This window comes from Nonomuraea sp. NPDC048882, assembly GCF_040649755.1.
In the GTDB taxonomy this organism is placed as follows: Bacteria; Actinomycetota; Actinomycetes; order Streptosporangiales; family Streptosporangiaceae; genus Nonomuraea; species Nonomuraea maheshkhaliensis.
In genome coordinates this window covers 1-114230 of sequence record NZ_JBEZGB010000019.1, presented here as the reverse complement: position 1 = coordinate 114230, position 114230 = coordinate 1, and the positions used below count along the sequence as shown (strand labels likewise).

The 114230-nt window shown below is 72.2% G+C and carries 102 protein-coding genes and 1 pseudogene (1 of these 103 running past the window's edge); 41 read left to right on the top strand and 62 right to left on the bottom strand.

All coding sequences use genetic code 11. The features are described 5' to 3' along the window. A protein-coding gene (locus tag AB0C27_RS45745) for an extracellular solute-binding protein (protein ID WP_357858914.1) crosses the window boundary here: on the bottom strand, positions 1-77 show its 5' portion. It extends 1297 nt beyond the left edge of the window; 77 of the gene's 1374 nt are visible here — the first part of the coding sequence; it begins with the start codon at positions 75-77; its stop codon lies beyond the left edge, outside the window. A 12-nt stretch (positions 78-89) separates the two neighbouring features. Then, entirely contained in the window at positions 90-1955 is a 1866-nt protein-coding gene (locus AB0C27_RS45740) for a beta-L-arabinofuranosidase domain-containing protein (protein WP_357858911.1), read from the bottom strand. A 292-nt stretch (positions 1956-2247) separates the two neighbouring features. Here AB0C27_RS45740 and AB0C27_RS45735 point away from each other — a divergent pair, with 292 nt between their 5' ends. Then, positions 2248-4161, top strand: coding sequence for an Ig domain-containing protein (locus tag AB0C27_RS45735; RefSeq protein WP_357858910.1), 1914 nt, complete (start codon positions 2248-2250; stop codon positions 4159-4161). Positions 4162-4326: 165 nt separating this feature from the next. On the opposite strand, the gene AB0C27_RS45730 is transcribed toward AB0C27_RS45735, so the two are convergent. From AB0C27_RS45730 to AB0C27_RS45655, 16 genes are all read right to left on the bottom strand, one after another. Further along, on the bottom strand, positions 4327-4644 hold the full coding sequence (locus tag AB0C27_RS45730) for an antibiotic biosynthesis monooxygenase family protein (protein ID WP_357858907.1): 318 nt from the start codon (positions 4642-4644) through the stop codon (positions 4327-4329). Between the two features lie 24 nt (positions 4645-4668). Then, positions 4669-6009, bottom strand: a complete 1341-nt coding sequence (locus AB0C27_RS45725) for a lanthionine synthetase LanC family protein (protein WP_357858904.1) — start codon at positions 6007-6009, stop codon at positions 4669-4671. Between the two features lie 264 nt (positions 6010-6273). After that, complete coding sequence (locus AB0C27_RS45720; RefSeq protein WP_357858901.1) at positions 6274-7194, bottom strand: ABC transporter ATP-binding protein; 921 nt, start codon at positions 7192-7194, stop codon at positions 6274-6276. Beyond that, positions 7170-8060 carry an ABC transporter permease gene (locus AB0C27_RS45715; protein WP_357858898.1) on the bottom strand — a complete coding sequence of 297 codons (891 nt, stop codon included), beginning with the start codon at positions 8058-8060 and terminating at the stop codon, positions 7170-7172. Before AB0C27_RS45715 ends, AB0C27_RS45720 begins: the two co-directional genes overlap by 25 nt. Continuing rightward, entirely contained in the window at positions 8057-9121 is a 1065-nt protein-coding gene (locus AB0C27_RS45710; protein WP_357858895.1) for an ABC transporter substrate-binding protein, read from the bottom strand. Before AB0C27_RS45710 ends, AB0C27_RS45715 begins: the two co-directional genes overlap by 4 nt. A 317-nt stretch (positions 9122-9438) precedes the next feature. After that, positions 9439-10095, bottom strand: a complete 657-nt coding sequence (locus AB0C27_RS45705; RefSeq protein ID WP_357858892.1) for a hypothetical protein — start codon at positions 10093-10095, stop codon at positions 9439-9441. After that, positions 10088-10612 (bottom strand): hypothetical protein, encoded by a 525-nt coding sequence (locus AB0C27_RS45700; RefSeq protein ID WP_357858889.1) that lies wholly within the window; start codon positions 10610-10612, stop codon positions 10088-10090. The genes AB0C27_RS45705 and AB0C27_RS45700 overlap by 8 nt, the downstream gene beginning before the upstream one ends. Positions 10613-10650: 38 nt before the next feature. Further along, positions 10651-21033 (bottom strand): hypothetical protein, encoded by a 10383-nt coding sequence (locus AB0C27_RS45695; protein WP_357858886.1) that lies wholly within the window; start codon positions 21031-21033, stop codon positions 10651-10653. Positions 21034-21044: 11 nt separating this feature from the next. After that, positions 21045-21392 (bottom strand): hypothetical protein, encoded by a 348-nt coding sequence (locus AB0C27_RS45690; RefSeq protein ID WP_357858883.1) that lies wholly within the window; start codon positions 21390-21392, stop codon positions 21045-21047. After that, the gene (locus AB0C27_RS45685) at positions 21389-21784 is read right to left on the bottom strand and encodes a YbaB/EbfC family nucleoid-associated protein (RefSeq protein ID WP_357858880.1); all 396 of its coding nucleotides are present in this window, start codon (positions 21782-21784) and stop codon (positions 21389-21391) included. The genes AB0C27_RS45690 and AB0C27_RS45685 overlap by 4 nt, the downstream gene beginning before the upstream one ends. A gap of 126 nt (positions 21785-21910) precedes the next feature. Further along, positions 21911-22303: a hypothetical protein gene (locus tag AB0C27_RS45680; RefSeq protein WP_357858877.1), complete on the bottom strand. Its 393-nt coding sequence runs from the start codon at positions 22301-22303 to the stop codon at positions 21911-21913. After that, positions 22300-23187 carry an SseB family protein gene (locus AB0C27_RS45675; protein WP_357858874.1) on the bottom strand — a complete coding sequence of 296 codons (888 nt, stop codon included), beginning with the start codon at positions 23185-23187 and terminating at the stop codon, positions 22300-22302. The genes AB0C27_RS45680 and AB0C27_RS45675 overlap by 4 nt, the downstream gene beginning before the upstream one ends. A 198-nt stretch (positions 23188-23385) precedes the next feature. Beyond that, positions 23386-24438: a hypothetical protein gene (locus tag AB0C27_RS45670; RefSeq protein WP_357858871.1), complete on the bottom strand. Its 1053-nt coding sequence runs from the start codon at positions 24436-24438 to the stop codon at positions 23386-23388. A gap of 77 nt (positions 24439-24515) precedes the next feature. Next, the gene (locus AB0C27_RS45665; protein ID WP_357858869.1) at positions 24516-26156 is read right to left on the bottom strand and encodes an OPT/YSL family transporter; all 1641 of its coding nucleotides are present in this window, start codon (positions 26154-26156) and stop codon (positions 24516-24518) included. Between the two features lie 411 nt (positions 26157-26567). Further along, complete coding sequence (locus AB0C27_RS45660) at positions 26568-26744, bottom strand: NAD-dependent epimerase/dehydratase family protein (protein WP_357858866.1); 177 nt, start codon at positions 26742-26744, stop codon at positions 26568-26570. Then, positions 26741-27490, bottom strand: coding sequence for an SDR family oxidoreductase (locus tag AB0C27_RS45655; RefSeq protein WP_357858864.1), 750 nt, complete (start codon positions 27488-27490; stop codon positions 26741-26743). Before AB0C27_RS45655 ends, AB0C27_RS45660 begins: the two co-directional genes overlap by 4 nt. Before the next feature lie 88 nt (positions 27491-27578). On the opposite strand from AB0C27_RS45655, the gene AB0C27_RS45650 reads away from it, so the two are divergent. The 6 genes from AB0C27_RS45650 (at position 27579) to AB0C27_RS45625 (ending at position 33243) form a co-directional block, all read left to right on the top strand. Next, positions 27579-28214, top strand: a complete 636-nt coding sequence (locus tag AB0C27_RS45650; RefSeq protein ID WP_346112852.1) for a TetR family transcriptional regulator — start codon at positions 27579-27581, stop codon at positions 28212-28214. 113 nt (positions 28215-28327) lie between these two features. Then, positions 28328-29827 carry an ABC transporter substrate-binding protein gene (locus AB0C27_RS45645; RefSeq protein WP_357858860.1) on the top strand — a complete coding sequence of 500 codons (1500 nt, stop codon included), beginning with the start codon at positions 28328-28330 and terminating at the stop codon, positions 29825-29827. Beyond that, entirely contained in the window at positions 29827-30786 is a 960-nt protein-coding gene (locus AB0C27_RS45640) for an ABC transporter permease (RefSeq protein ID WP_357858857.1), read from the top strand. The genes AB0C27_RS45645 and AB0C27_RS45640 overlap by 1 nt, the downstream gene beginning before the upstream one ends. Next, complete coding sequence (locus tag AB0C27_RS45635) at positions 30783-31622, top strand: ABC transporter permease (RefSeq protein ID WP_357858854.1); 840 nt, start codon at positions 30783-30785, stop codon at positions 31620-31622. Before AB0C27_RS45640 ends, AB0C27_RS45635 begins: the two co-directional genes overlap by 4 nt. Beyond that, entirely contained in the window at positions 31619-32476 is an 858-nt protein-coding gene (locus AB0C27_RS45630) for an ABC transporter ATP-binding protein (protein ID WP_357858851.1), read from the top strand. Before AB0C27_RS45635 ends, AB0C27_RS45630 begins: the two co-directional genes overlap by 4 nt. Beyond that, a complete protein-coding gene (locus AB0C27_RS45625) occupies positions 32473-33243 on the top strand; it encodes an ABC transporter ATP-binding protein (protein WP_357858848.1) in 771 nt (256 codons plus the stop codon). Before AB0C27_RS45630 ends, AB0C27_RS45625 begins: the two co-directional genes overlap by 4 nt. A 53-nt stretch (positions 33244-33296) precedes the next feature. Here the strand turns inward: AB0C27_RS45625 and AB0C27_RS45620 are convergent, their stop codons facing one another. From AB0C27_RS45620 to AB0C27_RS45595, 6 genes are all read right to left on the bottom strand, one after another. After that, positions 33297-34526 carry an AI-2E family transporter gene (locus AB0C27_RS45620; protein ID WP_357858845.1) on the bottom strand — a complete coding sequence of 410 codons (1230 nt, stop codon included), beginning with the start codon at positions 34524-34526 and terminating at the stop codon, positions 33297-33299. Between the two features lie 191 nt (positions 34527-34717). Further along, positions 34718-35509 carry a methyltransferase domain-containing protein gene (locus tag AB0C27_RS45615; protein ID WP_357858842.1) on the bottom strand — a complete coding sequence of 264 codons (792 nt, stop codon included), beginning with the start codon at positions 35507-35509 and terminating at the stop codon, positions 34718-34720. A gap of 96 nt (positions 35510-35605) precedes the next feature. Further along, complete coding sequence (locus AB0C27_RS45610; RefSeq protein ID WP_357858839.1) at positions 35606-36982, bottom strand: alpha/beta hydrolase; 1377 nt, start codon at positions 36980-36982, stop codon at positions 35606-35608. A 190-nt stretch (positions 36983-37172) separates the two neighbouring features. Beyond that, positions 37173-37613 (bottom strand): MarR family transcriptional regulator, encoded by a 441-nt coding sequence (locus AB0C27_RS45605; RefSeq protein ID WP_346112842.1) that lies wholly within the window; start codon positions 37611-37613, stop codon positions 37173-37175. Between the two features lie 5 nt (positions 37614-37618). After that, complete coding sequence (locus AB0C27_RS45600) at positions 37619-39091, bottom strand: MFS transporter (protein WP_357858835.1); 1473 nt, start codon at positions 39089-39091, stop codon at positions 37619-37621. A 76-nt stretch (positions 39092-39167) separates the two neighbouring features. Continuing rightward, positions 39168-39515: an FAD-dependent monooxygenase gene (locus AB0C27_RS45595; protein WP_357858832.1), complete on the bottom strand. Its 348-nt coding sequence runs from the start codon at positions 39513-39515 to the stop codon at positions 39168-39170. 11 nt (positions 39516-39526) lie between these two features. Between AB0C27_RS45595 and AB0C27_RS45590 the strand changes: the two genes are divergently transcribed. Beyond that, on the top strand, positions 39527-39958 hold the full coding sequence (locus tag AB0C27_RS45590) for a hypothetical protein (RefSeq protein WP_357858829.1): 432 nt from the start codon (positions 39527-39529) through the stop codon (positions 39956-39958). Here the strand turns inward: AB0C27_RS45590 and AB0C27_RS45585 are convergent. Beyond that, positions 39931-40317: a hypothetical protein gene (locus AB0C27_RS45585; RefSeq protein WP_357858826.1), complete on the bottom strand. Its 387-nt coding sequence runs from the start codon at positions 40315-40317 to the stop codon at positions 39931-39933. The two genes, AB0C27_RS45590 and AB0C27_RS45585, sit on opposite strands and share 28 nt — an antisense overlap. A 90-nt stretch (positions 40318-40407) precedes the next feature. Here AB0C27_RS45585 and AB0C27_RS45580 point away from each other — a divergent pair, with 90 nt between their 5' ends. Further along, positions 40408-42837: a heavy metal translocating P-type ATPase gene (locus tag AB0C27_RS45580; protein WP_357858823.1), complete on the top strand. Its 2430-nt coding sequence runs from the start codon at positions 40408-40410 to the stop codon at positions 42835-42837. 56 nt (positions 42838-42893) lie between these two features. Here the strand turns inward: AB0C27_RS45580 and AB0C27_RS45575 are convergent, their stop codons facing one another. The 5 genes from AB0C27_RS45575 to AB0C27_RS45555 form a co-directional block, all read right to left on the bottom strand. Beyond that, positions 42894-44036: a serine hydrolase domain-containing protein gene (locus tag AB0C27_RS45575; protein WP_357858820.1), complete on the bottom strand. Its 1143-nt coding sequence runs from the start codon at positions 44034-44036 to the stop codon at positions 42894-42896. Positions 44037-44220: 184 nt separating this feature from the next. Then, a complete protein-coding gene (locus AB0C27_RS45570) occupies positions 44221-46446 on the bottom strand; it encodes a heavy metal translocating P-type ATPase (RefSeq protein WP_357858817.1) in 2226 nt (741 codons plus the stop codon). A gap of 21 nt (positions 46447-46467) precedes the next feature. Next, positions 46468-47472 carry a hypothetical protein gene (locus AB0C27_RS45565; RefSeq protein ID WP_357858814.1) on the bottom strand — a complete coding sequence of 335 codons (1005 nt, stop codon included), beginning with the start codon at positions 47470-47472 and terminating at the stop codon, positions 46468-46470. Continuing rightward, complete coding sequence (locus AB0C27_RS45560; protein ID WP_346112835.1) at positions 47469-47678, bottom strand: heavy-metal-associated domain-containing protein; 210 nt, start codon at positions 47676-47678, stop codon at positions 47469-47471. The genes AB0C27_RS45565 and AB0C27_RS45560 overlap by 4 nt, the downstream gene beginning before the upstream one ends. Before the next feature lie 27 nt (positions 47679-47705). After that, the gene (locus AB0C27_RS45555) at positions 47706-47987 is read right to left on the bottom strand and encodes a metal-sensitive transcriptional regulator (RefSeq protein ID WP_357858811.1); all 282 of its coding nucleotides are present in this window, start codon (positions 47985-47987) and stop codon (positions 47706-47708) included. 211 nt (positions 47988-48198) lie between these two features. Here AB0C27_RS45555 and AB0C27_RS45550 point away from each other — a divergent pair, with 211 nt between their 5' ends. From AB0C27_RS45550 to AB0C27_RS45530, 5 genes are read left to right on the top strand one after another with little or no spacing between them, the layout of a single operon-like run. Next, complete coding sequence (locus AB0C27_RS45550) at positions 48199-48597, top strand: DUF6069 family protein (RefSeq protein ID WP_357858808.1); 399 nt, start codon at positions 48199-48201, stop codon at positions 48595-48597. A 24-nt stretch (positions 48598-48621) separates the two neighbouring features. Beyond that, positions 48622-48978: a YciI family protein gene (locus AB0C27_RS45545; RefSeq protein ID WP_357858805.1), complete on the top strand. Its 357-nt coding sequence runs from the start codon at positions 48622-48624 to the stop codon at positions 48976-48978. A 59-nt stretch (positions 48979-49037) separates the two neighbouring features. Beyond that, on the top strand, positions 49038-49433 hold the full coding sequence (locus AB0C27_RS45540; protein WP_357858802.1) for a sigma factor: 396 nt from the start codon (positions 49038-49040) through the stop codon (positions 49431-49433). Continuing rightward, the gene (locus AB0C27_RS45535) at positions 49409-50083 is read left to right on the top strand and encodes a DUF6596 domain-containing protein (RefSeq protein WP_357858799.1); all 675 of its coding nucleotides are present in this window, start codon (positions 49409-49411) and stop codon (positions 50081-50083) included. Before AB0C27_RS45540 ends, AB0C27_RS45535 begins: the two co-directional genes overlap by 25 nt. Further along, positions 50026-50319: a hypothetical protein gene (locus AB0C27_RS45530; protein ID WP_357858796.1), complete on the top strand. Its 294-nt coding sequence runs from the start codon at positions 50026-50028 to the stop codon at positions 50317-50319. The genes AB0C27_RS45535 and AB0C27_RS45530 overlap by 58 nt, the downstream gene beginning before the upstream one ends. A gap of 503 nt (positions 50320-50822) precedes the next feature. Here AB0C27_RS45530 and AB0C27_RS45525 read toward each other — a convergent pair. Together AB0C27_RS45525 and AB0C27_RS45520 are read right to left on the bottom strand one after the other, a co-directional pair. After that, positions 50823-51548, bottom strand: coding sequence for a response regulator transcription factor (locus AB0C27_RS45525; RefSeq protein WP_357858793.1), 726 nt, complete (start codon positions 51546-51548; stop codon positions 50823-50825). Between the two features lie 430 nt (positions 51549-51978). Next, positions 51979-53184, bottom strand: a complete 1206-nt coding sequence (locus AB0C27_RS45520; protein ID WP_357858790.1) for a histidine kinase — start codon at positions 53182-53184, stop codon at positions 51979-51981. 257 nt (positions 53185-53441) lie between these two features. On the opposite strand from AB0C27_RS45520, the gene AB0C27_RS45515 reads away from it, so the two are divergent. Next, positions 53442-54245 (top strand): hypothetical protein, encoded by an 804-nt coding sequence (locus AB0C27_RS45515; protein WP_357858787.1) that lies wholly within the window; start codon positions 53442-53444, stop codon positions 54243-54245. 960 nt (positions 54246-55205) lie between these two features. On the opposite strand, the gene AB0C27_RS45510 is transcribed toward AB0C27_RS45515, so the two are convergent. Continuing rightward, positions 55206-56627, bottom strand: coding sequence for a phosphatidylinositol-specific phospholipase C domain-containing protein (locus AB0C27_RS45510; RefSeq protein WP_357858784.1), 1422 nt, complete (start codon positions 56625-56627; stop codon positions 55206-55208). Between the two features lie 456 nt (positions 56628-57083). Between AB0C27_RS45510 and AB0C27_RS45505 the strand changes: the two genes are divergently transcribed. Continuing rightward, the gene (locus AB0C27_RS45505; protein WP_357858781.1) at positions 57084-58688 is read left to right on the top strand and encodes a BBE domain-containing protein; all 1605 of its coding nucleotides are present in this window, start codon (positions 57084-57086) and stop codon (positions 58686-58688) included. A gap of 225 nt (positions 58689-58913) precedes the next feature. On the opposite strand, the gene AB0C27_RS45500 is transcribed toward AB0C27_RS45505, so the two are convergent. Together AB0C27_RS45500 and AB0C27_RS45495 are read right to left on the bottom strand one after the other, a co-directional pair. Continuing rightward, positions 58914-59561, bottom strand: a complete 648-nt coding sequence (locus tag AB0C27_RS45500; protein WP_357858778.1) for a response regulator transcription factor — start codon at positions 59559-59561, stop codon at positions 58914-58916. After that, on the bottom strand, positions 59501-61453 hold the full coding sequence (locus AB0C27_RS45495) for a sensor domain-containing protein (RefSeq protein ID WP_357858775.1): 1953 nt from the start codon (positions 61451-61453) through the stop codon (positions 59501-59503). Before AB0C27_RS45495 ends, AB0C27_RS45500 begins: the two co-directional genes overlap by 61 nt. 253 nt (positions 61454-61706) lie before the next feature. Here AB0C27_RS45495 and AB0C27_RS45490 point away from each other — a divergent pair, with 253 nt between their 5' ends. Continuing rightward, positions 61707-62030, top strand: coding sequence for a YbaB/EbfC family nucleoid-associated protein (locus tag AB0C27_RS45490; protein ID WP_357858773.1), 324 nt, complete (start codon positions 61707-61709; stop codon positions 62028-62030). A 9-nt stretch (positions 62031-62039) separates the two neighbouring features. Here AB0C27_RS45490 and AB0C27_RS45485 read toward each other — a convergent pair whose 3' ends face one another. The 6 genes from AB0C27_RS45485 to AB0C27_RS45460 form a co-directional block, all read right to left on the bottom strand. Continuing rightward, positions 62040-62990, bottom strand: a complete 951-nt coding sequence (locus tag AB0C27_RS45485) for a hypothetical protein (RefSeq protein WP_357858770.1) — start codon at positions 62988-62990, stop codon at positions 62040-62042. Between the two features lie 10 nt (positions 62991-63000). After that, complete coding sequence (locus AB0C27_RS45480; RefSeq protein WP_357858767.1) at positions 63001-63402, bottom strand: hypothetical protein; 402 nt, start codon at positions 63400-63402, stop codon at positions 63001-63003. A 172-nt stretch (positions 63403-63574) separates the two neighbouring features. Next, positions 63575-64498 carry an NAD-dependent epimerase/dehydratase family protein gene (locus tag AB0C27_RS45475; protein WP_357858764.1) on the bottom strand — a complete coding sequence of 308 codons (924 nt, stop codon included), beginning with the start codon at positions 64496-64498 and terminating at the stop codon, positions 63575-63577. 191 nt (positions 64499-64689) lie between these two features. Beyond that, the gene (locus tag AB0C27_RS45470; protein ID WP_357858761.1) at positions 64690-65991 is read right to left on the bottom strand and encodes a DUF5685 family protein; all 1302 of its coding nucleotides are present in this window, start codon (positions 65989-65991) and stop codon (positions 64690-64692) included. A gap of 94 nt (positions 65992-66085) precedes the next feature. Continuing rightward, positions 66086-66874 (bottom strand): DUF6461 domain-containing protein, encoded by a 789-nt coding sequence (locus tag AB0C27_RS45465; RefSeq protein ID WP_357858758.1) that lies wholly within the window; start codon positions 66872-66874, stop codon positions 66086-66088. Between the two features lie 9 nt (positions 66875-66883). Beyond that, complete coding sequence (locus AB0C27_RS45460; protein WP_357858755.1) at positions 66884-68092, bottom strand: MFS transporter; 1209 nt, start codon at positions 68090-68092, stop codon at positions 66884-66886. A gap of 65 nt (positions 68093-68157) precedes the next feature. Between AB0C27_RS45460 and AB0C27_RS45455 the strand changes: the two genes are divergently transcribed. Continuing rightward, positions 68158-68604: a helix-turn-helix domain-containing protein gene (locus AB0C27_RS45455; RefSeq protein WP_357858752.1), complete on the top strand. Its 447-nt coding sequence runs from the start codon at positions 68158-68160 to the stop codon at positions 68602-68604. Between the two features lie 56 nt (positions 68605-68660). On the opposite strand, the gene AB0C27_RS45450 is transcribed toward AB0C27_RS45455, so the two are convergent. The 5 genes from AB0C27_RS45450 to AB0C27_RS45430 form a co-directional block, all read right to left on the bottom strand. After that, positions 68661-68867: an NADAR family protein gene (locus AB0C27_RS45450; protein ID WP_357858749.1), complete on the bottom strand. Its 207-nt coding sequence runs from the start codon at positions 68865-68867 to the stop codon at positions 68661-68663. Continuing rightward, the gene (locus AB0C27_RS45445) at positions 68864-69487 is read right to left on the bottom strand and encodes a hypothetical protein (RefSeq protein WP_357858746.1); all 624 of its coding nucleotides are present in this window, start codon (positions 69485-69487) and stop codon (positions 68864-68866) included. The genes AB0C27_RS45450 and AB0C27_RS45445 overlap by 4 nt, the downstream gene beginning before the upstream one ends. Positions 69488-69766: 279 nt before the next feature. After that, positions 69767-70138 (bottom strand): group 1 truncated hemoglobin, encoded by a 372-nt coding sequence (locus tag AB0C27_RS45440; RefSeq protein ID WP_357858743.1) that lies wholly within the window; start codon positions 70136-70138, stop codon positions 69767-69769. A gap of 207 nt (positions 70139-70345) precedes the next feature. Then, positions 70346-71557 carry an aminotransferase class I/II-fold pyridoxal phosphate-dependent enzyme gene (locus tag AB0C27_RS45435; protein WP_357858740.1) on the bottom strand — a complete coding sequence of 404 codons (1212 nt, stop codon included), beginning with the start codon at positions 71555-71557 and terminating at the stop codon, positions 70346-70348. After that, positions 71554-72021, bottom strand: coding sequence for a DUF664 domain-containing protein (locus tag AB0C27_RS45430; protein ID WP_357858737.1), 468 nt, complete (start codon positions 72019-72021; stop codon positions 71554-71556). Before AB0C27_RS45430 ends, AB0C27_RS45435 begins: the two co-directional genes overlap by 4 nt. 81 nt (positions 72022-72102) lie before the next feature. Here AB0C27_RS45430 and AB0C27_RS45425 point away from each other — a divergent pair, with 81 nt between their 5' ends. Then, positions 72103-72660, top strand: a complete 558-nt coding sequence (locus AB0C27_RS45425; RefSeq protein WP_357858734.1) for a CGNR zinc finger domain-containing protein — start codon at positions 72103-72105, stop codon at positions 72658-72660. A 79-nt stretch (positions 72661-72739) separates the two neighbouring features. Here the strand turns inward: AB0C27_RS45425 and AB0C27_RS45420 are convergent, their stop codons facing one another. Both AB0C27_RS45420 and AB0C27_RS45415 read right to left on the bottom strand, forming a co-directional pair. Next, entirely contained in the window at positions 72740-73492 is a 753-nt protein-coding gene (locus AB0C27_RS45420) for a hypothetical protein (RefSeq protein WP_357858731.1), read from the bottom strand. A 26-nt stretch (positions 73493-73518) separates the two neighbouring features. Further along, positions 73519-74109 (bottom strand): TetR/AcrR family transcriptional regulator, encoded by a 591-nt coding sequence (locus AB0C27_RS45415; protein WP_357858728.1) that lies wholly within the window; start codon positions 74107-74109, stop codon positions 73519-73521. A 78-nt stretch (positions 74110-74187) separates the two neighbouring features. On the opposite strand from AB0C27_RS45415, the gene AB0C27_RS45410 reads away from it, so the two are divergent. Continuing rightward, positions 74188-75207: a hypothetical protein gene (locus AB0C27_RS45410; protein ID WP_357858725.1), complete on the top strand. Its 1020-nt coding sequence runs from the start codon at positions 74188-74190 to the stop codon at positions 75205-75207. Positions 75208-75229: 22 nt separating this feature from the next. Here AB0C27_RS45410 and AB0C27_RS45405 read toward each other — a convergent pair whose 3' ends face one another. From AB0C27_RS45405 to AB0C27_RS45395, 3 genes and pseudogenes are all read right to left on the bottom strand, one after another. Next, positions 75230-77572: a DUF4132 domain-containing protein gene (locus tag AB0C27_RS45405; protein WP_357859073.1), complete on the bottom strand. Its 2343-nt coding sequence runs from the start codon at positions 77570-77572 to the stop codon at positions 75230-75232. Positions 77573-77648: 76 nt separating this feature from the next. Further along, the gene (locus tag AB0C27_RS45400) at positions 77649-78407 is read right to left on the bottom strand and encodes an SDR family oxidoreductase (protein WP_357858722.1); all 759 of its coding nucleotides are present in this window, start codon (positions 78405-78407) and stop codon (positions 77649-77651) included. 141 nt (positions 78408-78548) lie between these two features. Further along, positions 78549-79145 (bottom strand): annotated as a pseudogene (locus AB0C27_RS45395) (class I SAM-dependent methyltransferase); the annotation flags it as partial. 648 nt (positions 79146-79793) lie between these two features. Here AB0C27_RS45395 and AB0C27_RS45390 point away from each other — a divergent pair. The 4 genes from AB0C27_RS45390 (at position 79794) to AB0C27_RS45375 (ending at position 83551) form a co-directional block, all read left to right on the top strand. Beyond that, on the top strand, positions 79794-80000 hold the full coding sequence (locus AB0C27_RS45390) for a ferredoxin (RefSeq protein WP_346114296.1): 207 nt from the start codon (positions 79794-79796) through the stop codon (positions 79998-80000). Then, positions 79997-81268 carry a cytochrome P450 gene (locus tag AB0C27_RS45385; protein WP_357858718.1) on the top strand — a complete coding sequence of 424 codons (1272 nt, stop codon included), beginning with the start codon at positions 79997-79999 and terminating at the stop codon, positions 81266-81268. Before AB0C27_RS45390 ends, AB0C27_RS45385 begins: the two co-directional genes overlap by 4 nt. 90 nt (positions 81269-81358) lie before the next feature. Further along, positions 81359-82780, top strand: a complete 1422-nt coding sequence (locus tag AB0C27_RS45380; protein ID WP_357858715.1) for an aldehyde dehydrogenase family protein — start codon at positions 81359-81361, stop codon at positions 82778-82780. A 117-nt stretch (positions 82781-82897) separates the two neighbouring features. Then, positions 82898-83551: a PHP domain-containing protein gene (locus tag AB0C27_RS45375; protein ID WP_357858712.1), complete on the top strand. Its 654-nt coding sequence runs from the start codon at positions 82898-82900 to the stop codon at positions 83549-83551. Here AB0C27_RS45375 and AB0C27_RS45370 read toward each other — a convergent pair. Together AB0C27_RS45370 and AB0C27_RS45365 are read right to left on the bottom strand one after the other, a co-directional pair. Beyond that, positions 83518-84195 carry a TetR family transcriptional regulator gene (locus tag AB0C27_RS45370; RefSeq protein WP_357858709.1) on the bottom strand — a complete coding sequence of 226 codons (678 nt, stop codon included), beginning with the start codon at positions 84193-84195 and terminating at the stop codon, positions 83518-83520. The two genes, AB0C27_RS45375 and AB0C27_RS45370, sit on opposite strands and share 34 nt — an antisense overlap. Continuing rightward, the gene (locus AB0C27_RS45365; protein WP_357858707.1) at positions 84192-85400 is read right to left on the bottom strand and encodes a cytochrome P450; all 1209 of its coding nucleotides are present in this window, start codon (positions 85398-85400) and stop codon (positions 84192-84194) included. The genes AB0C27_RS45370 and AB0C27_RS45365 overlap by 4 nt, the downstream gene beginning before the upstream one ends. Before the next feature lie 178 nt (positions 85401-85578). On the opposite strand from AB0C27_RS45365, the gene AB0C27_RS45360 reads away from it, so the two are divergent. The 4 genes from AB0C27_RS45360 (at position 85579) to AB0C27_RS45345 (ending at position 88736) form a co-directional block, all read left to right on the top strand. After that, complete coding sequence (locus tag AB0C27_RS45360) at positions 85579-87012, top strand: MFS transporter (protein WP_357858704.1); 1434 nt, start codon at positions 85579-85581, stop codon at positions 87010-87012. Positions 87013-87195: 183 nt separating this feature from the next. Beyond that, on the top strand, positions 87196-87582 hold the full coding sequence (locus tag AB0C27_RS45355) for a hypothetical protein (RefSeq protein WP_357858701.1): 387 nt from the start codon (positions 87196-87198) through the stop codon (positions 87580-87582). Positions 87583-87605: 23 nt separating this feature from the next. Beyond that, entirely contained in the window at positions 87606-87992 is a 387-nt protein-coding gene (locus AB0C27_RS45350; RefSeq protein WP_357858699.1) for a hypothetical protein, read from the top strand. A 102-nt stretch (positions 87993-88094) separates the two neighbouring features. Next, on the top strand, positions 88095-88736 hold the full coding sequence (locus AB0C27_RS45345) for a response regulator transcription factor (RefSeq protein ID WP_357858696.1): 642 nt from the start codon (positions 88095-88097) through the stop codon (positions 88734-88736). A gap of 11 nt (positions 88737-88747) precedes the next feature. Here the strand turns inward: AB0C27_RS45345 and AB0C27_RS45340 are convergent, their stop codons facing one another. Beyond that, positions 88748-90391 (bottom strand): heparinase II/III family protein, encoded by a 1644-nt coding sequence (locus AB0C27_RS45340; RefSeq protein WP_357858693.1) that lies wholly within the window; start codon positions 90389-90391, stop codon positions 88748-88750. Positions 90392-90540: 149 nt separating this feature from the next. On the opposite strand from AB0C27_RS45340, the gene AB0C27_RS45335 reads away from it, so the two are divergent. Genes AB0C27_RS45335 through AB0C27_RS45320 form a run of 4 tightly spaced genes read left to right on the top strand, consistent with a single transcriptional unit; the run spans position 90541 to position 94820 of the window. Beyond that, on the top strand, positions 90541-91512 hold the full coding sequence (locus tag AB0C27_RS45335; RefSeq protein ID WP_357858690.1) for a hypothetical protein: 972 nt from the start codon (positions 90541-90543) through the stop codon (positions 91510-91512). Between the two features lie 53 nt (positions 91513-91565). After that, positions 91566-92510: a hypothetical protein gene (locus tag AB0C27_RS45330; protein WP_357858687.1), complete on the top strand. Its 945-nt coding sequence runs from the start codon at positions 91566-91568 to the stop codon at positions 92508-92510. After that, positions 92507-93598: an FAD-dependent oxidoreductase gene (locus AB0C27_RS45325; protein WP_357858684.1), complete on the top strand. Its 1092-nt coding sequence runs from the start codon at positions 92507-92509 to the stop codon at positions 93596-93598. Before AB0C27_RS45330 ends, AB0C27_RS45325 begins: the two co-directional genes overlap by 4 nt. A gap of 7 nt (positions 93599-93605) precedes the next feature. Further along, positions 93606-94820, top strand: a complete 1215-nt coding sequence (locus AB0C27_RS45320) for a cytochrome P450 (protein ID WP_357858681.1) — start codon at positions 93606-93608, stop codon at positions 94818-94820. 26 nt (positions 94821-94846) lie between these two features. Here AB0C27_RS45320 and AB0C27_RS45315 read toward each other — a convergent pair whose 3' ends face one another. Both AB0C27_RS45315 and AB0C27_RS45310 read right to left on the bottom strand, forming a co-directional pair. Then, entirely contained in the window at positions 94847-95746 is a 900-nt protein-coding gene (locus tag AB0C27_RS45315; protein WP_357858678.1) for an ABC transporter ATP-binding protein, read from the bottom strand. A 59-nt stretch (positions 95747-95805) separates the two neighbouring features. After that, positions 95806-96426, bottom strand: a complete 621-nt coding sequence (locus tag AB0C27_RS45310; RefSeq protein WP_357858674.1) for a helix-turn-helix domain-containing protein — start codon at positions 96424-96426, stop codon at positions 95806-95808. Between the two features lie 149 nt (positions 96427-96575). Here AB0C27_RS45310 and manA point away from each other — a divergent pair, with 149 nt between their 5' ends. Beyond that, the gene (gene manA, locus AB0C27_RS45305; RefSeq protein WP_357858671.1) at positions 96576-97763 is read left to right on the top strand and encodes a mannose-6-phosphate isomerase, class I; all 1188 of its coding nucleotides are present in this window, start codon (positions 96576-96578) and stop codon (positions 97761-97763) included. Positions 97764-97787: 24 nt separating this feature from the next. Here manA and AB0C27_RS45300 read toward each other — a convergent pair whose 3' ends face one another. Then, positions 97788-99356: a bifunctional NAD(P)/FAD-dependent oxidoreductase/class I SAM-dependent methyltransferase gene (locus tag AB0C27_RS45300; protein WP_357858668.1), complete on the bottom strand. Its 1569-nt coding sequence runs from the start codon at positions 99354-99356 to the stop codon at positions 97788-97790. 119 nt (positions 99357-99475) lie between these two features. Between AB0C27_RS45300 and AB0C27_RS45295 the strand changes: the two genes are divergently transcribed. Next, a complete protein-coding gene (locus AB0C27_RS45295) occupies positions 99476-100054 on the top strand; it encodes an XRE family transcriptional regulator (RefSeq protein WP_357858665.1) in 579 nt (192 codons plus the stop codon). A 72-nt stretch (positions 100055-100126) separates the two neighbouring features. Here the strand turns inward: AB0C27_RS45295 and AB0C27_RS45290 are convergent, their stop codons facing one another. Further along, entirely contained in the window at positions 100127-101053 is a 927-nt protein-coding gene (locus AB0C27_RS45290; protein ID WP_357858662.1) for a sigma-70 family RNA polymerase sigma factor, read from the bottom strand. Between the two features lie 342 nt (positions 101054-101395). Here AB0C27_RS45290 and AB0C27_RS45285 point away from each other — a divergent pair, with 342 nt between their 5' ends. After that, entirely contained in the window at positions 101396-102205 is an 810-nt protein-coding gene (locus tag AB0C27_RS45285; protein ID WP_357858659.1) for a hypothetical protein, read from the top strand. A 21-nt stretch (positions 102206-102226) separates the two neighbouring features. On the opposite strand, the gene AB0C27_RS45280 is transcribed toward AB0C27_RS45285, so the two are convergent. Beyond that, on the bottom strand, positions 102227-103648 hold the full coding sequence (locus AB0C27_RS45280) for an amino acid permease (protein ID WP_357858656.1): 1422 nt from the start codon (positions 103646-103648) through the stop codon (positions 102227-102229). A 57-nt stretch (positions 103649-103705) separates the two neighbouring features. Beyond that, positions 103706-105274 carry a long-chain-fatty-acid--CoA ligase gene (locus tag AB0C27_RS45275; protein WP_357858653.1) on the bottom strand — a complete coding sequence of 523 codons (1569 nt, stop codon included), beginning with the start codon at positions 105272-105274 and terminating at the stop codon, positions 103706-103708. 141 nt (positions 105275-105415) lie between these two features. On the opposite strand from AB0C27_RS45275, the gene AB0C27_RS45270 reads away from it, so the two are divergent. Together AB0C27_RS45270 and AB0C27_RS45265 are read left to right on the top strand one after the other, a co-directional pair. Beyond that, the gene (locus tag AB0C27_RS45270) at positions 105416-106399 is read left to right on the top strand and encodes a BtrH N-terminal domain-containing protein (RefSeq protein WP_357858650.1); all 984 of its coding nucleotides are present in this window, start codon (positions 105416-105418) and stop codon (positions 106397-106399) included. A 149-nt stretch (positions 106400-106548) separates the two neighbouring features. Continuing rightward, entirely contained in the window at positions 106549-107400 is an 852-nt protein-coding gene (locus AB0C27_RS45265; protein ID WP_357858647.1) for a helix-turn-helix transcriptional regulator, read from the top strand. On the opposite strand, the gene AB0C27_RS45260 is transcribed toward AB0C27_RS45265, so the two are convergent. Next, the gene (locus tag AB0C27_RS45260) at positions 107350-108555 is read right to left on the bottom strand and encodes a low temperature requirement protein A (protein WP_357858644.1); all 1206 of its coding nucleotides are present in this window, start codon (positions 108553-108555) and stop codon (positions 107350-107352) included. The genes AB0C27_RS45265 and AB0C27_RS45260 overlap by 51 nt on opposite strands. A gap of 110 nt (positions 108556-108665) precedes the next feature. After that, a complete protein-coding gene (locus tag AB0C27_RS45255) occupies positions 108666-108968 on the bottom strand; it encodes a hypothetical protein (RefSeq protein ID WP_357858641.1) in 303 nt (100 codons plus the stop codon). A gap of 197 nt (positions 108969-109165) precedes the next feature. Between AB0C27_RS45255 and AB0C27_RS45250 the strand changes: the two genes are divergently transcribed. From AB0C27_RS45250 to AB0C27_RS45235, 4 genes are all read left to right on the top strand, one after another. After that, positions 109166-110551, top strand: coding sequence for an SPFH domain-containing protein (locus AB0C27_RS45250; RefSeq protein ID WP_357858638.1), 1386 nt, complete (start codon positions 109166-109168; stop codon positions 110549-110551). A gap of 92 nt (positions 110552-110643) precedes the next feature. Continuing rightward, positions 110644-111186, top strand: a complete 543-nt coding sequence (locus AB0C27_RS45245) for an MOSC domain-containing protein (protein ID WP_357858635.1) — start codon at positions 110644-110646, stop codon at positions 111184-111186. A gap of 146 nt (positions 111187-111332) precedes the next feature. Continuing rightward, positions 111333-112658, top strand: a complete 1326-nt coding sequence (locus AB0C27_RS45240) for a family 43 glycosylhydrolase (protein WP_357858632.1) — start codon at positions 111333-111335, stop codon at positions 112656-112658. 111 nt (positions 112659-112769) lie between these two features. Then, the gene (locus AB0C27_RS45235) at positions 112770-114044 is read left to right on the top strand and encodes a PP2C family protein-serine/threonine phosphatase (protein ID WP_357858629.1); all 1275 of its coding nucleotides are present in this window, start codon (positions 112770-112772) and stop codon (positions 114042-114044) included. The last annotated feature ends 186 nt before the right edge of the window (positions 114045-114230 follow it).

The window sequence follows — 114230 nt, the reverse complement described above, 5'->3', positions numbered from 1 at the left end:
CCCGAGCCGCAGGCGCTCACGCCGGCCGCTCCCAGGGCGGCCAGGGAGCCCATTCTGAACAGGTCTCTTCTCTTCATGCGTGCGTGTCCTTACGCGAGGGGTGTCCAGACCCGCATGACGCCGCCGTCGCGGTTGTCCCACTGGTAGTAGGGGACGGCCACGGCGGTGGTGGGGGCCGGGAGGCTTTCCGGGGGTGCGGTGCCGTACGGCAGGCCGTCCGGCGGGGCGGGAGGCAGGCGGACGGCGTCCGCCTCGATGAGCACGGTCCTGCCGACGCCGGGCAGCTCGCGCTCGACGGCGCGCAGCCGGGAGTCCGGGGTGAGCGCCAGGTCGTCGAGCTCGCCGTCTTGGTCGATCTGCTCGAAGCAGTAGACGAGCGGGCCGCGCTCGATCGCGGCGCAGCCGCGCAGCGCGTCGATCTTGCGGTGCGGCAGCACGAGCCTGGGCGTCATGTCCAGGTCGAGGGTGAAGGTGTCGCCGGTACGCCAGTCGCGCCGGATCTCGGCGTAACCGTCGGCGTTGGGGGTGAGCTCGCCCGGGGCGCTCCAGGCGGGGACGCGCAGCTTGAGCGTCCACTCCCCGCCCGGCGTGTCGCGGACGGTGAACCGGACCCGGCCGTCCCAGGGGTAGTCGGTCGCGACGGCGAGGGTGATGCCGCCGGCCCGGATGGTGCCGGGCACGTACTGGTGCACCGACAGGCCGTCGTCGTCGGTGGTGGCGACGTAGTGGCCGAGTGAGGCGACCAGGCGCATGATGTTCGGCGGGCAGCAGGCGCAGGCGAACCACTCCCTGCGCCGGCCCAGGTAGGCGTCCTCGAACAGGTCGGCGCGGCGCTGCAGCGGGTTGACGTAGAAGAAGCGCACGCCGTCGGCGGAGGTGGAGGCGGCGAAGGCGTTGTAGAGGGTGCGCTCGATGAGGTCGGCGTAGCGGCCGTGGCCGGTGGCCAGCAGCAGCCGCCAGTTCCAGTGGATGCTGGCGATGGCGGCGCAGCTCTCGTTATAGGCGCGGTCGGGCGGCAGCTCGTAGCGCTCGCCGAACGCCTCTCCGTCGTGGCGCGAGCCGTGGCCGCCGGTGATGGCGGTCTTGGTGGCGACCAGGTCCTCCCAGCGCCGCACCGAGCAGGCCAGCAGCGTCTCGTCGCCGGTCTCGACGGCCACGTCCACCACGCCGGCCTCCAGGTAGAGCTGGCGTACGGCGTGCCCGACGGCGGTGTCCGCCTCGCGTACGGGCAGGTGGTCCTGGGCGTAGAGCGGCCCGAGGCCGGTCTCGGCGATCAGGCCCCGGCCGCGGTTGTCGATCAGCTTGCGCGCCAGCTCCAGGTAGGAGCGCTCCCCGGTGTGCCGGTACAGCTCGACCAGGGCCGTCTCCACCTCGGCGTGCCCGTCGATGGCGTCGTCGCCGTCCACCAGGAAGCGCTGGACGAGCAGGTCGGCGAAGCGGCGGGCGACCGCCATGAGCTCCTCGCCGAGGCCGGCCCGCGCCGCGGCGACCGCGGCCTGGATGAGGTGGCCGGCGCAGTACATCTCGTGGCTGTACTCCAGCTCGGTCCAGATCTTGTCCGGTTTGACCATCTGGTAGTGCGAGTTGAGGTAGCCGTCGGGGCGCTGGGCGCGGGCGAGCAGCGCGGCCGTCTCCGAGACGAAGGCGCGGTAGCCGTCGCCGGGCAGCCGGCCGTGCTCCCAGGCGACCGCTTCGAGCTGCTTGTACAGGTCGGAGTCCTGGAAGCGCAAGCCCTGGAAGGAGCCGGCGCTCTCGCCCGCGGCCAGCCGCAGGTTGGGCACGGCCCCCGACTTCTCCATCTGCTCCAGGCCGAGCGGGATGCCGGCCTCCCTGTTGATCCGCTGCCAGCGCCCGAACGGGCCTCCTTCGATCTCGACGTCGTCGATGCCCAGCGGTCGCTGTACGCCGGTGGAAGGTGCCAGCGGGCCGCGGACGCGGTCCGTGCGGTCAGACATCGCGCTCCCTGTGACTGGGAAGAGGTTTTCTCGCCGAAATGTAGGATGTGATACAGCACTAGTCAATAGTCCCAGCGTGTGCGGCGTATCTCGGTCGGCAAACGATTGCCTTTCCTTGCCCCCGTCGTCCGCCCGCCGGCGAGCGTCCCGATGCCCGAAAACCTTTTCCCAATAGTGCTAATTGCCGTTTGCTGCAACATCGCAGAACGGCCTTGACAGACGCCTCCTCCTGAGTTTTGCTTCCGAAAACCTTTCAGTTTTTTCGCCCAGAGGACCCGGAGAAAGGCTCCCCATGAGACGACTGGCCACCGTGGCCGCGTTACTCGCGTCCTTCCTCGTCGCCGGCACCCCGCCGCCCGCCCACGCCGCTCCCACCGCGCAGGTCGTCGACCTGTTCGGCCGGACGGTCAACTCCTACGGCGTCAAGCTGGTGGACTGGCAGGGCTACCTGGCCAACCCGTACGTCGAGCTCACCGTCAGGCCGCCCGCCGACGTGCGCTTCCCCGTCACGATCGACCTCAAGGCCGAGGGCACCTCCCGGCTGATGATGGACCTGCCCAGCCGGCTCACCGCCACCGGCGCGACCAAGACGCTGACGTTCGCGAACGCCGCGGAGTCCAGGATCTTCCGCCTGGCCATCCACTCCAAGCGCGGCCCAGGCGCCGACGAGCAGCACACGCTGCGGCTGACGACCAGGGACGCGGGCGGGGCGACGTACGAGCAGTCGATGCCCATCCACGTGCAGCAGGACGAGAAGACGGCGCTGCAGCCGTCACTGCCTCTCGCCTTCGACTATCGCCACGACACCATCACCGGCTACTTCGGCGACGCCGCCGTGCGCACGGCCGCCGAGGAGGCGGTCAAGGACTGGTTCCGCTTCTTCGACATGGAGCCCTTCGACACCGTCGCGGCCGGCGCCGAGCCGAACCACCTGCCGGGCAACGACTGGCAGAACACCGTCAACGTCACCAACGCCTCCGCCTACAACGGCATGTACGTGCACTTCCGGGGGATCCAGACGCCGTACTCGACCGGTTACCCGGCCGCCAACGGCCGCTACAGCACGCGCGGCGGCAGGCAGGTCGCGGGCCCGCTGCACCGCTCGACGGCGATGATCCTGGAGTACGACGAGGCGAACAAGCAGCTGTTCACCTCCCTGGCCGACGAGGACTGGTACAAGACCGACATCCAGGGCTCGGTTCTCGATGTGCACGGGCTCGTCATGCACGAGTACGGCCACGCGGTCGCCTTCCACAGCGACTGGGCCGGGATGCGCTCGTACGTGGCCGGCGGCGGCAACGATCCCGACGTGGTGGCGTACCAGGGCCGGGCCGTGCCGCTCGACGGCAGCTACCACATCCCCGGCGACCAGCCCTACTGGGACCGGCTGAGCGGGCAGAGCGGCGGCTGGAACCACCTGTTCCCCACCCGCAGGTGGATGCTGACCAAGCTGGCCTTGCTGGTGGCGGAGAACGCGGGCTGGACGCTCAACCGCGACCTCACCCCGTTCCTCGAACCGTCGATCACCACCACCTCACTCCCCCAGGCCACGCCCGGCTCCGCCTACCGGCAGACACTGGCCGCGAAGGGCGGCGTCCCGTTCTACGACTGGCAGGTCACCGGCGGCTCGCTGCCCGCCGGGCTCTCCCTCGACCGCTTCGCCGGCGCGATCACCGGCACCCCCACGGCGGCGGGCGCCTTCACCTTCACCGTCCAACTCAGGGACTACGACCGGCTGAGCACCCCGGTGAGCAGGACCTTCACGCTCACGGTCGGAGCCGGCGGCGCGACGAATCTGGCCGCGTCCGCCACTCCGTCGGCCTCTTACACCTCCGCCTGGGAGAGCGTGGCGGCGCTGAACGACGGCATCGACCCGCCCTCGTCGAACGACACGGTCAACCGCCGCTGGGGCACCTGGCCGCAGACCGGCACGCAGTGGGCCGAGCTGACCTGGCCGTCGGCGCGCACGCTGCGCTCGGCCGAGGTGTACTTCTTCGACGACGGCCAGGGGGTGCGGCTGCCCGCGTCGTGGAAGCTGCAGTACTGGAACGGCAGCGCGTACGCCGACGTGCCCGGCACGTATCCGATCGCGCTCGACCGCTACAACCGGGTGACGTTCGAGGCCGTGAGCACCACCAGGCTCAGGGTGGTGCTGCAGAGCGGCGCGGCGTCGGTCGGGCTGCTGGAGGTGAAGGCGTACGCCTGACGACCGCCCGCGTCGGCGAGTGCGTGCGCCTGACGGTCGCTGGCGTCGGCGAATGCGTGCGCCTCAGAGCGCCTGACGCCGGGACGGCCGCCCGCCGGAGTGTCTGAGCGCGGCCGGGTCAGGCCCCTGAGGAGATCAGACCCGAGGAGATCAGACCCGAGGGGATCAAGCTGATGAGGGGGCCAGGCCCGCGCCGCCGAGCAGGTCGAGCTCGATCATCTCGGCCGACTTGACCAGCCGGAACGCCTCGGCGGCCTCCGAGCTGCCCCTGACCTGCGTGAGCGCGGCGTCGAGGTCGGCCTGGCTGCGCCACACCTCGGTCACCCAGACGGTGTCGGGCGCGTCGGTCTGCCGGTTGACCAGGTACAGCTCACAACCGGCCTCGCCTTCCAGGCGGGTGGCGGCGGTCAGGAGGAGGTCGGCGAGCTCCTGGCCCCGGCCGTCCTGGGCGATGAACTTTCCGTAACGGGCTTGTCGGGTCACGGCGCCGAGCCTATCGGGCGCCGGTCAGTCGCCCGTGAACAGGGAGGACGGGAGCGGGATGGCGGGGAACGGGTTGTCGGGCAGCAGGACGACCCGGCGCGGGTGCTCCGCCTGGCCGGCCGCGTCGAGGTGCAGCAGGGCCGTGCCGATGCCGGCCGCGCCGACCATGTAGCCGGTGTCGGCCGTCACCTCACCGGGCCGGAGCCGCCGGTACGCCTGGTACCAGCGGTAGCCCTGCCCGTTGTGGTCGGTGGCCCGGCCGATCAGGTCGGCGGCGAGCGTGCGGGCGTATTCGAGGTGGCGCTCCTCGCCGGTCGCGGCCCACAGCCCGGCGAACAGCTCGATCACGCCGGCCGTGCCGCAACACTGGCAGGCGACGTTCCAGTAGCCCTCGGTACGGCGTCGCGGCACCCCGCTGCTCACGATGCCGTGCGCCAGCCGTCCCGCCCACTCCAGGTCGCCGGGGTCACCCGCCACCCGGTAGAGCTCGTAGAACATCCTGGCCACGCCCGCCGAGCCGGAGCAGAACCCGAGGTAGTGCAGGTCGCGGGCCTGCGGCACGTGGTGCGGGACGACCGCGCAGGCGCCGGTCACGTGGCTGACCTCGCGCACGAAGGCGGCGCCGCTGCGCGCGGCGTGCAGGAAGCGGTCCTCGCCTGTTACGCCGTACAGGCGGGCGAGCAGGAACGCGGTGCCGGACGTGCCGGCCAGGAAGCCCGGCGTGACGGCGTCGACGGGCAGGTCGGCGCAGTCGCCGAAGCGGTGGCCGGGGACGGGCAGCCGGGCGATGCGCCGCCCGGCCTCGACCGCCGCCTCCTCGTACGCAGGCACGCCGAGGTGGGTGGCGGCGCGGAGGAGCCCGAGGATGATGCCGCCCTCGCCGCGCTGCGCCGGGTCCCGCGACCACTGCACCCCGTCGCCCGAGCTCTGCTCCACGCCCCGGCGGACGATGAGGTCGGCGATGGCCGCCGCCTCCGCCTCGAACTCGGCCTCGCCGAGCGTCCAGCCGGCCTCCATGAGGGCGATCATGACGCCGGTCAGGCCGTGGTAGAGGGTGAGGTCGTCCTGCTCGCGCCAGGTGGCGGCGAGCCGGCGGGCGCCGGCCCTGGCATCCTCCAGGTAGGCCTCGTGTCCGGTGGCGGTGGCGAGTTCGAGGAAGAACAGCACGATGCCGGCCGCGCCCGAGTAGAGAGACCAGGGCTCGGAGGTGACCGCCGAGGCGCCGCGCGCGTCGGGGTTGGCCAGCCAGCGCCGGCCGTGCTCGTCGTCGATCGCGGCCGACCTGATCCACCTGCCGGCCATGATGGCGGCGGTCAGCGGGGAATCGGCGCGGGCGCTCGACGCGCGCATCTCCTCGAGACTCATGCCCTTATTTTCCCATAGGTTGAGTAGGAATACTGGGAATTCCGGGATTTCGTGCAGTCACCCGGCGGCTTCGGCGGACCGTACCAGTATGGCGGCATCCCACCGCTCCGCCGATCCCGCCGCCGCCATCGTCTCGTCACCGTGACCCGTCACGATCATCCTCCATCGCGATCGGCCTCCTTCCGTCCGTACGGCCAGCCACTACGGGTTGCCATGTCACGACATCTACCGCCACAGCGTCCGTTCTCACACACTGACCCGCCGTCATGGGCGGCCGTCTTCACGAACGGCCGCATCGCGGGCGGGTGCGTCGCGGTCGTCGCCTGTCACGCCCAAGGCTCGCAGCAGGACGGCTCTGAGTTCGGCGTGGCGCGCGCCGCCGTCGAGTCGCTGTTCGGTCGCGATCCTGCCGTCGTCCAGGACGAGCACGCGGTCGGCCAGGGCGATGGCCTCGTCCACGTCGTGGGTGACCAGGAGCACGGACGGGCGGTGCTGCTCGTACAGGCGGCGCAGCAGGGCGTGCATCTTGAGCCTGGTCAGCGCGTCGAGCGCACCGAAGGGCTCGTCGGCCAGGAGCAGGCGGGGCTCGCGTACCAGGGAGCGGGCCAGCGCGACGCGCTGCTGCTCGCCGCCGGACAGCTCGTTCGGCCAGGCGCGCTCACGGCCGGCCAGCCCTACCTCGGCCAGGCTCTCCCGTCCGCGCCGCTCGGCGCCCGGGGGCAGGCCGAGGACGACGTTCGGGAGCACCCGCTGCCAGGGCAGCAGCCTGGCGTCCTGGAACACCACCGACACCTGATCGGGCACCTCGACCGTGCCTCCGCTCACCCGGCTACCCGGCCGGACGCCTGTTCTGTCGTGTGCCCGGTCATCGGACCGCCCGCCCGAGCCGCTTCCCGAGCCGCTGTCCGACCGGCCGCCCGATCGGACACGTGTCCAGCCGCGTGCCCCACCGGTCCGGCCGCCTGTCCGGCTGCCCTGACGACGGCTCGAATGGCCGTCCGTCAGGTCGCCGTCCAGGCCGGCCAGGGCACGCAGCAGGGTGCTCTTGCCGGAGCCGCTGCGGCCGAGCAGGGCGACGAACTCGCCGGGCGCCAGCTCCAGGTCCAGCCCGTCGAGCACCGCCCGCTCCCCGTAGACGCGGGTCAGGCCCTTGACGCGGGTCAGCTCGCCAGCGTGCGCCGCCATGACAACGCCCTCCTCTCCACGATCCGCACCGCGGCGTCGGAGAACAGGCCGAGCAGCCCGTACAGGACGAGGCCGACGAGGATGACGTCGGTCTGCCCGTACGTGCGCGCCAGATCCATCATGTAACCGATGCCGCTGGTGGAGTTGATGAGCTCGGCCACCACCAGGAACAGCCAGGCCGTCGTGACCGCGAAGCGCAGCCCGAGCAGGAAACCCGGCAGCGCCCCCGGCAGGACCACCTTCCCGATGAACGCGCCGCGCCCGAGATCGACGGTCTCGGCCAGCTCGACGTAACGGCTGTCGATGCCGCGCAGGCCGTTGTGCGTGTGGATGTAGATCGGCACGAGCACGCCGACGGCGATGACGGTGATCTTCATGCCCTCGCCGATGCCGAGCCACAGGATGAGCAGCGGCATCAGCGCCAGCGACGGGATCGCCCGCTTGATCTGCACGGGCCCGTCGATGACGGCTTCGCCCCAGCGGCTGAGCCCGGAGACGAGCGCGAGCACCAGCCCGAGCGGCACGCCGATGGCCAGGCCGAGCGCCACTCGGCCGACCGAGGCCAGCAGGTTGTCCTGGAGGCGGCCGGTCCCGGTCAGCTCGGCGGCGGTGCCGATCACGTCCCAAGGCGGGGACAGGAAGCGCGGGTCGAGCCAGCCGGTGGCCGAGGCGGCCGTCCAGAGGGCGAGCAGCAGGAACGGCCCCAGCAGGAACCCGAACCTGATCCGCCGCCCCGGCCGCAACCGGCGACGAGTTCGCGAGCGGGCGGGGGTCGCGGGACGTTCGTCGCGCCGGGAGTCGCCCCCAGGCTCGGCGGCACTCCCAGCGTCGGGGCCGGAGTCGCGGGGTGAGTCGAGGAGGGTCATCGGGCACCGCCGCCGATCGCCTCGGCGCCGACGGCCTGGTAGCGCAGGTCGTACAGGTCCTGGGCCTTCAGCGGCGGGTTGCCCGTCTCGGCGGCCAGGATGTCGATGGTCTCCTGGTGCCTGGCGATGGCCTGGGACCAGTCGGCCGGGATGTCGGGCTCGCCGGCCAGCTCGATGAGATACTGCCCGTCGGCGGCCGTGAGGCCCTGGTCCTTGACGTAGTAGCCCTCGATCCACTCCTTCGGGTGCTCGTAGACCCAGCGGGCGGCGCGGGCCCAGGCGGCGACGTATTCACGGATGGCGGCGGCCTTGGCCGGGTCCTGGAGGGTGGCCGTGCGGACGTAGAGGTGGCCGGGGTCGTCGCGCAGCCCGTGGGCGACGGTCGTGGCGCCGTCCCTGCCGAACTTGGCGGTGTAGCGCTTGATGTTGACGCCGCCGATCGGCGCCACGTCGACCTGCCTGGAGGCCAGCGCGTTGGGGTAGACGTCGCCGGTGCTCGGCAGCTCGACGAGGGTGACGTCGTTCTTGGTCAGTCCCGCGTGCTTGAGCACCTTGAGCACGAGCGCGCCCTGGGCCTGACCGGGGCTGTAGGCGATCTTCTTGCCGCGCAGGTCGGCCAGGGTCCGCACGTTCACGCCGGGGGCGATGCCGAGCTCGTACGTGGGGTGGGTGAGGGGGTCCTTGCGGAACCTGGAGGCGACGATCTTGACGGGCAGGCCGGTCCAGTTCGCGTGGATGGGCGGGATCTCCGCGACCGCGCCGACGTCGAGGGCGTCGGCCCTGAACGCCTCGCTGGTCTGGGGGCCGCCGCTGAGGTTGGCCCATTCGACGTCGAACGAGAACTTGTCGATCTCGCCGGACAACTGGAGCGCCACCTTGGTCGGAGGGTCGCCGATGATCAGCTTGGTGCCGGCGGGGACGGTGGCCGGCAGCGGCGCGTCGGCGGCGAGGGCCGCTTTCCCGCTCTCTGGGGCGGCGCAGGCGGTCAGGAGGGCGATCAGGACGGTCGCGGCGAGCGCCGCCGGTCCTCTCGCGGCAGGTCTCTGGGAGGGGGCAGACATGTGGCTGGTCCTCTTGGGGTCGTCGCGGACAGGGGTGTTCGGCCCGTACGGGAGGGTGCGGGCGGATCGTTCCACTCTGTGATCAGCGACACTGCGCGCTGGCGACGTGACCGAAGTCCACGTGCGGGCGCCGGGTCAGGCGAAGGCCCTGGCTCATGACCATGAAGCTACGAGCCCCGAGCCACTAAGTCAACATTTCCTACCAGATATACATGATTTGATCGCGCAAGAACCGGCGCAGGCTTACCGACCGGCACGGACGTTCCCAGAGAGGATCGGGGTCGGTCCGCATGCGGGCCGGTCGGAGAAGCCGCTGGTCAGTCGGCGTGCAGGCGGTGGAGGTCGGCGAGGTTCTGGCGGTAGAAGGCGAGGTCGCTCTCCAGCTTGGCCCGGGTGAAGCGGCCGGGCGCTGCGTCGCGGGCCGAGCGGCCCATCTCCGTCCAGAAGGACTCGGGATCCGGCCCGTCAGCGCCCGCGTCGCCCTCGGGGACGAACTTGAGCGCCTCCGCGATGGCGTCGGCGGCGAAGGACCAGTCGGCGGCGACGGTGTCGAGCCCCTCCGGGTCGGACGGGTCCTCGGCGAGCAGAAGACCGCCTTCCAGAGCCCTGCTCGCGTACGTGGACGCGACCAGCACCCACTGGCCGGGGTCGAGCAGCGCGCTCAGCCCCGTGCCGAACGTCGCCTCCGCCTGCCTGGCCGTCTCCTCCGCCTCGTAGGGGACGAGAACCTCGACGCCGCCGGCGCGCACCAGCCAGCCCTCGCTCCCGTCGGCGACCGCCGCCTGCTCGGAGCCGCCCGGCGCCACCAGGTCGAGATAGACGTACGCCTCCACGAGGCTCCGCGCCGGCCCCGGCCCGTCAGCACCGTGTTCCAGATCGTCGATAAGGCGGGGGTCCGGCCCCTGGTCCGGGTCGCGGCCGGGGACTTGGCGCCGAGGATCGGGCCCGGGGTGCTCGGGGTCGTGATCAGGCATGCCGGGCCGCCAGATCGCGATAGGAGTCGCGGACGATCAGCAGCCGGTCGAGCCGGAACCTGCCGGGCTCGGCCGCGCGTACCTCCCGCCCTCGCGGCGACCAGAACCCGTCGTCGGGCACCGCCTCCGCTCCCGGCGGGATGAACTTGACGACCTCCTCCACCGCCGCGGCGGCCACCGCCAGCGTGCGTCTGGCCTCGGCCTCGTCGTCCACCGGCACGTTGCCCGCGGTCAGATCGGCCACCCACATCCACTCCCCCGCGTCGAGCAGCTGCGACCGCTCCTGGCCCCCGAAGGTCGGGTAGCCCGCCGGCATCACGGGGCGCTCGGGCAGGCCGAAGACGAACTCCCTGTCCCTGCCGCACTCCCCGCAGACGCCGCTGTAGCGGTTGGCCGGCCCGTCGGCGGCGCCGACGATCCCGCTCTCCCAGGTCGTGTCCACCGAACCGCAGGTGCATGGGTGCAGGTCGAGGTAGAGGTGGGCCTCATCCCTCGTCCGCGCTACCGCGAAGGTCATCTCCGTCTTCTCTCCTCGGGGTGTGGTCGGGGTTCCCATCATGCCCGTACCCGGCCGGTCCACGCCCGCAGGCCGCACCCGCAGGGGCCGTCCGCGGGGCAGCGGCACTCCTCCTCCGGTGGCAGGAGGCCGGTGCCGTCGTTGAGGCGGCGCATCCGCTCCCAGTACGCGTGCCGCGCCGCGGGGCGGCGGCTCGTCTCCAGCAGCGTGGTCAGGTGCGCGGCCATGGGAGCGGGCACGAGGTGGAACGGGACGGTGGCGGCCAGGTCGCGCAGGACGCCCAGCCGTCCGGGGCGCTGGGCGGCGGTGGCGGTGCGGACCTGGCGCGCGGCCTCGTACACCTCGGCCAGCTTGGCGTGATCCGCGGCATTCAGGCCCATGGCCCGTGCCACGGCGGCGGCCGCCGTAGCGGCGGCGGCGCGCTCGTTCGCGCCGATCGTGCGGTGATCGTCCACCTGGAACGTCAGCACGCCCACGTCCTGAGCGGGCCCGTTCTGCGCGGCTCCATGCTGAGCAGGACCCCCTTGGGCAGGAACTCCTTGGGCAGGCACCCCCTGGGCAGGCCCGCCCTGAGCGGCGGCGTCGGGGGGCGTTGCGCGGCCGGCGGGCTGGATCTCGACGGCGATGGGCGGGTGGCCCGGCACCTGGATGTCCAGCAGGCCGGGGCCGTGCGTGCGGACGCGGGCGCCCAGGAGGGCGGCGCCGCGTTCGAACGCCTTGGCGGCGGCTATCTCGGGCAGCGCCACGGGACCGCGGATCGCCGCGATCTGCTCCTGGGTCAGCTCGCCCGCCCGCGCCAGGAAGATCGTCCTGGCCGCCGCGCCCGGCTGGTCCTCCGCCAGGCCCGCCCTGCGTACCTCGGAGCGGACTTCGGCCGCGGTCGTCCTGGCGTCTGTCTCCGTGCCGCCCAGCAGGGACGCCAGGGAGCGGCCACGGCCGGGCGCGGGCTCCTGCCGCGTGACGGCGTCGATCAGGCCGCGGAGCCGGGCCAGCGGGCCTTCCTGTCCGTCGCGCGCCGGCCGGTGCGGGCCCGTGCCCCAGGGCGGGGGCGGCGGGGTGTGGCCGCGGCGCTCGATGTCAGCGGCGAGGGCGCCGATCGCCTCCGCCAGCCGCGACCGCGCGGCCGGGTCCTCCTCCGCCCGCCACTTGCGTGACAGGTGGGCGTGCTCGTCCAGGCGCGGCACCAGGCAGTGGTCCGTGCCCTCCGCCACGTCGTGCGACAGCGACGGCCGGACGACTCCCTGCCGGGCTCCGGCCGCCGTCGCGGCGCTCGCCTGGGCGGCGTGCGAGATCTCGTGCACCAGCACCGAGGACACGACCTGCGGGTCCACCCTCGGCCCGATCCGCATGACGTGCGGGTCGGCGGCGGTGCCGGCCCGCAGGTCCGTACGGCCGAGCAGCCCGGCGCCCGGGTCCTCGACCAGCACCTGGACGTGCTGGTCTGGCGAGCCGGTGAACTGCAGGACGATCCGGTCTCCGCCGGCCCAGCGCGCGTTCGCCACCGCCCCGCCGAAGTCGGCGGCCGAGAGGGGCTGGGCGCGCACCTCGGTGAGGGTCAGGTCCGGGGTTCCTTCCGGCCTGGCCGCGGCGTCGAAGGGGGTTCCGGCGATCGCCTGGTCCGTGGCCGCGTGCGCGGGCCCCGAGCTCGCCGACCCGCCGGTGAGCCCCTGGGCGACGCTGCCTCCGGCCGACGCGTGCGACGGCCCTGTGGCGGCGGGCCAGGCGGGCGCGGCGGGCGCGGGCGGGAGGGCGCCGCGGTCGCGGAGCGCGGCGGTCAGCTGGTCGGCGAACGTGCCCTCCGCTTCCGAGGTCAGGAAGACCTGCCGCAGGTCCAGCCGGGGGTTGCGGAGCTGGTCCGCGGCCTCCAGCAGGCCGGGCGGAAGGGTGGAGAACGCCTCGGCGAAGCCTCCGTCGGGGGTGCGGCTGGTGATCCTGCCGTCGGGGTAGGCGACGTAGCGGTGCAGGCCGTCCGGCTCACGTACCGCGACGACCGCCGCCGCCCCGCGTTCCCTGGCGGCCAGGCGGGCGTCGCCGAGCACCTGGATGAGCCCTTGGCGTCCGGAGGCGGGCACGAACGGGAAAGTGTGCGACACGTCGGACTCGGGCCCGATGCGCACGCCCGACTCCATCCGATCGAGCAGCTCCTCGAGTTCCTCGGCGAAGAGGGTCACGTCCACCTCGCCGCCGCTCGCGCCCGGCATGCGGACCGCGTCGCCGACGGGCCGTACGTCGCCGTTGCGCAGCCGGGCCACGTGCTGGAAGACGAGGTCGTAGTCGACCCGCATCCGCACGGTGTAGACCTTGCCGCGCACGAACCTGCTGCGTTCGCGCCGCGCCCCGTGGTGGTCGTTCACGGTCTCCGACGACTGCTCGCCGGCCCTGGTGCCGTAGTCGATGCCCAGTCCGGTCTTCATGGAGACGTTCCCGGCCACGGGCAGGACGCGGCTGCGCGACACGCTGATGTTCTGGGCGTCGGCCTTCCTGTCCACGTCGCCCTTCTCGGCGTCGAACGGCCCGGCCACGACGGTGAGGTCGGACAGGCGAGCGCTGATCGTGACATCGGCGCCCTGGTCCTTGAACTTCTGCCTGGCCATCCGGACGACGGTGTCGCCGCCCGGCCCGGCCATCCGCTCGAAGCCGCTGATCAGCGCGGACGGGTCGAGCCTGGCGACGAGCTCGGCCCGGCGTTCTGCGACCGTGTTGCGGCCCAGCATCTTGCCCAGCTGGGCGGTGACGACCTCGAGGAGGGTGGGCCTGGCGGGGTCCTGCCGCAGCGTCTCGACGAAGTGGCCGGAGTGCAGCTCGACCCGCCGGGGGTCGGTCACGGTGACGAGCGGGCCGGGGTCCTCGTTCGCGGGCCTGACCATGCCGGTGGGCAGGCGGCGGACGAGCTTGGCGTCGTACCGGACGGGGAGCACCTTGGGACGGCGGCGGACCCGCTCGGCCGCGGCCTTGATCGCGGCGGCGGCGCGGGCCCTGCGGGTCGCGCCCGGCGCGGTCCTGACCCGGGCCGGCTTGCGCTCGACCTCGATGACCAGGACCATGTCCTGCTCCACGCGGTCGAGGCCGTTGAACAGGCCGATGCGCTGCAGCCGCGTTCCCTGCTCGTTGCTGGTGCTGGAGAAGGAGCGGCCGCGATCGGTGGACAGGCCGAAGCCGCCCCCGTCCCCGTCGTCGGTGCTGGAGGTGTCGGCGCCGGCGGAGTAGGAGCCGTTGTACCCCGCTACGTGCGACAGGTCGGTGTAGCGGTAACGCTGGATGATGATGCCGGAGTCGGAGGTGTGGCCGAGGAATCTGCCCTTGCGGGGGTCGGCTCCTTCCGCGGGCTCCAGCCGCACCCGTACGGTGACCGCCTCGGCTCCGTCCGCCGGCCGCCCGCTCTGTACGTGGTATGTCTTCTCGAAGCCGTTGTCCGACCACATGGACGGGATGCGGATCTGCGCCCGGTCGCCGGCGAAGTCGACGCTCGCCTCCCTGCGCAGGGTCGGCGTGTTCTCCTCGGCCCCGGGCATCGCCTCGTTCACGGCGTGCAGGACCGCGTCCAGCAGGTTGACGTCCTCGTCCTGGTCGTTGGTCAGGTCGAACGACTCCACGACGCTCAAGCCCATGCCGTTCTCGTACTGGGGCCCGAACACGACCTCCTCGCTGCGCCGGATCAGCTCCTGGGCCTCGTTCAGCACCTCGTCGAGCCGGGTCTCCTCCTCACCCTTCTTGACCCGCGTGGTCTCGGGGGCGAGTCCTGTGACCTTTCTGAGCGGCTTCAGCAGTTGCTTGGCGCTGTGCCTCTCGGCGAGCGGCGGGACCTCGCCGCGGGTGCGCGCCTCGGCCAGGGCCTTGACGTAGGTGTGGATGAGCGGCACGGCGAGGGTGCGGTCCAGGGTGAGGCTGCCGTTGCGGAAGCGTTCGACGGCGTCGGCGACCAGGTGCAGCGGGAGTGCGAGGTCTCCGTCGGCGTACATGCGCAGCGCGTCGTACTCGGGGATGGAGAACAGGACGGCGCCCTTGGTGGCGGTGGTCCCCGGCTTGCCTGCGGGGATGCGTCCCTCCTCCGTGGGCAGCGCGTTCGGGCGGCTCTCCTGGCCACTGAGGGTGACGTCCATGTCGGCGCGGAGCATGTACTGGCGGCCGAACTCGATCGTCAGCTCCTCGGTGCCCCAGATGTCCAGGATGGAGGTGGAGTTCGAGGTGCCTCCCGAGCGCGAGGGCAGCGTGAGCGAGCCGCCGTCGCTCTGCGTGCCGCCGCCGTCCAGGTCGCTGAGGCCGGTCGAAGCGCCGACCGACAGGCCGGTCGAGGCGCCCCACGACACTCCGGCGCTGCCCAGCCCGAACAGGATCTTGCCGACCACGTGGTCGACGACGCCGATCACCTCGGCCTCGCCGAGCTCGCCCTGCACGGACACTGACGACTGGGTGGGCGCGACTCCCTGCGGCCGGGTCGCCGTGTCGCTGTTGACCGGCCTCTCCAGCAGCTCGGGGTGCGAGACGAGGTTGCGCGTGTTGAGGAAGGCCGCGATGTGGTGGTAGGCGGGCGAGTCCTCCCGCATCCCGGCGGGCAGCACCCGCCGCGCCGCGGCCATCGCGTCGCGCACGTCCATGGCCAGGAGCGTGGCATGGCTCATCAGCGCGCGGGTCGGCTTGCCCACCGAGGCGTTCTGGGCGGGGCCGTCCACCGGGAGGAGGTCGACGGGTATCGCGATCCTCGCCTTGCCGTCGCGGGAGAGCAGCAGTTCCGCCTCGCCGTCGTGCACGAGTTCCACGACCAGCTTGTGCTTGACGTCCATGAACGCCACGGCGCCCTTGGTCTCCCCGAGCGTCACCACGTTGACGGTGCCGCCGGTGCTGGAGCCGGCCGTGTGGGTGACGTTGCCGCCGCCGTTCACCCCGACCTCGTGCTTCAGCCCGTCGTGGCCCTCCGCCGGGCCGTCGCCCATGCTCGCGGACGGACCGCCGCTGTAGGTCCTGGACCGGCTGATGGCCCGCGCGGAGGTGTCGGTGCCGATGTCGAGGTCGACGTTCGTGTCCTCCTCGCTCAGGCCGACGTACGTGCCGCGGTCGCTGAAGTCCTGTTTCAGCGACACGCGCACGGTGTAGTGGTCGGGTGCGCTGTTGAGCCCGTGCGCGACCAGGTCGATGAGGAGGCCGTCCTGTGCCGCCTGGCTGTAGCCGGTGCGCAGGCGCCGCTCGGACAGCTGCTGGAGGACCTCCTGGAGGTTGAGCGCCTGGCTGGCGCGGACGAGCTCGTTGGAGTCGTACTGCGGGATGCCGTCCACGATCCTGGGCACCAGACCGGTGTCGGCGAGCTGGCCGAGCACGTCCTCGGCGACGTCGTCCATCTCGAAGATCTCGTGCACGATACCGGGGCCCGCGCCGCGGACCTGCCCGGGCCCGTCGCCCATGATCTCCGGCAGCTCGGTCTTGCGGCCCTTGATCGGCACCGGCATGGGGTCGCCGCGCAGCACGTCGTTGCCGTCGGCATCGGTGAGTACCTTGCCGTTCACGTGGATCCGCGCCGCGGCGTCCACGGGCAGGCCGAACCGGTAGGCGAGGCGCTCCTGCATGCGCACGAGCGCGTCGCCGCGCATCGGCGGCAGCGTGACCGGCGGCTCGCCGATCTTCTCCACGGTGAACGTGTGCCGCAGCTCCAGCCGGTAGCCCTGGGTGGGCCGGGTGAACCTGAGCACGGTCGGATGGATGGCCTGGCCGTTGGCCGTCGCCGAGTACGTCTGCGACGCCGACCGCGCTCCCTTCAGCCGGGGCCCGATCGCCGGGTCGTACCCCGCCATGATGTCGACCTGCTGCAGCCCGGGGATGTTCAGCCCGGCGGAGGAGTTGGCCTCCAGCGACCCGCCGGAGGAGGCCCCGCCGGGCGAGGCCGCGAAGTCGACGAGCACCTCCTCCTCCCACTCCTGGTTGCTCGGCCCGCCGACCGGGCGGCTCGCGACCAGGACGACCTCGGTCTTGACCTTGATGCGGACCTGGGGCTTGCCGTCCACGTCGATGACCCGGTCGATGCCCTTGTCCGTCGCCTCCCGCAGCCGGCTCGGCAGCTCCTCGGTGATGAACTTGCGCAGGTTGGAGCGGGAGTTCGTGCCGATCTGGGCGAAATCGCCGCCGAGCCGGCCGGCGAGCGCGTCGAGGGCCTCCTCCAGGCCGGTCATGCCGGTGACGACGTGGTTGGGCAGCGAGCGGGTGCGGCGCGCGTCGTCGACCCAGACCAGCTTGCGCGGCGGCTGGTCGGTGTAGGAGTGCGACACCCACAGGCGCTGGGCGGGGCTGTCGCCGGGCAGGCCCGAAGTGACCGTGGTGGTGTCGCGCCAGGCCTCGTCGCGTCCGGTGCGGATCTCGACCGTCCACGTGGCGGCCGCGTCGAGCAGCAGGGACTCGCTGCGGTTGTCGGAGACCGAGCCGCCCTGGGCGTACATGCCCGCCCCGCCCGACGCCGACCAGCTCCGCCCGGCGCTCGCGCCCAGGCCGAGGCCGACCAGCTCGCCCACCATGCGCGTCCACTGGCCCTCGGGCAGCATCTGGGCGAGCCCGCTGGTGTTGAGGTTGCCGAACACGCCGGCGCTGCCCGACTCGGTCGCGGTGACCGTCCGGCCGGCCTGGAAGAAGATGCCGACCATCATCTCGGACGCCTTCACGGCCGGGTCGATCACCTCGACCAGGTCGGAGAGCGTGAGCCGGATGCGCAGCTCGGAGGCCGACTTTCCGTGGCCGGTGCGCAGCACGACTCCTTCCTGTGTGACGACCTTGTGGAAGTCCGCCCTGATGGCCCGCCCGAGCTCTTCGGGGGTGTACTGCTTGGCGATCCCCTCGCGTTCGAGCATGGTGTTGACCGTGCTGGTGAGCGCGCCGAGGTGCGCCAGCCGGCCCGCGGGCAGCGAGGCCGACAGGGCGACCTCCTGCGGCAGCGCGGCGGCCAGCGCGTCGAGGTAGCGCTGGTGCTGCTCCGCGGCCTGCCTGGCCAGGCGCGCGGCGATGTCGGCCATGCTGACCTCGCCCGGTGCCGGGGGCGTCGAGGCGAAGCGCAGCGCGCCTGCCAGTTGCTCGTACACCTGCCTGGCGCGGGTGGCCTCCGCCAGCGCGGCCTCGTAGGCGTCGGCGATCCTGGTGTGCCTGGCCTGCGTGTTGCGGTGACCGCGGGCCTCCCGCTTGGACTGGCGGGCACGTTCGTAGCGGCCGGAGTCGTGGTGGTTCAGCGTCCTGCGCGCCGAACGCCTGGCCTTCTTCGCCTCCTGGCGGGCGTTCTCCGCGCTCGCCCGCTTCGAGGCGATCTGCTGCTGGAGTGCCCGTTCCGCGCCTTCCAGCGCCGTGACGACCGCCGCCACGTCGGCGGTGAGCGGATCGCCGGGTACGGACGGCGCGTGGGCCGGGCGGCCGTCGTTGCTCGGGGCCCAGGGCGGGGCGGGCGGGGTGTCCCCGTGCTCCTGCAGCTCGCGCATGACGCCGTCGATGTCCACGGCCAGGCGGCGCTTCTCGGGCAGCGTGCGGGCCCGCCGCCACTGCTCGGTCAGGTACGCCAGCTCGTTGCGCCGGGCGGGCACGCACTCGTCGCGGGAGGGCCGGTTGCCGGGCAGCACCCGTCGCAGGACCCCCTGGCTCGAGCTCTGCCGGGTGGCCTGCAGCCGCTGGAGGGTGTCGGTGATCTCGTGCAGCCATAGCCTGGGCAGCTGGTCGGAGGCGACGCGGGGGTTGAAGTGGACGACGTGCGGGTCGTCGATGCCCTGCTTCAGCTCCGTCTGGCCCATCAGACGGGAGTCGAGGCCGCCCACGACCGGGTGGAAGCGGTGCGTCTGGCCGTCGCCGGTGGTGACCATCAGGGTCGTGCCGTCCGGGGACCAGGCCAGCGCCTGGACGTCCTCGTCGCCGAAGTGGTCGGGTCGCAGGTCCGCGATGGCGTCGCGGGCCTCGTCGGTGGTCAGGTCGGGGCCGGTGCGGGTGCCGGGGACGTAGCCGGTGCCGGGCACCGGCTGGGAGGTCACGGTCCCGGGGGCGCTCGCCAGCATGGGAGCCGCCGCGCTGCCCTGAGGTTGTGCGGTGTCCGGGGACTGGGCGGCGTCCGGGGCGCCGCGCGGGGCCGTGTCGGGGCCGGTGCGGGGCGCCGTGTCGTGGACGCCTTGCTGGGACGTGTCAGGGCCGGTGCGCGGGGACGTGTTCTGGCCCCCGTTCAGGCCGCTGTCCGGGCCCGTGTCCGGGCCGCCTTCCGGGGCCGCTGAGGAGAATCGGTCGTCGGCCTGGGCGACCAGGAGCAGCGAGGCCGCCTCCACCTCCAGGTCCGCCTGATTCTGCACCTCGGTGGCGCGGGCGTGGAGCAGGGCGCCGATGCGGCTCAGTGTGGCGGCCGGGAGGACCCGGGTCCCGCCGGGGACCGGGACGATGAGGTCGCCCGCGGGGCCCATCACCGCGTTCGGGAAGTTCGTGCCGATCGCGTCCACGAGCGCCGTCCGCGCCCGGCCCGCCGGCGTCAGCTGGGCCGCGGCGGGCACCGCGGCGCCCTGGGTCCGGTCGCGGCCGTCGCCGGGCTCCCCCACCGGCGTGGCGTCCGCTTGACGCGGCTCGCCTCGGGACGCCGGTCCGTTCTGTGCGGACCCATCATGAGCCGGGCCATTCTGAGCGGCACCATCATGATTCGGACCGCTCTGAGCGGACCCATCCTGGTTCTGGCCGTTTTGAGCGGGCCCGTTCTGTGCGGCGCTGTCCGGCTGGGAGGCCGTGTCACCGACGGCGGGCGCGCCGCCGTCCTGTGCCGTCGCGCCTCGGACGGGCGCCTCGGGGTCGGCCTGGGCGGGGGTGTCGGCGGTGGCCAGGGGCGACGGCTCGTGGTCGGCCGTGCCGGGCCGGCGGCCGGCGCCCTGGTCCGCTCCCTGGTCTGCGGCTGGGTCCCCAGTCGAGTTCGCGGTCGGGTTCGCGGCCGGGTCCGCGTTCATGACCGGCTCCGGACTCGGCTCCGGTTCTGGGGTCGCCTCCGGGTCCGGGGCCGGTCGGGGGGCCGGGTCCGGTGTCGTGTCGGGGGTGGACGGGGCGCGGCGGGGCGCGGACGGGTCGGCGTCGGGCATCGACGGCCGGCCGCCCTGCGGTGCGGAAGACGAGGCGGTGCGCTGGGCGGGCACGCCGGCCTGGTCGGGGATCCGGGTGGCCGCCTGGTTGCCGGCCCGGCCGCCCGAGGCGGGACCCCCGGCCCCGGGACCGGTCGGCGCCTGGGGGCCGTCCGGGGAGTTCGGGCCACCGGGGCCGGTGCCAGGGCCGGGACCGGTCCCGGGGCCGGCGCCCGGGCCGGCGTCCGCGCGGGCCGCGTCGGTCCTGGCGGCGGCGGAGTGCGCGGCGGCTAGCGTGCTCAGCGGGTGGGCCAGGGCGGAGGCGACGTCCGGGTTGAACGGGCTGATGCTGCCGGTCCGCCCCGCGCCGCCGAGGAAGCCGCCCGCCAGCGAGTCGGCGGTGAACGGGTTCTGCAACTGCCCGTACACGACGCCGTTGGCGATGAAGCTGCCCACCGGGGAGGCGATCGTGTTCGTCAAGCCGGTGGTGAGGGCGCGGCCGGTGAAGCCTGGGACGCTGCTGGTGAGGCGGGAGACGGGCCCGGACAGGCGGGTGCCGATGACGGCGCCGGTGCCCGCTCCGACGATCGAGGCGGCGGACTTCTGCCAGTCCCACTCCTGGCGGGTGCCCATCTTGATCTGCTGGTACTGGGCCGCCGCGTCGATGAAGAACTCCTCGCCGATCTCCTCGATGAGTTCCCTGCCGATCGGCGAGGCCAGCAGCCGGACGATGGCGCCGCGCCCGGTGGCGCCGCTGAGCACGGCCACCCGGGCCAGCCTGGTGGCGCCGACCTCGCGGCCGGCCACGGTCGCGAGCCGGACGAGGATGCGGCTCAGCGCGGCGCGGGCGCCGGCCGCGTACGGGCCGATGAGCGCGGTGGAGGCCCCGGCGCTGAAGAAGGAGACGATGATGGCGATGCCGATGGCGATGACCGTGATCCAGAACGCCACGTTGATGGAGAGCTTGGAGTACTGCGTCTCCACGGCGAAGTCGTTGGCCTGCTGCGCGTAGGCCCGCGCGTTGCGGTCGACGCCGGAGATGCCGTCGTCGCCGTACAGGGTCTTGATCCTGGTGACGAAGTTGGCGGTGGCGGGCGAGGCCCAGCCGGTGACGACGGTGCGCGCGGCGGAGCCCGCGGGCCCGGCCGAGCCGGAGGCCCCGTCGGCCAGCGCCTCGTACGCCCGCGCCAGCTGCGACAGCCCGCTCTCGGTCGCCTCGGGCCATTTCTGGCCGGCGGACAGCATGGGGATCAGCCAGTAGACCACCCAGCCGGGTAACGCCTCGGTCTCCCAGACGGGGCGGATGTCGCTGTCGATGGTGACGGCGCGCCCCCGGCTCGGCCGGTCCCCCGTGTCCTGGACGTCGATTCCGCCCGTGTGCGTCATGCCCGGGTGCCTCAGACCTCTCGCTGCCGCGCGAGGGCCGTGAGGTCATGCTTGATGTCGGCGTCCGTCTGGAGGGTGTTGTCGATGGCCGTCCTGAGCCGGTCGCCCGCGTCCGTGATCTCCTTGGCGAGCCGGCCGCACTGGTTGAGCAGCTCGCCGGGCCCGCCGTCGCGGAAGTGCGTACGGATGAAGGCCTCGCCCTCCATCCCGCCGCCCCAGGGCGCGCCGGCGATGCGCGCCTCGACGTCGGAGACGAGCTTGGGCAGGCTCCGTTCGACCTCCTCGGCCATCACGGACCACGCGGAGATGCCCCGGTCGACGATCGGCTTGGCGATGGCCGCGCCTTCCCAATCCTTCACTCGGCACCTCCGGCAAGCTGGGACAGGACCGCCTCGACGTCTCCGTCGAGGTGCGCCTGGAACTGCTCGGGCGGGATCACGGGCGCGAAGATCTCCACGATGCGCTCGCGGGCGGTGGCGGCGGCCCGTTGCGCGGTGGTCACGATCGTGTCGGCCAGTCCGCGCGCGTCGGGGCGCCGGTAGATGCGCGGGTCCAGGTCGATCCGGACGAGCTCGCCGCGCGATCCGACGGTCACCGACACGAGGCCGTCGAGCGAGGTCTCCGTCACCTGGACCGCTCTGGCCCTGGTGTGCAGTTCGAGGCCCTGGTCCTGTAGCCGGGTGAACATCTCACGCAGTTCGTCGGCGTAGGCCCGAACTCCCGCCACGTCTGGCCGCTCCAGTGATCCCATGACCCTCTCATGACGCTCTCGCCTGTTACGACGCATGTTCCTGAGGAGTAAGTTTCCGTCACATGAACACCAACAAACAAGAGTCTGTCGCAAAAGTGAGGATTCTGGAGAGCTTTACCGGTGGGTTCAGGGTGTGATGAGTACGGCCTCCTCGCGCATTTCGTCCACTTCGTCACGATTTGCCCAGCATCGGTAGACGCCGCGCTCGATCCGGTCGAGCCCCAGGCGGCGCGCCGTGAGCACCGATCCGCCGAGGTATTCGAGCAGCAGCCGCCCGTCCCGCTCCTCGTGCACCTGGAACGGCTCGCCGCGCCAGCGGCACACCACGGTCACGAAGTGCAGCGACTCGCACTCCCCGACGGGGACCGTGCGCACGTGGCAGCCCGGCTCGACCTCCTCGAACCCGTCGGCCGGGTCGGTCCTGCGCAGGCGTACCCACAGCTCCAGGGCGTGCGGCTCGGGGCTGGCGGCGTAGTCGGCGCCCCGCCAGCAGGCCCGGTAGGAGTGCCAGGCGGTCACGCCGCCCTCCCGATCAGCAGCCAGCGGCGCAGGTCACCGTGGTAGACGGCCCTGCGGTGCTCGGTCCCCGCGATGGTCAGCTCCCAGATCTCGGCGCCGTGGGGCAGGCCCACGCCGTACACCTTGTACTCGCGGATGATGTTGTCGGGGCTGGGCACCAGCCCCATGCCGGCGAACGGCGGCTCCTCGACCACCCAGCCCGCCACCGCCTCCCGGCCCTCCTCGTCGGTCCCCCCGTACGGCGTGCGGTAGAGGCCGAGCCCGACCGGACGCCAGCGCAGGATGTTCAGCGAGCCGCTCGCGCTGAGCAGGTCAGGCCGGCCCAGCGCCGCCGCGAGGACCGCGGGCGTGGCGATGTGAGAGACGTCGAGCGCGTGGTGGCAGTAGCCCGACACCCTCGGCCCGCTCGTGGCCAGCAGGTCGGGCAGGTCGGCCGTGGCGATCAGCTTCTGCACCACGGGCACGCCCGACTCCGGGTCGAGCAGGAGGTCCTGGGTCATCGTGGGCACCGCGAGCCGCGCCACCGTCCCCGGTTCCAGCGGGAACGAGACCGCCAGCCCCGGGTTGACCGCCAGCCCCCATCGCGGGTCGGGCCAGCCGGCCGCCAGCTCCGTCATGGAGGTGACCCGGCAGTGCGTGGCGGTCCCGCCGGTGGCCAGCAGCATCGCCTCGACCGAAGTGTAGGCGAGCAGCCACGTCCGCCCGGGGCCCGAGGCGGTCGCCCAGGCGGGCGCCTCCTCGCCCGCCGCCGCGGCGGCGGTGATCGGCAGCGCCAGGTCCGCACTGCGCAGCAGGCTGAGGCACAGCGCCATGTGCCCGTCCCGGTGCGCGGCCCACAGCTGCTCCTCGAACGGGCTCACCGGCAGATGATCATCTTCAGCCATCCGCCCATTGTGCCGGGTACGCGTGCCGCGCACCGACACCGGCGGCCGGCTGCTCCGCGCCCCCGGTGCGGTGCCCGGTATCGCCGGACCGCCCAGGGCGGTCGGCTCCCGTCGTGCGACAGCGCCCCCTGCGCGCGTCAGGAGGCCGGACTGTGCGTGGCCGCTACCTTCGCCGCGCCGCGCCCGCCCACGCGCGCGTCAGGAGGCCGGCGCCGACGCGCCGATCGGTTCCGGCGCGGGGACGATGCGTTCTGTGCCTTCGTCCCAGCGCCACGGCACGTCGTGCCCGTGCAGGTGCACCCCGCCGATCCAGCGGTCGAGGCCGTTGAGCGCCACGTGGTCCGCCGCCCCGGCCAGCACCCGTTCCCCCGCCTTGGTGAGCCGCAGCTCGGTGCCGCGATCGACCGGGCGGCCCGCCGGCTCGGCGTCCAGGAGCGGGACGGGCGCGCGCGCCAGCCGTTCCATCATCGCGTAGCACCAGGAGTCGCCGAGGTACGGGCGCGTCTCGCGCGCGGCGGCGCGGACGAACGCCGTCCCGGCCTCGGTGGCGCCGCCGGCGACGGCGGCCAGCACGCGCCGTTCGGTCAGCGACAGCCCGTCACGGGTCGAGGGGTATTCGCGGCTGAGCCGGTCGAACGCCTCGCCCAGGAAGCGCAGCTCGGCCGAGCGGTGGGCGGCGACGGCGCCCAGGCCGTCGGGGGCCGGGGCGCGGAAGGCCGCCCATGCCCCGGTGGCCAGGTCGAGTGCGGCGGGGGTGAGCCGGATGCGGGCGTTCGTGCCGGGCAGCGCGCGCAGTTGTGCGGCCGTGAGCTCGCCGAGGCCGCCGAACCGGGCGATGCCGGGGTGCTCGCCGATGCAGATCAGTGTGATCCGCTCCGCCGGCACTCCGAGGCCGGCCAGGCGGGACAGGATCTCGATGATCTGGAGCTGGTCGTACAGGTCCGCCTCGAACCACAGGACGTACTCGCCGTCGCGGTTGCCGGCCAGCGTCCGGTCCCGTTCGGCGAACATGCGCGCGCCCTCCGCGCGGTCGTCCGCGTCCGCCCCGGTCAGGAACGCCGCCCTGATCCGGCGCAGCTCCTCCGGCTCCACGTCGGGCACGGGGCCCTCGTGCAGGACGTCGCGCCAGTAGATGAGGCGGGGCGCGAGCCCGGTGCCGGGCAGGTCGGTGGCATCGCCGTTGCTCACGTGCAGCGCCGCCGTCAGGGACGCGCCCCTGCGGGCGCGCTTGAAGCCGGACAGTCTGGTCATCGTCGTCTCCCGCGCCCCGCAGCGGATGGGGCCGCAGATGGGGCCGCGGACCGCATTTTACCTGGTACGACTGGCGTTCACGAGGTGATCAGCTGGATCGGCAGCAGCAACGCGTTCGCCAGGCCGCCGCCCAGGATCAGGCCGGAGCCGACGGTGGCGGCGAAGGCGCCCTCGTCCCGCCTGCGGCGTTGCGAGACCAGCTTGGCCAGGCTGCCGAGCAGAATGGCGGCGGAGGTGGCGGCGGGCAGCAGCACGCCCAGGCCCAGCAGGGTAGGCAGGACCGGCGTCCAGGCCAGGGCCAGCCCGGCCAGCGCCGCCGGGACGAGGAAGAGCACGGCCGAGTGCGCGTACTCCGGCGACCCCCGGAGCAGGGCGTTCAGGAAGTCCAGGGCGCTCGACGTGGGCGCGGGGAAGGCGGCGCTGCCGACGGCGCCCAGCTCGCCGATCAGGAAGAGCAGCGTGATGCCCGTTCCGACGCCGGCGACGCTGCCGATCGCCTGGCAGGCGAGCAGTTGGCGGGTGCGCGGCGCGTCCCGTGCTGTGGAGGCCACCTTGGCCGCCTCGATGTAGTACGCCGACGCCAGTGCCGAGCCGCAGACGAGGCCGACGAGCAGGTACGCCGTCCCCTGCGGCACGTGTGCCAGCGCGAGGACGACCAGGGCGAGGAACTGGAGCACGCCCGTGGGCGCCATCCCGGTGGCGGCGTTGACCCGGTTCAGGATGACGCCGAACAGCGGGGCGAGGACGACGAGGGCGACGGCGATCGTCAGGTACGGCGGCGGCAGCGCGACAAAAGCCGCCACCACGGCGGAAATGCCCGCCACCGCGAGCCACCGGTGGCCGTCTCTCCCCCGCATCGCCCCGGCGACGGCCCGGCCCGGCCCGGCCGCCAGCCTGACCACGAAACCGCAGGCGTAGCCGAGCAGCAGGCCCACGCCCACGGCGAGGATCCAGGGCGAGCCGAGGTGCTCGGCGTAGGCGGGCGCGGGCCGCGGTGATGTGCGCAGCGCGGTGGCGTACCAGACGACGAGGGAGTACGCCGCTCCGAGGCCGATCCAGACCGTGGAGGCGCCCGGCAGGCGCAGGCCGAGTCCGAAGAGCATCGGCGACAACGACAGGGCGAGGTATGGCGGCAGGCCGGGGGCGGGCGGCAGGGAGTCCCGGCCGGCGAGCGCGGCCGCGAACGACAGCACGGCCGCGACGACGGCGGCCACGACGATGAGCCGCTGCCTCTCCGCACCCGCCTCGCGGTCGCCGGAGCCGGTCAGGGTGTGCATGAGGTCGATGACCGGCCACAAGGCCGGATATTTCAGGCCGGGGTCGCCGATGATTGTAGGGGCCAGGACCACCCCCAGGACGAGGCCGAGGAGGTTCGCCAGGAGCGCGAGGCCGGCGAGTGAGATCCAGGACGGCATGGGGTCGCCGCTCAGCAGGCCGGCGCCGATGCTGGTGTCGATCGCGGGGACCGCCAGGGTGCCTCCTGAGGCGGTCGCATAGGTGACGAACAGGGTCCGCCAGTTCAGCTTCCGCAGCAGTCGCAGGGCGGCGCCGCCGAGCAGCACGGTGATGATCGCGCCGCCGGATCCGGCGCCCGCCTTGAAGGCCAGGATGACGTTGAGCACGCTGAGGCAGCCGCCGAGGAGCACGCCGAGCGCGATGGGCGCGAGTGTGAGGTGGCGGGGTGGCGGTGGGTGTTCCTCGCTCGGGCCCGACGGCATGAGCCGGCCTACGCCCGCTCGTGGAGCAGGCGTAAACCGGCGGTTCTCCGGAGACGGTGACTACCCCTGGTCTCCACCGAAGATCCTCCTCACGACCGCGCGCGTCGAGAAGACCGCACAGCACGCGCTCATCGCGCCCGGCCGCTGCGCGCACGCCCAGCGAGCACGCGCACGCCGTCCCGACCGCTCACCGGTCGAGACGACGTCCCGGCCCCGCTGATCCCGAACCCTCAGGATCCGACACGGGCTCACCCGATGTCGAGCACGGAACGGACGCCAAGCAGGGCCCAGCACAAACGGGCCTACGCCGAGCGCGGCCGATGCCAAACGGACCTGCGCCGAGCGGGGCGGGCAACCCTGGGGTGGGTCAGGCCGGTTGGGTGGCCAGTTGCCGTAGGCGGGGTTCGCCGATCATGGTGAGCATGTCGGTGTGCGTCGGGGTCCAGCCGAGCTCGCTCCGCGTGCGGGGTGCGCGGCAGCGGCTTCGTCGGTGCGGGCCAGGCCGGTGACCGTGTGGCCCTGGGCCGCGAGGTGGCGGGCGACGGCTCCGCCGACGAAGCCGGTGGCGCCGATGACCAGGACGTTCACTGCGGCAGGGTGCTGCGCTCGCCGCCGTTGGCGACGATGACGGTGCCGTTGATGTAGCTGCTGTCGGCGTGGATGAGGAACTGGACGATCGAGGCGATCTCCTCGGGCTCGCCGATCCGCTCGCGGATGTTGACCTTGCCCATCAGCTCGATGTTCTCGCCGAGCATGGCGGTGGTGCCCGCGGTGCGGACCGGGCCGGGCGAGACGCCGTTGATCCGGACGCCGCTGGAGCCGAACTCCGTGGCCCAGGAGCGGGTCAGCAGTTCGATGGCGGCCTTCGACGCCCCGTACGCGCCGCCGATCGGCGCGGGCGACGTCGCCGCGGTCGAGGTGATGTTGACGATGAAGCCGTGCCCGCGCTCGGCCATCCCCGGCGCGAGCGCGCCGACGAGGAGGAACGGGGCCCGGGTGTTGATGGCGAGCTGCTCGTCGAAGCTCTCGGCGCTGGTGCCGGGCGTGCTGGTGAAGGTGTAAATGCCGGCGTTGTTGACCAGGATGTCCACCTCGCCGGCCGCGGCGGCCAGGGCCTTGACCTCGTCGGCGTTCGCCAGGTCGGCCGTGACGAAGCGGGCGGTGCCGCCTTCGGCGGTGATCTCCTTGACGAGCTGGGCGCCGCGTTCCGGGTCGCGGCCGTGGGCGATGACGTGGATGCCGTCGGCGGCCAGCCGCAGCGCGACGGCGCGGCCGATGCCGGCGGTCGCGCCGGTCACAAGGGCGGTGAGGGTGCGTGCGGGAGCGATGGTCATGGTGGTGGACTCACTTTCTGGGTTGATCTGTCCAAAAACGTAGGGGCATTTTCTGGATTGCGCAACCCAATCCGGTAGGCTTTGCGACGTGGCCGAAGCAACCAAGCCCCGCCGCCTGACCCCGAAGGGCCAGGCCACCAAAAACCGCATCATCGAGGCGGCGACCGCGCTCATCGCCCAGCGCGGCGTGGCCGGCACCGGCATCGAGGACGTCCGCGCCGCCGCGGGTGTCAGCGGCTCGCAGCTCTACCACTACTTCGACAGCAAGCAGGCCCTGATCAGGGCGGTCATCACCCGCCAGGCCGACTCCGCGCTCGATCCAGGGCTACCGCGAATAACGGCTCTCGACAGCTTCGAGGCCCTGCGCGCCTGGGCTGACGCGGCGATCGAGCGCCAGCGAGAGAACGGCTGCCGCGGCGGCTGCGACCTCGGCACCCTGGCCGGCGAGCTGAGCGGCACCGACGAGGAGTCCAGGACCGACCTGGCCAACGGCTTCCTGCGCTGGAAGGACCTGATCCTCAACGGGCTGCGGGCCATGCGCGAGCGCGACGAGCTGCGCGCCGACGCCGACCTCGACGAGCTCGCCTTCGCGCTGCTCTCCGCCCACCAGGGCGGCACCCTGCTGTCCCAGACGGTGCTCGACGTGCAGCCGCTGGAGGCGTCGATGAACGCGACGCTGGCCTACATCCGCTCGTTCGCCACGGATCAGCAGCCCGTACGGTAAGGGCGGTTTTCTCCCTTATGCCCCCGTCCACCTATAGTGAGGTTTACCTACCCGATATACATAAAAGCGGCCGCCCCCGTCCCGCGTGCCGGCCGCTGTGCTCAGGAGTCACCTTGATCAGGAAGTTCGCCGGCGTCGCGGTCGCTTTGGCCCTCGCTCTCGCCGCATGCGGATCGGACCCGGCGGCCGCACCTCAGGAGGGCGCCGGCAGCGGCGCCGCCACGATCGAGATCGGCTCCCTGTACGAGCCGCAGAACCTCGACAACACGGCCGGCGGCGGCCAGGGCGTGACGGAGACGTTCAACGGCAACGTCTACGAGGGCCTGTACCGGCTCACCGACGCGGGCAAGGTGGAGAACCTGCTGGCCGAGAGCCAGGAGGTGTCGGACGACGGCCTCACCTACACCTTCAAGCTGCGCCAGGGCGTGACGTTCCACTCGGGCAAGGCGCTGACGGCCGCGGACGTGAAGCAGAGCATCGAGCGGGTGAGCGCGGCGGACTCGCAGTCGGCGCGCAAGAGCCAACTCGAGGTGATCAAGTCCGTGACCGCGCCCGACGAGGGCACCGTGGTCATCAAGCTGTCCAGCAGGTCGATCTCCCTGCTCTACAACCTGAGCTACGTGTGGATCGTCAACGCCGAGGCCAAGGACCTGACGACCGGTGAGGACGGTACGGGGCCGTACAAGCTGGGGTCCTGGAAGCGCGGCTCGACGCTCAGCCTCGAACCCTTCCCCGGCTACTGGGGCCCGAAGCCGGCCAACGGCGGCGTCGTGTTCCACTACTTCACCGAGGCCACCGCGCTCAACAACGCGCTGCTCACCGGTGCCGTGGACGTCGTCACCAGCGAGCAGAGCCCCGACGCGCTGGCCCAGTTCACCGGCAACCCCGACTACAAGGTGGCCGAGGGTCACTCCACGACCAAGCTGCTGCTCGCCTTCAACGACAGGAAGGCGCCGTTCGACAAGCCGCTGGTGCGCAAGGCCGTCTCCTCCGCGATCGACGACGCCAAACTGCTGGAGTCGATCTGGGCCGGGCACGGCAGCCTGATCGGCTCGATGGTGCCGCCCACCGACCCGTGGTACGAGGACCTGACGAAGGTCAACCCGTACGACATCGAGCTGGCCAAGAAGCAGCTCGCCGAAGCCGGCTACGCGGGCGGCTTCCGCTTCACCCTGGACACGCCCAACTACGACCCGCATCCGACGGTGGCCACGTTCGTCAAGAGCGAGCTGGCCAAGGTCGGCATCACCGTCGACATCAACGTGATCACCGCCGACGAGTGGTACAGCAAGGTGTTCAAGAAGCGCGACTTCGCCGCCACCCTTCAGGAGCACGTCAACGACCGCGACGTGGTCTGGTACGGCAACCCCGACTTCTACTGGGGCTACGACAACAAGCAGGTCACCGGCTGGGTCGAGGAGGCCGAGCGGGCCAAGACCGCCGAGGAGCAGACCGAGCTGCTGAAGAAGGCCAACCGGCAGATCGCCGAGGACGCCGCCAGCGACTGGCTCTACCTCTACCCGCAGATCGTCGTGGCCTCCTCCAAGCTGTCGGGCTATCCGGTCAACGGCCTGAACTCGCAGTTCTACGCGTACGGGATCAAGAAGGGCTGATGGCGCGTTACCTGCTGCGCCGCACGGCCTTCCTGCTGGGCTCGCTGCTGCTGGCGGCCTCGCTGCTGTTCGTGCTGCTGCGGCTGCTGCCCGGCGATCCGGCCAACGCCCTGCTGTCCATCGGCGCGACCCCCGAGCAGATCGCGGCGGCACGCCGCCAGACCGGCTCGGACCTGCCGCTGCTGGAGCAGTTCGCCGCCTGGCTGGGCGGCCTGGCCCGGCTCGACCTCGGCACGTCCTACGTCAGCAAGCTGCCGGTCGGCGGCGAGATCGCGGCCCGGCTGGTGGTCACCGTGCCGCTGACGCTGCTGGCGTTCGCGCTGGCGGTGGTGGTGGCGGTGCCGGTCGGCTTCCTGGCCGCCCACCGGGCTCAGCGCTGGTACGGGCCGCTGCTCAGCGGTTTCGCGCAGCTCGGGATCGCGGTGCCGGTGTTCTGGATCGGCATGCTGCTGGTGACGGTGTTCGCGCTGCGCCTGCGGCTGCTGCCGGCCGGCGGGTTCCCGCGCGAGGACTGGGCCGAGCCGGGACGGGCGCTGACGGCGCTGGTCCTGCCGGTCGTCACCATCGCGCTGGTCATGTCGGCCTCGCTGATCCGCTACGTCCGCGCGGCCACGCTGGACGTGCTGGGCAGCGACCACCTGCGCACCGCGCGGGCGCTGGGCGAGTCGTTCGCCGGCGCCATGTGGCGGCACGGCCTGCGCAACGCGGCCGGGCCGGTCATCGCGGTGCTCGGGATCGAGCTGGCCACGACGTTCCTCGGCGCGGTGGTGGTGGAGAGCGTGTTCGCGCTGCCCGGCCTGGGGACCCTGCTGATCGAGGGCATCTCCGAGCACGACTATCCGGTCATTCAGGGCGTGCTCGCGGTCAGCACGTTCGCGGTGCTGGTGATCGGGTTCGCCGCCGACGTGGCGCAGCGCCTGGTCGATCCGCGGCTGCGGACCCGCCTGGGGCGCTCGTGAAGGGGCCCCAGAGCAAGAGGACTGGGCGCAAGAGGCCAGGGAGCAAGGGGCTCGCCGCCGGGTGCGTGCTGGTCGGTGTGGTGCTCGCGGTGGCCGTCGTGTCGCTGGTGTGGCTTCCGTACGATCCGGCCGACACCTCGGGCGGCCGGCTGGTCCCGCCGGGCGGCGAGCATCTGCTGGGCACCGACAAGCTGGGCCGCGACCTGCTCACCCAGCTCATGATCGGCGCCCGCATCGCGCTGGTGGCCGGCGGCGGGTCGGTGCTGCTCGGCGGCGCGCTCGGGGTGCTGGCCGGGCTGGCCGCCGGGTTCGCGACGCGGTGGCTCGACGACGCGCTGGCCGCCGCCCTGGACGCTTTGATCGCCTTCCCGACGTTGCTGCTGGCCATGCTGGTGGTCGCGGTGCGGCAGGCCTCGCTCGGCTCGGCGGTGCTGGCGATCGGGCTGGCCATGTCGGCGGTGGTCGCGCGGCTGACCAGGATCCTGGTCAAGCGGGTGCTCGCGCAGGACTACATCACGGCGGCGCGTACGTCGGGCAGCTCGTGGCCGCGGATCATCGCCGAGCACGTGCTGCCGAACATCTGGCCGACGCTGCTGGTCAACCTGGCCCTCCAGCTCGGCCTGGCCGTGCTGGCGGAGGCGTCGCTGTCGTACCTCGGCCTCGGCCCGCCACCGCCGAACGCGTCCTGGGGACGGCTGCTGCACGAGGCGCAGGCCACCGTGCTCACCGCGCCGGTGGGCGCGATCGCGCCTGGCGTGCTGCTGGTCGTGCTCGTCGTCGGCGTGAACCTGGTCGCCGACGGGCTGCGCGACCTCGCCCCGGGGAGGAGCCGATGACCGGCGAGGAGCCGATGGTCCCGGAGCCGCCGACCCCGGCCGAGCAGGTGAGCCGGGACGTGTCGCCGCTGCTGGACGTGAACGGGCTGTCGGTGCGCCAAGCGGGCGGCGGTGAGCTGCTGCACGGCGTGTCGTTCACGCTGGCGCCCGGTGAGCGGCTGGGACTGATCGGCGAGTCCGGGTCGGGGAAGTCGCTGACCGCGCTGGCCGTCCTCGGCCTGCTGCCCGCCGGGCTGAGCGCGCACGGCAGCGTGCTGCTGGCCGGCACGCAGATCGTCGGCGCGCGGGACCGGCGGCTGGACCGCGTCCGCGGGCGGACGGTGAGCGCGGTGTTCCAGGAGCCGCTCACGGCGCTGGACCCGCTGATGCGCATCGGCAGGCAGCTCGCCGGGCCGATCCGGCGCCGGCGCGGGCTGCGTGGCGGGGCGCTGCGGGCCGCCGTCTCGACCGCGCTGGACGAGGTCCGCCTGCCGGAACGGGTCGCGGGCGCGTACCCGCACGAGATCTCCGGCGGCCAGCGGCAGCGCGCGGCCCTCGCCATGGCGCTGGCCTGCGAGCCCGACCTGCTGATCGCCGACGAGCCGACCACGGCGCTCGACGTGACCGTGCAGGCCGAGGTGCTCGCGCTGCTCAACGGGCTGGTCTCGGGCCGGTCGATGGCGCTGCTGCTCATCGGCCACGACCTGGCCGTGGTCGCGGGCGTGACGGACCGGCTGGCCGTGCTCGAACGCGGCTCGCTGGTGGAGTCGGGAAGGGCGGAGGACATCGTGCGCGCACCGCGGCACCCCTACACGCGTGCGCTGGTGGAGAGCGCGGAGGCGTTCGAGGCCGAGTTCGATCGGCTGGCGCCATGACGTTGCTGGAGGCCAGGGAGGTCGGGTTCGCGTACCGGGGCGGGGCGCCCGTGCTCTCCGGCGTGTCCGTCGCGGTGACGGCGGGGCGCAACCTTGCGCTGGTCGGCGAGTCGGGGGCGGGCAAGAGCACGCTGCTGCGGCTGCTGCTCGGCCTGGCCCGGCCCAGCACGGGTGAGGTGCTGTTCGACGGCCGGCCGCTGCGGCCAGGGCGCGACCAGGAGTTCCGGCGCAGTGTCCAGCCGGTGTTCCAGGACCCGTACTCGTCGCTCGATCCCCGCCAGCGGGTGGACCGCATCGTGTCGGAGCCGCTGCGGGCGATGCGGATGGGCGCCCGCGACGAGATCGGCGACCGGGTGGCGGAGACGCTGCGCGCCGTCGGCCTGCCGGCGGACGCCGCGCGCCGCTATCCGCACGAGTTCTCCGGCGGGCAGCGGCAGCGCATCGCGATCGCCAGGGCCATCGTGTGCGAGCCGCGGATCCTGCTGGCCGACGAGCCGGTCAGCGCGCTCGACGTGACCACGCGCGTGCGGCTGGTCGAGTTGCTGCGGGAGCTGAAGGCGACCAGGGAGCTGACGCTGGTGATGGTCTCGCACGACCTGGCCGTGGTGAGCGCCCTGTGCGACGAGATCGCCGTGCTGGACGGGGGCCGGATCGTGGAGCAGGGGGCGAGCGCGGCCGTGCTCGGCTCGCCCACCCATCCGCACACGCGCCGCCTCGTCGCCAGCGTCCCCCGCCTGCGCCGCGACACCGGCCCGACAGCGTCCTGACCGGCCCGCGCCCTGACGGCCTCTCCCCTTATCCGCCCTTCGGCGCGTCCTGATCAGGGCGAGGGGCCGGGGTCGCCGTCCTTGGGCGCGGTTCGCGCCTGTTCCGGGCGTGGCTCGGCCTCGGGTTCCGCCGCCGCCGGGCTCTCGCCGTTCTCCTCCAGGTACGCCTCCGGCACGTCCGGCATGACCGGCATCAGCTCCTTGCGGGACACGAACGTGTCCAGCAACGACAGCAGCATGGCCAGCACCGGCACCGCCAGCAGCGCCCCCACCGCCCCGAAGAGCTGCGCCCCCAGCAGCACGCCCGCGAACGCGACCCCCGGATGCATGTTCACCGCCCGCCCGCTGATCCGCGGCTCCAGCGTCAGGTTCTCCACCTGCTGGTAGAGGATCCCCCAGGCCAGCGCCGCCAGCCCGATCCAGGGCCGGGGCGACACCAGGCCGACCACGGTGGGCAGCGCGATCGCGATGTACGTGCCGATCGTGGGCACGAGCTGGGCCACCATCCCGGTCCACACCCCCAGCGCCAGCCAAGAGGGCATGCCGAGCAGCAGGAACACGACGGCCGAGCTGGTGCCGTTGATCGCGGCCAGGATGAGCCGGGCGGAGACGTACCCGCCGGTCTTGACCAGCGACACGTCCCACACCGTGAGGAAGACCTGCTGGACGCGGCCCGGCAGCAGCTGGGCGAGCCAGCGCCGCAGCCGGGGGCCGTCGGCCGAGAAGTAGAAGGTGAACAGCAGCAGGGCGAAGGTGTTGAACACCGCCAAGGTGATCGTGCCGAGCAGGCCGAGCACGCCGCCGAGCAGGTCCTGGGCGTAGGTGGCGGCCTGCTGCGGGGTCAGGTTGATGGAGCTGAGGATGGTGGAAATATCGTACTTCGTACCGAATCGGGTGTTGATCCACTCGATGGCGCCGGTGACGACCTCGGGCAGCGCGCGTACGAGTAAAGCGGCCTGCTCGACGAACAGATTGCCGAACAGGAGGAGGAAGACCGCGGTGAGCAGCGCGATCCCGATCATCACGAGGACGGCCGCGGCGCCCCTGCGCATGTGCCGGGCCAGCCGGCCGACCGCGGGCTCCATCGCCAGCGACAGGAACCAGGCCATCACCACGACGACGATCAGCGAACCGGCGTCGGTGAGGACGAAGCGGATGAGGTACACCACGACGACGACCGCGACGACGGCGAACCCCACCCGCCACACGTTGGCCGGCGAGAGCAGCACCTGGATCCGCTGGGTGGGCTCGGGACGGGGCTCCCGGGGGTCGAACGGCTTCATGGCACCCTCCTGACCGGGGCACGCGGCGATATGCCTCACCGGCATCTCTTCCCCGTCCGGAGTGGATCGTGCACGGCGGCCCCCGGCACCTGAGCGGACGCCGAGGGCGCCGGACGATCACGGGCACGCGGCCACGGCACCGGGACCGGTCGCGGGCGCGTGGTCACGGTGCCGCGGTCGACGCCGGGCGGTCACGGGCGGGTGGCCGCGGCCACGAAGAGCGGCAGGGCGAGGAAGAGCCGGTCGCGGCGCCCCCGTTCGCGCTGCTCGGCGAGCCACGACTCGGCCTGCGCGTCGCTGATCGCCCCGGCCGAGCGGGCCCGCTCCGCGAGGTCGGCCAGCACGGGCAGCGCCCTCTCGTCCGCGAGGACCCAGGTGTGGACCTCGACGGTGACGTCGGTGAAGCCGGCGTCGAGGAGGAGGTTGCGGTGCCGGCGGGCGACGCGCGGGCCGGTGACCAGGTCGGCGCGGGCGTGCACGATCGTACGGGTGAGCGCGGCGTCGTCGGAGTCGACGACGTAGGTGTCCCAGTCCTGGCCGATCAGCACGATGCGCCCGCCGGGGGCGAGCACGCGCCGCGCCTCCAAGAGCGCGCGGCCGGGGTCGTCCAGGATGTGGTAGAGCTTCTCGGCCCGGTAGCCGCGCAGCTCGCCGTCGGCGAACGGCAGTGCGTAGGCGCCCGCCACGCAGAAGTCCCCCGCGGGCCAGCGCCCGCCCGCCACCTCGATCATCCGCTCGTCGAGGTCCACGCCGATCGCCCGCGCACCCCGTCCGGCCAGCTCCCCGACCGCGCGCCCGGCCCCGCACCCGACGTCGGCGACCGCCGCGCCCGGCGCGAGGCTGAGGAGTTCGTAGGAGCGGGCGCGCAGCTCGGCCGCCCCGGGGAGGCCGTCGGCGAGGTCGAGCAGGGTGATGAACGCGTCGGTCTGTTCGCTGGTGCGGCCCGTGCCCGACGTTCTATCCGGGTTCGTGTTCGTCTTCATGGGGGCGATCCTGCGACTTCAAGTCGGCTTGAAGTCAAGCGGACGTCCGCCCGCCGGGTGGCCGCCCCATGACGGTCACCCGGCGAGCGGCCGTCGTCAGGCTCTCGCGGTGCAGGCGCCCGGCCTGGGGGCCCTGGCCGTGATCAGGTAACGGTCGATCTGCCGCTCCAGGCAGGTGGACCCGCCGGCGTAGGCGGTGTGGCCGTCGCCGTTCTTCGTCAGCAGCACGCCCTTCGACAGCTGCGCCGCCAGCGCCTTGGCCAGCGCGTACGGCGTCGCCGGGTCGCGGGTCGTGCCCACCACCACGATCGGCGGCGAGCCGTGGGCCCGCACCTTCTTGGTGAACGCCTTGCCCTTGACCGGCCAGTACGGGCAGCGCAGCTCGGGCCGGTCGAGGCAGTGGATGGCCCGGAACGCCTCCAGCGTGTTGGCGTACGTGCCGTCGGCCCGGCGCCCGTTGTAGAGGTCGGCGAGCCGCAGCAGCAGCGAGCCGTCACCCTTGAACCCCTGGGCCAGCGCCAGGCGCAGCGTCGGCCAGTACGCCACCCCGTACAGCGCCTGCTGGACACCGGTGCGCACGACCGCCTCGCTCACCTGGCGGCCGTCGTAGGTGTTGCGCAGCGGCGCGCGATCGGCCCGCTTGTAGAGCGCGTCGATCCGCTTCACCGCCGCGCGTACCGAGTGCTTCTTGAACGGGCAGCCCTTGGCCTTGAAGCAGTCGCGCACGAACGACTCCAGCGCCGTCTGGAAGCCCGTGACCTGGCTCTGGGCGAACTCGCCGCCCGACTGGCCGGGGTCTTCCGCGCCGTCCAGCACCATGGCGCGGATCCGCCTCGGGAACAGGTCGGCGTACCGGGCGCCCAGGTAGGTGCCGTACGACCAGCCGAGGTAGGTCAGGCGGGAGTCGCCCAGCGCCGAGCGCATCACGTCCATGTCGCGGGCGGCCTCGCCCGTGCTGACGTGGGCGAGCAGGTCCTTGCCCGCGTTGGCCGCGCAGGCCTTCGCGAACGTCTTCGACCACATCCTGGCCTGCTTGATCTCGGCCTTGGTGTCGGGCGTCGGGTCGGTGGAGTAGAAGGCGTCCAGGCCCAGCGTGCCCAGGCAGCGTACGGGGGCCGATCCGCCGACGCCGCGCGGGTCGAAGCTCACGACGTCGAACCGCCTGCGGAGCGATGCCGACACGGCCGCCTTGCTCGCCTTCAAGCTCTCCACTCCCGAGACTCCGGGGCCGCCGAAGTTGAGCACCAGGGAGCCGATCTTCTTTCCGGTCGCAGGAAGCCGGATCAGGCTGATCTTAATCCGTTTCCCGCCCGGCTTCGAATAGTCGAGTGGAACCTTTAATTTGGCGCACTGGAAGCCGCTGCCACACGATGACCAGGCAAGACGCTGGCCGTAATAGTCGGAGACCCGGCCGGGCGCCGTGGCGTTCGCCGTACCGGCCAGGCCGGTCATGGCGATCACGGCGACGATCACGGGTGTAATGATGGTGATGAGACGTCGCATAAGGAAAAAGTGACCGCTTAACCTTGCGGACCCCTTTAAAGGCGCTGGAATAGATCCCTTGCAAGAATGCCCGCGCCCGGGCCCGCGCCGCGCGCGCCGCCGCCATGGCGCGGCCCCCTCTGCGCCGCGCGCCGCCGTCACACGTATGGACCGGCCGCCGTCAGGGCGCGGACCGCTCCGGGGCGCGCAGCCCGGCGATGATGCGGTCGAGGGCGGCCAGGTCCGCGGGGTCCAGGGCGAGCAGGGAGCGCGGCGGGCGGGCCAGGATGCGCTCGGCCTCCTCGGCGACCGCCGTCCCGGCCGGCGTCAGCGTGACGATCCGGCTCCGGCGGTCGCTCGGGGCGACGCTGCGGGTCACGTAGCCGCGCCGCTCCAGGTCGTCCACCATCAGCGTGGTGTACGGCTTGTCGGTGGACAGCTCGGCGGTCAGCTCCCGCATCGTCATCGGCCCGGCCAGCAGGCGGCGCAGCGCCTTGACGCGGAAGAAGCTGATGCCGAGCGTCTCGGCCACCTCCTTGCGGCGATCCTCCTGGCGCAGGACGAGGTCGTACATGCCGGACCAGACGCGGGCCACCGCCTCCTGGTCGGGGGTCTGGCTCATGAGGTCTACGCCGTTCCTTCCGCGACAGGGTCGAGCCGTTCGGCGGTGCGGGCGGCGCTGTCACGGGCCCAGCCGGTGGTGGTCAGGATACCGAGGAGGGCGATCACCAGGCCGCTGCCGGCGATGATCCACCAGCCGATGTGGGTGGCGGCGGGAAAGCCGGTGGCGAACGGGCCGGCGACCGCCGAGGTGACCAGCGAGCCGATGACCGCGACGCCGAGAACCTGCCCGATCTGGCGGCTGGTGGAGGCCACCGCCGCGGCCATCCCGGCCCGGGCGCGCGGCATGCCGGACACGGCGGTGTTGGTGATCGGCGCGTTCACCATGCCGAAGCCCAGCCCGAACAGCACGTACGCGGTCATGAGCCGCCAAATCGGCATGTCCGCCGTCAGCCCCGTCAGGATCAGGCCGCTGAGCGCCATGGTGACCCCGGCCACGACCAGCGGCACGCGCGGCCCGGCGCTCGCCACGATCCGGCCGGACAGGGGCGCGCAGACCGCGGTCAGCCCGGCGATGGGCAGCGTGTAGAGGCCGGCGTGCAGGGCGGACAGGCCCAGCACGTCCTGGAGGTAGAGGGTGTTGAGGAACAGGAACCCGCCCAGCGCGGCCAGGGCGCACACGGCGGTGACGGTGGCTCCCGCGAACGGGGCGCTGCGGAAGAAGCGCAGGTCGATCAGGGGTTCGGCGTGGCGCAGCTCGTACGGGACCAGGCAGGCCAGCGCCAGCGCGGCGACCGCGAAGCAGGCCAGCGTCCGCGGCGAACCCCAGCCGGCCGCCGGCGCCTCGATGAACCCGTACGTCACGGTGGCCAGCACCACGATGATCAGCACCTGGCCGACGGGGTCGATCCGGCGGGCGCGCGGCGCGCGCGACTCCGGCACGAACAGCGCGCACAGCACGAACGCGGCCACGCCCACCGGGATGTTGATCCAGAAGATCGCCTGCCAGCCGGCCGTCCCCACCAGCGTGCCGCCGACCAGCGGGCCGAGCGCCATGCTGAGGCCGATCATGCCGCCCCACACGCCGATGGCCCTGGCCCGCTCGCGCGGCTCGGTGAAGGTGTTCGTGATGATCGACATGGCGACCGGGTTGAGCATGGAGCCGCCGACGGCCTGCAGCGCCCGCGCGGCGACGAGCCAGCCGAGGCTGGGCGCGAGCGAGCACATGAGCGAGCCGAGCGTGAACAGCGTCAGCCCCGTCTGGAACGTGCGGCGGCGGCCGACCCGGTCCCCGGTCGAGCCGGACAGCATGAGCAGGCTGGCCAGCACCAGCGTGTACGCGTCGATGATCCACTGCAGGCCGGAGACGGAGGCGTTCAGGTCGCGGCGGATGGCGGGCAGCGCGATGTTCACGATCGTGTTGTCCAGCCCGACGATGAACAGGCTCATGCAGCAGATGCCGAGGACGAGCATGCGCCGGCGGGGGCTGAGCACGGGGGTCGCGTCGGGCGGGGCGGAGACCCGCTTGGTTATAGACATAGAACGATTATATTCGCATAACTAAGTACCTCCACTGGCGGGTACTCCGGCAGGTGGCGGGACGCCAGGACCGGCCCTACACGGGCGGACCGAACCCGATGCCGTCGCCGTTGTCCTCCTCACGCTCCAGCAGCCCCTCGATGCCGCCTTCGAGGAACCGGGCCGCGTCCGCGGCCCGGGACAGCATGGTCTTCTCGTACGTACGCACGGCGTCGCCGACCGTGGCGGAGCCGGCCAGCGCGAGCGCGAGTTCGCAGGCGTCCAGCACGGCCAGGTTGGCGCCGACGCCCAGCGGGGGCATGAGGTGGGCGGCGTCGCCGAGCAGGGTCACGGCCGGGTTGTGCTCCCAGGCGTGCGGGGCGGGCAGGGCGAACAGAGGGCGGTCGACGTACGGGCCGTCGTTGTCGGTGATCATCCGGAGCATGGACGGCGACCATGGTCTTCGACCAGGATGAAAACCTGGAGGCGGAGCTGACCGCCGCCGTACGTCAGCGCCCCGCCAGTCAGAGCGTCGTCGACGCGCTGCGCGAGCACGCGCTCAAGTCCTGGCTCCCCGTCGCGACCCACCCGCGCTGGCCCGAGTTCAGCCGGCTCCTCGACTCCACACCGGTGCTGCGCGAATACGCCAAGCGCATGTGGACCCGCCACGCCGACGCCCTCAGCGCCGCCATCGCCGACGACGCGGGGGTGAGCCACGACAACCTCGCCTGTCAGGCCCTGGCCCGGTTCGTCCTGGAGATCCCGGCACTCACCCGAGGCCGCCCGGACCATCGGGCCGCCGTCGAAGAGCTCTTCGACCTGCTCACCCACGGCTGGCGCCCGCCCACGCCCTCGGAGCCTCAGGCCCGGCTTCCCGCTCCCCAGTAGAACGGGCCGGAGGTGGGGTGGACCTCGATGCGCCACCCGACCCGGGCCAGCCGCCGTTCGAGCTCCCGCGGGGGGTGCGGGACCTTGACGATCCGGTACGCGGTCCCGTCCAGGAGCCGCCGCCGGATGGTCGAGGACCCCTCGCCTTCGATGAGCTCGTCGGCGGTCCGGTAGGCGTCGTCGACGAAAAGGACCCGTCCCTCCGGTTCGAGGCAGTCGGCCGCCAGCGACCAGAAGGCCGGGAAACGTTCGGCCGGGACGTGCGACAGCCAGAACCCGAAGAAGACGACGTCGTACCGGCGCTCCGGCCGCCAGCCGAACAGATGTGCTTGCAGGTTCGTGCCGTCAGCCGATGTCATGAGCCGACTATCACAAACGTTCGCCGGACTGCGACACCTCTCGGGCCGGCCCCGGGGTGAGGCGGGCGTTCTCGTGGGGAGGACACGACCATGGGCGACACGGTCTCCGCACGGCGCGATGGAGGCGAGGAGCGCGGCACCGCGATCCTCGACGTGAGCGGGCTGCGGTGGGCCTCGGAGCAGAACGTGATCGTGGCCGTGCTCGGCCGGCGTCCAGGGGTGCTGCACGTCGAGGCCAACGCGGTGGCGCAGACGGCGACGGTGCGCTTCGACCCGCGCCGTACGTCCGTCGCCGAGTTGCGTACGTGGGTCATCGAGTGCGGCTACCACTGCGCCGGGCAGTCCGTGCCCACCCACATGTGTGACCCGATGGCCGAGCCCCGCCGGTCAGTCGATCACGCGACGGGTGCCGAGGCCGCACACCACGAGACAACGGATCACGGCGGCGAGACGATCGCGCCCCATGAGATGGCGGGTCACGGCGGCGAGACGACGACCACGCCACACGAGATGGCGGGCCATGGCGGGATGTCGATGGCGGCGATGGTCGCCGACATGCGCAACCGCTTCCTGGTGGCCGCGCTCTTCTCCATCCCGATCGTGCTCTGGTCCCCGATCGGCACGGACGTGTTCGGGCTGGAGCTGCCCGTGCCGTTCGGGTTGCGGCAGGACGTCTGGGCGTTGCTGCTCAGCCTCCCGGTGATCTTCTACTCGTGCTGGATCTTCTTCGCCGGAGCCGTACGCGCGCTCAGAGCCCGTACGCTCGACATGATGGTGCTCGTCGCGGTCGCGGTGGGCGCCGGCTGGCTCTACTCCCTGATCGTCACTCTCACCGGCGGCGGCGGTGAGGTGTTCTACGAGGCCGCCACCGTCCTGGCCGCGTTCGTGCTGCTCGGCCACTGGTTCGAGATGCGGGCCAGAGGCGGCGCGAACGACGCCGTCCGCGCCCTGCTCGACCTGGCCCCGCCCATGGCGACGGTCCTGCGCGACGGCCGCCCGGTGGAGGTCCCGACCGCCGGGGTGGTGGCCGGTGACCTGCTGCTGGTACGCCCGGGCGCGAAGATCCCGGTCGACGGCGTGGTCGAGGACGGCCAGAGCGAGGTGGACGAGGCGATGGTCACCGGCGAGAGCCTGCCGGTGCACAAGGAGCCGGGCTCGGCCGTCATCGGCGCCACCATCAACCGCGACGGCACGCTGCGCGTACGCGCGACCAAGGTCGGCGCCGACACCGCTTTGGCGCAGATCGTCCGGCTGGTCCAAGAGGCGCAGAACTCCAAGGCGCCGGGGCAGCGGCTGGCCGACCGGGCGGCGTTCTGGCTCGTCCTGGTGGCGCTGGTCGGCGGCGCGCTCACCTTCCTGGTCTGGCTGCTGGCGGCGGGGCAGCCGCTCGGCGTCGCGACGCTGTTCGCGATCACGGTCGTGGTCATCACCTGCCCGGACGCGCTCGGCCTGGCCACCCCGACCGCCATCATGGTCGGCACGGGGCTGGGCGCCGAGCGTGGCGTGCTGTTCAAGAACGCGATGGCGCTGGAGACCTCGGCTCGCGTCGACGTCGTCGTGATGGACAAGACCGGCACCCTGACCAAGGGCGAGCCGGAGGTCACCGATGTGGTGACCGTCGGCGCGCTGCCGGAGGAGGAGTTCCTGCGCCTGGTCGCGGCGGTGGAGCGCGAGTCGGAGCATCCGCTGGCCGCGGCGATCGTCCGGCACGCCGACGACCTGAGCCTGACCCCGATGACGGCGAGCGGGTTCGAGAACGTCCCCGGGCACGGCGCCGTCGCGCAGGTCGGCGGGCGCCGGGTCGTGGTGGGCAACCGGCGGCTGCTGGAGCGCGAAGCGGTGGAGCCGGAGACGCTGGCGAGCAGGCGGCAGGAGCTGGCCGAGGGCGGCAGGACCGCGGTCATGGTGGCCGTGGACGGCATCGCGGCCGGGGTGATCGGCATCGCGGACGCGGTCAGGGACACCTCGTCCGCGGCCGTGGCCGAGCTGCACGAGCTCGGTGTCGAGGTGGTGATGCTCACGGGCGACAACGCGGCCACCGCGGAGCGGATCGCGCGGCGGCTCGGCATCGACACCGTGGTCGCCGAAGTGCTGCCGGAGGAGAAGGCGGCCAAGATCGCCGAGCTGCGGGCCGCCGGCCGCAGGGTGGCCATGGTCGGCGACGGCGTCAACGACGCCCCGGCGCTGGCCCAGGCCGACCTGGGCATCGCCATCGGGGCCGGCACGGACGTGGCCATCGAGACCGCCGACGTCGTGCTCATGCGCTCCGACCCGCTCGACGTTCCGACCGCCCTGCGGATCGGCCGGGGCACGTTGCGCAAGATGCGGCAGAACCTGGGCTGGGCGATCGGCTACAACACCCTCGCACTGCCGATCGCCGCCGGGGTGTTCGAGCCGGCGTTCGGGCTCGTGCTCCGGCCCGAGATCGCCGCGCTGTCCATGTCGGGTTCGAGCCTGATCGTGGCGGTCAACGCCCTCGCGCTCAAACGGCTGCGCCTGCCCTCCCCCGGCGCTTCGTGACGCTGGATCTCCGGCCCTCTGCCGCTGTTCATCCGGCGTCGTTCATCGGGCGTCATTCATCGGGCGTCGCACAGAGCCCGGCTGACCAGCCGGTCGACGGCGGCCTCAAGCTGGAGAACGCGCCTGGCCGAATCGAAGCGCTCGGTGGAGACGGAGACCACGATGCTGCGCTTGCCGTCGTCGGTGACTCCCGTCCGGGTGGAGAAGCCGAGAATGTCCCCGCCGTGCCCCGCGTAGGTGCCGCCGCACGGCAGCGGACGCCGCATCAGGCCGAGTCCGTAGCGGGCGCCGGGCCAGATCTGCCGCAGTTCCTTGGCGACGGGAACGGTCTTGCGCATCTCGGCGAGCTGGGCGGGCCGCAGGAGTTCGCCGCCGAGCAGGGCGGTGAAGAAGCGGTCGAGGTCCGCGGTGGTGGAGATGAGCCCGCCCGAGGCGTCCGCGTCGCGGTGCCGGGTGGTGTCGACGAATCCCTCGCCGGTCTTGAACACGCTGTATCCGCGCGCGTGGGGGCGCGGCAGCTCGGCCGATCGTCCGGGCCAACGGGTGTGCTTGAGGCCCAGTGGCTTGATGACGCGCCGTTCCACCTCGGCGTACCAGGGGCGGCCGGTCACCTTCTCGATGATCAGGCCGAGTACGGCGTACCCGGTGTTGGCGTACGACCAGCCCTTGCCTGGGGCGAAGGCCGGCTTGTGGCGCATCGCCCTGGAGATGACCTGGCGCGCGGTGTAGGTGTCGAAGCGGTGGCGGCGGTATTCGCGGGAGGAGGCGATGGCCGTCGGGAACGGGTAGTCGTCGACGATCCCGCTGGCGTGCTGGAGGAGGTGGCGAACGGTGATCTTCCGGCCGTCGTTGCCGTGCCCCTTGATCAGCCCGGGAAGCCACTTGTCCGCGGTGTCGTCGAGTGACAGCTTCCCCTCGCCGGCCAGTTGCAGCACCACGGTGGCGACGAAGGCCTTGTTGCTGGAGCCGATCCGGAAATATCCGTTCGGCGGCACCGGGCTCTTCGTCCGGACGTCGGCGACGCCGGCGGTCACGACCGTGCTCCCGCCCTCGCCGGTGACGCGCACCTGCACCCCCGTGGCTCCGCCGGCGACGATCCGCTCGGCGTCGCGCCGCAGGTCCGACCGGCTGTACCCGGGCGCGGCGGTGATGGTGGTGGCCAGCAGGGCGGCGGCCACCCCTAAGTGTGTGACGAACATGATTTTTCCGCTTTCATCGGCATACGTGATCGAGCGCGTTCCACTCTCGTGGCAGGCACTCAGGCCGGCATCGGTCGTTCGGCTGATCTTGATCGACCGAACGACCAATCAAGATCAGAGACGCCGAACGGCTCCACACCCGCAGGTGTGGAGCCGTCGGTCTTGTTCGGGATCGTCGGCGGCGTCAGCGGAAGCGGCGCAGCCGGAGGCTGTTGCTGACCACGAAGACGCTGGAGAACGCCATCGCCGCGCCCGCGATCATCGGGTTGAGCAGCCCCATCGCCGCCAGCGGCAGCGCGGCCACGTTGTAGGCGAAGGCCCAGAACAAGTTGCCCTTGATCGTGGACAGCGTCCGGCGTGACAGCCGGATGGCGTCGGCCGCCACCCGCAGGTCACCGCGTACCAAGGTCAGGTCCGATGCCTCGATGGCGGCGTCGGTGCCCGTGCCCATGGCCAGGCCCAGGTCCGCCTGGGCCAGCGCGGCGGCGTCGTTGACGCCGTCGCCCACCATGGCCACGACCTTGCCCTCGGACTGCAGCTTCTTGACCACGTCCACCTTGTCGGCGGGCAGCACCTCGGCGATCACCTCGTCGATGCCCACCTCGGCGGCGACCGCCTTGGCCACGGCCTCGTTGTCGCCGGTCAGCAGGACCGGCGTGAGGCCGAGGGCGCGGAGCCTGGCGATGGCCTCCTCGCTGGTCGGCTTGACCACGTCGGCCACGACGAGCACGGCGCGGGCCCGGCCGTCCCAGCCGACCGCGACCGCGGTGCGGCCGGCGGCCTGGGCCTCGTGCAGCTCCCGTTCGAGGTCGGCGGGCAGGTGCTGCGACCACTCGGCCAGCAGCCGGGGGCGGCCGACCAGGACGGCGTGCCCGTCCACGATGCCCTGCACGCCGAGGCCCTCGACGTTCGCGAAGTCCTCAGGCGCGGGCAGCGCGCCGACGCGGGCGGCGGCGCCCTTGGCGACGGCCTGGGCGATCGGGTGCTCGGAAGCGTGCTCCAGCGCGCCGGCCAGGCGCAGCACCTCCTCCTCGCTCTCCCCCTCGGCCACGTGCACGGCCGTGAGCGTCATCCTGCCCTCGGTGACCGTGCCGGTCTTGTCCAGCACGACCGTGTCGATGCCGCGGGTGGACTCCAGCGCCTCGGGGCCCTTGATCAGGATGCCGAGCTGAGCGCCACGCCCGGTGCCGACCAGCAGGGCGGTCGGGGTGGCCAGGCCGAGGGCGCACGGGCAGGCGATGATCAGCACCGCGACCGCGGCGGTGAAGGCCGCTCCCGCGCCGGCGCCCGTACCGAGCCAGAAGCCGAGCGTGCCGAGGGCGAGCGCGATCACGATGGGCACGAAGATGCCGGAGATGCGGTCGGCGAGCCGCTGCACCTGCGCCTTGCCGGTCTGGGCCTCCTCGACCAGCTTGGCCATCTGGGCGAGCTGGGTGTCGGCGCCGACCCGGGTGGCGCGCACGACCAGCCGGCCGCCCGCGTTCACCGTGGCGCCGGTGACGGCGTCGCCCGTCCCGACCTCGACCGGCACGGACTCGCCCGTCAGCATCGAGGTGTCCACGGCCGAGGAACCCTCCTCGACCACGCCGTCCGTGGCGATCTTGTCGCCGGGCCGGACCACGAAGCGGTCGCCGGCCTTGAGCTGCTCGACCGGCACGCGCCGGCCGTCGGCCAGCTCCACCTCCTTGGCGCCCAGCTCCAGCAGCGCCCGCAGCGCGGCGCCCGCCCGGCGCTTGGAGCGGGCCTCGAAGTAGCGCCCGGCCAGGATGAACGCGGTGACGCCCGCCGCCGCCTCCAGGTAGATGTTGCCGGAGCCGTCGGTGCGCTCGATGGTGAACACGAACGGGTGCGTCATGCCGGGCACGCCCGCCGTGCCGAAGAACAGCGCCCACAGCGACCAGCCCAGCGCCGCGATCGTGCCGATCGAGATCAGCGTGTCCATCGTCGCGGCGCCGTGGCGCAGGTTGGTCCAGGCCGCCTTGTGGAACGGCCATCCGGCGTAGACCACCACGGGGGCGGCCAGCACCAGCGACAGCCACTGCCAGTTGGTGAACTGCAGCGGCGGGATCATCGCCATCGCGACCACCGGCACCGCCAGCACCACGGAGGTGATGAGGCGCTGGCGCAGGGGCCGGAGCTCGTCCTGCGGCTCCTCCTCCCCCGTCTCGGCCTTGGGAGGCGCGGGCAGGGCCGCCGTGTAGCCGGCCTTCTCCACCTCCTCGACGAGCAGCCGCGGATCGACGCCCTCGGGGAAGGTGACCTTCGCCTTCTCGGTGGCGTAGTTGACGGTCGCGGTCACGCCGTCCATCTTGTTCAGCTTGCGCTCGATGCGGTTGGCGCACGAGGCGCAGGTCATGCCGCCGATCGAGAGTTCGACCGCGTTGTGCCGGTCATCGGTGAGTTGTGACATCACCGTTCTCCTTCCTCTCGCTCAGTGGCCGTGGCCGTCGTCATCGTGCCCGGTCGCGCTCGGCGTCGGCTCGGCCGTGGCCGGCCGCTCCCCCGCCGCTGCCGTGAAGGCGGCGGTACGGACCTCGTCCCCGTGCTGGAAGTCGAGGAAGAGGCGGTAGTCGCCGGTGCTGGGCACCTCGGCGTAGAAGACGATCTCGGGACCGGCCACCGTCCTGCCGTCACCGGGCTCGCCGTCGGGGTGGACGTGCAGGTAGGCCAGGTCCCTGGCGCGCAGGGCCACCAGGTGGCCGTAGGCGCCGAGGTAGGGCTGCAGGTCGGTGACGGGCTCGCCGTCCCTGCTCACCTTGAGAGTGAGCTTACTGGACCGTCCGGGCGTCAGCTCGCCGTCGAGGGTGACCTCGTATCCGTCGACCTTGGCCGTACGGGACTGCTCGGGCAGCTTGCCCGGCTTGTAGTCACCGGCCACGGTCAGGTCGGCCCCCAGCGTCAGGCCGCTGCCGCCGGCCGGCACGAAGTCGGCGAAGGCGCGGTACGGCCCGGCTTCCGGCAGCGTCAGCCTGACCGACCAGACGCCGTCGGATCCCAGCTCGGGGTGGACGTGCTGGAAGTTCCTCAGGTCGCGGGAGGCGACGATGAGGTGCAGCTTCTTGTCGTGCTCGACCTCGTAGCCGGTGACCGGCCTGCCGTCGGGCCCGGTCACCGCGAACCGGAAGTCCGCCGGCTCGCCCGGCTCGAACGTCGCCGTCAGTGGTTCGAACGTGTAGCCCTTCTCGGACACCTGGAGCCCCCCGGGGGTATCTTGCTTCACCTGTCCAGTGTCGTGCCCGTCGTCATGCCCGGCGCTCGTGGCGGGCGCGGGGGTGGCGGCGGGCGCCGTCATGCCGGCGTGATCCGCCGCCTGAGGCGCCCCTGAGCTGGCCGTTCCCGACCCGATCGGGCCGACCACCTTGCCCGCGCCCAGGGCGCCGCCGAAGACGACGGCCAGCCCCAGCACGTACGCGCCGAGCTTCGTCGCGGCGTTCACTGGTTCACCACTTCATAGCCGGCCTCGTCGACCGCGGCCGCGATCCGCGCCGCGTCGACGGGGCCGTCACTGTCGACGGTCAGCAGGCCGGTCGCCAGGTCCACCTCGACGTTGGTGACACCGGCCACTCCGCCGACCTCTTCCTTGACCGAGCTGACGCAGTGGCCGCAGGTCATGCCCTTGACGGTGTAGGTGGCGGTGCTCATATCGATCTCTCCTTCAATCCGTGGGGGTCAGGAACGTACGAGTCGTGCGATGGCGTCGGAGGCCTCCTTGACCTTGGCCTCCGCCTCGGGCCCGCCCTTCCGCGTGGCCTCGGCCACACAGTGGGCCAGGTGCTCTTCGAGCAGCAACAGGGAGAACGACTTCAGCGCGCTGCTCGCGGCCGACACCTGCGTCAGGATGTCGATGCAGTATTTGTCCTCTTCGACCATCCGCTGCAGGCCGCGGACCTGCCCTTCGATCCGGCGCAGGCGCGTCGCATGATCCTGCTTGCTGCCGCTGTATCCGGCCATGTCCACTCCTTCCCTCGGTCAGCTGCTCCATCAACACCATACCCCCCTATGGTATTTCCGGCAACGAGCCGCCGGAGCGCATCCGTTCTTTTCGGCTTTTTTCGTCTTTCTTTGGCTTTCTTTGGACGGAGATGTCGAATCGCGTCGAGCCCGTTCGTAGCAGGGGTGAGAGGCCGGCAACGGACCGGTCACCACTCACCGGAGGTTCATCATGTCCGTCATCACCACCGCCGCTCCCGCCAGGTCCCTGATCCTCAGCGGCCTGACCGCCACGGCCGTCGCCGGTGCGGCGACCGCCGCCGTCGCCGCGGCGGGTGAGCTCGCCGGAATCAGCCTGGTCGTCAACGGCGCGCCGATCCCGGTGTCCGGTTTCGCCACGCTGACCGTCATCTTCTCCCTCGTGGGCCTGGTGCTGGCCGCCGTACTGGCTCGCCGGGCCCGGCACGCGCGCACGACGTTCGTCCGCACCACGCTTGTGCTCACGGCGCTGTCTCTGGTACCGGATGTGCTCGTCGGCGCGTCGGTGGCGACGAAGGCGCTGCTGATGGTGACGCACGTCGTCGCCGCCGCGATCGTCATCCCGGCCATCGCCCGCCGTCTGTCCGCCTGATCCCCTGGTCGAAGGAGTTCGCCCGTGAAGAAGTACCTGCTCGCCGTCCAGTACGACGAGAGCACGCCGTGGCCGTCCGAGGCCGACCTGAACGAGCAGCAGGCCAGGACCACCAAGGTCACCACCGACATGCAGGCAGCCGGTTGCTGGGTGTTCGTCGGCGGCCTGGTGGGCTCGCACGCCACCACCGTCGTACGTCCCGGCGACGGCACGACCACGATGACCGACGGGCCGTTCGCCGAGACCAAGGAACAGCTCGGCGGGTTCTGGGTGATCCAGTGCGACGACCTGGACCAGGCGCTGGCCTGGGGCGAAAGGTGCGCGCTGGCCTGCGGGTCCCCGATCGAGGTGCGCCCGTTCGAAGACGCGCAGTGGACGTGAGCGGGCGGTGAGCCCGGTGGATCTGGACGGCGATCCACCGGGCCGAATACGGCAGGTGCGTGACCACCCTGACGCGCTTGCTCGGGGACATCGGCCTGGCCGAGGTCTTCGTGCAGAACGCGTGCGCGGTGGCCGTCCAGAAGCAGACGCAGGGCCTGGCCGAGGACCTCGGGCAGAACACATTGACCGTGGCGTCCAGAAGCAGACACAGAGGCCCGACCGAGGACCTCGGGCAGAACACGTTCACCGTGACCGCCCAGAAGCAGACACAGGAGCCGCCGCCCAATCCGGGCGTGTGGATCGTCACCACCGCCCGCAACCGGGCGATCGACCGCCTGCGCCGCGAATCCACCCGACGTACACCCGCCAGGCCCACCACACCCAGGCGCTGCTGCTGCACCAATCCGACGAACCCGAGCAGGTGGGACCGGTGCGCGACGACCAGCTCCGCATGATCTTCACCTGCTGCCACCCGGCGCTTTCCCCGCCCGCCCGCACCGCGCTCACCCTGCGACTGCTCGGCGGGCTGGAGGTGGCCGAGATCGCCCGGGCCTACCTGGTGCCGGAGTCGACCGTCTTCCAGCGAATCGTCCGCGCGAAGAAGAAGATCCGCGACGCCGACATTTCGTACCGCGTGCCCGGCGCCGCCGAACTGCCCGACCGGCTCACCTCCGTGCTGACCGTCCTCTACCTGATCTTCAACGAGGGGTATGCGTCCACGTCAGGAGAGCTGCTGCGGACGGATCTGTGCCTGGAGGCGGTCCGCCTGGCCAGGGAACTCGCCGAGCTGATGCCCGACGAGCCCGAGGCCCTCGGGCCGCTGGCACTGCTCCTGCTCACCGAGGCCCGCCGGCCCGCCCGGGTGGGACCGGCGGGCGAACTGGTGGTACTCGCCGACCAGGACCGATCCCTGTGGAATCACCGGCTGATCGCCGAGGGGCATGAGCTGGTACGCCGCTGCCTGCGCCGTGACCGGCCGGGTCCGTACCAACTGCAGGCCGCGATCAACGCCGTACAACCGACGGCCCGGCCACCGACTGGGCCCAGGTGCTCGCCCTGTACGACCAACTGCTGCGGCACGCCCCCACCCCGATCGTCGCGCTGAACCGCGCGGTCGCCGTCGCCGAGGTCCACGGCCCCGGGCCGGCCCTGACCGCCACCGAGGACCTGAACCTGCCCGGCTACCACCTGCTCTCAGCCACCCGCGCCAACCTACTGACCCGCCTCGGCCGCACCAGCGAAGCCGCCACCGCCTACGACCAGGCCATCACCCTGGCCACCAACGACACCGACCGCACCTTCTTGCGGGATCGGCGGGCCCGCCTGACCCCGGACGTGTGACCGCGCCTCACCCGGCCGATGTGCTCGGTCGCGTGCAACCAGACCGACCACTTGGACCCACGATCATGAAACTAACGACCACCACGCAGGTCTCCGTCGGACGGGATAATGCAGGACAACGGCCCCTCAAACCAGAAACGCCTGAGCGGATTCGAGCGCGACGGGGTAGGCCGATCGACCAGCGCGCGCGTGCCAGCCGCAGCACGCGGAACACGCGGTCCTGGCAGGAACCCGGCGCTTAGCGACCGTAAAGGAACAGGTAGATCGACCAGCTCCTGCCACTTACGGCGCTCGGAACGTGCGATCACGGTAGAGAACCCGGCCCTCAGCGGCCGCATCGGGGCGGCAAAACAACCAGCGCCCACCACCCGCAGCGCTCAGAACCTGCACTCACCACGGCAGGGGACCCGGCGCCCAGCAACCGTACCGAGGCAGGTAAAACGGTCAGCGTCCGCCACCCACAGAACTCGGAACCTACATACACCACGGCTGGAGACCGGCGCTCAGCGACGATCGTCCGTGACGGTGATGAGCCCGCCCTCGTAGGCGGCGACGACAAGCTGAGCCCGATCGCGGGCATGCAGCTTGGCCAGCAACCGGCTGATATGGGTCTTGACCGTCCCGACGGTGAGATGCAGGTGCTCGGCCAGCTCGGCATTGGACATCCCTCTGCCGATGAGGGTGAGCACCTCGCGCTCGCGCTGGGTGATGTCGCTGAGATCCCGGACGGCAGGGGCGGGTTGAGCACCGCGCAGGAAGTCGGCGATGAGCCGGCGGGTCACGGTGGGCGCGAGCAGCGCCTCGCCGGAGGCGACGACCCGGATGGCGGCCAGGAGCTCGGTCGCCGTGGCGCTCTTGATGAGAAATCCGCTGGCACCGGCCCTGAGCGAGGCGTACACGTAATCGTCCTGGTCGAACGTGGTGAGGATCAGCACGCGGGTCCCGGCGTTGCCGGGGTCGGCGCAGATCCGCCTGGTCGCCTCGATCCCGTCCATGTCAGGCATCCGTACATCCATGAGGACGACATCCGGCCGCTGAAGGCGAGCCAGCCGCACAGCCTCGGCACCCGTACCGGCCTCCCCCACCGCGGTCATCCCCGGCGTGGCGTTGATCAGCACTTTGAGGCTGTCCCGCACCAGAACCTGATCCTCGGCCAGCACCACCCGAATCCGCGCCGACGACGGCACGTCGTCCGGGACGGCATCCCCACTCACCTCGCCACTGCTCACACCCACACCGCCCTCGTCACCCTTCGCGGTGCCAGCCTCCCAACGCCAGCGCCCCCAACCTGAGCACCCTCAACGTCAGCACCCTCAGTCTGAGCGCCGCCGACGTGAGCGCCCTCAACCTGAGCGCCCTCGACGCGAGCGCTGCCAATGTCAGCCCCGCCCATGAGCTCACCGATCACGCCGACGCCGCCCAAGTCACCACCTCCCCAGATCGGCACCGCCGACGTCTGCGCGACCATATCAACGCCGCCTCCTCAACCGAGCCCCCGTCATCAGCGCCGCCCACGTCAGCACCACTCCCACCGGCACCGCCCGCGCCAGACCACCCACATCAGGACCACCTTCGCCAGCGCCACCCGTGCCGGCACCACAACGCCAGCACCACCCACCTCAGCACTTCCCATGGCAACACCTCCCCCACCGGCAGCGGTCACGGCAGGGGGTCGGTCTGATCGTCGTAGGGTAAGCGGGCCGTGACGCGGAAGCCCCCTTCGGGGCGGAAATCGGCGTCGAACGTGCCGCCGTACATCTTGACCCGTTCGCGCATGCCGATCAAGCCGTGTCCTCCGCCTCGGCCAGCTCGCGGGGGCCGCCCGCGGCGGGGGCCGTCGTCGGTGACCTCGATGGCGGCGGCCCGCCCGTCGATGGCGACGGTGACCGAGCAGCGGGTGGGACCGGCGTGGGTGATGACGTTGGTCAGCGCCTGCTGCACGATCCGGTAGACCGACACCGCGACCGCGGGCGGGAGCGCGGCCTCCTCATGGACGGTCAGCTCCACCTCCACCCCGGCCGAGCGGGCGTGGTCGGCCAGCTCGGGCAGGTCGGCCACGCCGGGGACGGGTACGTGGGTCTCCGCGAGGTCGCCGTCGGAGCGCAGGAGACCGAGCACCCGCTGGATCTCGGTGAGCGCGCCGCGGCTGGTCCGTTCGATGACGGCCAGGGCGGCGCGCACCTCCTGCGGGCGTTCGTCGGCGACGTGGTTGGCCACGGTGGCCTTGACGGCGATCAGGCTCATGCTGTGGCCGATCACGTCGTGCAGCTCCCGGGCGATGCGCCGCCGTTCATCGGCCACCGCGGCCTCGGAGAGGTGGCGGACGAGGCGGGCGGTCGTCTCCCGTTTCCACTTGACGGCGCTTCCCACGCCCCAGCCGGCGACCAGGAACACGCAGACAGCGCCGATCTCCACCGGCCAGTATGGTGGCAGTTCGCTGGGGGTCGCCGGGGGCGGCAGGCCGGGGAGCACCTGATCGTAGAAGAGCAGGATCGCGCCCGTCGCGGCGAGCGCGCAGGCCACGAGGCCGCTCACCGACCAGGTGGCGGAGGCGGTGGCCGCCACCAGGTAGAGCGCCAGGACGGTCGGCACGAACGTCAGCCAGATCATGCCCGCCGCGACCGCGCCGGACAGGGTCGCCGCGGTGGCCGTGGCGCACGCGAGGACGAGCATGGCCCGGGGCCGGCGCCGCCGGAAGGCGATCGGGAGGCTCACGATCGCCGCCACCGGCCAGGCCGACCAGGCGGGCCACGGCGACGAAGGGCCGGGCGGATCGACGATGGCGTAGCCGATGGTCAGCGCCACGACGACCGCCGCCGCCGCGTCGGCGACGCCGTTCGTTCCGATCCGCCGGGCCCAGGTCATCAACAGCCTCTCCGAGGAAGCCCCCGCTGTCAGGCGGGGGAGGTTGTCACGACGAGAACGTACCGTCACGGCGGATCATCTGGCATCTGACCAGGGTCGTACTTTCGGCGTCTGTCTGAGGTTGTACGGCGGCTCGTGCCGGCCGTTCAAGATGCGACCTGAGCCAGACGCGCGGACCGGGCGTCGTCCAGCACGCTGCTGGTGCGCCCCGGCGTTCCGGCCGGGGCGTTCGGACACGGACGGACGGGCGGCAGAGCATGGACATCGACCTTCGCGGGCGCATCACCCGGTGGCGGCAGGCCGACGCGGCGCGGCGGGCCGCCAACGGCGAGGCCAACCTGGGCCGCCGGCCTCCCTTTCCCGGCCGCTGGGTGAGCGCCGTCTCGCTCATCGGCGGCCCCACGCTGATCATGGTGGGGACTCTCCTGCGCTCCCCGTTCTACTTCTTCGTCCCTTACCAGCTCGTCGCCTACACCCGCCATCCCGCCCTCATCACCGCCGCGTATGTCTGTTTCGCGGCCGGGTTCGTGCTGCTCTGGCCGGCGATCATGGCGCTGGCGCACCGGATCGCCGTCACCCATCCGCTGTGGGGCATATGGGGCGGTTGCCTGGTGATCGTCGGCCTGTTCACCCGGACCTTCCAGTACGGCACCGACCACCTGGCCTTCCACCTGACCGACACCCTCGGCCTGCCGACCATGCTCACGGGCATCGACGGCTACTACCTGGCCTGGCGCGACTCCGTCTGGCACCCGTTCAGGTCCATGTCGGGGCCGGCCTTCTTCGGCTGGGTGGTGCTGGCCATCGGCGCCTACCGGTCTGGCGCCCTGGGGTTAGGCCGGTCGATCGCGCTCGGGCTGATGTCGGCACTCGCCCTCGGCACCCTCAAGGGCACCGAACCCCAGTCCTTCGTCGCCGTCGGTGGTCTGTGCCTCGCCCTCATCCCCATGGGCATCTCGCTGCTACGCGAAGGCCCTCCGCCGACCAGGCGCGCCATGCTCTGGATCGTCGCCCTCTCCGCGGTGCATGTAATCATGACGGCTTTCGGACCGAGAGGGTGATGAGCGGATGTGCGGCGGCCTGGACGCCACCTCCCCCGGTCCGGGCCGGGCCGCGCCGGGCTGGGTCGGACCGGGTCGGGCTGGGTCGGACCGGGTCGGGGCCGGGCTGGGCCGGGCTGGGTCGGACCGGGTCGGGACCGGGGCCGGGCCGGGTCGCTAACGGTTCCCGCCGTCCGCGGCCAGGACGATTCGGGGTGGGAGCCACTTACCGCCCACGAGCCGCACATTTCGGGGTGCGAACCACCCACCGCACGCTGGGTGAACGTTGTCGGGGACGAGCCGCCTGCCACCCGTGGCCTGGACGTTTCAGTGTGCAAGCTGCCCGCCGCCTGGATGTTTCCGGGTGGCGAGCCGCCTGCGGCCCGGACGGTGCCGGGTGTGAGCCAACCACCGCCGGTGGCTCGGCACCCCGCTGAGCAGCCGCCCGCCGACTTACGCCTGCCGCAGGTCGGGTCAATCGACGGCCTGGACGGTCACCTGTCCGAGCCGGGGCGGGAAGGCGGGGGGCCGGGCAGGCCGCGAACGGTTCCCACCGTCTGCGACCTGGACGTTTCGCGGGACGCGAGCCACCCGCCGCCCGCGCCCGGATGGTGCAGGACGCGAGCCACCCGCCGCCCGCGAAGCGAACCTTTCCGGAGACGAGCCACCCGCCGCCCGCAGCCTGGACGTTCAAACTGCGGGCGGCCCGCCGACCCGCCGAGTGTCCGCCCGCCTCCTTACGCCTGCCGCAGGTCGCGTCGGTCGACGGCCTGGATGGTCACCTGGCTGGGCCAAGGCGGGCGGGTCGCGAACGGTTTCCCACCGTCTGCGGCCTGGACGTTTCGGGGCGCGAGCCACCCTCGGCGCGCTAGGCGAACGTTCCGGGGGCGAGCCGTCCGCCGGCGCGGGCTGGACGTTCGTGCTGCGGGCGACCTGCCGACCTCTTTCGCCGTCTGTCTTCTGGCGTCTGCTGCCGGTGTGTCAGTCGATGGCGCCTGAGCGGGTGAGGAGGTTTTCGTACCAGGTTTCGTACGGGTGGTTGGTCGCGGGGTATGTGGCCAGGGGGTCGGTGGCTTGGGCGGCCGAGTCGATGTCCCAGCCGCGGACGAGGCGTCCCGCCTGGCGTGCCGCCGTGATGAAGGAGGACTCTCCGGCGGGCGCCGCGTAGAACAGCGCGTCCTGCTGCAGCTCCGCGCTGTCGCCCCTCTGGAACTCGACGAACGCGCGCTGCGGGTAGCGGATGCGGTCACCGGTGTGCCGGTCGGTGTCCACGCGCAGGGTCTGCGCCGGGGTCGGGCCGTCGGCTCCGTTCCAGACGCGCACGCGCGACGTGCCGCTGACCGAGGTGGTCTTGTCGTAGCGGGCGTCGGAGGTCTTGGCGTTGCCGCTCCATGTGACGGTGGCGGCGCCGGCGTCGAGCGCGCCGTCCCAGGTCCAGTTCTGGCTGTTGCTCTGGCTACGGTGGATCTCGCGGATCCGGGTGCCTGCCGGGTCGGTGAATTTGACCGTGGGCAGGACGCCGTCGTCGTAGCGGCTGCTGGACGACCAGGTGATCTCGCCCTGGGTGTCGAGGCGGCCGACGCGGTACCAGAGCGTGGTGGCATTCTGGGATTGGTGCACCTCGACCACGTCCCCCGCGTCGTTCAGGGCGACGGCCGGCGTGACGCCGCTGTCGTAGCGGCCGTGGCGGTGCCAGGTCACGCGGCCGTCGGCGCCGTACGAGCCGGTCCAGTACCACAGCTCGCCTGAGCCGGAGTCGTGCACCTCCACGACCTGCCCGCGTCCATTGATCGCGATGGCCGGGCTGTTGCCCGCGTCGCGTTTGTAGGCGGCGCGGGTCTTGCCGTTGCCGGAGATCACCGTCAGGACCCGGCCGCGCAGCGCGTCCACCGACGGCGGGCTCGCCGGATAGTTTCGGGCCTCGAACAGCCGTGCGCCGAAGACGGAGGTGAGCTCCTGGTTGAGCGCGGCCAGATTGCCGGCGGCGTACGAGGTGTTGTCCGTCAGGTCGTCCTTGACGTCGAGCGCGACGACGACGGGTGCGGAGGCAGGGTGCTGCGCGGACCAAGTGTTGATCACGGTGAGCCAGTCGCGCAGGAGGTTCGACGCCGGGTTGCCCGAGTGGTCGACCTGGTTTCCCGGGGAGTCGTGGCCGATGGAGTAGTCCTTCGAGGTGGCGTACCCGTTGTCGTGGATGTCCAGCTCGATGAAGCGGACGCCGCTGTCGAGCTGGCGGACGATCGAGTCTCTGCCACCGTTGATGTCGCCCGAGTAGCTGTTGTGCGTGGCACGGAAGATCGCAGCGGATAACGGTGTGTCCACCGCCGCCGCGGCGGGCGGGGCGACCAGCAGCGCGGACGCGGTGACGGCGAGGACGGACAGAACGGTTCCATTTCGGGGCATGAATTGATCTTGATGCCTGGGAGGGTCCCGGACAAGGCGATCACACTTTTTCGCTCGTGTTGTCGCACAAATGCGAATACGAATGGGAGTACGAATACGCAGGGCTGGTCATGCGTATACGACGGGCTGGTCGTGCGAGGGGCCAGTCGTGCGAGGGGCTGGTTGCGCGAGGGGCTGGTTGCGCGAAGGGCTGGTTGCGCGAAGGGCTGGTTGCGCGAGGCGCACGTGCGCCGGGCTCGTGGCGGTGCAGGCGCGAAAGGCTCGTGGCGGTGCATACGTGGAGGGTGGCGGGGGTGGCACGGGTGTCGGTGGTGTGTCGGAGGGTGGGCGGATGGGGGTTAGGGCCCAGGTCGGGTGGGTGCTGCGGCGGTTCTCCGGGCGGTGATCACGCTCCTAGCGTTGCTGTCACAACGCTTTCCGACGCAGGCAGCAGACAGAAGCAGGAGGTGGTCGATCGTGGGCCAGGTCACGCGCCGAGGATTCGTGGGTGGGGCGGCGGTGCTCGGTGGGACGGTGGCGGTGGGTCTGGGCGGGCCGTCCGGGGCACAGGCTCGGGAGCTGGGGCCCGTCCGGGTGACGTCCGGTGATCCGCGCTACGAGGATCTCGCCGTACGCCGGACGAACCAGCGCTTCTCGCCCAGGCCGGAGTACTTCCACGTGGTCGGCTCGACCGAGCAGGTGGTCAAGGCCGTGGAGGACGCGGTCAGGGCCGGCAAGCGGATCACGGTACGCAGCGGCGGGCACTGCTACGAGAACTTCGTCGGCGAAGGCGCGCAGGTCGTGATCGACATGTGCGAGATGTCGCGGGTGTACTTCGACGACCGGCGCGGCGCGTTCGCGATCGAGGCGGGGGCGACGCTGATGCAGGTGTATCGGAGCCTGTACCTGGGCTGGGGGGTGACCATTCCCGGAGGCCAGTGCGGTGGGGTGGCGGCCGGCGGTCACATCGCCGGGGGCGGTTACGGCCAGCACTCCCGCCGTCTGGGCTCGGTGGTCGACTACCTGCACGCGGTGGAGGTCGTGGTGGTGGACCGTTCGGGACGGGCACGCGCGGTGATCGCCACGAGAAACCCGTCCGACCCCCACCATGACCTGTGGTGGGCGCACACGGGAGGCGGGGGCGGGAACTTCGGCGTCGTGACGCGCTACTGGATGCGCGACCCGAAGGCCACGGGGAAGGACCCGGCCCGGCTGCTGCCCAAGCCGCCGCCGGCCCTGCTGGTCTGCCGTCCGGCCTGGTCGTGGGCCGACATGACCAGGGAGTCGTTCAGCACCCTGCTGCGCAACCACGGCGAGTGGCACGAGCGCAACAGCGAGGCCGACACGCCGTACGCGGGGCTCTGGAGCGCGCTGATGGTCCAGAGCCGGGTCCAGGGCGCGGACCCCGGCGGCATGATCCTGCCCACCCTGATGGAGTCCTCGGTGCCGGACGCGGAGCGCCTGCTCTCCGCCTACTTCGCGGCGGTGACGCGGGGTGTGGGCGCGCGGGCGCACATCCCGCCGGTCGTGCGGATGCCGTGGTACCAGGCGGTCAGCACGCAGGCGCTGGGCGGTGACGAGGGGACGGGGAGGTTCAAGGCCAAGTCGGCCCATCTGCGCCGGCGCTTCACCGATCGGCAGATCGGTGTCGCCTATGACCATCTCGGCGTGCCCGGTCCCGGCTCCGCGGGTGGCACGCTGGTGCTGGCGTCGTACGGCGGGCGGATCAACGCCGTGTCCCCGGGCGCGACCGCCGTGGCCGAGCGCGCCTCGGTCCTCAAGGCGCTGTTCGTGAACACGTGGGAGGAGGGGAACGGCGCCGAGCACATCGCGTGGGTGCGGCGCTTCTACCGGACGATGTACGCCGACACGGGCGGCGTGCCGGTGCCGGGCGGTGCCAACGGGGGCGCCTACATCAACTATCCCGACATCGACCTGGCTGATCCGGCCTGGAACACCTCCGGCGTGCCGTGGTCCACGCTCTACTACGGGGACAACTACGGCCGACTGCAGCGGGTGAAGGCCCGGTGGGACCCGCGCGGGGTGTTCCGGCACGCCCTGTCCATCCGCCCCGCCCGTTGACGACCCGCCCGGTCCCTTGACGGCCAAGGGAGGCAAGGTCGGCGTGCGTGCTCGGGGCCTCATCGCGGCCGAGTGGCGCCGGCGCGGGCGATTGGGGGTGGCGCGGGCGGTTGGGGGCGGCCGAGTGACGTCGGCGCGGCACGATCGGGCCTGTCGAGTGACGTCGGCGTGCGCGAGTGCGGCCACATTGCGGGTGAGCCGGGGGCGCGGGCGATTCGGACGTGGTCAGGTGCGGTTGAGGAAGGCCAGGACGGCGAGAACCCTGCGGTTGGTGTCGTCGGCGGCGTCCAGGCCGAGCTTGGCGAAGATGGCGGCGATGTGCTTCCCGACCGTCCCCTCGCTGATGTAAAGCCGCTCCGCGATGGCCACGTTCGACCGCCCCTGCGCCATGAGCTGCAGCACCTCGCGTTCACGTGGGGTCAGCGAGGCGACGGGATGCAGGGGCGAGGTGCCCCCGAGCAGTTTCGCGATCACCTCCGGATCCATGGCGGTGCCGCCGGAGGCGACCCGGCGCAGCGCGTCCACGAAGTGGCCCGTGTCGAACACGCGATCCTTGAGCAGGTACCCGACGCCGCCGGCGCCATCGGCCAGCAGTTCGCGGGCGTAGATCTGCTCGACGTACTGCGACAGGACCAGCACGGGGAAGCCGGGCCGGCGGGTGCGGGCCTCGATGGCGGCCCGGACCCCCTCGTCGGTGAAGCCGGGCGGCAGCCGTACGTCCACGATCGCGGCGTCCGGCCGGTGCCGGGCCACGGCGTCGAGCAGGTCCTCGCCGGTGTCGACGGCGGCCACGACCTCGATGTCGTGGGCTCTCAGGAGGTGGGTGAGCCCTTCCCTGAGGAGGTAGACGTCTTCGGCGAGGACAACACGCATGGGATCTCCAGGGTGGCGGCGGTCGGTCCGCCGGGCGGGCTGGACAGGGTGAGGACTCCGTCGAACCCGTCGAGGCGGCGCCGGATGCCGTGCAGCCCGCCGCCGTGGCCGGCCACGGCGCCGCCCCGCCCGTCGTCGGTGACGGTGGCTCTGAGCAGGCCGTTCTCGTACGTCAGCGCCACCGACACCCGCGACGCGGCGGCGTGCTTGGCGACGTTGGCCAGCAGTTCGGACACGGCGAAGTAGACCGCCGCCTCGATCGGTGCGGCCGCCCGGCCGGACAGGTCGGCGCGGACCTCGGCGTCCAGCGGGGCGTCCATCGCCAGGGTGCGTACGGCGTCGGCGAGCCCGCGGTCGGCGAGCACCGGCGGATGGATGCCGCGGATGAGCTCGCGCAGCTCGCCGAGCGCGGCCACGGACATCTCCTTGGCGCCGGCGATCACGGCCTTGGCGGCCTCGGGATCGCGGTCGATGAGCTCCTCGGCCGCCCCCAGCGTCATGCCCACGGCGACCCACCTGGCCTGGGCGCCGTCGTGCAGGTCGCGTTCGATGCGGCGCAGCTCGGCGGCCTGGGCGTCGCTGATCCGAGCGCGGCTGCTGGTCAGCGTGTCGACCCGGTTCGCCAGTACGGCGGCTCTGGTCGGGGCGAGCAGGGCCCGGCTGAGCAGGGCGTGGCAGCGCAGCAGCGCAGGGGCGGCCGCGATGCCGAGGGCGGCGGCGGCCAGGCCGGCGACGGGGGCGGGCAGGCCGGCCGACGCCGGTACGGCGGCGTGCAGCACGTCGCCGGGTGACCAGGTCAGCCCGCTGATCAAGCTGAGGGCCTCGGTCCACGCCCACAGCCAGCACAGCAGGATCAGCCCGCCGGCGATCAGCAGGGCCGGTACGGCGAACAGCACGGCGGCGACGGGCACCTCGAGGAGCAGCCAGGCCAGGTCCCGCCAGGATGCCGGATCGCGTACCGTCCACTCGAACCGCCGGGCGCGCACGGCGGCCGCCCGCGTCCGGTAGACCGTGCCGACGGGGCCCCAGCCGAGCCGGTAGGTGCCGTCCGGCTCGGGCTGCGGCAGCGGCGGCTCGGGCCGATAGGGCTCGGCGATCCGTACGCCCGTCCACGCACCGATCTTCGCCCGGCGCCAGGAGACGAAGCGGCGCGAGCCCAGGACGGTCTCCGGCCACAGCCGTACCGGCATCAGCGCGATCGCCAGCAGCTGGGCCAGCGCGAACACCGCCGCCACCCCCGGCAGCACGGCGCTCGCGCAGACGCGGGCCCCGGCGGCGGCGCTGCGCCCGATCGCGCTCAAGACGCGGCCCGGCGCACGTCGGGCCCGCGGGGCGAGCAGCACCCGGGTCCAGCGGGTGTGCACGCGCAGCAGCGCGGGCCCGAGCGCGATGCCGAGCAGCGCCGCCGCGCCGCCGAGGGCGAGCCCGCCCGGGCGGAGCCAGGCGGTCGCGAGCCCGCCGGCGATCAGCGTCGGCGCGAGTGCGGCGAGCGGGCCGCCGATCAGCGGGTTGAGCGCCATCCAGGCCAGGTCGCGCACGGTCGCGGGGTCGCGGGCGATCCAGCGCAGCCGCGCCAGGTAGGCGGGCGGGAACGCCGAGCGGAACAGGGCGCCGCCGTCGCGGTACCAGCCGTCGGGATCGCGCGCGGGCGGCGGCGGAGCCGGCCGGTACGGCGAGGGGAGGTCCACGCCGCCCCACCGGGCGGCCAGCCGGCGGGCCAGCGCGGGCAGCCGGCGGCTCTGCTCGACGAAGAACGCCGGGGACGGCAGGCCCGCGTGCGAGCCCACGAAGATCACGATCAGCAGCGGCGGTCCCAGCAGCGCGAGCCCCGCCAGTGCCAGACCGCGCACGGGCGCGCGCGCGTACGCGACGACCCTCTCGCCTCGCCCCACGGTACGCCTCCACGTGCGTCACGACCCGGGGCCTGGGCCGTGCGTCGATCACGACCCGGCTCCCCGTTCCGGCTCCTTGATTCTGCGTCGCCGTGCCGGCGACTCGCGCACGATGAAAGCACGTGAACGGGGGTGGCGGCATGGGTGCCAGCCCCCATGCGGACCGGCGAACGCGGGCCGAATCCCCTCACATCCCTTATGTCGCAAAAGTTACTAGTTGTCACTTATATGATCATTAATGTAGATATTCGCCATGACACAACGCGAGAGACGTACCGGCGATCCCGAACTCGACCGGATCATGACCGAGTTCCGGGCGAACTCCCAGAACTACGCCGGCGTCATGACCGGCATCGGCGACGTCGTCGGGCAGGCGGCGAGCCGGGACGACAAGATCAGGGTCCGGGTGTCGGCCTCGGGCCAGCTACTGGGGCTGCACCTCGACCCCCGCGTGATGCGGCTGGCCTCGCACGAGCTGACAGAGACGATCATGGAGCTGTCGCGGCAGGCGACCGAGGACGCGGCTCGCCGGGTCATGGAGCTGACCCGGCCCTACCTGGAGACGGACAGCCGGTAGGGGCGCCCGTCAGAGCCGGGGGATGAGGCTGCGGGTGCCGTGGACGATGAACTTCTGGTACATGTCCTGCTCGGTCAGCCCGTGCTCGGTGCCGGGCAGCGGGTTGTCGCCGTGCTGCACGTCCAGGGTCATCGAGTACGCGGTCGAGGCCGTCAGGCGGGGCAGGGCGTTCCCGGTGTTGAGGACCGTGCCGTTCGGCAGCGTAACGTTGGTGGCGACCGTGCGCAGGCCCGGCACCTTGGCCATGAGCGCCGCGCTGCCGTCGATGACGCCGTCGAAGACCATGTTGGCGACGAAGTTCTCCCGGAACACCTTCAGGTTGTGCCCAACCGAGCGCACGTCGTTGCCTTGAAGATCGGTCTTGATGCCGCCCGCGACGTTCAGCCCGAGGGGCAGCAGCACCTCGCCGGTGGCGTACGCGGCGCTGTCGGCGACGTAGTACGTGAACATGGGCAGCAACATCCTGACGAAGCGGTTCGCGGTGAACCTGAGCAGCAGCGCCTGCCGCTTCATGATCGCCTGTAGCAGCTTCCAGGTGAACACCTGGTACCCGATGGTGTACATCATGTCCACCGTCATGATCCAGCACAGTATCCGCAGCGCGTGGTTGATCTTCTCGATGACGTCGGCATAGGCGCGGCAGGCGTTCGCCGCCCTGCGGTGCTTGAGCGAGACGGCGAGGACGGCCGGGCCGTACCTCTGCGTCCAGAACTTCTTGAACTCCTCGACGGCCGGGCCGGAGCTCTTGGTCCAGACGATCTCGGCGGCCGTGTTCGCCTCGCGGAAGTGTTTGTCGACGGCGTCGGCGATCTCGTCCAGAACGTCGGCCGCCTCGCGGATCTTGTCCGGGTCGCCTTCCAGGTACGAGATGCCGAACAGGAACTCGGGCGCCAGCAGCCCGGCCGCGCCGGCGCCCGCCATACCGCCCAGGGCGACCTTGCCCGCGAGCCCGATGGGCACGTCCTTCTCCTCAGGCTCGCTCGACCGGCGTGGTCGGCACGGCGATCTCGTCGTTCTTGCGTTCGGCGAACTCGAAGAGGTCCTGTACGAACGCGTTCTTGTCGATCATGCTGGCCAGGTCGGCCGCCTTGACGTTCTTGCTCATCGACACCACCGCGGAGCCGATGACCTTGTACGCCTCGCCCAGGTTGGTCAGGGCCTTGCTCAGGTCCTCGTACGCCTGGTCGAAGCCGGCCTGGCCCTCCTCGCCCTGGCGGAAGAGGCGCGCCGCCTCGTCGCTGGACGGGTTGCCGAAGTAGGGGATGAACTGCTCGACCTGGGTGCTGAGCCGCTTCACGGTCCGCAGGAACTCCCCTCCTTCGAGGTGGACTGCCCGGCCGGCCGTCTCCATGCTCGTGTGGTCGATGTCCATGGTGATCACCTTCATGATGTCCGCTGAGTGGCCAGTCTCCGTCCTGCCGATTACCGGAAGATGATCAGGATGTTGCCATCATGCGTGCCGCCCAAGTCATCGGTGTGCCGGCGCGCCCAGACCTGCGCGCTCTGGTCTGCATGCTCAGATCGCCTTGCTCAGGTCGGCGTGCTCAGATCGTCTTGCCCAGATCGGCGCCGGCGATCCAGTCGCTGATCGAGTGGTGGCGAGGGCGCCAGCCGAGCTGTTCGCGGGCGCGTACGGCGCGGACCCGGCTGTTGGAGCCGAGGGCGTGCCTGGCGAACTCCGGGTGCCAGACATCATCGGCGGAGCCGGGCTCCCAGGGACGGGGGCCGGGCAGGCCGAGGCGGCGGGCGATGGCCCCGGTGATCGCGGCGAACGACGCCTCGCCGTTCTCGACGAAGCAGAACAGGCCGGGCGACGCCTTGTCCAGGGCGAGGAGGTACAGGTCGGCGACGTCGTCGAGGTGCACGGTGGACCAGATGTTGGCCCCGGTGCCGACGTGCCTGACCACCCCGCCGGCCTGCGCCTGACGTACGAGTGCGGCGATCAGGACGCTGTCGCGGGGCAGGCCGCGCGCGTCTCCGTAGATGAGGCTGTGGCACAGGACCGTGGAACGTACCCCCTGGTCCGCGGCGGCCAGGACGAGGCGGTCGAGGGCGACGCGCGCCCGGCGTACGGGATGCTCGGGCTCCCAGGCGGAGCCCGGGTCGAGCAGGTCCTCGCCAAAGGTCGTTTCGTCGGCTTCGCCGCTGGTGCCGATGCCGACGATGCTGGTGCCGCTGGTGTGGACGAGCGGCTTGCCCGATCCGGCCAGCGCGGCGACGAGCGCCTCCGCGGCTCCGCGGTGGTCGCTGTCGGCCGCGTTGACGACCGCGTCGGCGCGTCGGGCCTGCTCGGCCAGCGTGCCGGCGTCGTCCAGGTCGCCCACCACCGGCTGGACGCCCAGCCGGGCGAGGGCGTCCGCGGTGGCCGCGTCCCTGGTCAGGCCGGTGACGGTGTGTCCTGCCTGGAGCAGGCGGACGGCGACGGCGCCGCCGATGTAGCCACTCGCGCCGGTGACGAAGACGTGCATGGGGGTCCTGCTTTCTCGCGTGGTACGCCGGTCGTCCGGCCCGGGCCATCGTCGTCACCCACGTGCCGATGGCTCAACTCTCGTTGCTGGAACAGCAAAACGCGCGGGTCCGGCCCTGACCAAGCGAGGTCCCGGGCGGAAAGGCGTCGGGCAGACCGGCGCTGGTCTGGCGGGCCGGCGTCGGGGCGGTGCTAACAGTCGCAGCTGCAGCCGTCACAGCCACAGCCGTCGCCGCAGCACCCGTCCTCCCCGCAGCAAGAGCAACAGTCGCAGCAGTTGCTGCAGGCGTCGCATCCGGAGCAGTCCAGGCGCCCGCAGCAGGAGCTTTCGTGCTCCTCGTCCCAGGCGGGCCGGTACAGGCCGCACGTGCAGCAGCTCAGCGTGGTGCACGCCAGTGACAGCAGCCCGCCGGGATCCCGCTTCCCCGGTGGCCGCTGCTCCGGCGGCGCATCGGGGTCACCGGCCGGGCGGCCGTCGCCGTACATCCCGGCAACGATCATGCGGCCATCGGCGAGCGCCCCGCCGGCGTGGGGGTGGCCGGCGGCGAGCGTTCCAGCGGCGTGAGGGTGGCCTGCGGGGTGCGCGCCGGCGGCGCTGGGACGGCTCTCGCCGGGCGCGCCGGCGGCGGCAAAAGCGCGCGAAACGGCGTTGCCGGTCTCCCGTACCAGCAGGGCGCGCGTCAGGGCGGGGCGGGCCAGGTCCAGTGCGTCCACGGCGGCGCGCAGCTCGGCATGCGCGGCGTCGCAGCGGCGGCGTGCCTCGCCCAGGCCGGTGCCGGTGGCGAGCAGGGGGTTGTACGCCCCGGACGCCCGGTCGTCGGCCAGGTCCTCGACCGCGTCGATCAGGTGCGCCAGCCGCCCGAAGCCGCGCCCGGCCGCCTCCAGGGCCTCCCGGTTGTGCGGCCTGCCCGCGAGCACCGCCGTGTGCGCGAACGCGGCGGCCACGGCGTCCTCGGCGGGCCCCGTCAGCTCAGGTAACCCGGGCGCCCGGCCGCCCTGAGCAGGCGCCTGGACGGAGGCACGTTCCAGGACCGCCTGACGCCCGGCCGCCGCCGTCAGCGGGGCGGGGTCGAACCCCAGCGTGCCCGCCATGGCCGTGCCGGCCGAGGACCAGCGGCCCGCCAGCCGGGTGGCGCCGGCGGCCACCGGGCGGCGGGCGTACACGCCGTCTCCGTCGGCCACGTGGTCGCTCATCTTGCCGGCCGCCAGGAGCAGCGACACCGAGGCCGCCAGCCGTACCCCTTCCGACTCCGCGACGTCGGCGCCCTTGAAGCCGCGCAGCGCGCACGGGCCGACCTTGCGGCGGGACGTGGACGCGGGCGACTGGGCCTCGGTGAGGACGGACACGATCAGCCCGTCGTAGTTGGTCACCAGACGCGAGAGGTGTCCGTGCTCGTCGCGAAGTGCCAGGCAGAGCCCGCACAGGTGGCCCATCCAGTCCGCGTAGAGCCCTTTGCACAGGACGTGCCGACACGGGCGGACAATGCCGAACATACGTCCCCTTATGCGTACGGTGGGAGCCCACCGTAGCACCGGCCCGCCCCCGTACGCCGTCGAAGCCCGTCCACCGAAAGGGCGCCGCGCGGACTCACCGGGCTCCGGGCACGGCGGCGCCCAGAACGGGACGGCGAAGGCGCCGCAGCTCCACCGTCACGCCGGTGATGCGGCCGGCCAGCGCCAGGGCCGCGGGGACGGGGTTGTCGACGCTGTCCGCGGCGGCCGGATCGATGCCCAGCTCCCGCAGGTGCCGATTGAGCCGGTCGGGATCCTCTCCGTCCCTGGTCAAGGGGAACCCCGGGTTGACGGTGGTGATGAGCCGGCCGTCGGCGGCGTACCTCACCTCGTGCTGGGCGTAGTCGTGCCGGAGCACCGCCACGGCTTCTCCGCCGTCGCGCGACAGGGCGCCCAGCACCTGCGGCTCATGGCCGCGCCAGTCGCGGTCCTCGACCGCGACCGTCCAGGCCCCGATCCGCCTCACGGTGATGATCTGAGGTCCTTCCGGGCCGGTGAAGTCCCCGTCGTCGATCATCCGGATGTCCTCGTCCGCGGCGCCGAGCCGGCGCAGCACCTCGCGCTCGTCGAGCCCGCGGACGAAGAGCATCGTGTAGATGTCGCCAGGCGGGCCGTTCTTCTGCCACTGGTAGTCCTCCGGCGACGGGCCGGGGGTTCGCGCGGTGGCGCGGACCATCTCGACCGTCCTCGCCCGCTCAAGGATCTCGGGATGGGCGGCGAAGAACGCTTCGGTGATCTCCCGAGCCAGCCGGCCGCGCTCGCTGACCAGGTAGCCGTTCGCTCTCGCCCAGTCGTGGATCTGCGTGCGGCCGAGCTCGGGCGACCGGTAGGTGATGCGGAGGGGGGTGAGGTCGGCGTCGGACATGATCGGAGACTATTCGGCGGCACCGACAGGATCGGGGTTGCCGCCTCGGGTCATCAGGCAGACGGTGAGCAGGGCGGACAGGAGGGTGAGCGCGCAGGCGGCGTTGAGCGCCGGCGCGAGGCCGGTCCAGGCGCTCATCACGGGTGCGGCGAGGGCTCCGGCCATGTTCGCCGCCGCTTCGACAGTGAGGAAGGCCGCGCTGACGCGGCCGAGGAGCGGCTTCGGGGTGGCTCGTTGCAGCCAGGTGTGGGTGGCGACCATCACGGTGACAGCGGGCATGCCGAGGAGGACCGCGGCCGTCAGCGCGACCGGGAGTGACGTGGCGTTGAACATGAGGAAGAACGCGCCCGCGACGAGCGCCTGGCCGACGGCGAGGGTCGTTCTGGCGGGGAAACGGTCGATGAGCGGCCTGCTGACCGGCGCTCCCAGGAGGAAGCCGAGGCCCAGCGCCGACAGCAGGTAGCCGACCTGGACGCTGCCCCCGAAGCGGGTCACGGCGAAGGGGACGAGCAGCGCGGTGAGCCCGGCGTTCGCGAGCAGGAAGGCGCTGTTCGTGACCAGCAGCGCCCGGGTCGTCGGGGCGCACCGGAGGTGGCGCAGGCCGTGGACGAGGTCGGCTAGCACGTTCCGGTCCAGGTCAGGGGCGCGTGACCGGGTCGTGGTCCTGGCGATGGCGGCCGCGGAGAGGAGGCTCGCGCTGACGGCGGCGCAGATGACGACGTCGATGCCGACGGTGGCGAACAGCAGGCCGCCGATCGGTGGCGCGCTCAGGCCCGCCACTCCGGTGGAGACGGCGCCGAGCGCGTTCGCGCCGCTGAGCAGGGGGCCGGTGCCCACGACGGCGGGGGTGTGCGCCTGGGCGGCCGGGCGGAAGATCACCGCTGCGGCGCCCTGACCGAGCATCGCCGCGTAGACGAGCCAGATCGTGTCGGGCGTTCGGGCCAGGAGGACCGCGGAGATCGCCGTCGCGTGCACGAGATCGGTGGTGATCATGATGCGGGGACGGTCCCACCGGTCGGCCATGACCCCGGCGAACGGCCCGATGAGCAGCGCGGGCAGAAATCTGCAGGCCAGGCTGACGCCGGTGGCCAGCGCCGAGCCGGTGACGGCGTAGAGGTGGGCGGGGACCGCGACGTCGAGCAGGCTCGTGCCGAGGGCGGCGATCGAGCGGGCGATCCAGAGCAGCCGGAAGTCCCGCACGCGCAGGGCCTTAAGCATTCTGCCTCCCGAAGTATTCCCTCAAGAGACAAGCGTGCTCCTAATTATTCTGTCAAGATAGTTCCATGGATCACGTCGAACTGGGCCGGCGGTTGCGCGCCCGCCGTGCCGCCCTCGGCAGGACGGTCGCCTCGGTGGCCACGGAGGCGGGGGTGTCGGTGCCTTATGTGGCGAATCTGGAGAACGGTCGGGGCAATCCGACGGTCGCGGTCCTCGACCGGCTCGCCGGCGCGCTGGGGACCCGCCTGGTGATCGAACTCGCCGATCCGGCCGCGGATCCGGCGGTCACGGCCCTGCCGCCGTCGCTGGTGGACTTCTCCCAGAGCCAGCGCTTCCGGCGGGAGGTGGGCCGGCTCGCCTCCATGCTCGGGGAGGAGCCGCGGACGATCCGCGCCACGCTCGTCGACGCCCTGGCGGCGGCCGGCGCTGCCCTCCGGCGCGACCTGCGCGAACCCGACTGGCAGCGACTGCTCGACGCGATGGTCCTGATCCTGGGCCACCCCCCGGAGTGACGGACGACCGGCACGGCGGGCCTGGTCAAGCCGGCACCCCGAACAGCGTCGGGGCCTCAGAGCCGAAAGCCGACGCGGTCGGCCACGAGCTCGGCGCGAACCAGTTCGAGCAGCCGGCCCATCCAGTTGCGCCCGGCGGAGCCGCGAGTGTCCCAGAACGGCGAGTTCGCGGAGCCGTAGTGAATGCGTCCGTCGCCTGTGGCCAGCAGCACTTCAGCCAGGTCGGGGTGCTGGCGGAACTTCGCGCGCAGCAGTTCGGTCATGACCGCGAGGCGCACGTCCGGCCAATGCGGCCGCCGTTCGGCTCCGGCCGCGATGTCGCGCGCACCTCGGGGCCCGATGCCGTACGGATGCGCTCACGCACGACTTCGTCGTCGGTGGACAGGGCCCAGTAGGCATGCTCGACCGTGGGATAGACGGCATCGGCGACTTTTGTCGAGGCCGGGAAGTCGTTCCGCAACCCGTGTGTGGCCGGATGCATGGGACGGCCGTAGTTGAGGTGCACGGTCGGCGACTGGGCCTCGGCGGGCCCGTCGGCTTCCCGCCGCGCGACTGAGGCCGGATGCGGCCGCCGCCAGTGCGCGAAGTAGCGGAACGCCCCTTGGCGGCCTTCTTCGGTGACGACGCCGTCCTCGGTCAACGCCTCGCCGCCGTCGTCGAACTCGAAGAGTATGTACGCGTCCCACGTCTCACCCGCTTCCGAGCTGAGCAAGCGCAGCGGGATGTCGCGGGCGTCCATGTCGCCGAGTGCGTAGATCCGGTGATGCGCCGGGATCGCCTCGTAGGCGGCGCGGAGCGCGATCCGGTCGGTTTCCGTACGTGAGTCGACGTAGCGCAGTGCCGCCGTGATGCATCGGTCCGTGGAATCGGGGCGCCCGTTCAACCGCTCGATCGCATCGGCGACCTCCCCGAGCAGTTCCTCGGCGGTGATCCAGGTGACGACCTCGCTGACCGCCAGCTCGCCAGCTCATGCGCGTTCGCCCGGGCGCCCACGATGCGATAGGTCCGATTCCCCGTCATCTGAGTCATCGTAGGCCTGGGATCACCCGCCGGCTTCCGCTCGCCTTGGGGCCGCGTTCATGGAGCGGCTGGCGCCGGCACGACACTCGACCAGCACCTTGCACTCGTGGTAGATCGCGACGATCCACCTTCGGGATGAATCTCAGGCGGCGGACGCCTGGCCGTCCACGATCTGGTCGCGCAGCGGGGCGAGGGCGCCGGCGATCATGGTGATGGTCTCCTGCGGCACCCCGCAGTGCGTCAGCGCGCCGGCCAGGTGCCCGACCACCGCGTCGAACGCCTCGCCGGTGATGGCCAGGCCGGTGTGGGCCTCCCCCATCGTCCGGCCTCGGTACTCCTGCGGCCCGCCGAGGGCGGCCGCCACGAAGCTGCGCTGGTGGGCCTTGAGTTTGTCCAGGTCGGTGCCGGTGAAGTAGCCGGCGAGCCCGGGGTCGGCCACGACCCGCCGGTAGAACTCGTCGACCACCGCGGAGACCGCGCTCGCGCCGCCGATCTGGTCGAAGATGGACGCCATGGTGACCTTCCCTTCCAGTCGCTTGGAAGGAGCGTCACAGCGGGCCGTTCCATCGCGGTGACACGGCGGCAATGTGCCCGCACCAAGGTGCTCACCACCGTGACACCGGCGTAACGCGCCCGGCGCTCGGCACCGCACGGGCTTGCGCTCATCCCTTCGGCGGCCCGGCCCCCCGCCGCTCACGGCCGCGGTGACGGTGCGGACGGTTCAGCCGGTCCCCGGTCGCTCACGGCCGCGGCGGCGGGCGGTGGTGAGGCGGTCGAGGATCTCAGTGAGGTTGGGGGTGCTGGTCGCGAAGTTGAGCCGGGCGAACGCGCTGGTGTCGACCGTCGTGTGCTGGGAGAACTCGGCCCCCTCGCTGAGCTTGACCCGCGCCAGGCGTTCCAGCCGCGCCGCGGGCTCGTCGCCCCCGACGGGGCTCGCGGTGAAGTCGAGCCAGCTCAGGTACGTGCCCTGCGGCGAGTGGTAACCCGGGTCCCACGGCAGGGAAGCCGCCCACTCCTCGATCAGCCGCCGGTTGCGTTCCAGGGTGCGCATGAGCTCCGCCAGCCAGTCCTCCGACCGCTGCCAGGCGGCCAGGGTGGCGACCCGGCTGAGGATGCTCGGCGTGCCGAAGAAGTCGAGCGGCGCTCTGGCCAGCGCGTCGTGCAGCCGGTCAGGGCCGACGTGCGCGACGGCGCAGCGCAGGCCCGCGATGTTGAACGCCTTGGTCGCCGACGTGGTCGTGACCGTGCGCGCGGCGGCCGTGCCGACCGAAGCGAACGGCACGTGCCGGTGCGGAGCGAACACCAGGTCGGCGTGGATCTCGTCGGCCAGCACCACCAGGTCCAGCTCCTCGGCGGCCGCCGCGTACGCGCTCAGCTCGCCGGGCGTCAGGACGCGGCCGGTCGGGTTCTGCGGGTTGACCAGCACCAGCAGGCGGCAGCCCTGTTCGCGCAGGTGCCCGGCCAGGTCGCCGGTCGGGGGATGCCAGCCGTTCTCGTCCCGGCTCATGGGCAGCGGCACGATCCGCCGTCCCGCCCGTTCGATGCTGGCCAGGAACGGCGGGTAGGCGGGCACGTGGATCGCGACGCCGTCGCCCGGCGCGGTGGCGTACTCGATGACGACCTGGAGCACCTGCAGCAGGTCGGTGAAGACGCGGGTCCGGCCGGGGCTCGGGCGCCAGCCGTGGCGGACGGCCATGCGTTCCTCGAACGCCGCCACCACCGGGTCCTCGCCCTGCCAGTACGGGTAGCCGAAGTCGGCGCGCCCGGTGACGTGCAGGATGCTCTCGCTCACGGCGGGCGGGACGCCGAAGTCCATGTCGGCCACCCACGCCCCGATGGTGCCCCGTGGCAGTGAGCCCCACTTGACGCCGTGGCCCGAGCGCAGCCGTTCGACGTCGATGGCCTCGAAGGGGCCGGTCGGCAGGCCGGTCACGGCGTCGCCTCGGCGAGGATGGCGTCGCGCAGGATCTCCATCTGGCCGTGGTGCTGGGCGAGCTCCTCGTACACGTGCAGCAGCGCCGCGCCCTGGGTCAGCCGGCGGTCGGGGCCGAGGAAGCTCGCGGGCGGCGTGCCACGCAGCCCGGCGGCGGGGACGGCGGCGCGCACGTCCTCGGCGAGCCTGGCCCGCACCGCCGTCACGTCCTCCAGCAGCGGTCCGACGGGGCCGGCGCTGGCGAACTCGCCGTCGCGGTCGCGGGCGACCTCGCGTCCCGCCACGAGCGCTCCGGCCCAGTACGAGGTCACCCCGAGGCAGTGGGTGAGCAGCGCGTACGGCGAGTTGGCGCCCGGCAGCGGCGGCCTGGTGTTGGCCAGCCGATCGCCGAGACCGGCGACGATGGCGGCCATGCCGTCCAGGGCGCGATCGACGTAATAGAGGTAGTCGTCTTCGGTGATCAACCTGAGTCTCCCGCATGTAACCGGCTTAGATGGTGTACGGCAACCTTGCGGCATCCGGCTGTAACCCGTCAAGATGGTGTCGTGACTTTCGTCTTCGTCAGCGGCAACCTGGCCCTCGACTTCGCCGGCACCCTCAAGTGGCGCCGCAGTGAGCCGGAAGAGCTGCTCGCCACCCCTGCCGACATGGGCCGATGGGCCGTCGAGGCCGGGGTGACGAGCCAGGCGCCGGCGGTCGGCGACGCCGACCTGCGGCGGTTGCGCACGTTGCGCGAGTCCGTCTATCGGCTCGTCATCCACGGCATGAACGGTCTCCCCTGGCCGGACGGCGACCTGCGCGCCGTCAACTGGGAGGCGGCCGAGGCGCCTCCGGGGGTGCGGCTGACCGCCGCGGGGATCGTCCGAACGGGAGACGCCGGCGCGCTGGCCGCCGCCGTGGCCCGCTCGGCGGCCGAACTGCTCGGCGAGCTGAGTGAGCTGCGTGTGCTGGAGTGTGCCCTGGTGGAGTGCACCCGCCTGTTCATCGACCGCTCCCGGGGCGGCAACCGGCAGTGGTGCGGGATGGAGGAGTGCGGCAACCGCGTCAAGGTGGCCAACTACCGCTCACGCAAGAATGCGACCGCCGGGACGCCGACCCCATGACGAGGCCCGGCCGGCGCGCGAGCCGCACGGGACCGGGGCCCGGCCGCACAGGAGCTCGCGTGGGGCACTCAGCCGAAGATCACGTGCCGTGGGCGCGGGAGGCATCCCGCTCGTCGCCGCGAGCGGCGGCGAAGAGAAGTTCGGGCTCGGTGATCGCGCCGTGCCACCGGCTGAGCGCGGCGGCGGCCTCGGTGATGTCGTCGGCGTTCATCCTCCAGCACAGGGCCGTTCCTCCCTGCTCCTGAAACGCGGCGCAGTTGTCCGCTAGATCATCGATGAGCAGCGCGTCCGCAAAGGTCAGTCCGTGCCGGCTCAGCCAGGGCCCGAAGAACCCGACAGGGCCTTCGCTCTTGAGCACGGCGACATCACTGGAACAGATCAGGTCGTCCCACACGAAAGCCCACTCGGCGAACGTCTCCGAACGAGGCCCCGCCGGGCGCCGGTTCCCGCGCACCCGCCGGAACGTGTCGGCGAAGCAGTCCATGTTGTCGGTGGACACGACGATCGAGGCATGTGCCTTGACCTCCCGGAGCATCCTGATCAACGGAACGTTGACCTTCATCCGGGCACAGTCGGCCAGCAACCGGCGCTGGAGGAAGTCGTCGCGGAACCGGCGGTCCAGCCGGATGCCCATGCCCGCGATGACCCGAGCGGCCGACACCTCGCCCTTCATCCAGGCGTGCGCCCCGTCACCGGCGAAGATCCGAGCGAGGCTCGCCACCAGTTGCGAGTGCAGCGGATGCCGGGCGTCGTCCCTGATGGACGCCCAGAAGGGGTCGCGGGAAAGCACGCCGTGCCAGTCGACGAACACCACCCGGCCGGAACGTGGCACCTGCTTCCTCCTTCGCATAGGCGGCGTCAGCTCAAAGCCTCGGTGGCGATGCCGCCGACGGTCAGGTCCGCCAGTGCCGTGATGGCCGCGGCAACGGTGGTACGCCCCCGATTCAGCTCCGCGGCGATCGACTCGGCCGCGCCCAGCACGCCGACGCAGCACAGCCGCAGGGCGTCCGGCGTGAGCCCTGAGTAGGGCCGCAGGACGGTGACCATGAGGTCCGTGTAGCCGTCGAGCAGCTCGCGCTCGATCGCCTCCATCTCCTGGCTGCCCTTGAGCGCGGCCGAGACGGCGGTCCACTCCGGCATGTCGGTGGCGCAGGCGAAATAGGCGGCGCTCAGGACGCGGGCGATCTCGCGGGGGACAGCCGGGGCGTCGCGCAGAGCCTGCTCCGAGGCGGCCCGGTGCCGTTCTTCGAGCCGCCGGTAGAGCGCGATCAGCAGGCCGGAGCGGGTGCCGAAGTGGTCGTAGACGATCGGCCTGCTCACGCCGGCGGCCTCGGCGAGGCTGAGCAGGGTCAGGCTGTCGGTGCCGTGGGCGCGCACGATCGCCATGGCGGTGTCGAGTAGCTGCTCCCGCCTGGCCGGCTTGGACAGGCGGGTCGATCCGGTGGCCAATCGTCCTCCCTTGCGTCGCCTGTCATCCTAAGCTACAAAATGTAAGTTACAGAATGTAGGTTAGCGAGAGGACATCACGTGGAGCACTCCGTACTGATCATGGGCGGATCCGGCCAGGCGGGCGCGGCGACCGCGGCCCTCCTGCGCCGCTGGCACCCGGAGCTGCCGCTGACGATCGCGGGCCGCGATCTCGGCCGCGCCCGGCGGGTCGCCGGCGAGCTGGGCGGCGCGACCGCCGCGACCATCGATCTGCGGCGCGGCGACCTCGGCCTCCAGGAGACCGGCGGCCACTCGGCGGTCGTGGCGTCGGTGCGGGACAACCATCTGAACGGACTGCGGTACGCGCAGGACCGCGGCCTGCCGTACGTCAGCATCTCCAGCGGCCTGGTCGACATCGGACCCGAGGTGGTCGCGGCCGGCCTGCGAGCCGGCGCGGCGCCGATCCTGCTGGCCAGCCACTGGTACGCGGGGCTCGTCGTGCTCGCGGTGCTCGGCCTCGCCGGGGAGTTCGGCCGGCTCGACACCATCGAGGTCAGCGGCGTACTGGACGAACAGGACAGCGGCGGCCCCGCGGCCGTGGTGGACCTGGAACGCCTGCTGGCCGCCACCTCAGCGGGGCACGTCCGCCGCGACGGCGTCTTCCACTGGGTGAGCGGCCCCGACGCGGAGGTGGAGGTCACCGGCGTGGACGGCGCCGTGCTGCCCGGCCAGATCGTCCCCATCCTCGACGTGCCGAGCCTGGCCCTCGCGACGGGCGCGCCCAACGTGCGCTTCGCGTTCGCGATCGGCGAATCGGCGGGCAGGCGGCGCGGTGGGCCCCCGTCCACGGAGGTCAGGATCGACCTCGAAGGCGTGGACCGCGCGGGCGCACCGCTCAGGACGAGCCGCCACCTCCTCCACCCCGAGGGGCAGCGACCTCTGACGGCGCTCGGGGTCGCCCTCGGCGTCGAACGGCTGCTCGGCCTGCGCGGCGGCGCCCCCGTGCCGCCCGGCCTGCACACCCCCGAGGCGTTGATCGACCCCGCGTACGCGGCCGAGCGGATGGCGGAGATCGGCGTCACCTTCGCGGACGTCGCGGGCGCGCCACCCGCACGGTGATCGCCGGTGGCGGGGTGGCCGGTCAGTGAAGCTGATGGGTGATCGTCGGGTCGGTGATCGCCGTGTCGTCCGCCAGGAGGAACGCCTTCGACAGGATCACCGACAGCGTCCCCCCGTCGTCCTCGAACGGCAGGAACACCGACCCGGCCGCGCCCCCGGTCGCCGGGACGATGCACAGGTACGTGTCGTTGGGCTCCATCAGGATGTTCGCCGACCCTAGATGGATCTTGTACGTCCGCAGATCACCCCGGACGAGCAGAAACCGGTCGGTCAGCTCTGTTCGCGAGGCGATCCGCAGTTTCGGCAGCAGCCGCGCCAGCACCTCGCGCCGGGTCCTGGCCGTCTCCGTCAGCTCGCCGAAGCCGTGGGAGCGCCAATAACGTTCGTGGCCTGCCGTCGCCTGGTCGTCGCGGGCGACCGAGGCCACGCCCACGGCGAGATCGACGTCGCGGAGGATCTCGGAGAGCACCAGCGTCGGCAGCTCGGCGACCGACGCCGGTCGCCCGTCGCGGTGGAAGGTGATGCTCTCGGTGGCGCACAGCATGGGCTCGATCCCGTAGGCGGAGACGATGTGCATCGCCCAGCGGGCCTGCCAGCCCGCCAGGTCGCGCATCACCTCGCCCTGGCCGCCGCCGTTCACGGAATCCCAGTGGCCGATCGACCTGCCGGTCCAGCCGCGCTGGCCCAGCAGGGTCCTGGCCTGGCCGTAGCGCAGCACGTGACCGGCGAAACGACGGGAGAAGGTGCCGGTTCGTTCCTCGGCGGGGGTCAGCGGGTAGAGCTCGCGGAAGACCTGCTTGAACGGCTGGCGTACCCCGCTTTCGAGCAGGCGGTCGCGCCACGCGGCCACTTCGCCGGCGCTCGCGTGAATCGGGTGCCACAGACCTGCCACGGCGTCGGGGTCGGGGCGGTGGCCGGCCAGTTCCCAGCCGCCGGCCGTCCTGACCGGCAGGTCCGCGGGGCCGCCGGCGATCCGCCAGACCAGGGCGCGGGCGTACGGGCCGGTGACGGGGTGGTCGAGGAAGTACTCGCTCACCTCGCGCCAGCGCCACGTCCGTTCATGGACGATCGCCTGTTCCAGGCGGAACCGTTCGGCCGCCTGCGCCAGCTTGAGCTCCTTCAGCACGGCCCGCAGATCGGACAGCTCCGCGCGCAGCTCCTTCGGCAGCGACCTGACGGTCTTGCCGGCGGCGTTCACGTAGCGCAGGGCGGGCACGTCGGCGTACAACCGGACCCGGTAGTCGCCGATCTTCTCCTCGCGCACGCCGTCGGCGTCCAGGCCGAAGGTGGGAACCGCCCGGTCGAGCAGCTGCTCGCGGGTCAGCCCGTTCTCGGCGGCCACCGCGTCGAGGGCGAGGCTCAGATTCCGCTGTACGGACCTCGCCCGCACCTTCGCCTGGATCCTGGACAGCGGGACGATCACGTCGAGCCCGCCCCTGCGGGCCAGGACGCCGACGGCGGCGTTGGTGACGGGCTCGCAGCGGCACGTGGAGCCCATGCCGTTGCTGCCGGTGCCGCAGGTCATCGCGACGTCGGTGACGAGCGAGGTCACCCAGCGCTCGTCGACGACCTGACAGGTCCACAGGATGCCGCGCACCACGACGATGGTGTCCTCCCTGAGGAAGACCTTGTCCTGCCACTCCCCCTCGCCATGGCGGACGACCCACTCTCCGCCCCGGTAGGCCACCAGCCGGGTGAGCAGCTCACGGACCAGGGCGACCGCGCCGGGGGTGAGCATCCGCTCGGCGTTCCTGAGCCAACGGGCGCTCGGCCTGGTCGAGCGGGCGGTGTTCCAGTGGCGTAACAGGGGCCGCAGCTCGGCCAGGCGCGGGCCGTACTCCTCGGCCAGCATGCGGGCGAAGTGGTCGGTGTCCCCGATTTCAGTGCGGACCACCCCGGCCGGGCCGTTCGCGGCGGGTTCGGTGAGCAGGTCGCTCACCTGCTCGGCCAGGAGCGCCCGCGCCTCCTTCAGCCCCGGCCCGGCCGTCAACCAGCGCAGCAGCTCGCGGCGGCGCTGGTGGTCGAACCGGCGGGCGGCCGCGAGCGGGATCCGGAACAGCTCCTCGTAGCGGGTGTGACCCTGCCGCCCCGCCCAGTAGCACGCCCGCTCCATGAGGTGATGCGCTTGCCGGTAGGTGAAGTCGATGTCGCGCTCGGCCACCGACCTGACCACGCGCAGCACCCGCTCGTCGTAGTCGTGGCCGCCTTCCGGCCCCAGCCAGAGTTTCATGTGGGCGTAAGTCCCGTAGGTCCCCCAGTCGACGCCGGGTTCGGGATCGGATCCCTGCTCGGTGAGCTCGTCGAACCGCTGGTAGACGGCGCTCATCTCCGGGCCCAGGTGGTCCCATTTGCCCGCTGACGTCATCACACGACTCTCCTCACGATCGGAAGATCATGAATACCAGCCAGGACCGACACTCCAGGGCGGGCTGACGAGGCGTCTAGAGGTTGAAGCCGCCCGAGATCTCGATGTTCTGGGCGGTGACCCAGCGGCTCTCGTCGGAGACCAGGGTGGCGATCATCGCGCCGATGTCGTCGGGCTCGCCGAGCCGGCCGAGCGCGGTCCTCGCCGCGAGGGCCGGGATGACCTCGGGGAAGCGGGTGAAGGCGTCGCCGCCGAGCCGGGTGCGGGTCGGTCCGGGTGAGACGGAGTTGACGCGGATGCCCCTCGTGCTGAACTCCTTGGCCATGTACCGGGTCAGCACGTCGATGCCGCCCTTCATCGACGCATAGACCGAGTAGCCCGGCTCCAGGCCCGCCGTCGCCGCCGAGCTGCTGCTCGTGTTGACGATGGCGCCGCCGTCCGCCATCAGGGGCAGCAGCCGCTGGGTGAGGAAGTACGGCCCCTTGAGCAGGACCCGCATGAGCTTGTCGAACGTCTCCTCGCTCGTGTCCACGATCAGCGACGCCTCGCTGGAACCGGCGTTGTTCACCAGGTAGTCGAAGGTGTCGCGCTGCCAGGTGTCGCGCAGCGCGCCGGCCACCGCGTCCCTGAAGGCCGCGAAGCCGGCGACGTCGCCGAGGTCCAGGTGGAGGGCGACGGCTTTACCGCCGTCCTTCTCGATGGCGGCGGCCGTGTCCAGCCCAGCTCGCTCGTTGCCGCCGTAGGTCAGGATGACTCCGGTTCCGCGCTTGGCGATCTCGATGGCGGCGCTCTGCCCGATGCCGGAGCTGGCGCCCGTGACGACGGCGACCTTCATGATGGATTCTCCTTCTGCGTACGTGTCCGCTCTTTGCGGTACCTCCATTCAACCGGCTTGACCTGCGGGCACCCTAGAACGTTCCTCGCCCGTACTTGCACATTCCTCTCGGATACGAGAACCAAGGCGGGCCGACGCTCGCTATGCGGCTTCCAGAACGAAGAACAAGAAGCACAGGAACCTCGTGCGCGTGGGCTCGAACTCGCGCAGCTCCTCGGGGAACCGTTCGCGGGCTTCGGGCACGAACGGCGGCTCGCTGATGACGCTGATCCGAAAGCCCGCCGCCGTGAAGGACTCGGTCATCGCGTGCAGCGGCCGGTCCCAGAACCTCATCTTCGTGCTCTGCCCGCCCATGGTCCATTCGTCGGTCCTGCTACGGGTTTCGAAGTATCTGGGCTTCTCCCCGGCCAGGTGCTGGAAGAGAGTGACGCTGAAAGGATGGTCGACCGAGACGAGGAGCCTGCCACCCGGCTTCAGCACGCGTCGCAGCTCGGCCAGCGTCGGCGCCCAGTCTTCCAGGTAGTGCAGCACCAGGGACGCGACGACGTCGTCGAACGCCTCGTCGGGGAAGGGCAGCGGCCCGGCCAGGTCGGCGACCCGCAGATCGGCGTCGGCGCCCAGCCGCTTTCTGGCCAGCTCCAGCATCCCGGCGCTCGCGTCGACGCCGGTCACGACGGCGCCTCGGTCGCGCAACTCGGCGAACAGCGGGCCCGCGCCGCAGCCGGCGTCGAGGATCCGCCATCAGCGCCAGTACCGCCTTCTTCTTGGACACCGACAGGTCGTAGACGAGGATGCCGTGGATCGTGCTCGACCCGCCTTCGTCGAAGTACCCCGAGCCTCGCAGGCCCGGCCCGCTGTACTTGTGGTAGATGCGGTCGGCCTTGAAGGAGAGGGTCAGCCTGGTGATGCCGAAGCTGGGGTCGACCGGGAACGAGACCTTCTTGGTGATGGTGATCTTGCAGTTGCCGTCGTAGCAGGCACGCAGGTTGGGCTTGGCGGCGGCGGGAGCGACGGCGGGGAGGAGAGCGAGGGACGCGGCCACCGCCAGGGCGGCGGTCCTGATCGTGGCGGACATGATCCTCCTTGAGTTCCGCTGGCGGATGGAATGGAATGTCCTGAGCGCGCCCAATATCAGCCCATTCCTCGGGGACCGGTCCCGGAGTGGTGGGCGCGGTGAGCGCTGCTCCTCTTCGCGCTGGACTCAGCAGACCTTGGGGGCCGGCGGGGGGACATCGACGCCCGGACCCTGCGCTCCGGCCTCCACGCACTCCTCGCGCCCGGGACCTGACCCGAGCCGGCTCTGCCCCCGTGGGGTTGACGGGACAAATGAACGCTTTTTTAATTCGCTCAACGACGTGTCCCACAACAGACGGGAAACGAGAGCCCATGAAGGTACAGATCGACTCCGGACGATGCCATGGTCACGGGCGCTGCTACGACCTGGCGCCCGGGCTGTTCGGCGAGGACGACGAGGGCTACGGCACGGTGCTCGGCGGTGGCCCCGTACCGCCGGAGCAGGAGGAAGGGGCGCGCCTGGCCTCGTCCAACTGCCCGGAACGCGCGATCGAGGTGCTGGACGGAGCACTGCGATGACGGCCGGCGAGCGCTTCGGCGAGGAGCTGGAGGAGCAGCGCAAGAGCCGCCCGATCGGCACCGTCACGGAGATCGTCACCGACCCGGTCTCGGACTGGGCGACCGACTTCTCCCATGTCGATCCCGTATGGGCGGCCGATCCCTATCCGATCCAGGACGACCTGCGGCAGCGCTGCCCGATCGCGCACACCGAGCGGTTCGGCGGGGTGTGGCTGCCCACCAAGTACGAGGACGTCGCCGCGGTCGCGTACGACACCGAGCGCTTCACCTCCCGGGCCATCATCGTGAGCAACGTGCGCCCGCCGAAGGAGCTGGCCCCGGTGGGGGCCGTGCCGCCGATCTCCTCCGATCCGCCCTTCCACCACGACGCCAGGAAGCTGCTGCTGCCGGCGTTCACCAAGTCGGCGGTGGCCAAGCGGGAGGAGGCGACCAGGGCGTTCTGCCACGCGCTGATCGACCGGATGGAGGGCCGGGAGGTCGTGGACGCCGCCCGCGAGTACGCCCAGCACATCCCGATGCGGGTGATCTCCGACATGCTCGGCTTCCCGCCGGAGGACGGCCCGCGCTTCGCCCGGTTCGTCGAGATCGCGCTGGAGAGCATCAACCGGCCGCAGGACGAGCGACTGCAGGGCTTCGACCAGCTCACGGACTACCTGGTGGCGCAGATTCAGGATCACGTCGCCAACCCGCGTGACGACCTGACGACGTACCTCATCAACGCCGAGCTCTACGGCCGCAAGCTGGACCCCTTGCACGTCGTCGGCACGATGACGCTGCTGCTCATCGCGGGGATCGACACGACGTGGAGCGCGATCGGCGCGTCCCTGTGGCACCTGGCCAAGACGCCGGCCGACCGCGAACGGCTGGTGGCGGAGCCGGGGCTGCTGCCGACCGCGATGGAGGAGTTCCTGCGCGCCTACGCGCCGGTCACCATGGCCCGCCTGGTCAGAGAGGACATGAACTGGAACGGCGTGGACATGAAGGCCGACGACTGGATCCTGCTCTCCTTCCCCGCCGCCAACCGCGATCCGGCCCAGTTCGAGCGGGCCGGCGAGGTGGTCATCGACCGTGAGGTGAACCGGCACGCCGCCTTCGGGCTGGGCATCCACCGCTGCGTGGGCTCCCACCTGGCCCGGATGGAGCTGCGGGTGGCGCTGGAGGTCTGGCTGGAGCGTGTCCCGGTGTTCGAGCTGGCCGATCCGGCGTCGGTGACGTGGGCCGCCAGCCAGGTGCGCGGGCCTCGTGCGCTCCCCCTGCGCATCGGCTGATCCGGCGGGCATGGCCCACGCCCTGGACGGCGGGATGGAGTGAAACTAGAATCCAAATCTAGAATCTAGCTCCCATACCTGAGGTGGGCCATGCCACATCGGATCTATGTCGACGGCGAGTGGGTTCCGGCCGGCGGCGGCGCGGCGATACCGGTGGTGAACCCCACCACCGAGGAGGCCTTCGAGGAGGTGCCGCGCGGCGACGCCAAGGACGTGGCCAGAGCCGTGGAGGCGGCGGCCGCCGCGCTGCCCGCGTGGTCGGCCCGGCCCGCCGCCGAGCGTGCGGCGCTGTGCGCGGCCGTGGCGGAGGCGTTGCGGGAACGCACGGACGAGCTGGCCGAGATGATCGTGGACGAGCTGGGCATGCCGCTGCGGCTGACCCGGGCCATCCAGGTGGGCGCGCCGGTCCGTACGTTCGCCTCCATGCCCGACATCGCGGCGGGCCTGGAGTTCGAGGAGCGGCTCGGCGACTCGGTGGTCTACCGGGACCCGATCGGCGTGGTCGGCGCGATCACCCCGTGGAACTATCCGCTGCACCAGATCGCCGCCAAGGTCGCCCCCGCGCTCACCGCGGGCTGCACGGTGGTGCTCAAGCCGAGCGAGGTGACGCCGCTCAACGCGTTCGTGCTGGCCGACGTGATGCACGAGGCGGGGTTCCCGCCGGGCGTGTTCAACCTGGTCTCGGGCACCGGGCCGGAGGCCGGGGAGGCGCTGGCCGCGCATCCGCTGGTGGACATGATCTCCTTCACCGGCTCCACCAGGGCCGGGCGGCGGGTCGCCGAGCTGGCCGCCGCCGGGGTCAAGCGCACCGCGCTGGAGCTGGGCGGCAAGTCGCCGAACGTGCTGCTCGACGACCTCGGCGACGCCGCGTTCGAGGACGCGGTACGCAAGGGCGTCGGCGCCTGCTACCTCAACTCGGGCCAGACCTGCTCGGCGCTGACCCGGCTGCTCGTCCCGCGCGAGCGGCTGGCCCGGGCGGAGACGATCGCGGCCGAGGAGGCGCTGACGTACACGATCGGCGATCCCCGCGATCCGGCCACGCGGCTCGGTCCGCTGGTGTCGGCGGTGCAGCGGGAGCGCGTACGCGATCATCTGCGGGCGGCGGCCGAGGACGGCGCGACGATCCTGACCGGCGGGCCCGAGGCCCCCGACGGGCTGGAGCGCGGCTACTACGTGCGCCCGACCGTGCTGAGCGGGGTCACGCCCGAGTCGCGGATCGCCCAGGAGGAGATCTTCGGGCCGGTGCTGGTCGTGCTGCCCTACGACGGGGAGGACGACGCGGTGCGCATCGCCAACGGGACCGCGTACGGGCTGGCGGCCGGCGTGCGCTCCGCGGACCCCGGGCGCGCCCGACGGGTGGCCAGGCGGCTGCGGGCCGGGCAGATCCGCGTCAACGACGGCGCGCACAACGGCCTGGCGCCCTTCGGCGGCTTCAAGCAGTCGGGGTACGGCCGCGAGTACGGCCGCTTCGGGCTGGAGGAGTTCCTCACCACCACGTCCGTGCAGCTCTGACCCTCCGGATGGTCAGACTGGCCGGCGTCGTCACCGCCCTCGGCAGCAGTTCGGCCGCCTGCGGAGTGCGCGATGACCGTTCCACCTGATACGTCTCCTCCTGACACGCGGCGGGACGTGCGCCCTGGATGGGTGCGGGTCGACTGCCACGTGCACACCGTCGCGTCCGGCGACGCCGTCACCACGCTCGGCCAGCTGGCCGAGCGGGTCGCGGCCCACCGGATCGACGTCGTCTGCCTCACCGAGCACAACCTGCTGGCGGGGACGGCGGAGCGGCTGTCGAGGGAGATCGGGGCCCGGGTGGTGCCCGGCGAGGAGATCCGCACCGGCTCGGGCGAGCTGATCGGGCTGTTCCTGACCGAGCGGGTCCCGTACGTGCTGGCGGCCCGGGAGGTGGTGCGGCGGATCCGCGCGCAGGGCGGGATCGTGTGCGCGCCGCACCCGTACGACCCGCTGCGCTCGGGCGTCGGGGCCGAGCTCGGCGCGATGTGCGCGGCCGGGCTGATCGACGCGGTGGAGGTGTTCAACGCCAAGGTCGCCGACCAGGAGCACAACCGGGCCGCGCTGCGGACGGCGCTGGCGTACGGGCTGCCCGGCACGGTGGGCTCGGACGCGCACGATCCGGACGGGGTCGGGGCGGCGTATCTGGAGATGCCCGACTTCGACGGCCCCGGCTCCTTCCTGGACGCCCTGCGCGAGGCGGAGCGATATGGCGAGTACCGCCCGCACGCGCCCCGCTACCCGCCCAGGCCCCGGCCGGGAACACGCTGATCGGGCCGCCGCACACCACCGGCCGACGTACCGAGAGCCTCGGTGAGGCCGGTGATGGCCGTGACCAGGTCGGCGCCCAGCCGCCGCCAGGCCGCGGCGGCCACCGCAGCGGGCGGCTGCTCCCGGGCCAGCTCCGTCTCCAGCTCGGCCGACATGTGCACGATGAGCTGCCGGGTCATGTCCTTCGACCGGCCGACGCCGGAGCCGTGGGAGTCGTGCAGGCGGCGCAGGGAGGCCGTGTTCAGGTGCGCCCGCACGGCGTACTCGCGCAGCGCCGGCTCGACCGTGACCTGCGCGAGGAAGCGGCCGTACCAGGAGGGTGTGCCCAGCTCTATGTGGTGCTCGATGCGGGGCAGCACGATGTGGCGGACCCGGTCGCGCGGGCCGGGCTCGCCCTGGCGGGCCGCCAGGGCGAGCCGGTGCCGTTCGATCGCCTCGGCGTGCTCGGCCAGGATCGCCTTGATCAGGTCGTCGCGGCCGGAGAAGTGATACTGCACCGCCGACTTGTTGCGCTGCCCCGCCGCCTCCCCGATCTGCCGCAGGGACACCTCGGCCAGGCCGTGGGTGGCGTACAGGCGCTCGGCCGTACGCATGATCACGGTCCTGGCCAGGACGGCACGAGCCGACGCCGGAGCGGTTGTCACCAGGTGACCCAGACGTCCTCGAGCCCGCCGGACAGCAGCCCCTTGCGCAGCCGCAGGCCGTCCACGCCGTCGCGCAGCCGCAGCGTCGGCAGCCTGCGGACGAGCGTGCCGAGCACCACCTGCAGCTCCAGGCGGGCCAGCGGCTGGCCGAGGCAGTAGTGGGAGCCCGCGCCGAAGCTCAGGTGCTGGGCGGCGTTGGCGCGGCGCGGGTCGAACCGCTCGGGCTCGTCGAACCTGCGCGGGTCGCGGTTGGCGGCGGGCCGGCACGGGATGACGGTCGCTCCGGCCGGCACCACGGATCCGTCCAGGTCGGCGTCCTCGGTGGCGACGCGGGGGAAGCCGATGACGCTGAGCGTGGTGTCCAGCCGCAGGACCTCCTCCACGGTGCCCTGGATGAGCTCCGGGTCGTCGATGACCGCCTGGTAGCGCTCGCGCTCCGACAGGAGCATGGCCGCCATGATGGCGATCATGTTGGAGGTGGTCTCGTGGCCGGCCAGCAGCAGCGCGCGTACGGTGGCGATGAGCTCCTGGTGGCTGAGCCGCCCGTCCTCGCTGTCGGAGATCTGGGTGAGCTCGCTGAGCAGGTCGTCGCCCGGGTCGGCGCGCCTTTCGTCGACGAGGTCGGAGACGTAGGCGTCGAAGTCCCGGTAGGCCTCCTCCACCTCCGCCTGGCTGTAGCGGGTCAGCGTGAGCATGACCTGCGACCAGTGGGCGAACTTGTCCTGGTCCTTGCTCGGCGCGCCGACGAGCGCGCAGATGACCCGTACCGGCAGGGGCAGCCCGAGCCCGGCCGACAGGTTGGCCGGGGAGCCCCACTTGACCATCTCGTCCACGAGCTCGTCGGCCATGGCCTGCACGCGGGGCCGCCACGCCTCCATCCGCTTGATGGTGAAGGAGCGGCTCAGCAGCCGCCGCCAGCGCATGTGCCCCTCCCCCTCCCTCAGGTCCGTGCCCTCACTGGCCCGCGCGAAGATGCCGCCGTCCTTCGTGGTGGACACGCGCGCGGCGTCGCCGCCGCCCCGGCGGAAGCGCGAGTCGGTGAGCACGGTGCGCACGTCGTCGTAGCGGGTGAGCAGGCGGGCGGTGTCGCCGCTGGGCAGCCGCACGTGCGCCACCGGGCAGCCGGCCTGCAGCTCGGCCCACTCCTGCGGCGGCTCCAGCGTGGCGGATCGGTCGAACGGGTAGTTCGGCAGGCTGTCGCTCATCGGCCCTCCATCGTTGACATGTCGATCAACTTTAAGGCGCTCGCCTTAGTTAAACCAGAGCCCCGGAGGATTCGGGCATCCGGCGACAGGCGGGGTACGAGTCCCCCGATGTGTGCATGAAACACTCGATGTGTAGAGTGCACACCGCTCTCACGTCGATCACAGAAGGGGGAATCGCGTGGCCGAGCCCGGTTCCGGGGGCCGCCCCCATGGCATCGTCACCGTGATGGCGGTGGCCGGTATCGTCGCCTCTCTCACCCAGACCCTGGTCGTGCCGCTGATCGGCGAGCTGCCGGTGCTGCTCGGCACCTCGGCGTCGAACGCCTCCTGGGTGGTCACGGCCACGCTGCTGGCCGGAGCGGTGACGACGCCGGTGATGGGACGGCTGGGCGACCTGTACGGCAAGCGCCGGATGATGCTCGTCTGCACGGTCCCCCTCGTCCTCGGCTGCGTCGTCTGCGCGCTCGCCGGCTCCCTCGCCCCGATGGTCATCGGCCGCGGGCTGCAGGGCATGGGCATGGGGGTGATCCCGCTGGGCATCAGCGCGCTGCGCGACGTGCTGCCGCCCGACCGGCTGGGCCCGGCCATCGCGCTGATGAGCTCGTCCATGGGCATCGGCGGCGCGCTCGGCCTGCCGGTGGCCGCCGGGGTCGCCGAGTACGCCAGCTGGCGGGCGCTGTTCTGGGCCGCGGCCGTGCTGAGCCTGGCGGTCGGCGTCCTCATCCGGCTGCTGGTGCCGCCCACGCCCGCCGCGGCACGGGGCCGCATCGACCTGGTGGGCGCGCTGGGGCTCGGCGCGGGCCTGGTCTGCCTGCTGCTCGGCGTCTCGAAGGGCGCCGACTGGGGCTGGACCAGCGGCACCACGCTCGGGCTGCTGGCCGCGGCGGCGGTCGTCCTGCCCCTGTGGGGCTGGTGGGAGTTGCGCGTCCGCGACCCCCTGGTCGACCTGCGGGTCACCGCTCGGCCTCAGGTGCTGCTGACCAACGTGGCCTCGATCGTGGTCGGCTTCTCGATGTTCGCCCAGTCGCTCATCGTGATCCAGATCCTGCAGCTGCCCGAGGCCACCGGCTACGGCCTGGGCCAGTCGATGCTGGCCGCCGGTCTGTGGATGGCGCCGTCGGGGCTGATGATGATGGTCATCTCACCGGTCGGCGCCCGCCTGTCGGCCGCCCGGGGCCCCAAGGTGACGCTGATGGTCGGCAGCCTGGTCATGGCCCTCGGGTACGGCTCCTCCATGCTCCTGCTCGGCAGCCCGTTCGGACTGCTGATCGTCACCTGCCTGTGCGCCGTCGGCATCGGGTTCGCCTACGGCTCGATGCCCGCGCTCATCATGGGTGCGGTGCCCCGCTCGGAGACCGGCGCCGCCAACAGCTTCAACACCCTCATGCGCTCGATCGGCACCACGGTGTCGGCGGCGGTGGTCGGGGTGGTCCTGTCGCAGTTGACCATCGACTTCGGCGGCCGGGCGCTGCCGTCGGAGGCGGGGTTCCGTACCGGCATGCTGATCGGATGCGGGGCCGCGCTGGCCGCCGCGGCGATCACCCTGGCGCTGCCGGGGCGGCGCGACCCCGAGCCGGTGGCCGTGCCCGCCGCCGCCGTCGAGCAACACTGACCGCGCGGAGCCACCCCGAGCGCGCGGGCACCATCATGCCGCCTTGACCAGCGCGGACGGCGGCCCGACGCGGTCAAGATTCCTTGAACGTCATGACGCGGGGTGGTTCGTGGCGCCGCCGCCTCCCCTGGCTTAGCGTGCCGCTGCAGATCTCTTCTGCGGTTGTACCAAAGGGGGTAATTCATGCTGCGTCATTCCCTGGCCGGCGGTCTCGTCCTGGCCGCCGCCAGCTGTTTCCTGGCCGCCGGATCCGTCGCGCACGCCGACATCTACGCGCCGTACGCGAGGGCCGGCGCGATCGTCGACGCCGACGGGGCACTGAACAACTACAAGAACGTCATCTCCTCCGAGCGGGTCGACACCGGCCGCTACTGCGTGGAGTTCTCCCACAAGGTGGACGTCACCGGCGCCCTGATCCAGATCACCCCGCGTGACCCACGGCGCCTGCCGCACATCGCCTACCGGAACCCGTCCTCGACGTGCGAGGGCCACAACACGCTCGCCATCCACGTCTACAACACCAGCACGGGGCACCTGGCGGACGGCGGCTTCGACGTCACCATCTCCTGACCGGGACAGAAAGGCACAAAGACATGAACACCATCAAGCGCCTGGCCGCGACGGCTCTCACCGCCGCCGCGGTCCTTGCCCCGGTCGCTCCCGCCCTGGCCGACACGCCGTACGCCCAGGCGTCGATCGTGATCGGCAAGGACGGCTCACCGGTGGGCGACAGCAAGAACGTCGTGCACGCCTGGCAGGTGCGCGAGGGGCTCTACTGCATCATCCTCAGCCATGAGGTCGACCTGGGCGGCCCGGTGGCGGTGCACGCCACGTCGGTGGGCCTGTGGGGCGATCCGCGCTGGCTGAGCGTGACCGTGAAGTCCCCGTGGTGCCACGCGGGCCACCACGGCGTCTCGGTGCGCAGCACCGACACCGAGGGTCACCCGAGCGACGCCTCGTTCGTCCTGACCGTCTCCTGACGGACCCGAACGGGGGCCCGCCACCATCGTGGCGGGCCCCCGCCGGTTTCTCGGGACTTTCGTCCCTACGCTCGCGGCCACGCCCGCTGTAGCGTCGGAGGCATGATTCGGGTGTTCCTGCTGGACGACCATGAGGTCGTCCGGCGTGGCGTGGCGGCGTTGCTGGAGTCCGAGGACGACATCGAGGTGATCGGCGAGGCCGGGACGGCCGAGTCCGCCATCGCCCGCATTCCCGCGCTCGCGCCAGACGTGGCGGTGCTGGACGTACGGCTGCCGGACGGCAACGGCGTGGACGTGTGCCGCGAGGTGCGCTCCCGGGTGCCGGGGCTGGCGTGCCTGATGCTGACGTCCTTCGCCGACGACGACGCCCTGTTCGACGCGGTCATGGCCGGAGCCGCCGGCTACGTGCTCAAGCAGATCCACGGCTCCAACCTGGTCGGCGCGGTCCGCACGGTCGCCTCCGGGCAGTCGCTGCTCGACCCCCAGACCACCGCCGCCATGCTGCACCGCCTGCGCGACCAGGCCGCCAAGAAGGACCCCCTCGCCTCCCTGACCGAGCAGGAACGCCACATCCTCGACCTCATCGGCGAGGGGCTGACGAACCGGCAGATCGGCGAGCGCATGTTCCTGGCCGAGAAGACGGTCAAGAACTACGTCTCCAACCTACTGGCCAAGCTCAGCATGCAGCGCCGCACCCAGGCCGCCGCGCTCTCCGCCCGCCTGCGCGCGGGACGCACCGACTGAAGGGCCCCGGCTCACTCCATCGTGAAGACGAAGCGGTGCGCGCCTGAGGGGATTCGGGCCGTCAGGCGTACGCGGTGGATCGTCTCGTGCTCGCCGCGGTGGCCACGTACGTCCCGTTCCTCGGCCCGGGCCCGCCATCCGGGCGGGACCGCGAGCGCGAGCGGCCCCCAGCTCACCCGTCCCGGCGCCACGGACGGGCGGACACGGGAGACGAACAGCTCCTCCACCAGCGCGTCCCCGGTGCGGAGATCGAAGGTGTCCTCCAGCTCCAGCCGCCCGGCCCGCCAGCGGAACGTGCGGACGAGCCGGTCGAGCGCGGGGACGTCGTAGGCGGCGGTGAGGTCGAGCGCGAACGTCAGCGCGCCGTCGCCGGCCGCGTGCGCGACGACCTCGGCGCGGCGGCCGGGGCCCGGCGACTGGCCGGAGCCGTCGATCAGGGGGACGGAGTGCCATTCCGCCGAGGCGTGGGGCACCCGGTAGCGGCCCTCGCGGAAGTAGTCGCGGGTGTACTCGGGCGCGCCGAGGTCGTCGAGCAGCGTCCGCCCGTGGCCGCGCAGCACGAAGTGGCCGAGGTCGAGGTGGTTGTGCGGCTCGTCGTTGTGGCCGCCCTTGGCGGCGAAGGCGGTGCCGCCCGACCTGGCCACCACGATCGCGGCGTTCGGCAGGTACGAGCACGGCTCCGGGCCTGCTTCCGGGACGTCCTCCGACCACCACAGCGTGCGGCTCAGGTGGCCCCACCGGTAGCAGGGGTCGTCGTGGAAGGACGGCTCGCCGGTGCGGACCGGCAGAGGAACGCCGAGGCGGCCGGACAGGCGGCACAACAACCCCAGGGGGTAGACGCCCTCGCCGTGCGCGTCGGCGAAGGCGGGCCTGGCGCCGTCGCCGAGGTCGATCCTGGCCGGGTACGCGGCCATCTCCCGTACGTGCGGATCGTCCAGCAGGTCCTCCCCGGTGTGCTCGCGCAGCGCCTCGGCGAAGTAGGTGAAGTAGCCGAACCCGTACGTCCAGTAGTCCGGCCCCTCCAGGCAGGCACCGTCCCGGCCCGCGCCCGACAGGAACGCCTCCATGGCCGCGCGCAGCCGGGGCAGCAGCACGGGCAGGTGGGACGAGCCGAGGGCGAGCGCGGCCAGGCCGGCCGCCCCGGCGCAGACGGCCGGCCAGTTGTGCCGGGCGCTCTCCCACCACATCGGGGCCGGATCACCATAAAGAGGACGCAACACCCTGCGGTCCACCTCCTCACGGACCCGGGCCAGGACGCGGGGGTCGGCCAGGCCGTCGAGCAGGGAGGCGGCCTCGGCCAGGGTGTGGCCGGTCTCGGCGGCGAACAGGTCCACGAACGTGTCCGGCGGGCGGTCCTGCGGCTCGTGGGCCGGCAGGACCCAGGTGCGCTCGTCGCACACCGACCACAGCAGGTCGTCCAGCGCCGGGTCGGGCCGGCCGTCGAGGTGCGCGGCCAGGACGAGGGCGGCCAGGCGGCGGCGGCGTTCGAAATAGGCGCGCTCGTACGCCTGCCGCTCGCCGGTGTCCGCGAAGCGGCGCCAGAGGGTGAAGGTGAGCTCGGGGGCCGGAGTGGCGCGGGCCCGGTCGGCCTCCGCGCGGATCTCGCGGACCATCCGGCCAAGGCCGGCCTGCCGGGGGGTGGGGGTGGCGGTCATGCGTCCTTCCAGGTCACGGCGCGCCGGCCGCTTCGGTCTGCGGCGTCCGCCTCGCGGCACCCAACGTAACCGGTCCTGGCCGGCTCGGCGCGGGCGTACCAGGGGAAATTGTCTCGCGACCGGCGGCGGCCCCGGATAGATTCGCTGGTGTGCACGAACCCCTCGAGATCGCGTGTGACGAGTCCGGCGCGGAGGGCGAGAAGCTCATCGGCGGCAACACCGACACGTTCGCGCACGCCAGCGTGCTGATGGACGCCGAGACGGCGCTGGCCTGCGTCGCGGAGCTGCGCGTGCGGGCGCCCACGCCCGCCTCCGAGTACGCCGCGGGCCACGTGCTGCGCGACAAGCACCGGGCGGCGCTGCTGTGGCTGCTCAGCCCGAGCGGGCCGGTGCTCGGCAACGTGCGCGTGTTTCTCACCGACAAGACCTTCTACCTGGTGGGCAAGGTCGCCGGGCTGCTCCAGGACGACCACGCGCCGCGCATCGGCCTCGACCCGGCCGCCGTGGACACGGCGCTGACCCTCTACCGGGAGGGCCCGCGGGCGTTCGGCGCCGAGCGGTGGGCGGCCTTCCTCGACTCCTTCAACTACCTGCTGCGGGCCAAGAACGGCCAGGGGGTCGTCACGTCGGTCGAGGAGACGTTCGGGCTGGTCGACGAGCTGCGCGGGGCCGGCGGCGCGGCGGGGGCGATCATGGAGTCGCTGTGGCGGTCGCGGGCGCGGGCCGAGGCGTTCAGGGAACGGCTGCTCGACGACCCCTACGTGTTCCCCGCGCTCGACCCGCTCATCCCGGCGATCGTCCGGGCGGTGACGTACTGGGGCGCGGGCGGCGGCCCCGTCATGGTCGTGCACGACCGGCAGACCACACTGACCGACGAGCGCGTCGCGCAGATGCGCGAGATCGCCGGCGGCCGGATGGCCGGGCTGCGGCTGGTCGACTCGGAGCTGGACGAGCGGGTGCAGGTCGCCGACGTGATGGCGGGCGTGGTCCGCAAGGTGGCCGCCGACGAGCTGCACGGCCGCGGCGATCCCGTGCTGACCGAGCTGATCCGCCCGTACGTGGATCCTGAGTCGATCTGGGGTGCGCCCCGCCTCGCCCCCGACCAGGTCATGTCCCGGTAAACAGGGCCACCCCACCTCTGTCGTCACGATACGCGTCGTTAGAGTGACTTATTGTGAACAACTCTAAGCAAGTAGAGATATCCTGGCCGAGCCTCGGCATCACCGTGGCCGCCGAACTCGACCAGCGCAACCCCGCCCTGGCCCAGTGCCTGTGGGACGCGCTGCCCTACCGCAGCCTGCAAGGACACGCCCTGGTCGCCGGGTACCACCTGTACCACCTGGCCCCGGTGCACTCCCTGCTGCACACCGACGCCGAGTACAAGGTGGACCGGCGTACCGTGCCCGACGGCACGCTGTTCTGCTCGCGGCTGCAGCACCTCGGCATCAAGTACGGCGAGCTGACCGAGCCCATGACCGCCACCCCGGTCGGCCTGGTCGCCGAGAACGACCTCGACGCCCTCGCCGAGGCCGGCCGCGAGGTGTGGCGCTCGGTCTACACCACCAAGGAGCCGGTCATCGCCGAGGTCCGGCGGGCCGGCCAGAGCGGCGGCCACGAGCTGCCCCGCCTGCCCATCGGCGATCCCGAGCTCAACCGGCTCGTCACCGAGGTGCACGCCGAGACCCAGCGCATCTGGCTGGAGCCGCCGCAGGAGCTGCTCGACCTGCACGAGGGCCGCATCCCCTCGGGCGCGGGCAGCTACGACACGGTGCTGACCACGCTGCTGTTCGTCAACGGCGAGACCCGGCCGCTCGGCTACAGCTGCTACGGCGGGCTCGTCCGCGCCGCCCTCGACGGCATGCCGATGCCGTGGCTGCGCCAGATGACCCGGCAGCTCGCCCACACCCCTGCCGAGTTCCTCGGCTACTGCGGCCTCGACCAGCTGTGGGACTTCACCCAGCGGCTGCTGGCAGGGCTGGAGCGCCTCGACAGCCACGAGGACTTCGTCGCGGTGATGGCTCACATGGCCCTCTACTGCAACTGCCTGGGCGGGTGGAACCTGCACCTGTTCCCGTGGCAGGCCGGTGAGAACCTGCGCAAACTGCAGGCTCCCGCATGAGCCGCGACTCGCGCGTAGTGGTGATCGGCGGCGGCGTGATCGGGCTGTCGATCGCCTTCCACCTGGCCGAGGCCGGGGTCGACGTGACGCTGCTGGAGCGGGGCACGCTCGGCTCCGGCGCGTCCAGGGCCACTGCCGACGTCGTGCGCTCCTACTTCGCCGGCAACCCGGTCAGCTCGGCGCTGGCCGTACGCAGCCTCGACGCCTACCGGGCCTTTCCCAGCAGGCCGGGCACCGAGCTGCCGTTGCGGCAGGTCGGCTACCTGGTGCTGTTCTCCGAGCCCGAGCAGGTCGCGGCGTTCGAGGCCGACCTGCCCGCCCAGCGGGCGGCCGGGGTGAACGTCGGCCTGATCGGGGTCGAGGAGGCCAGGGAACGCAACCCGCTCATCGGCGACGTACCGCTGGTCGCGGCGGCGTACTCGCCCGACGCCTACATCTCCGACACCACGGCCATCGTCACGGCCTATGCCCGCGCCGCCGAGCAGGCCGGGGCGGCGCTGCGCACCGGCTGCGCGGTCACCGCCATCGACGCCGAAGCCGGCCGCATCCAGACCGCCGACGGGGAGATCTCCGCCGACGCCATCGTGTGCGCGGCAGGCGCCTGGTCGGCCGCGCTCGTCCGGTGCGCGGGCGTGGACATGCCGCTCACCGACCCGATCGAGCAGGAGCTGCTCACCACCGACCCGCTCCCGCCCGCCACGCCGGACATCCCGGTCACCCTGCACGCCGCCACCGGCCTGCTGGTACGGCTGCGCGGCGACCGGCTGCTCATCGGCATGGGCTATCCGGGCCCGGACCGCGAGTCGTGGCGGCGTGAGGTGGCCGAGCGGCTGGCGGAGACGTACCCGAGCCTGGCCGGGCTCGCCCTGCACACCGCCGTCACCGGGCTGCGCGACGCCAGCCCCGACAAGACCGCCTTCATCGGGCACCGGCCGGGCCCGCCGGCCTTCCTGTACGCGACCGGCTTCTCCGGCCACGGCCTGTGCAACGCCCCGGCCGCCGGCGAGCTCGTCCGCGACCTCTACCTCGACCAGGACCCCGGCATGGACGTGGCCGCGCTGGCGGTCAGCGCGAAAAGGACGGGATGAGGCTCAGATGACCGATGACAGCCGCTTCATCCTCGACCCGGCCACCGCCGACCTGCACGGAGACAACGAGCGGCTGCGTGAGGCAGGCCCGCTCGTGCCCGTGACCGCGGAGGGCGTGCGGGCCTGGGCCGCCACCGACTACGCCACGCTGATGGCCGTGCTGACCCATCCGGACATGTCCAGGGAGCTGCACCACTGGGCGGACCGGCACACGCTGCCGCCGGGCACGGCCATCGACCGCATCGTCACCGACACGTCCATGCTCAACGCCGAAGGCGAACGTCACCGCCGGCTGCGCATGCCGCTGACCGCCGCCTTCTCGCAGCGCCGGCTGAACGGGCTGCGCCCGCGCATCGAGGAGCTCACCGCCAGGCTGATCGACCGGCTGGCGAGCCTGCCCGCGGACGCGCCGGTGGACCTGCGGCTGGAGTTCGCCTATCCGCTGCCGCGCGAGGTCATCTCCGAGCTGATCGGCATCCCGGCCGCCCACCAGGACGATCTGCACCGGCTCAGCGACGCCATCGCCCAGGTCGGCGGCCTGGAGGACTCGCCCGCCCTGCGCAGGGAGCTGCGCGAGCTGCTCGACCGGATCATCGAGGAGCGCCGCGGCACGCCCGGCGAGGACCTCATCACCGACCTGTTCGAGCTGCACGAGAAGGACGGCGGGCGGCTGTCGGAGGACGAGCTGTTCGCCACGATCGAGCTGCTGTTCATCGCCGGCCACGTGACGACCGTCAACCTGATCACCAACGCCATCCGCGTCCTGCTCGGCGAGCCGGACCAGCTGGAGCTGCTGCGCTCGGGGCGCTGCCCCTACAGCGCGGCCGTGGAGGAGACGCTGCGGTGGGACTCCCCCATCGCGTACTTCCCCATGCGTTACGCCGTGCGCGACGTCGAGATCGACGGCGTGCGGCTGCGCGGCGGCGAGCCGGTGCTGGCCTGCTTCGCCTCCGCCGGGCGCGATCCCGGCCAGTACGAGCGGGCGGACGTCTTCGACATCACCCGACCGCAGGTCACGCACCTGGCCTTCGGGCACGGGCCGCACTTCTGCCTCGGCGCGCCGCTGGCCAGGCTGGAGGGCGAGATCGCGCTCAAGGCGCTGTTCGCGGCGTTCCCGGCGATGAAACCGGTCGCGTTGCCGGAGGAGCTGCCGCCGCTGGACACACTGCTGGGCAACAGCGTCCGTACGATGCCGGTCATCCTGGGCCCCCGCGCCCGCTGACCGGCCGGCGCGGGGAGCAGCCGTCCTCAGCCGGTGCGGGCGGTTTTGTCGTAGTGGCGCAGGAACAGCTCCTCCAGTGTGGGAGGCCGGCTGACCAGGCCGCGGACCCCGGCCCGCGTCAGCCGGCGCAGCGCCGGGTCCAGCGCCGCGGCCTCCACGGTGAACCGCACCCGGCCGCCATCCGTGCTCACGTCGTGCACGCCCGGCAGGTCGGCCAGCCCGTCGGGCGGTCCGGCCAGGTCGGCCTCGATCGAGGTGCGGGCCAGCCGGCGCAGCCCCTCCAGTGTGCCCGTCTCGACCGTGCGGCCGTCGCGCACGATCGTCACCCGGTCGCACAGCGCCTCGACCTCCGCCAGGATGTGGCTGGACAGCAGCACCGTACGGTCGCCGCGCCGCCGCTCCTCCCTGACACAGTCGCGGAACACCTCCTCCATCAGCGGGTCGAGACCGGAGGTGGGCTCGTCCAGGATGAGCAGCTCGGCGCCGGAGGCCAGCGCCGCGACCAGCGCCACCTTCTGCCGGTTGCCCTTGGAGTAGGCGCGGCCCTTCTTGCGCGGGTCGAGGTCGAAGCGTTCGAGCAGCTCGGCCCTGCGCCGCCGGTCGAGGCCGCCGCGCAGCCGGCCGAGCAGGTCGATGGCCTCCCCGCCGGACAGGCCCGGCCACAGCGTCACGTCGCCCGGCACGTACGCCAGCCGCCGGTGCAGCTCGGCCGCCTCCGTCCACGGGTCCCCGCCCAGTAGCCGGGCGGTGCCCGCGTCGGCGCGGAGCAGCCCGAGCAGGATCCGGATCGTGGTGCTCTTGCCCGCGCCGTTGGGCCCGAGGAAACCGTGCACCTCCCCCGCCCGCACGGCGAGGTCGAGCCCGTCGAGCGCGGTGGTCCTGCCGAAAGCCTTGCGCAGGCCCGAGACGGCGATGGCGTCGGTCATGACGCGACTCCTCACGTGACTTCTCATGCGGCTCCTCATGTGGCTCCTCATGTGGTTCCTCATCCGGGCCTCCCCCGGTCGAGGGTGGCCCTGGCGCGGGCGGCCTCCTCGGGGGTGAGCAGGGGGTGGGAATGGATGTCCAGCAGCGCCCGCAGCAGCTTGTCCTGGCCTTCTGCGCTGTCGATCCCGGCGCCCATGCCCCGCTCGACGAGCTGCGACAGCACGGTGGGCGCCAGCGCCATCGCGGCCAGCACCGCCGCGCGGGTGCGCGGGTCGACGTCGGGCGGCTCGGGCCGGTCCTTGTCGGCCTCGGCCAGCCACCGCTCCCCGATGCGCACCATCTCGTCGAAGAACGGCGAAGCCCAGCCCTCCGACAGCGCCCGCGCGAGGTAGCGCCGGTAGGGCCCCATGACGGCGACCGGGTTGAACCCGACCGGCGGCTGCTGCCCAGCCTGCTCGTGCAGGCGGTGCATGGTCTTCATCAGGTGCTCGTCGCACGCCTCGCGCAGCGCCTGCTTGGAGCCGAAGTGGTGGCGTACCAGGCCCGGCGAGACGCCGGCGGTCTCGGCGATGCCGCGGATGGTGGCCCGCTCGTAGCCGTGCTCGCCGATGTGGCGCAGCGCCGCGTCCCTGATCCGAGCACGCGCCGTGAGGTCCGCTGGGTCCGGTGCGGTCGTCACCCCGCCCCTCCTGTCCGCTCGTACAACATGCTGTCCGTACGGAGAGCAGACTATACCGACGTATAGCCGGTGTCGAACGGGCGCCCCCGATCGCGCATAAGCGGCGATACCGTTCTACGCTCCAGTGACGACGATTGGAGCCTGACCCCGTGCCACAGCCCGACCTGCCACCGGCCAGCGCGCCCATGCGCCTGGCCACCACCATTCGCCCCTACGACTGGGGCTCGGTCACCGCCCTGCCGCGCCTGTTCGGCACGGAGCCGACCGGGAAACCGCAGGCCGAACTCTGGATGGGCGCCCATCCAGGCGCCCCCTCGACCGTCGGGGACGTCCCGCTCGGCGACCTCATCGCCCGCGATCCCGCCGCCACGCTCGGCGAGCGCACCGCCGCCAGGTTCGGTCCCGAGCTGCCCTACCTGCTCAAGGTCCTGGCCATCGAACGCCCGCTCTCCCTCCAGGTCCACCCCACGAGCGAGCAGGCCGCGGCCGGGTACGCCGGCGAGAACGCGCGTGGGATCCCGCTCGACGACTTCGCCCGTACGTACAAGGACGCCTCGCACAAGCCCGAGATGGTCTGCGCCCTCACCCCCTTCCACGGCCTGTGCGGCTTCCGCGCGCCCGCGTCCGCCGCCGGTCTGCTCGACCGGCTCGGCGTGCCCGGCCTGCGGCCCTGGATCGACACGCTCACGAGCGGCGAGCCCGCGCGGGCGGTGCGTACCGTGTTCGCCGAGATGCTCGGCGAGGCCGCACGGCGCCTGCGCGACCTGATCGAACGGGCGCTGCTCGGCTCGGCCGAGCCCGACCTGGCCGCCTACGGCGACATCGCCCGCGCCTACCCCGGCGACCCGGGCATCACCGCCGCCCTCCTGCTCAACCACGTCGAACTGGAGCCCGGCCAGGCCCTCTACCTCGGCGCCGGGGTGCCGCACGCCTATCTCGGCGGCATCGGCGTCGAGATCATGGCCAACTCCGACAACGTCCTGCGCTGCGGCCTGACCTCCAAGCACGTGGACGTGGCCGAGCTGATGCGCGTCGTCGAGTTCGGGCCGTCCGAGCCGTTCCTGGTCGAGCCCGTACGCGACGCCGCCGGCGCGTACGACTACCGCCCCCCGGCGCCCGAGTTCGCCCTCACCCGTTACGAACTGGCCGGCGAGAGCGCCCATGAGCTGGCCGGGGGCGTACCGCGGATCGTGCTCTGCGTTGAGGGCGAGGCCCGCCTCGGCGACGACCTGACGCTGCGGCCGGGCGAGTCCGCTTTCGTGCCTGCCGCCGCTTCGGCGCGCCTTTCCGGTAAGGGCACCGCTTACGGCGCCCGGCCGGGCGCCTTTACAATGTAGATTCGCTGCTGGGGTGTGGGCCGGTCAGCGCAGGCGGCGGAGCAGGAGCAGGTTGTCCGTGCGCGTGGCCGGCCGCCCCTCCAGGTCGTTCTGCACGCGCTCGTGCTCCTCGCTGCGCAGCACCTCCCACTCGCCCTCCTCCGGCTCCAGCGAGTCGAACACCTCCTGCGGCGTCGGGAAGTGCACGCCGGGGATCGGGTCGGGGTGCCACGACGGCCAGCCCGCGTGCCCGGCGACCAGCAGCACGCCGCCGGGCGCGACGGCCTCGGCGGCCCTGCGCAGGATCTTCTCGCGCGGCATGTCGACCAGGGAGTGCAGGAAGCAGGCCGAGACCAGGTCGAAGGCACCCTCGGGGAAGGTGGCGGCGAGGTCGTGCCGCTGCCAGTCGATGCGGTCCGCCACCCCGGCCCGTTCCGCGTGCTCGGCGGCGCGGCGCAGCGCGACGCCCGAGACGTCGGCGGCGGTGACCCGCCAGCCCCGGCCGGCCAGCCAGATCGCGTCCCCGCCCTCGCCGCTGCCCAGGTCCAGCGCCCGGCCCGGCGGCAGATCGGAGACCTCGCGGACGAGCACCGCGTTGGGCTCGCCGCTCCAGATCTGGCCGCTCTCGGTGTAGCGGGCGTCCCAGTGCTGCTCCAGGGCCTCGGTACGGCGGGCGGCGACGGCCTCGCGGGTCTCCTGCGCGACCAGGTCGGCGTTGATCGACGCCCCGGCGCGCACACCGGCGGCCGCGGCGGCGACGACCTGGTCGATCACGCTGGTCACGTTGCCCGCCACCCACACGCCCGGCACCGCGGTCTCCCCCATCGGCCCCGACGGCACGTACACGCCGAGGACGTGCCCGCCCACCTCCTGCTCGGCCGTCTCCAGCCCGAGCCCTTCCAGCAGCTCGGTCCGGCCGGTCATCCGCGGGGCGACGGCCAGCGCCTGGCAGGGCACCTCGCCGCCGGCGGTCAGCCGAACGCCGCTCAGCCTGCCGCCGGTCATCGCGAGCCCGGCCACCTCGCCCTCGACCACCTTGACGCCCCTGGCGGCGAGTTGTTCGCGCGCCTCCTCCGCCGGCTCGGGACCGGTGTGCAGGTAGAGGGTCACGTCCTGGCTCAGCTGCCGCCACAGCAGGGCCTGGTGCGTGGCGAGCGGCCCGGTGTTGAGCACGCCGATGACCCGGTCGCGCACCTCCCAGCCGTGGCAGTACGGGCAGTGCAGCACGTCCTTGCCCCACAGCTCGGCCAGGCCGGTCACCGGCGGCAGCTCGTCCACCAGGCCGGTGGTCACCAGCAGCCGGCCCGCCTCGACCGCGGAGCCGTCGTCGAGGACGACGCGGAAGCGCCCGTCGCCGGTCCGCTCCGCCTTCTCCACCGTGCCCGTCACCACCTCGCCGCCGTAGCCGGCCACCTCCTCTCGGCCGGCGGCGAGCAGCTCACGCGGCGGCGTGCCCTCGTGCCCCAGGTACGTGTGCACGCCCGCGGCCGGGGCGTTGCGCGGGCTGCCCGCGTCGATCACCAGCACCTTGCGCCGCGCCCGGCCCAGCGTGAGCGCCCCGCTCAGCCCGGCGGCCCCGCCGCCGATCACCACCACGTCGTATGTCGCGTCCATCGCCCGTTTCCTCTCGAACGTCTGCTGCGCCCCTGATGCGCTCCTGATGCGCTCCGCCACTGTCCGTCCGCGGGGCCCGGTTTGACAAAGTTCGTTGCCGAAATGGCAATCTGGAGCGCATGGAACTCGATGACGTGCTGCGGGCGGTCGGCCCCCGGCTGAAGGCGCTGCGGCAGAAGCGGGACACGACGCTGGCGCAGGTGTCCAAGAGCACCGGCATCTCGGTCAGCACGCTGTCGCGGCTGGAGTCGGGCGGCCGCAAACCCACGCTTGAGCTGCTGCTCCTGCTGGCCAGGGCTTACCACGTGCAGCTCGACGAGCTGATCGACGCCCCGGTCACCGGCGATCCCCGGGTGCACATGACGCCGATCAAGCAGCACGGGATGACGTACATCCCGCTGAGCCGGCGGCCGGGCGGGATGCAGGCGTACAAGCAGATCTACCCGCCGCGCTGGCCGGGCTACGTTCCCGAGCAGAAGGCCCACGAGGGGTATGAGTGGCTTTACGTGCTGTCGGGGCGGTTGCGGCTGCTGCTCGGGCAGCATGACGTGACGCTGGAGGCGGGTGAGGTGGCGGAGTTCGACACGCGGACGCCGCACGCGTTCGTCAACCCGGACGACGAGCCCGGCGAGGTGCTGGCCCTCTTCGGGCCGCAGGGCGAGCGCATGCACGTACGCGCCCGCCCTGCCGCCAAGTGATGCCGCCGCCGGTCAGCCCGGCACTGGTCCGCTCGGCACCGGTCTGCCCGCCGCCGGCCCGCTCGGCACCGGTCAGCGGCCAGTCACGGTCAGGTCGAGGGCGGTCAGGCGGTCCGGGTCGGCCAGGATGTCGATCTCGACGATGCGCCCGTTCTCGATCGTGAAGCTCATCACCGCGGACGGCCGGCCGTCGATGGTGTTGACCAGGCCCGCCTGGCCGTTGACCAGCGCCGGATGTGCCGACGACGGCGAATGGCGGCGGAACGTGACCGCCTGCCCGGCCACCTGCTCCGCGCCGCGCAGCTCCGCGTAGCCGCCTCCGGCCGCCACGCCCACCTTGGCCCGGGGCCCCGCGGCCTCGGCCAGCGCGCCCGCGTCGACCCGCAGCACCACGTCCGGGTCGAGCACGGCGACCAGCGCGGTCAGATCGCCCCGGTGCGCGGCGGCCACGAACGCCTCGACGACCTCCCGCTGCCTGGCCATGTCGGGGTCGGGCACCGGCGCCGACCCGCGCACGCGCCGCCGCGCCCGGCTGGCCAACTGCCTGGCCGCAGCGGGCGAGCGCCCCACGAGCGGCGCGATCTCCTCGAACGGCACCGCGAACATGTCGTGCAGCACGAACGCCAGCCGCTCGGCCGGGGTGAGCGACTCCAGCACCACCAGCAGCGCCAGCCCGACGGAGTCGGCGACCAGGGCCGCCTGCTCGGGGTCGAGGCCGTCGGGCGGGCTCACCACCGGGTCGGGAAGGCGCGTCTCAAGGGACTCTTCGCGGCGCGAGGTGCGGGTGCGCAGCATGTCGAGGCACACCCGCCCGACGACCGTGGTGAGCCAGCCGGCCAGGTTCTCCACGTCGCCCGCGCCGGCCCGGCTGAGCCGCAGCCACGCCTCCTGCACGGCGTCGTCGGCCTCGCTGAGCGAGCCCAGCATCCGGTACGCCACCGCTTTCAGGTGTCCCCGATGCTCCTCGAACCGGCCCGCCAGGAAATCGTTGTCGTTCATGGGGTCCTACCTCGTCATCGCGATCCTTCACCGCATTGACGTTCCCGACCGTCCAGATGTGACGAGCCCAATGTGACAGGCCGATGCGGTAGGCAGGGAGCGGCGCCCCCGGCGGAAGTGTCGCGGCGGGCCCGCGCCACCATGATTCCAGGGGTCGCCGCCGCCAGAACGCGGACCCGGCGAAGGCGAGCCGGTGTGGCTGGGCGTGGCGCGTGGGCGTGGCGGGGGCGATCAGCGTGCGGGGGGCGTGGGAAGCCCCTAAAGTCCCTGTGCTGCGGGGGTGTTCGCCACCGCCTGAGGTGATCGCGCTGTCGGAGGGTGGATGCTGCCGGGGGGTATGCGATGAGGCACGTGACGGGCTGGGTGGTGCGGCAGGTGCGGCTGTACCGGCCGGACGGCAACCCGCTGCGGCGGCGCTCCGATCACCTGGAGGGGGCGGGGCTGCTGGTGGCGGCGTTCCTGGTGCTGCTGAGCGTCTGGCCGGCGGTGACCGGGGCGCGGCAGGCGTACACAGAGGCGCTGGCGGAGGCCGCGGAACGGCGGCAGGTCGCCGCGACCCTGCTGGAGGACACCCCACCACCACAGCCGTCCTTCGGCGAACTGGCGGGCTACGTGACGGACGGCGCGACCGGCGACACGACCAGCGGCGTGACGGGCAGCGCGACGAACGGCGTAGCGGGCGACAGGACGAGCGGCGTTGCGGCGGATGGCGTGACGGGCGGTGCAGCGAACGGCGTGACGGGCGGCGTTGCGGGCGGCGTTGCGGGCGACGTTGCGGATGGTGCGGCGGGCGGCGTGACAGGGCGCGGGCTGGGTTCCGGGGCGGATGGCGTGCGGTGGGCGGAGGCGCGGTGGACGGCGCCCGGCGGGCTGACGCGGACGGGACGGGTGCCGGTGGGTTTCCCGGCCGAGGCCGGCACGCGGCTGACGGTGTGGGTGGACGGGGCGGGCGCGCTCGCCGGGCCGCCGGCCAGCGCCATGCGGCTGCGGGTCGACGCCGTGGTGACGGCGCTGCTGCTCGTCAGCGTGGCGGGGCTACTCGTGACCGGGATGTTCACGCTCTTCCGGCGCGCGCTGGACCGGGCCAGGCACCGGGACTGGGCGACGGCCTGGGCCCTGGCCAACGCACACCGGCACCGCCGCCGCCCGTAGCCGCCGACCGGCGTCAGGTGGTCAGGGGGTGGTGCCGTCCGTTTCCGGGGCGGTGGTGTTCAGGGCCGAGTGGCGGCGGCTGTAGGCGAAGTAGATGACCAGGCCGATGAGGAACCAGACGCCGAAGCGCAGCCACGTCGCCGGGGCCAGGAAGGTGATGAGCCAGATCGAGAAGACGACCCCCACAGCCGGCACCACCGGCATCCACGGCGTACGGAAGGAGCGGGGCAGGTCGGGCTGGCGGTAACGGAGTACGATCACCGCCACGCACACGACCACGAACGCCAGCAGGATGCCGATGTTCGTCAGCTCGGCCGCCTCCCGGATCGGCAGGAACCCGGCGATGACGGCGGAGGCGGCCCCCACGATCCAGGTGACGCGGGTCGGCACCCGCCGTACCGGATGCAGCTTGGCGAACCAGGCGGGCAGCAGCCCGTCCCTGCTCATCGAGAACCAGACGCGGGTGACGCCGAGCATGAACGTGAACATGACGGTGAGGATGCCGACGATGGCCCCGACCGCGATCAGCGTGGCCAGGCCGGACAGGCCGACCGAGGCGAAGGCCGTGGAGAAGCCGCTCTCCGGGTCGATCTCGCGGTAGTTCTGCATGCCGGTCAGGACGAGACAGGCCAGCACGTACAGGACCATCGCGATGACGAGCGAGTAGATGATGGCCCTGGGCATGTGGCGGCGGGCGTCGCGCGACTCCTCGGCGGCCGTGCTCATCGCGTCGTAGCCGAAGACGGCGAAGAAGACGGTGGCGGCGCCGGTGATGGCCCCGCCGATCCCGAACGGGAAGAACGGCGTGTAGTTGGCGGTGTTGATGTGGAAGAAGCCGACGACGATGACCAGCAGCACGACGGCGACCTTGATCCCCACCACGACGGTCTCGAACCGGGCGGCGGCGCGGATGCCGAGGTTCAGCAGGTAGGCGATGAGCAGGCAGAGCAGCACCGCGAACAGGTCGACCACGTGCCCCTCGCCGGTGCCGGGCGCGCCGAGCATCCACGCGGGCAGGCTGAGGCCGAGCTGCTGGAGCAGGAAGCCGAAGTAGCCGGAGATGCCGATGCCGACGACCGCGACGATCGCGGTGTACTCCAGCAGCAGGTCCCAGCCGATGAACCAGCCGACGATCTCGCCGAGCACGGCGTAACCGTAGGTGTAGGCGGAGCCGGCCTTGGGGATCAGCCCGGCGAACTCGGCGTAGGAGAGCGCGGCGGCGGCGCTGGCGACGCCCGCGATGAGAAACGACACGAGCACGGCGGGCCCGGCGGTCTCGTTGGCGACGGCGCCGGCCAGGGCGAAGATGCCCGCGCCGATGATGCCGCCGACCCCGATGGCGGTGAGCTGCCACAGGCCGAGTGTCCTGGCCAGCTCTCCCTCGTGTTCGGTGGCGATCCGGTCGACTGGTTTGCGCCGGAAAATGCTGCGCGAAGTGACCATGACGCCCCCACTGCCGATCGTCTCCCCGTGGATGCGATCTTCCCTCCCGGGCGTTCGTTAACCTATGTCCGCAGGTGAGGATGCCTGCCGGCGGAGCACGTTCTTCTGGATCTTGCCGGTGGAGGTCTTCGGCAGCTCGCCGAAATACACCGCTTTGGGGGCTTTGAAGCGGGCCAGGCGGGTCCGTACGTGCTCGATCAGCTCGGCCTCGGTGGCCCGCGCGCCGGGGGCGAGGCTGACGTAGGCGACGGGCACCTCGCCCCAGTGCTCGTCGGGCCGCGCGACGACCGCGGCCTCCTGCACGCCGGGGTGGCTGACCAGGGCGTTCTCCACCTCGACGGAGGCGATGTTCTCGCCGCCCGAGATGATCACGTCCTTGGCGCGGTCGACGAGGCGCACGTAGCCGTCGGGGTGGACCACCCCCAGGTCTCCGGTACGGAACCAGCCGTCGGGCGTGGCCTTCTCCGTGGCCTCAGGGTCACGGTGGTAGCCCACCATGACGTCGTTGCCGCGTACCGCGATCTCGCCGATCGTGGCGGCGTCGGCCGGCACGTCGGCGCCGTCCTCGCCGACGACCCGCACGCGCTGGGCGATCACGTTGCCCACGCCCTGGCGGGCGGTCAGCGCGGCCGACTCCTCGACGTCCAGGCCGCTCCATTCGGGCTGGGGCTGGCAGATGACGGCGGGGCCGTAGGTCTCGGTCAGGCCGTACAGGTGGATGACGTCGATCCCGGCGCGAAGGGCGCGGCGCAGCAGCGCGGGGCTCGGGGGCGCGCCGCCGACGCAGGCCAGCAGGCGGGGGTCGAGCTCGGCGTCGGGCGCGTCCTCGTGCGCGAGCAGCGACGTGAGCACGGTCGGGGCGCCGCACAGGTGGGTGACGCGGTGAGCGCGGATCAGCCGCCACGCCTCGCCCGGCTCGACCTTGGGCAGGCAGACGTGGCGGGCGCCGGCCAGCGTCACCGCCCACGGGAAGCACCAGCCGTGGCAGTGGAACATGGGCAGGGTCCACAGGTAGCCGCTGCCGGCGTCGAGCCGGGTGTGCAGGGCCATGGCCAGGGACTGGAGGTAGGCGCCCCGATGGTGGTAGACGACTCCCTTCGGGCGTCCGGTGGTGCCGCTGGTGTAGTTGATCGACAGGGGTGACAGCTCGTCGCCGACCGGCACGAGGAGGGGTTCTGCCGCCTCGACGCGCTGCTCGTACTCGGCGGACGACACCAGCAGGACCGCCGTTCCCCTGGCCGCCGCGCGGGCGAGCTCGGCGGACCCGTCGTCGTGCAGCAGCACCGACGCCTCGGCGTGGCCGAGGATGTAGGCCAGTTCGCCGGCGGACAGGCGGATGTTCATCGGCACCATGACGGCGCCCGCGGCCGGGACGCCGAAGGTGGCCTCCAGCAACCGGTGGCCGTTGGCGGCCAGCACCGCGACCCGATCCCCCGGCCGTACTCCGGCCGCCGCCAGTGCTCCGGCCAGCCGCTGGGCGCGTTCCCAGAGCTGGGCGTACGTGAGGGTCAGCTCGCCGTCCACGACCGCCGTCCTGGGGCCGAACACGGCGGCCGACCGCTGGAGGAAGCTCGTGGGGGTCAGGGGTTCGTACGAGAGGGCCGGCCCGGGTCGTTCGTTCCTCATGTGCGCTTGCTCACCTTCATCACCTCCAGGCCATAGTGATCCCTGAAGAGTGATCGGGCCAGGCCCCGCTGGACTCTCCCCCCGGGGGAGACGTCATGCTCGTCCCGTGCCCTTCGACCCACCGCACCACTGGAGCAGGACATGACGATCGTGGCGGACATCGACGCCCGGGGCGGACACCACTGCGAGACGACGGCGCTGGGAGTGCTGCTGCGGCACGAGGGGCTCGACCTGTCCGAGCCGATGTTGTTCGGGCTCGGCTCGGGGCTGTCGTTCGTCTACTGGGACGGCAAAAATCTGCCGTTCCCGTTCCTCGGGGGGCGCGTCAAACCGTACGCGCTGACCCTGAACCTGGCTGCCCGGCTGGGGCTGACCTTGCACGCAGAAGAGACCACGTCGGCGGGCAAGGCGTGGCGGAACGTGGCCGGGCCGATCGACGCCGGCCGGCCGGTCGGCCTCCAGCTCGACTGCTACCACCTGGAGTACTTCGGGTCGAGGACACACTTCGGCGGCCATGTCGTGGCGATGTACGGCTACGACGAGCGCGAGGCGTACCTGGTGGACACCGCGCAGCAGGGCGGCGGGGTGCGGACGAGCCTGGCCTCCCTGGCCCTGGCGCGGGCGGAGCGGGGGCCGATGACCGCGCGGAACCGGTCGTTCACCGTCGCCGTCCCCGGGGACGCGCCCCGCTGGCAGGAGCGGCTCGTGCCCGCGATCAGAGCGTGCTCCGAGGCGTTCCTGGCACCGCCCATCGCGAACCTGGGCCATCGCGGCATCGAGAAGGCGGCCGGGCTGGTGCCCGGATGGCTCTCCCGCGCGGAGCGGCCCGAGCGGGACCTGGTGCTGGCCGGCGACCTCATGGAACGGGCCGGAACGGGCGGGGGTCTGTTCCGTGCCCTGTACCGGGACTTCCTCGGCGAGTGCGCCGGGCTGATCGACGCCGCTCCCCTGCGCACCGGCCATCGGCTGTACGGCGAGGCCGCCGTCCTCTGGACGGACGTGGCCGCGCTGGTCGCGAAGGCCGGGGAGAGCGGCGACGCGGCGCCCCTCCAACGGGCCGGCGCCGTCCTGCGCGACCTGGCCCGGATCGAACGGGAGGCGATGCAGGCCCTCACCCGCCTGTAGCCCCGCAGTGATGCCACTGGCCGCGGACGTGTGGACGTTGCGGGCCCTCACCCGCCTGTAACCCCGCCCGCCGGGCCGGAGATGGCGCGACATATCCAGGCACCGGTGGTACCTGGCTGACGCCGCCGGCGGCCGTGCAGACTGGGAGCATGGACAGAAGAGAGCTGGCCGCCTTCCTGCGCAGCAGGCGCGAGCGGATCGCGCCGGCCGACGTGGGGCTGCCCGCCGGGCCGCGCCGCCGCACCCCGGGGCTGCGGCGCGAGGAGGCGGCGAACCTGGCCTTCATCTCGACCGAGTACTACACCCGGCTCGAACAGGCCCGCGCCCCGCGCCCGTCGCGCGAGGTGCTGGCGGGGCTGGCCCGCGCGCTGCGCCTGTCGGACGCCGAGCGCGCCCATCTGCACCATCTCGCCGGCGCGCCGCCGGCGCAGGTGCCCGGTCCGTCGCGCGAGGTGCGGCAGAGCATTCTCGACCTGCTGGAACGGCTGCCGCAGGCGGCGGCGATCGTGACGTCGGCCGCGTACGAGGTGCTCGCGTGGAACGACCTGGCAGCGGCCTTGATGGAGGACTTCTCCGCCCTGCCGCGGCGCGAGCGCAACCTGGTGCGCCGGGCCTTCCTCGGCCCGCACCCGCACGGCCTGCGGCTGTACGGGGTCTCCAACGTGGCGGAGTTCGCCCGCTCCGCGGCCCGCGACCTGCGCGCCACCACCGCCCGCTACCCGGACGATCCCGAGCTGGCCGAGCTGGTGGCCGAGCTGCTGGCCGGCAGCGAGGAGTTCGCCCGGCTGTGGGCCTCGCACGACGTGGACGACGAGCACTCCCTGTGCAAGACCTTCCAGCATCCGCTGGTCGGCCCGATCACCCTCAACTGCGACGTCCTGGAGATCTCCGGCCGGGACCAGCAAGTCGTGATCTACACCGCCGATCCCGGCTCACCCTCCGAGCAGGCGCTAAAGCTGCTGTCGGTCATCGGCACCCAGCGCATGGACGTGGCGCGCTGAGCGGCGCCCGCGCGCGATCGTGACGGCGACCAGCAGGACGCAGACGGCCGCGACGGCCACGACCACGGCGGTCACGCCGATCAGGGGCGCCGCCGGTGGCAGCAGCAGGATCGCCGCGACTCCCACCGCGACCACGGGCGGGCGTAGGGCGGCCTGGGCCACGAGCAGCGCGTGCACCGCCGCGATGAGGACGAGGAACACGGCGACGGGCACGGCGACCGCGTAGCCGAGCGCCGTGGGCGAGACCTCCAGCCGGTGACCGCCCTGCTCCACCGCGGCCTCCAGCCCGGCGCCGAGCGCCGCGAGGGCGGCGAAGATCCCGTAATGTCCGTAGCCCCACAGGAACGAGCGGTGACGGCGCTCGCTCAGCCCCTCACCGGCCTCCACGAGGAAGTACAGCCACCACAGGGCGAACAGCAGCACCAGCCCGGACCCTGCGACCACCACCAGGGCGCCTCCGCCCCGGCCAGCTTCCAGCGCTCCCTGCACTCCCCTGCTCGCGGCCAGGACGCTCTCGCCGAGCAGGATGATGGTGAACAGGCCGTAGCGTTCGGCGATGTGGTGCGGGTGCCAGGTGGTGGGGTTGACCCGTTCGGCCCAGCGCGGCACCGCGAGCTCCAGGACGACGAGGCAGGCGAAGAACGGCAGCCGCAGCGCGGGCGGCAGGATGCCCGTCTCGTCCAGGACGAGCCTGAGCACCCAGCCGACCTGGAGCAGCCCGACGCCGGTCGCGTAGCGCAGCGCCGTACGACGCCGCCCACCGTCCTCGGCCGCGGCCCGCAGCCACTGGGCGACGAGCCCGAGCCGCATGATGAAGTAGCCCAGCGTGACGATCGCGTAGTCGTCGTGCCCGGCCGCGGCGGGCAGCCCGGCGGCCAGCACCAGCACGCCGGCCATCTGCACCATGGTCAGCAGCCGGTAGGCGACGTCGTCGGTGTCGTAGCACGAGGCGAACCAGGTGAAGTTCATCCACGCCCACCAGATCGCGAAGAACACCTGAAGGAACGGGATCAGCCCGGCGAGGCCGTGACCATCGGCGATGTGGTGCGCGAGCTCGGCGGTGGCGGCCGCCACGGCGACCACGAACGTGAGGTCGAACAGCAGCTCAAGCTGGCTGGAGACGCGGTGCGGCTCGTCGACGGGGCGGGCGCTCATCGGGACCCGGATCCGGAACGGGGGGCTGGCGGGTGGCAAGGGTCTGGCTCCTGTCGTTACGTGAAGTCGTACCGACTAGGACAGGACAGCCTGCCACCCTGTGACGACGATCAGCGTTCGCACCGGTAGGCGCGCAGTGCACGGCGCGCCGCGCGCCGGTCGCGGCGGCGGTCCGCACGCCGGATGAAGTACCACTCCCTGGCTCCGCCCGCGCCTCCGAGGTCGAACAGGTAGAAGGAGGTGGCCTGCCAGTGGCAGCCGCTGAGGCGGCGGTTCAGCGACGCGCTGCCGGCGGTGATCTCCGCGGTCAGCGTGCACGGCCCGAAGCGGTGGTCGTGGACGGGCGCGCAGGTCACCATGGGCGCGTCGGCCAGCCGCACCCACCACGGCCGGGTCTTGTCGGTCTTGCTCATACGGTCACCTTTCGGCTCCGTGACACCCCGGGATGGGGCTGTCATGGGACCGGATGCACCGTGATCACCTCCTCACCTACGCACAAGACACGGGTCCCACATTACCCAGTCGTGATCGCGAATTTGTAAGTCGGTTGCGACGCTTCCGCGGCGTAGGCGAGACTCGTCCGCAGTCGCGAGGTGGGCGGAGGGGTTCGATGAGCACCGCTGGCAAGGGCAACGCCTATCTGGAGCAGGTCGTGGCGCAGCAGGCGGTGCTGGAGGACGATCTCAGGGCCCGCCGCCCTCCCGCCGAGCAGCCGCCCATGGCCGCGGGACCGCTGGTCAAGCGGGAACGCGCGCTCGGCGGCGGGCCGGGTCCTGACCGGTCCGGGGCAGGCCCGGTGGACGTGCGGATCACGGGTTTCTGGCGGTGGAAGAACGTCCTGGTGCCGCCCAACGCGTTCGTGGTCCACACCAGGCGCGGGCGGGCCCAGCCGCTGCACATCGGTCTCGGCGTCTCGTTCCGCTTCAACCCGGCGACCGACTCGTTCCTGGTGGTGCCGGGCGCCACCCAGACCATCCTGATCAACGCGTACTGCATCTGCCGGGAGCTTCAGGGCGTCCTCGTGCAGGGGTACGTGCAGTGGGGCATCCAGGCGTTCCCCACCGCCTACCGCAAGCTGGACTTCGGCGACCCCGAGGACCCGATGCGGCTGGTCAACCTCCAGCTGCGCGAGCAGGCGGAGGCGGCCATCAAGGACAAGGTGGCCACCATGGGCGTGCGTGACGTGCTCAGCGACAAGCAGCCCATCATCGAGGAGCTGACCGCCCGGCTGCGCGCGGTGGCCGAGGGCGAGGACAACAGCGACCAGGGCCTCGGCCTGCGCATCGTCACCGTGCAGATCAAGGAGGCGGTGGTCAGCTCCTCGCAGCTGTGGGAGAACCTGCAGAAGCCGTACCGGGCCGAGCAGGGGCAGGTCGCCCGGCTGGCGGAGCTGCGTTCTGAGGAGGCGATCGCCGAGCGGGAGATGGCGGCGGCGCGGCTGAAGGAGACGCTGCGCCTGGAGCACGAGCGGGAGCTGGACGAGCTGCGCGCCCGCAACGAGGCGGCCCAGTTCGACACCGAGGTCGCCGAGCGGCTGCGGCGCACCCAGCGCGAGCACGACGACGCCAGGGCGGTCGCGGAGCTGGAGGCGGAGACGACCAGGCACGCGATGCGGATGGAGCGCGAGCGGCACGAGGAGGAGGCCGAGACCGGCAGGCTCAGGATCGAGCGGGAGCAGGAGCTCAAGCGCCTGGAGCTGGACGGCGAGCTGCGGCTGACGCAGTCCAGCGCGCTGGCCGAGCACGAGCGGGCGCTGCTGGAGGTGGAGCGGGCGCGGCTGCGGGCCGACATCGACAACGCGCAGACGCCGGCCAGCCTTCAGGCCAGGCTGATCGAGTCGCTGCCCGAGATCATGGCGAAGCTGCCGAAGCCGGAGGAGCTGCGCATGGTGTCGTTCAACGGCGGCGACCGGACGACGGTGTCGGGGCTGCTGACGGAGCTCGCCATGGTGATCGGGGTGCTGCGCTCGGCGATCGACGGTGACGAACGCCCTTGAGCGCTCCGCACCGGACGCCCCGGGACGGTGGAGATCTTCGCCGGATAGGATGCGCCCAAACGGTCGACACCACGTAAAGGGGACTCATCAGGATGGGCGGCGCTGTCACCTCGGTCAGCAGCAACGGCGAGCACTCCTTCTCCAAGCCGGCCCGCGAGAGCATCACGTTGCTCGCGGGGCTCGGGGTCGAGGGGGACGCGCACATGGGCGTCACGGTCAAGCACCGCTCCCGGGTCGCTCAGGACCCGACCCAGCCGAACCTGCGCCAGGTGCACCTCATCCACGAGGAGCTCTTCGCCGAGGTGGCGGCGGCCGGGTTCGCGATCGCGCCGGGCGAGCTGGGCGAGAACATCACCACCCAGGGCATCGACCTGCTCGGCCTGCCGGTGGGCACGCTGCTGCTCATCGGCGGCGAGGCCGTGGTGGAGGTGACCGGCCTGCGCAATCCCTGCCTGCAGATCGACGGGTTCGGCAAGGGCCTGCTCAAGGAGGTCGTCGGCCGCGACGAGGCCGGGAACCTGGTGCGTAAGGCGGGCATCATGAGCGTGGTCAGGACGGGCGGCGTCGTACGTCCGGGTGACCTGATCGAGGTCCGGCTCCCGGACGGCCCGCACCGGCCCCTCGACCGGGTCTGACCAGAGATCCAGAACGCCCTCCGAGGCCGCCCCCTCTTCGCTCGGCTATTTCTTCCGAGTTATTGACGTAATTCATCTGAATTAGGCAGACTCCCGGACATAGCCGGATCACACCCGGCAGTCGCCGATTTGAAGGGACATGGCTGATGAGTGGTGCTGACCACGGAGCCGACGTCGGCAGGCGCTCCTTGCTGGCGGGCGCCGCCGGCCTCTTAGGAGCCGCCGCGCTGCCCGCCACGGCCGCACAGGCAGAAGAGCACGCGCAGACAGCGACGGCGGCGAGGCGGTATCCGCCGAACTGGCCCGACCCCGAGCCGTACGGCCTCGCCGACATCCGGCCCGACCTGTGGCCGCGCGAGGACAACTCGTTCGTGCTGCCACTCGAACAGCGTCCCCGCGACAGGGAGCTCGGCCGGGTGTGGATGCGGGACACCTACGTCAACTGCTTCGACGTCGGCGGCAAGCCGCTCTACGTGGCCACGGGCACCACCCGGGTCCCCGGACTCCCCGCGGCCGCGCCGTGGAACGACGGCATCTTCGTCTGGACGGCCCCGTCGCTGCGCGGGCCGTGGCGGCTGGCGGACACCACCCGCGTGCGGCCCGGCGCCGAGAAGGGCAAGGTCTGGTCGCCCGAGTTCGCCGGCGAGAACCGGCCGGGCCGCGTGGTCGTGGCGCCCTGGCAGGAGTACTGGACCGACGAGCAGTTCGGCAAGCGCGGCAACGTCTGGGCACCTGAGGTGCACCGCTTCGGCGGCAAGTGGTACATCGTCGCGTGCATGGGCGACCACTCGCAGAAGGTCGGCTCGTTCCTGCTGGTCAGCGAGGGTGGCGTCGAGGGGCCGTACCGGCTCGCCGAGGGCAACCACGACAAGCCGTTCGGCGACTCGTTCATCGGCGGGCCCGCGTTCATCAAGCCGGGCGCTTACTACCACATCGACGGCAGCCTCTACACCGAGGGCCGCGACGCCTGGCTCGTGCTGCACAACCACCTGTACGCCAAGTTCAGGGACGACATGGAGGACATCGTCCCGATGACCGGCCTGCCGGCCTTCCAGCAGACGCCGTACGCGCCCGAGCCGTACCTCGAAGGCGCGTACGTGTTCAAGCACCGGGGCAAGTACTACCTGCTGCACGCCGCCTGGGACCGGGTGTCGGCCGACGGGGCCCGGCACGCCTACGATCCGCCCGGCGCGGGGCGTACGCAGTACCAGTACGACGCGGTGATCGCCGTCGCGGACCGGTTCGAGGGGCCGTACTCGGAGCGGTGGACGGCGGGGGTCGGGGCCGGCCACAACAACCTCTTCGCCGACCACGCCGGGCGGCTGTGGGCCACGTTCTTCCGCAACCCGGCCGCCGGTTACTGGGCCGACCCGTCGCGCGTCGCCGAGGCCGCCGTGCCCGGCGTCGTACAGATGGAGTGGACCGGGCCGGAGGGCAGCCGCCTGTACGTGCGGCGCCGCCACGGCCGCTGACCCGGCCGACGCGGGCCCGGTCGTGACCGTCACGGTCACCGCCGGGCCCGTACCGGCGGTTCGCGCGCCCCGGACACCGTCGTCGCCGCGGCCGATGGTTACGGTGAGTACATGTCCTCTCACGATTCCCGACCGGCGGCAGGGTCGGCGGCGGCGCGGGCGGCGATGTTCGGTGAGTTGATCTCCGCCAGCCACACCTCGACGCTGGAGCAGATCCCCGGCCTGGTGTCCGAGCACGCGGCCCGGGTCGGACTCTGCGACGTGCTGATCTATCTCGCGGACCTGCAGCAGGAGGTGCTCTCCCCGCTGGTCGCCGAGCCGGCCCCGGCCGGCGAGCGCGAGAGCGACGAGATCGCCATCGAGGGCACGGTGGCGGGGCGGGCCTTCCAGCACGGGAAGATCATGCCGGCGACGGTACGCGACCCGCTGCAGTGGTGGGTGCCGCTGGTGGACGGCACCGACCGGTTGGGCGTGGTGAGCGTCACCCTGCCGGCCGTCGACCATGACGCGCTGCTGGACATGGAACGGCTGGCCGGGCTGGTGGCCCTGCTGGTGGTGTCCAAGCGCCCCCTGAGCGACGCCTACGCCAGGCTCGTGCGCCGCAGGCGGATGAGCGTCTCGGCGGAGATGGAGTGGCGGCTCATGCCGCAGCGCACGTTCGCCACCGAGCGGCTGGTGATCAGCGCGGTGATGGAGCCCGCGTACGAGATCAGCGGCGACGTGTACGACTACTCCTTCGGCGGCACGAAGGCACACCTGGCGATCTTCGACGCGATGGGCCACGACACCGGCGCCGGGCTGACCGCGAACCTCGCGCTGACGACCCTGCGCAACAGCCGGCACGAGGGCGACGGGCTCGCCGTGTCCGCGGCCAAGATCGACCAGGCGCTGACCGAGCAGTTCGGCGGCGACCGGTTCGCCACCTGCGTGGTGGCCACGCTCGACATCGTGAGCGGCCATCTCGAATGGGTCTGCTGCGGCCACTACCCGCCGGTCATCGTGCGCAGGCGCGCCACCGTCGAGCTCGGCTGCTCCCCGGCGCCGCCGGCCGGCACCGGCCTGGGCCTGCCGGTCACGGTGTGCCACACCCAGCTCCAGCGCGGGGACCGGCTGCTGCTCTACACCGACGGCATCACCGAGGCGCGTAACCACCGCGGCGAGGAGTTCGGCATGGAACGCTTCGCCGACTTCCTCATCCGGCACCAGGCCGACGAGCTGCCCGTGCCCGAGACGCTGCGCCGGCTCATCCGCCACCACCTCGACTACCACGAGCACCGGCTGCGCGACGACGCCACCGTCCTGCTGGTCGAATGGCCCGGCTCCCCCTACTCCAGGCGCGAGGCCGAGGCCATCAGCGGCGTCCCGCCGAAGGACGATCTTCCTTGACCTCCTCCCCGGCTTGAAGGCCGAGGGTTCTCCCGTCGCGTCGCGGTTGAGCGGCGCGCGGGGGTTGACGCTTCGCAGACCGGGTGAGCCCGAGGTCTCCACGTCCTGACACCGCAGGCCCTGCGGCGTTGTTGATGTTGATCGCGGCGTTGGTGTCGGCATGGCCGACCCACCCGCACACGGGAT

Coding starts and splice junctions, on each gene's coding strand:
- AB0C27_RS45740 (WP_357858911.1), bottom strand. CDS start 1,955: ATGTCTGACCGCACGGACCGCGTCCGCGGCCCGCTGGCACCTTCCACC.
- AB0C27_RS45735 (WP_357858910.1), top strand. CDS start 2,248: ATGAGACGACTGGCCACCGTGGCCGCGTTACTCGCGTCCTTCCTCGTC.
- AB0C27_RS45725 (WP_357858904.1), bottom strand. CDS start 6,009: ATGAGTCTCGAGGAGATGCGCGCGTCGAGCGCCCGCGCCGATTCCCCG.
- AB0C27_RS45720 (WP_357858901.1), bottom strand. CDS start 7,194: ATGGCGGCGCACGCTGGCGAGCTGACCCGCGTCAAGGGCCTGACCCGC.
- AB0C27_RS45715 (WP_357858898.1), bottom strand. CDS start 8,060: ATGACCCTCCTCGACTCACCCCGCGACTCCGGCCCCGACGCTGGGAGT.
- AB0C27_RS45710 (WP_357858895.1), bottom strand. CDS start 9,121: ATGTCTGCCCCCTCCCAGAGACCTGCCGCGAGAGGACCGGCGGCGCTC.
- AB0C27_RS45705 (WP_357858892.1), bottom strand. CDS start 10,095: ATGCCTGATCACGACCCCGAGCACCCCGGGCCCGATCCTCGGCGCCAA.
- AB0C27_RS45700 (WP_357858889.1), bottom strand. CDS start 10,612: ATGACCTTCGCGGTAGCGCGGACGAGGGATGAGGCCCACCTCTACCTC.
- AB0C27_RS45695 (WP_357858886.1), bottom strand. CDS start 21,033: ATGACGCACACGGGCGGAATCGACGTCCAGGACACGGGGGACCGGCCG.
- AB0C27_RS45685 (WP_357858880.1), bottom strand. CDS start 21,784: ATGGGATCACTGGAGCGGCCAGACGTGGCGGGAGTTCGGGCCTACGCC.
- AB0C27_RS45675 (WP_357858874.1), bottom strand. CDS start 23,187: ATGGCTGAAGATGATCATCTGCCGGTGAGCCCGTTCGAGGAGCAGCTG.
- AB0C27_RS45670 (WP_357858871.1), bottom strand. CDS start 24,438: ATGACCAGACTGTCCGGCTTCAAGCGCGCCCGCAGGGGCGCGTCCCTG.
- AB0C27_RS45665 (WP_357858869.1), bottom strand. CDS start 26,156: ATGCCGTCGGGCCCGAGCGAGGAACACCCACCGCCACCCCGCCACCTC.
- AB0C27_RS45655 (WP_357858864.1), bottom strand. CDS start 27,490: ATGACCATCGCTCCCGCACGCACCCTCACCGCCCTTGTGACCGGCGCG.
- AB0C27_RS45640 (WP_357858857.1), top strand. CDS start 29,827: ATGGCGCGTTACCTGCTGCGCCGCACGGCCTTCCTGCTGGGCTCGCTG.
- AB0C27_RS45630 (WP_357858851.1), top strand. CDS start 31,619: ATGACCGGCGAGGAGCCGATGGTCCCGGAGCCGCCGACCCCGGCCGAG.
- AB0C27_RS45625 (WP_357858848.1), top strand. CDS start 32,473: ATGACGTTGCTGGAGGCCAGGGAGGTCGGGTTCGCGTACCGGGGCGGG.
- AB0C27_RS45620 (WP_357858845.1), bottom strand. CDS start 34,526: ATGAAGCCGTTCGACCCCCGGGAGCCCCGTCCCGAGCCCACCCAGCGG.
- AB0C27_RS45615 (WP_357858842.1), bottom strand. CDS start 35,509: ATGAAGACGAACACGAACCCGGATAGAACGTCGGGCACGGGCCGCACC.
- AB0C27_RS45605 (WP_346112842.1), bottom strand. CDS start 37,613: ATGAGCCAGACCCCCGACCAGGAGGCGGTGGCCCGCGTCTGGTCCGGC.
- AB0C27_RS45600 (WP_357858835.1), bottom strand. CDS start 39,091: ATGTCTATAACCAAGCGGGTCTCCGCCCCGCCCGACGCGACCCCCGTG.
- AB0C27_RS45595 (WP_357858832.1), bottom strand. CDS start 39,515: ATGCTCCGGATGATCACCGACAACGACGGCCCGTACGTCGACCGCCCT.
- AB0C27_RS45590 (WP_357858829.1), top strand. CDS start 39,527: ATGGTCTTCGACCAGGATGAAAACCTGGAGGCGGAGCTGACCGCCGCC.
- AB0C27_RS45585 (WP_357858826.1), bottom strand. CDS start 40,317: ATGACATCGGCTGACGGCACGAACCTGCAAGCACATCTGTTCGGCTGG.
- AB0C27_RS45580 (WP_357858823.1), top strand. CDS start 40,408: ATGGGCGACACGGTCTCCGCACGGCGCGATGGAGGCGAGGAGCGCGGC.
- AB0C27_RS45575 (WP_357858820.1), bottom strand. CDS start 44,036: ATGTTCGTCACACACTTAGGGGTGGCCGCCGCCCTGCTGGCCACCACC.
- AB0C27_RS45570 (WP_357858817.1), bottom strand. CDS start 46,446: ATGTCACAACTCACCGATGACCGGCACAACGCGGTCGAACTCTCGATC.
- AB0C27_RS45560 (WP_346112835.1), bottom strand. CDS start 47,678: ATGAGCACCGCCACCTACACCGTCAAGGGCATGACCTGCGGCCACTGC.
- AB0C27_RS45555 (WP_357858811.1), bottom strand. CDS start 47,987: ATGGCCGGATACAGCGGCAGCAAGCAGGATCATGCGACGCGCCTGCGC.
- AB0C27_RS45550 (WP_357858808.1), top strand. CDS start 48,199: ATGTCCGTCATCACCACCGCCGCTCCCGCCAGGTCCCTGATCCTCAGC.
- AB0C27_RS45520 (WP_357858790.1), bottom strand. CDS start 53,184: ATGACCTGGGCCCGGCGGATCGGAACGAACGGCGTCGCCGACGCGGCG.
- AB0C27_RS45515 (WP_357858787.1), top strand. CDS start 53,442: ATGGACATCGACCTTCGCGGGCGCATCACCCGGTGGCGGCAGGCCGAC.
- AB0C27_RS45510 (WP_357858784.1), bottom strand. CDS start 56,627: ATGCCCCGAAATGGAACCGTTCTGTCCGTCCTCGCCGTCACCGCGTCC.
- AB0C27_RS45500 (WP_357858778.1), bottom strand. CDS start 59,561: ATGCGTGTTGTCCTCGCCGAAGACGTCTACCTCCTCAGGGAAGGGCTC.
- AB0C27_RS45490 (WP_357858773.1), top strand. CDS start 61,707: ATGACACAACGCGAGAGACGTACCGGCGATCCCGAACTCGACCGGATC.
- AB0C27_RS45480 (WP_357858767.1), bottom strand. CDS start 63,402: ATGGACATCGACCACACGAGCATGGAGACGGCCGGCCGGGCAGTCCAC.
- AB0C27_RS45475 (WP_357858764.1), bottom strand. CDS start 64,498: ATGCACGTCTTCGTCACCGGCGCGAGTGGCTACATCGGCGGCGCCGTC.
- AB0C27_RS45470 (WP_357858761.1), bottom strand. CDS start 65,991: ATGTTCGGCATTGTCCGCCCGTGTCGGCACGTCCTGTGCAAAGGGCTC.
- AB0C27_RS45465 (WP_357858758.1), bottom strand. CDS start 66,874: ATGTCCGACGCCGACCTCACCCCCCTCCGCATCACCTACCGGTCGCCC.
- AB0C27_RS45460 (WP_357858755.1), bottom strand. CDS start 68,092: ATGCTTAAGGCCCTGCGCGTGCGGGACTTCCGGCTGCTCTGGATCGCC.
- AB0C27_RS45455 (WP_357858752.1), top strand. CDS start 68,158: ATGGATCACGTCGAACTGGGCCGGCGGTTGCGCGCCCGCCGTGCCGCC.
- AB0C27_RS45450 (WP_357858749.1), bottom strand. CDS start 68,867: ATGACCGAACTGCTGCGCGCGAAGTTCCGCCAGCACCCCGACCTGGCT.
- AB0C27_RS45440 (WP_357858743.1), bottom strand. CDS start 70,138: ATGGCGTCCATCTTCGACCAGATCGGCGGCGCGAGCGCGGTCTCCGCG.
- AB0C27_RS45405 (WP_357859073.1), bottom strand. CDS start 77,572: ATGACGTCAGCGGGCAAATGGGACCACCTGGGCCCGGAGATGAGCGCC.
- AB0C27_RS45400 (WP_357858722.1), bottom strand. CDS start 78,407: ATGAAGGTCGCCGTCGTCACGGGCGCCAGCTCCGGCATCGGGCAGAGC.
- AB0C27_RS45390 (WP_346114296.1), top strand. CDS start 79,794: ATGAAGGTACAGATCGACTCCGGACGATGCCATGGTCACGGGCGCTGC.
- AB0C27_RS45385 (WP_357858718.1), top strand. CDS start 79,997: ATGACGGCCGGCGAGCGCTTCGGCGAGGAGCTGGAGGAGCAGCGCAAG.
- AB0C27_RS45380 (WP_357858715.1), top strand. CDS start 81,359: ATGCCACATCGGATCTATGTCGACGGCGAGTGGGTTCCGGCCGGCGGC.
- AB0C27_RS45365 (WP_357858707.1), bottom strand. CDS start 85,400: ATGAGCGACAGCCTGCCGAACTACCCGTTCGACCGATCCGCCACGCTG.
- AB0C27_RS45355 (WP_357858701.1), top strand. CDS start 87,196: ATGCTGCGTCATTCCCTGGCCGGCGGTCTCGTCCTGGCCGCCGCCAGC.
- AB0C27_RS45350 (WP_357858699.1), top strand. CDS start 87,606: ATGAACACCATCAAGCGCCTGGCCGCGACGGCTCTCACCGCCGCCGCG.
- AB0C27_RS45345 (WP_357858696.1), top strand. CDS start 88,095: ATGATTCGGGTGTTCCTGCTGGACGACCATGAGGTCGTCCGGCGTGGC.
- AB0C27_RS45340 (WP_357858693.1), bottom strand. CDS start 90,391: ATGACCGCCACCCCCACCCCCCGGCAGGCCGGCCTTGGCCGGATGGTC.
- AB0C27_RS45325 (WP_357858684.1), top strand. CDS start 92,507: ATGAGCCGCGACTCGCGCGTAGTGGTGATCGGCGGCGGCGTGATCGGG.
- AB0C27_RS45320 (WP_357858681.1), top strand. CDS start 93,606: ATGACCGATGACAGCCGCTTCATCCTCGACCCGGCCACCGCCGACCTG.
- AB0C27_RS45315 (WP_357858678.1), bottom strand. CDS start 95,746: ATGACCGACGCCATCGCCGTCTCGGGCCTGCGCAAGGCTTTCGGCAGG.
- AB0C27_RS45300 (WP_357858668.1), bottom strand. CDS start 99,356: ATGGACGCGACATACGACGTGGTGGTGATCGGCGGCGGGGCCGCCGGG.
- AB0C27_RS45295 (WP_357858665.1), top strand. CDS start 99,476: ATGGAACTCGATGACGTGCTGCGGGCGGTCGGCCCCCGGCTGAAGGCG.
- AB0C27_RS45290 (WP_357858662.1), bottom strand. CDS start 101,053: ATGAACGACAACGATTTCCTGGCGGGCCGGTTCGAGGAGCATCGGGGA.
- AB0C27_RS45285 (WP_357858659.1), top strand. CDS start 101,396: ATGAGGCACGTGACGGGCTGGGTGGTGCGGCAGGTGCGGCTGTACCGG.
- AB0C27_RS45280 (WP_357858656.1), bottom strand. CDS start 103,648: ATGGTCACTTCGCGCAGCATTTTCCGGCGCAAACCAGTCGACCGGATC.
- AB0C27_RS45275 (WP_357858653.1), bottom strand. CDS start 105,274: ATGAGGAACGAACGACCCGGGCCGGCCCTCTCGTACGAACCCCTGACC.
- AB0C27_RS45270 (WP_357858650.1), top strand. CDS start 105,416: ATGACGATCGTGGCGGACATCGACGCCCGGGGCGGACACCACTGCGAG.
- AB0C27_RS45265 (WP_357858647.1), top strand. CDS start 106,549: ATGGACAGAAGAGAGCTGGCCGCCTTCCTGCGCAGCAGGCGCGAGCGG.
- AB0C27_RS45260 (WP_357858644.1), bottom strand. CDS start 108,555: ATGAGCGCCCGCCCCGTCGACGAGCCGCACCGCGTCTCCAGCCAGCTT.
- AB0C27_RS45255 (WP_357858641.1), bottom strand. CDS start 108,968: ATGAGCAAGACCGACAAGACCCGGCCGTGGTGGGTGCGGCTGGCCGAC.
- AB0C27_RS45250 (WP_357858638.1), top strand. CDS start 109,166: ATGAGCACCGCTGGCAAGGGCAACGCCTATCTGGAGCAGGTCGTGGCG.
- AB0C27_RS45245 (WP_357858635.1), top strand. CDS start 110,644: ATGGGCGGCGCTGTCACCTCGGTCAGCAGCAACGGCGAGCACTCCTTC.
- AB0C27_RS45240 (WP_357858632.1), top strand. CDS start 111,333: ATGAGTGGTGCTGACCACGGAGCCGACGTCGGCAGGCGCTCCTTGCTG.
- AB0C27_RS45235 (WP_357858629.1), top strand. CDS start 112,770: ATGTCCTCTCACGATTCCCGACCGGCGGCAGGGTCGGCGGCGGCGCGG.